This is a genomic window from Nocardioides pocheonensis (assembly GCF_003725535.1).
GTDB classification, from domain to species: domain Bacteria; phylum Actinomycetota; class Actinomycetes; order Propionibacteriales; family Nocardioidaceae; genus Marmoricola; species Marmoricola pocheonensis.
In genome coordinates this window covers 649,477-761,900 of the sequence record NZ_RJSF01000040.1, presented here as the reverse complement: position 1 = coordinate 761,900, position 112,424 = coordinate 649,477, and the positions used below count along the sequence as shown (strand labels likewise).

General features: G+C 70.5%; 111 protein-coding genes, 1 pseudogene and 1 riboswitch (1 of these 113 running past the window's edge). Of the genes and pseudogenes, 62 read left to right on the top strand and 50 right to left on the bottom strand.

Annotation, left to right across the window (positions count from 1 at the left end):
• Together EFL26_RS14490 and EFL26_RS14485 are read left to right on the top strand one after the other, a co-directional pair.
• Positions 1-130, top strand: the end of a protein-coding gene (locus tag EFL26_RS14490; protein ID WP_123223540.1) for a hypothetical protein. Its footprint begins 362 nt before the window's first position; 130 of the gene's 492 nt are visible here — the last part of the coding sequence; its start codon lies beyond the left edge, outside the window; it ends in the stop codon at positions 128-130.
• A 49-nt stretch (positions 131-179) separates the two neighbouring features.
• Complete coding sequence (locus tag EFL26_RS14485) at positions 180-1,415, top strand: ornithine cyclodeaminase, nickel-pincer nucleotide-dependent (RefSeq protein WP_123223539.1); 1,236 nt, start codon at positions 180-182, stop codon at positions 1,413-1,415.
• 21 nt (positions 1,416-1,436) lie between these two features.
• Here EFL26_RS14485 and EFL26_RS14480 read toward each other — a convergent pair whose 3' ends face one another.
• Genes EFL26_RS14480 through EFL26_RS14470 form a run of 3 tightly spaced genes read right to left on the bottom strand, consistent with a single transcriptional unit; the run spans position 1,437 to position 3,527 of the window.
• Complete coding sequence (locus EFL26_RS14480; RefSeq protein ID WP_123223538.1) at positions 1,437-1,865, bottom strand: hypothetical protein; 429 nt, start codon at positions 1,863-1,865, stop codon at positions 1,437-1,439.
• Positions 1,862-3,088: an ArsA family ATPase gene (locus EFL26_RS14475; RefSeq protein ID WP_123223537.1), complete on the bottom strand. Its 1,227-nt coding sequence runs from the start codon at positions 3,086-3,088 to the stop codon at positions 1,862-1,864. Before EFL26_RS14475 ends, EFL26_RS14480 begins: the two co-directional genes overlap by 4 nt.
• A gap of 4 nt (positions 3,089-3,092) precedes the next feature.
• Positions 3,093-3,527: an SRPBCC family protein gene (locus EFL26_RS14470; protein WP_123223536.1), complete on the bottom strand. Its 435-nt coding sequence runs from the start codon at positions 3,525-3,527 to the stop codon at positions 3,093-3,095.
• Positions 3,528-3,660: 133 nt separating this feature from the next.
• Between EFL26_RS14470 and EFL26_RS14465 the strand changes: the two genes are divergently transcribed.
• From EFL26_RS14465 to EFL26_RS14415, 11 genes are all read left to right on the top strand, one after another.
• Complete coding sequence (locus EFL26_RS14465) at positions 3,661-5,451, top strand: AMP-dependent synthetase/ligase (protein WP_221176958.1); 1,791 nt, start codon at positions 3,661-3,663, stop codon at positions 5,449-5,451.
• 256 nt (positions 5,452-5,707) lie between these two features.
• Positions 5,708-6,442, top strand: coding sequence for a Flp pilus assembly protein CpaB (gene cpaB, locus EFL26_RS14460; RefSeq protein ID WP_183408192.1), 735 nt, complete (start codon positions 5,708-5,710; stop codon positions 6,440-6,442).
• A gap of 31 nt (positions 6,443-6,473) precedes the next feature.
• Positions 6,474-7,667, top strand: coding sequence for a CpaE/TadZ family protein (locus tag EFL26_RS14455; RefSeq protein ID WP_123223533.1), 1,194 nt, complete (start codon positions 6,474-6,476; stop codon positions 7,665-7,667).
• A gap of 12 nt (positions 7,668-7,679) precedes the next feature.
• Complete coding sequence (locus tag EFL26_RS14450; protein ID WP_246000199.1) at positions 7,680-9,236, top strand: TadA family conjugal transfer-associated ATPase; 1,557 nt, start codon at positions 7,680-7,682, stop codon at positions 9,234-9,236.
• Complete coding sequence (locus EFL26_RS14445) at positions 9,233-11,164, top strand: type II secretion system F family protein (RefSeq protein WP_123223532.1); 1,932 nt, start codon at positions 9,233-9,235, stop codon at positions 11,162-11,164. Before EFL26_RS14450 ends, EFL26_RS14445 begins: the two co-directional genes overlap by 4 nt.
• A gap of 1 nt (position 11,165) precedes the next feature.
• The gene (locus tag EFL26_RS14440; protein ID WP_123223531.1) at positions 11,166-12,107 is read left to right on the top strand and encodes a type II secretion system F family protein; all 942 of its coding nucleotides are present in this window, start codon (positions 11,166-11,168) and stop codon (positions 12,105-12,107) included.
• The gene (locus EFL26_RS14435; RefSeq protein ID WP_123223530.1) at positions 12,104-13,609 is read left to right on the top strand and encodes a sensor histidine kinase; all 1,506 of its coding nucleotides are present in this window, start codon (positions 12,104-12,106) and stop codon (positions 13,607-13,609) included. Before EFL26_RS14440 ends, EFL26_RS14435 begins: the two co-directional genes overlap by 4 nt.
• Positions 13,610-13,717: 108 nt before the next feature.
• Positions 13,718-14,359 carry a response regulator transcription factor gene (locus tag EFL26_RS14430; RefSeq protein WP_123223529.1) on the top strand — a complete coding sequence of 214 codons (642 nt, stop codon included), beginning with the start codon at positions 13,718-13,720 and terminating at the stop codon, positions 14,357-14,359.
• Positions 14,360-14,506: 147 nt separating this feature from the next.
• On the top strand, positions 14,507-14,704 hold the full coding sequence (locus tag EFL26_RS14425; protein WP_123223528.1) for a Flp family type IVb pilin: 198 nt from the start codon (positions 14,507-14,509) through the stop codon (positions 14,702-14,704).
• 66 nt (positions 14,705-14,770) lie between these two features.
• Positions 14,771-14,953 carry a Flp family type IVb pilin gene (locus tag EFL26_RS14420; RefSeq protein ID WP_123223527.1) on the top strand — a complete coding sequence of 61 codons (183 nt, stop codon included), beginning with the start codon at positions 14,771-14,773 and terminating at the stop codon, positions 14,951-14,953.
• Positions 14,954-15,091: 138 nt separating this feature from the next.
• Positions 15,092-15,292 carry a Flp family type IVb pilin gene (locus EFL26_RS14415; RefSeq protein WP_123223526.1) on the top strand — a complete coding sequence of 67 codons (201 nt, stop codon included), beginning with the start codon at positions 15,092-15,094 and terminating at the stop codon, positions 15,290-15,292.
• A 61-nt stretch (positions 15,293-15,353) separates the two neighbouring features.
• Here EFL26_RS14415 and EFL26_RS14410 read toward each other — a convergent pair whose 3' ends face one another.
• The 6 genes from EFL26_RS14410 to EFL26_RS14385 form a co-directional block, all read right to left on the bottom strand.
• Complete coding sequence (locus tag EFL26_RS14410; protein WP_123223525.1) at positions 15,354-16,601, bottom strand: M48 family metallopeptidase; 1,248 nt, start codon at positions 16,599-16,601, stop codon at positions 15,354-15,356.
• Positions 16,602-16,605: 4 nt separating this feature from the next.
• Positions 16,606-17,862, bottom strand: a complete 1,257-nt coding sequence (locus EFL26_RS14405; protein ID WP_123223524.1) for a gluzincin family metallopeptidase — start codon at positions 17,860-17,862, stop codon at positions 16,606-16,608.
• Between the two features lie 85 nt (positions 17,863-17,947).
• On the bottom strand, positions 17,948-18,880 hold the full coding sequence (locus tag EFL26_RS14400) for a C40 family peptidase (protein WP_148046721.1): 933 nt from the start codon (positions 18,878-18,880) through the stop codon (positions 17,948-17,950).
• A 77-nt stretch (positions 18,881-18,957) separates the two neighbouring features.
• A riboswitch (cyclic di-AMP (ydaO/yuaA leader) is annotated at positions 18,958-19,138 on the bottom strand.
• 152 nt (positions 19,139-19,290) lie between these two features.
• On the bottom strand, positions 19,291-19,497 hold the full coding sequence (locus EFL26_RS14395) for a hypothetical protein (protein ID WP_123223522.1): 207 nt from the start codon (positions 19,495-19,497) through the stop codon (positions 19,291-19,293).
• Positions 19,498-19,611: 114 nt separating this feature from the next.
• Entirely contained in the window at positions 19,612-20,913 is a 1,302-nt protein-coding gene (locus EFL26_RS14390) for an NYN domain-containing protein (RefSeq protein ID WP_123223521.1), read from the bottom strand.
• Entirely contained in the window at positions 20,910-21,167 is a 258-nt protein-coding gene (locus tag EFL26_RS14385) for a hypothetical protein (protein WP_221176957.1), read from the bottom strand. Before EFL26_RS14385 ends, EFL26_RS14390 begins: the two co-directional genes overlap by 4 nt.
• Positions 21,168-21,270: 103 nt before the next feature.
• Here EFL26_RS14385 and EFL26_RS14380 point away from each other — a divergent pair, with 103 nt between their 5' ends.
• From EFL26_RS14380 to EFL26_RS14340, 9 genes are all read left to right on the top strand, one after another.
• Positions 21,271-23,088, top strand: coding sequence for a DEDD exonuclease domain-containing protein (locus tag EFL26_RS14380; RefSeq protein WP_123223520.1), 1,818 nt, complete (start codon positions 21,271-21,273; stop codon positions 23,086-23,088).
• Between the two features lie 108 nt (positions 23,089-23,196).
• Positions 23,197-23,880: a glycosyltransferase family 2 protein gene (locus EFL26_RS14375; RefSeq protein WP_221176956.1), complete on the top strand. Its 684-nt coding sequence runs from the start codon at positions 23,197-23,199 to the stop codon at positions 23,878-23,880.
• Positions 23,877-24,245, top strand: a complete 369-nt coding sequence (locus EFL26_RS14370) for a DUF2304 domain-containing protein (RefSeq protein ID WP_123223519.1) — start codon at positions 23,877-23,879, stop codon at positions 24,243-24,245. Before EFL26_RS14375 ends, EFL26_RS14370 begins: the two co-directional genes overlap by 4 nt.
• A complete protein-coding gene (locus EFL26_RS14365; protein WP_123223518.1) occupies positions 24,242-25,774 on the top strand; it encodes a DUF2142 domain-containing protein in 1,533 nt (510 codons plus the stop codon). The genes EFL26_RS14370 and EFL26_RS14365 overlap by 4 nt, the downstream gene beginning before the upstream one ends.
• A gap of 9 nt (positions 25,775-25,783) precedes the next feature.
• Positions 25,784-26,062, top strand: a complete 279-nt coding sequence (locus EFL26_RS14360; protein ID WP_123223517.1) for an Lrp/AsnC family transcriptional regulator — start codon at positions 25,784-25,786, stop codon at positions 26,060-26,062.
• Positions 26,063-26,131: 69 nt separating this feature from the next.
• Positions 26,132-27,658: a DUF2142 domain-containing protein gene (locus tag EFL26_RS14355; protein ID WP_183408191.1), complete on the top strand. Its 1,527-nt coding sequence runs from the start codon at positions 26,132-26,134 to the stop codon at positions 27,656-27,658.
• A gap of 32 nt (positions 27,659-27,690) precedes the next feature.
• A complete protein-coding gene (locus EFL26_RS14350) occupies positions 27,691-29,451 on the top strand; it encodes a hypothetical protein (protein ID WP_123223515.1) in 1,761 nt (586 codons plus the stop codon).
• A 29-nt stretch (positions 29,452-29,480) separates the two neighbouring features.
• Entirely contained in the window at positions 29,481-30,098 is a 618-nt protein-coding gene (locus EFL26_RS14345) for a hypothetical protein (RefSeq protein ID WP_123223514.1), read from the top strand.
• The gene (locus EFL26_RS14340) at positions 30,088-31,545 is read left to right on the top strand and encodes a hypothetical protein (protein ID WP_123223513.1); all 1,458 of its coding nucleotides are present in this window, start codon (positions 30,088-30,090) and stop codon (positions 31,543-31,545) included. The genes EFL26_RS14345 and EFL26_RS14340 overlap by 11 nt, the downstream gene beginning before the upstream one ends.
• Here the strand turns inward: EFL26_RS14340 and EFL26_RS14335 are convergent.
• The 4 genes from EFL26_RS14335 to EFL26_RS14325 are packed head-to-tail and all read right to left on the bottom strand — an operon-like array spanning position 31,476 to position 34,970.
• Positions 31,476-32,468 (bottom strand): glycosyltransferase family 2 protein, encoded by a 993-nt coding sequence (locus EFL26_RS14335; protein WP_123223512.1) that lies wholly within the window; start codon positions 32,466-32,468, stop codon positions 31,476-31,478. The two genes, EFL26_RS14340 and EFL26_RS14335, sit on opposite strands and share 70 nt — an antisense overlap.
• Positions 32,469-32,522: 54 nt before the next feature.
• The gene (gene trpD / locus EFL26_RS14330) at positions 32,523-33,566 is read right to left on the bottom strand and encodes an anthranilate phosphoribosyltransferase (RefSeq protein ID WP_246000198.1); all 1,044 of its coding nucleotides are present in this window, start codon (positions 33,564-33,566) and stop codon (positions 32,523-32,525) included.
• On the bottom strand, positions 33,563-33,982 hold the full coding sequence (locus EFL26_RS24760; protein WP_246000197.1) for an Rv3143 family two-component system response regulator: 420 nt from the start codon (positions 33,980-33,982) through the stop codon (positions 33,563-33,565). The genes trpD and EFL26_RS24760 overlap by 4 nt, the downstream gene beginning before the upstream one ends.
• A 10-nt stretch (positions 33,983-33,992) precedes the next feature.
• A complete protein-coding gene (locus EFL26_RS14325) occupies positions 33,993-34,970 on the bottom strand; it encodes a cytochrome c oxidase assembly protein (protein WP_123223510.1) in 978 nt (325 codons plus the stop codon).
• A 151-nt stretch (positions 34,971-35,121) separates the two neighbouring features.
• On the opposite strand from EFL26_RS14325, the gene ctaE reads away from it, so the two are divergent.
• The 8 genes from ctaE to EFL26_RS14285 all read left to right on the top strand — a co-directional run bounded on the left by ctaE (position 35,122) and on the right by EFL26_RS14285 (position 42,664).
• On the top strand, positions 35,122-35,817 hold the full coding sequence (gene ctaE, locus EFL26_RS14320) for an aa3-type cytochrome oxidase subunit III (protein ID WP_484213828.1): 696 nt from the start codon (positions 35,122-35,124) through the stop codon (positions 35,815-35,817).
• 21 nt (positions 35,818-35,838) lie between these two features.
• The gene (gene qcrC / locus EFL26_RS14315) at positions 35,839-36,693 is read left to right on the top strand and encodes a cytochrome bc1 complex diheme cytochrome c subunit (protein ID WP_183408190.1); all 855 of its coding nucleotides are present in this window, start codon (positions 35,839-35,841) and stop codon (positions 36,691-36,693) included.
• Positions 36,690-37,721: a cytochrome bc1 complex Rieske iron-sulfur subunit gene (gene qcrA, locus EFL26_RS14310; protein WP_123223508.1), complete on the top strand. Its 1,032-nt coding sequence runs from the start codon at positions 36,690-36,692 to the stop codon at positions 37,719-37,721. Before qcrC ends, qcrA begins: the two co-directional genes overlap by 4 nt.
• A 5-nt stretch (positions 37,722-37,726) precedes the next feature.
• Positions 37,727-39,472, top strand: coding sequence for a cytochrome bc1 complex cytochrome b subunit (gene qcrB / locus EFL26_RS14305; protein WP_123223830.1), 1,746 nt, complete (start codon positions 37,727-37,729; stop codon positions 39,470-39,472).
• A 140-nt stretch (positions 39,473-39,612) separates the two neighbouring features.
• Positions 39,613-40,119 (top strand): SigE family RNA polymerase sigma factor, encoded by a 507-nt coding sequence (locus EFL26_RS14300; protein ID WP_123223507.1) that lies wholly within the window; start codon positions 39,613-39,615, stop codon positions 40,117-40,119.
• Positions 40,112-41,137, top strand: a complete 1,026-nt coding sequence (locus tag EFL26_RS14295; protein ID WP_123223506.1) for a hypothetical protein — start codon at positions 40,112-40,114, stop codon at positions 41,135-41,137. Before EFL26_RS14300 ends, EFL26_RS14295 begins: the two co-directional genes overlap by 8 nt.
• 64 nt (positions 41,138-41,201) lie before the next feature.
• The gene (locus EFL26_RS14290) at positions 41,202-41,948 is read left to right on the top strand and encodes a FadR/GntR family transcriptional regulator (protein WP_123223505.1); all 747 of its coding nucleotides are present in this window, start codon (positions 41,202-41,204) and stop codon (positions 41,946-41,948) included.
• Positions 41,945-42,664 (top strand): sterol desaturase family protein, encoded by a 720-nt coding sequence (locus EFL26_RS14285; protein ID WP_123223504.1) that lies wholly within the window; start codon positions 41,945-41,947, stop codon positions 42,662-42,664. The genes EFL26_RS14290 and EFL26_RS14285 overlap by 4 nt, the downstream gene beginning before the upstream one ends.
• Before the next feature lie 48 nt (positions 42,665-42,712).
• Here EFL26_RS14285 and EFL26_RS14280 read toward each other — a convergent pair whose 3' ends face one another.
• From EFL26_RS14280 to ctaC, 4 genes are all read right to left on the bottom strand, one after another.
• Positions 42,713-43,912, bottom strand: a complete 1,200-nt coding sequence (locus EFL26_RS14280; protein ID WP_246000195.1) for a L,D-transpeptidase — start codon at positions 43,910-43,912, stop codon at positions 42,713-42,715.
• Positions 43,913-44,069: 157 nt separating this feature from the next.
• Complete coding sequence (locus tag EFL26_RS14275) at positions 44,070-44,465, bottom strand: cytochrome c oxidase subunit 4 (RefSeq protein ID WP_123223502.1); 396 nt, start codon at positions 44,463-44,465, stop codon at positions 44,070-44,072.
• A complete protein-coding gene (gene ctaD, locus EFL26_RS14270) occupies positions 44,462-46,159 on the bottom strand; it encodes an aa3-type cytochrome oxidase subunit I (protein WP_123223501.1) in 1,698 nt (565 codons plus the stop codon). Before ctaD ends, EFL26_RS14275 begins: the two co-directional genes overlap by 4 nt.
• The gene (gene ctaC, locus EFL26_RS14265) at positions 46,156-47,034 is read right to left on the bottom strand and encodes an aa3-type cytochrome oxidase subunit II (protein WP_484213827.1); all 879 of its coding nucleotides are present in this window, start codon (positions 47,032-47,034) and stop codon (positions 46,156-46,158) included. Before ctaC ends, ctaD begins: the two co-directional genes overlap by 4 nt.
• A gap of 153 nt (positions 47,035-47,187) precedes the next feature.
• Between ctaC and EFL26_RS14260 the strand changes: the two genes are divergently transcribed.
• Both EFL26_RS14260 and EFL26_RS14255 read left to right on the top strand, forming a co-directional pair.
• Positions 47,188-48,309, top strand: coding sequence for a cysteine desulfurase family protein (locus EFL26_RS14260; RefSeq protein ID WP_123223499.1), 1,122 nt, complete (start codon positions 47,188-47,190; stop codon positions 48,307-48,309).
• Positions 48,306-48,551, top strand: a complete 246-nt coding sequence (locus tag EFL26_RS14255) for a sulfurtransferase TusA family protein (RefSeq protein WP_123223498.1) — start codon at positions 48,306-48,308, stop codon at positions 48,549-48,551. The genes EFL26_RS14260 and EFL26_RS14255 overlap by 4 nt, the downstream gene beginning before the upstream one ends.
• Positions 48,552-48,610: 59 nt before the next feature.
• On the opposite strand, the gene EFL26_RS14250 is transcribed toward EFL26_RS14255, so the two are convergent.
• Entirely contained in the window at positions 48,611-49,585 is a 975-nt protein-coding gene (locus tag EFL26_RS14250) for a carbohydrate kinase family protein (RefSeq protein WP_123223497.1), read from the bottom strand.
• 110 nt (positions 49,586-49,695) lie between these two features.
• Between EFL26_RS14250 and EFL26_RS14245 the strand changes: the two genes are divergently transcribed.
• On the top strand, positions 49,696-49,932 hold the full coding sequence (locus EFL26_RS14245; RefSeq protein WP_123223496.1) for a hypothetical protein: 237 nt from the start codon (positions 49,696-49,698) through the stop codon (positions 49,930-49,932).
• A gap of 92 nt (positions 49,933-50,024) precedes the next feature.
• Here the strand turns inward: EFL26_RS14245 and erpA are convergent, their stop codons facing one another.
• Both erpA and EFL26_RS14235 read right to left on the bottom strand, forming a co-directional pair.
• Positions 50,025-50,387 (bottom strand): iron-sulfur cluster insertion protein ErpA, encoded by a 363-nt coding sequence (erpA, locus tag EFL26_RS14240; protein WP_123223495.1) that lies wholly within the window; start codon positions 50,385-50,387, stop codon positions 50,025-50,027.
• Between the two features lie 94 nt (positions 50,388-50,481).
• Complete coding sequence (locus EFL26_RS14235) at positions 50,482-51,576, bottom strand: glycerate kinase family protein (RefSeq protein ID WP_123223494.1); 1,095 nt, start codon at positions 51,574-51,576, stop codon at positions 50,482-50,484.
• A 74-nt stretch (positions 51,577-51,650) separates the two neighbouring features.
• On the opposite strand from EFL26_RS14235, the gene EFL26_RS14230 reads away from it, so the two are divergent.
• The 4 genes from EFL26_RS14230 (at position 51,651) to EFL26_RS14215 (ending at position 55,365) form a co-directional block, all read left to right on the top strand.
• Positions 51,651-52,514, top strand: coding sequence for a GNAT family N-acetyltransferase (locus tag EFL26_RS14230; RefSeq protein WP_246000193.1), 864 nt, complete (start codon positions 51,651-51,653; stop codon positions 52,512-52,514).
• Positions 52,515-52,608: 94 nt separating this feature from the next.
• The gene (gene nadA / locus EFL26_RS14225; RefSeq protein WP_123223493.1) at positions 52,609-53,784 is read left to right on the top strand and encodes a quinolinate synthase NadA; all 1,176 of its coding nucleotides are present in this window, start codon (positions 52,609-52,611) and stop codon (positions 53,782-53,784) included.
• Between the two features lie 90 nt (positions 53,785-53,874).
• Positions 53,875-54,363: a hypothetical protein gene (locus tag EFL26_RS14220; RefSeq protein ID WP_123223492.1), complete on the top strand. Its 489-nt coding sequence runs from the start codon at positions 53,875-53,877 to the stop codon at positions 54,361-54,363.
• Between the two features lie 75 nt (positions 54,364-54,438).
• A complete protein-coding gene (locus EFL26_RS14215; RefSeq protein ID WP_123223491.1) occupies positions 54,439-55,365 on the top strand; it encodes a glutathione S-transferase family protein in 927 nt (308 codons plus the stop codon).
• A 12-nt stretch (positions 55,366-55,377) separates the two neighbouring features.
• Here EFL26_RS14215 and pspAB read toward each other — a convergent pair whose 3' ends face one another.
• The 4 genes from pspAB to EFL26_RS14195 are packed head-to-tail and all read right to left on the bottom strand — an operon-like array spanning position 55,378 to position 58,017.
• Positions 55,378-55,947: a PspA-associated protein PspAB gene (gene pspAB / locus EFL26_RS14210; RefSeq protein WP_123223490.1), complete on the bottom strand. Its 570-nt coding sequence runs from the start codon at positions 55,945-55,947 to the stop codon at positions 55,378-55,380.
• A 3-nt stretch (positions 55,948-55,950) separates the two neighbouring features.
• Positions 55,951-56,916, bottom strand: a complete 966-nt coding sequence (gene htpX / locus EFL26_RS14205; RefSeq protein WP_123223489.1) for a zinc metalloprotease HtpX — start codon at positions 56,914-56,916, stop codon at positions 55,951-55,953.
• A 13-nt stretch (positions 56,917-56,929) separates the two neighbouring features.
• Positions 56,930-57,208, bottom strand: a complete 279-nt coding sequence (gene pspAA / locus EFL26_RS14200) for a PspA-associated protein PspAA (protein WP_123223488.1) — start codon at positions 57,206-57,208, stop codon at positions 56,930-56,932.
• Positions 57,205-58,017: a PspA/IM30 family protein gene (locus EFL26_RS14195; RefSeq protein ID WP_123223487.1), complete on the bottom strand. Its 813-nt coding sequence runs from the start codon at positions 58,015-58,017 to the stop codon at positions 57,205-57,207. Before EFL26_RS14195 ends, pspAA begins: the two co-directional genes overlap by 4 nt.
• Positions 58,018-58,169: 152 nt before the next feature.
• On the opposite strand from EFL26_RS14195, the gene EFL26_RS14190 reads away from it, so the two are divergent.
• Entirely contained in the window at positions 58,170-58,745 is a 576-nt protein-coding gene (locus EFL26_RS14190; RefSeq protein ID WP_123223486.1) for a DUF3043 domain-containing protein, read from the top strand.
• A gap of 15 nt (positions 58,746-58,760) precedes the next feature.
• Here EFL26_RS14190 and EFL26_RS14185 read toward each other — a convergent pair whose 3' ends face one another.
• Positions 58,761-59,012 (bottom strand): hypothetical protein, encoded by a 252-nt coding sequence (locus EFL26_RS14185; RefSeq protein WP_246000192.1) that lies wholly within the window; start codon positions 59,010-59,012, stop codon positions 58,761-58,763.
• Positions 59,012-60,115: a glycine cleavage system aminomethyltransferase GcvT gene (gene gcvT / locus EFL26_RS14180; protein ID WP_123223485.1), complete on the bottom strand. Its 1,104-nt coding sequence runs from the start codon at positions 60,113-60,115 to the stop codon at positions 59,012-59,014. The genes EFL26_RS14185 and gcvT overlap by 1 nt, the downstream gene beginning before the upstream one ends.
• A gap of 90 nt (positions 60,116-60,205) precedes the next feature.
• Between gcvT and EFL26_RS14175 the strand changes: the two genes are divergently transcribed.
• Entirely contained in the window at positions 60,206-61,702 is a 1,497-nt protein-coding gene (locus EFL26_RS14175) for a leucyl aminopeptidase (RefSeq protein ID WP_246000191.1), read from the top strand.
• 23 nt (positions 61,703-61,725) lie between these two features.
• On the opposite strand, the gene EFL26_RS14170 is transcribed toward EFL26_RS14175, so the two are convergent.
• Positions 61,726-62,124, bottom strand: a complete 399-nt coding sequence (locus EFL26_RS14170; RefSeq protein ID WP_246000190.1) for a hypothetical protein — start codon at positions 62,122-62,124, stop codon at positions 61,726-61,728.
• A gap of 136 nt (positions 62,125-62,260) precedes the next feature.
• Here EFL26_RS14170 and lpdA (EFL26_RS14165) point away from each other — a divergent pair, with 136 nt between their 5' ends.
• Genes lpdA (EFL26_RS14165) through EFL26_RS14155 form a run of 3 tightly spaced genes read left to right on the top strand, consistent with a single transcriptional unit; the run spans position 62,261 to position 66,347 of the window.
• Positions 62,261-63,643: a dihydrolipoyl dehydrogenase gene (gene lpdA, locus EFL26_RS14165; RefSeq protein WP_246000189.1), complete on the top strand. Its 1,383-nt coding sequence runs from the start codon at positions 62,261-62,263 to the stop codon at positions 63,641-63,643.
• 15 nt (positions 63,644-63,658) lie between these two features.
• Positions 63,659-65,575 carry a 2-oxoglutarate dehydrogenase, E2 component, dihydrolipoamide succinyltransferase gene (gene sucB, locus EFL26_RS14160; protein ID WP_123223483.1) on the top strand — a complete coding sequence of 639 codons (1,917 nt, stop codon included), beginning with the start codon at positions 63,659-63,661 and terminating at the stop codon, positions 65,573-65,575.
• A 1-nt stretch (position 65,576) separates the two neighbouring features.
• A complete protein-coding gene (locus EFL26_RS14155) occupies positions 65,577-66,347 on the top strand; it encodes an alpha/beta fold hydrolase (RefSeq protein ID WP_123223482.1) in 771 nt (256 codons plus the stop codon).
• Between the two features lie 367 nt (positions 66,348-66,714).
• Here EFL26_RS14155 and lpdA (EFL26_RS14150) read toward each other — a convergent pair whose 3' ends face one another.
• The gene (gene lpdA / locus EFL26_RS14150; RefSeq protein ID WP_123223481.1) at positions 66,715-68,112 is read right to left on the bottom strand and encodes a dihydrolipoyl dehydrogenase; all 1,398 of its coding nucleotides are present in this window, start codon (positions 68,110-68,112) and stop codon (positions 66,715-66,717) included.
• A gap of 170 nt (positions 68,113-68,282) precedes the next feature.
• Here lpdA (EFL26_RS14150) and EFL26_RS14145 point away from each other — a divergent pair, with 170 nt between their 5' ends.
• Positions 68,283-69,176, top strand: a complete 894-nt coding sequence (locus EFL26_RS14145) for a TIGR01777 family oxidoreductase (RefSeq protein ID WP_123223480.1) — start codon at positions 68,283-68,285, stop codon at positions 69,174-69,176.
• Here the strand turns inward: EFL26_RS14145 and EFL26_RS14140 are convergent.
• Positions 69,156-69,704, bottom strand: a complete 549-nt coding sequence (locus EFL26_RS14140; protein WP_123223479.1) for a hypothetical protein — start codon at positions 69,702-69,704, stop codon at positions 69,156-69,158. The genes EFL26_RS14145 and EFL26_RS14140 overlap by 21 nt on opposite strands.
• Positions 69,705-69,772: 68 nt before the next feature.
• On the opposite strand from EFL26_RS14140, the gene lipB reads away from it, so the two are divergent.
• From lipB to EFL26_RS14115, 5 genes are all read left to right on the top strand, one after another.
• Positions 69,773-70,504, top strand: coding sequence for a lipoyl(octanoyl) transferase LipB (gene lipB, locus EFL26_RS14135; RefSeq protein ID WP_123223478.1), 732 nt, complete (start codon positions 69,773-69,775; stop codon positions 70,502-70,504).
• Between the two features lie 53 nt (positions 70,505-70,557).
• Positions 70,558-71,619: an ABC transporter ATP-binding protein gene (locus EFL26_RS14130; protein ID WP_221176955.1), complete on the top strand. Its 1,062-nt coding sequence runs from the start codon at positions 70,558-70,560 to the stop codon at positions 71,617-71,619.
• Positions 71,616-72,596, top strand: coding sequence for a hypothetical protein (locus EFL26_RS14125; protein ID WP_123223477.1), 981 nt, complete (start codon positions 71,616-71,618; stop codon positions 72,594-72,596). Before EFL26_RS14130 ends, EFL26_RS14125 begins: the two co-directional genes overlap by 4 nt.
• Positions 72,597-72,665: 69 nt before the next feature.
• Positions 72,666-73,610, top strand: coding sequence for a lipoyl synthase (lipA, locus tag EFL26_RS14120; RefSeq protein ID WP_123223824.1), 945 nt, complete (start codon positions 72,666-72,668; stop codon positions 73,608-73,610).
• A gap of 67 nt (positions 73,611-73,677) precedes the next feature.
• Positions 73,678-74,373 carry a DUF4191 domain-containing protein gene (locus tag EFL26_RS14115; protein ID WP_123223476.1) on the top strand — a complete coding sequence of 232 codons (696 nt, stop codon included), beginning with the start codon at positions 73,678-73,680 and terminating at the stop codon, positions 74,371-74,373.
• An 8-nt stretch (positions 74,374-74,381) separates the two neighbouring features.
• Here the strand turns inward: EFL26_RS14115 and EFL26_RS24915 are convergent, their stop codons facing one another.
• The 4 genes from EFL26_RS24915 to EFL26_RS14095 form a co-directional block, all read right to left on the bottom strand.
• Entirely contained in the window at positions 74,382-77,258 is a 2,877-nt protein-coding gene (locus EFL26_RS24915; RefSeq protein ID WP_123223475.1) for a helix-turn-helix transcriptional regulator, read from the bottom strand.
• A gap of 121 nt (positions 77,259-77,379) precedes the next feature.
• Complete coding sequence (locus tag EFL26_RS14105) at positions 77,380-77,598, bottom strand: hypothetical protein (protein ID WP_123223474.1); 219 nt, start codon at positions 77,596-77,598, stop codon at positions 77,380-77,382.
• A gap of 182 nt (positions 77,599-77,780) precedes the next feature.
• Positions 77,781-78,602, bottom strand: coding sequence for an SCO4651 family lipoprotein (locus EFL26_RS14100; RefSeq protein ID WP_123223473.1), 822 nt, complete (start codon positions 78,600-78,602; stop codon positions 77,781-77,783).
• A gap of 71 nt (positions 78,603-78,673) precedes the next feature.
• Positions 78,674-79,045: an RDD family protein gene (locus EFL26_RS14095; protein ID WP_123223472.1), complete on the bottom strand. Its 372-nt coding sequence runs from the start codon at positions 79,043-79,045 to the stop codon at positions 78,674-78,676.
• 173 nt (positions 79,046-79,218) lie between these two features.
• On the opposite strand from EFL26_RS14095, the gene glnA reads away from it, so the two are divergent.
• Positions 79,219-80,637: a type I glutamate--ammonia ligase gene (gene glnA / locus EFL26_RS14090; RefSeq protein ID WP_123223471.1), complete on the top strand. Its 1,419-nt coding sequence runs from the start codon at positions 79,219-79,221 to the stop codon at positions 80,635-80,637.
• Positions 80,638-80,934: 297 nt separating this feature from the next.
• Here the strand turns inward: glnA and EFL26_RS14085 are convergent, their stop codons facing one another.
• Positions 80,935-81,282, bottom strand: coding sequence for a DUF6204 family protein (locus EFL26_RS14085; protein WP_123223470.1), 348 nt, complete (start codon positions 81,280-81,282; stop codon positions 80,935-80,937).
• Positions 81,283-81,493: 211 nt separating this feature from the next.
• Positions 81,494-82,003, bottom strand: coding sequence for a PadR family transcriptional regulator (locus EFL26_RS14080; protein ID WP_148046720.1), 510 nt, complete (start codon positions 82,001-82,003; stop codon positions 81,494-81,496).
• A gap of 139 nt (positions 82,004-82,142) precedes the next feature.
• Here EFL26_RS14080 and EFL26_RS14075 point away from each other — a divergent pair, with 139 nt between their 5' ends.
• Both EFL26_RS14075 and EFL26_RS14070 read left to right on the top strand, forming a co-directional pair.
• A complete protein-coding gene (locus EFL26_RS14075) occupies positions 82,143-83,051 on the top strand; it encodes an alpha/beta fold hydrolase (protein ID WP_123223468.1) in 909 nt (302 codons plus the stop codon).
• A gap of 438 nt (positions 83,052-83,489) precedes the next feature.
• Positions 83,490-85,691 carry an MMPL family transporter gene (locus EFL26_RS14070; protein ID WP_183408189.1) on the top strand — a complete coding sequence of 734 codons (2,202 nt, stop codon included), beginning with the start codon at positions 83,490-83,492 and terminating at the stop codon, positions 85,689-85,691.
• On the opposite strand, the gene EFL26_RS14065 is transcribed toward EFL26_RS14070, so the two are convergent.
• The 6 genes from EFL26_RS14065 to EFL26_RS23895 all read right to left on the bottom strand — a co-directional run bounded on the left by EFL26_RS14065 (position 85,681) and on the right by EFL26_RS23895 (position 91,413).
• On the bottom strand, positions 85,681-86,670 hold the full coding sequence (locus EFL26_RS14065) for an NAD(P)-dependent alcohol dehydrogenase (protein ID WP_246000188.1): 990 nt from the start codon (positions 86,668-86,670) through the stop codon (positions 85,681-85,683). The genes EFL26_RS14070 and EFL26_RS14065 overlap by 11 nt on opposite strands.
• A gap of 64 nt (positions 86,671-86,734) precedes the next feature.
• Positions 86,735-87,424, bottom strand: coding sequence for an aspartate/glutamate racemase family protein (locus tag EFL26_RS14060; RefSeq protein ID WP_123223465.1), 690 nt, complete (start codon positions 87,422-87,424; stop codon positions 86,735-86,737).
• A 245-nt stretch (positions 87,425-87,669) separates the two neighbouring features.
• Positions 87,670-87,852: a hypothetical protein gene (locus EFL26_RS14055; protein WP_148046719.1), complete on the bottom strand. Its 183-nt coding sequence runs from the start codon at positions 87,850-87,852 to the stop codon at positions 87,670-87,672.
• 125 nt (positions 87,853-87,977) lie between these two features.
• A complete protein-coding gene (locus EFL26_RS14050) occupies positions 87,978-89,414 on the bottom strand; it encodes an MFS transporter (protein WP_123223463.1) in 1,437 nt (478 codons plus the stop codon).
• A 167-nt stretch (positions 89,415-89,581) separates the two neighbouring features.
• The gene (locus tag EFL26_RS14045) at positions 89,582-91,048 is read right to left on the bottom strand and encodes an MFS transporter (protein ID WP_221176954.1); all 1,467 of its coding nucleotides are present in this window, start codon (positions 91,046-91,048) and stop codon (positions 89,582-89,584) included.
• 131 nt (positions 91,049-91,179) lie between these two features.
• A complete protein-coding gene (locus tag EFL26_RS23895; RefSeq protein ID WP_148046718.1) occupies positions 91,180-91,413 on the bottom strand; it encodes a heavy-metal-associated domain-containing protein in 234 nt (77 codons plus the stop codon).
• Between the two features lie 118 nt (positions 91,414-91,531).
• Between EFL26_RS23895 and EFL26_RS14040 the strand changes: the two genes are divergently transcribed.
• Both EFL26_RS14040 and EFL26_RS14035 read left to right on the top strand, forming a co-directional pair.
• Positions 91,532-94,246, top strand: coding sequence for an AAA family ATPase (locus EFL26_RS14040; protein ID WP_183408188.1), 2,715 nt, complete (start codon positions 91,532-91,534; stop codon positions 94,244-94,246).
• A 119-nt stretch (positions 94,247-94,365) separates the two neighbouring features.
• Complete coding sequence (locus EFL26_RS14035) at positions 94,366-95,727, top strand: alpha/beta fold hydrolase (RefSeq protein ID WP_123223460.1); 1,362 nt, start codon at positions 94,366-94,368, stop codon at positions 95,725-95,727.
• Between the two features lie 12 nt (positions 95,728-95,739).
• Here the strand turns inward: EFL26_RS14035 and EFL26_RS14030 are convergent, their stop codons facing one another.
• From EFL26_RS14030 to EFL26_RS13995, 8 genes are all read right to left on the bottom strand, one after another.
• Positions 95,740-96,351, bottom strand: coding sequence for a GNAT family N-acetyltransferase (locus EFL26_RS14030; RefSeq protein WP_123223459.1), 612 nt, complete (start codon positions 96,349-96,351; stop codon positions 95,740-95,742).
• Complete coding sequence (locus EFL26_RS14025; protein WP_123223458.1) at positions 96,332-96,595, bottom strand: hypothetical protein; 264 nt, start codon at positions 96,593-96,595, stop codon at positions 96,332-96,334. Before EFL26_RS14025 ends, EFL26_RS14030 begins: the two co-directional genes overlap by 20 nt.
• The gene (locus EFL26_RS14020) at positions 96,592-97,299 is read right to left on the bottom strand and encodes a DUF2306 domain-containing protein (protein WP_246000187.1); all 708 of its coding nucleotides are present in this window, start codon (positions 97,297-97,299) and stop codon (positions 96,592-96,594) included. The genes EFL26_RS14025 and EFL26_RS14020 overlap by 4 nt, the downstream gene beginning before the upstream one ends.
• Positions 97,299-97,976 (bottom strand): hypothetical protein, encoded by a 678-nt coding sequence (locus tag EFL26_RS14015; RefSeq protein ID WP_123223456.1) that lies wholly within the window; start codon positions 97,974-97,976, stop codon positions 97,299-97,301. The genes EFL26_RS14020 and EFL26_RS14015 overlap by 1 nt, the downstream gene beginning before the upstream one ends.
• A 118-nt stretch (positions 97,977-98,094) precedes the next feature.
• The gene (locus EFL26_RS14010; protein WP_123223455.1) at positions 98,095-100,803 is read right to left on the bottom strand and encodes a winged helix-turn-helix domain-containing protein; all 2,709 of its coding nucleotides are present in this window, start codon (positions 100,801-100,803) and stop codon (positions 98,095-98,097) included.
• Between the two features lie 203 nt (positions 100,804-101,006).
• Positions 101,007-101,300, bottom strand: coding sequence for a DUF1883 domain-containing protein (locus EFL26_RS14005; protein ID WP_183408187.1), 294 nt, complete (start codon positions 101,298-101,300; stop codon positions 101,007-101,009).
• Between the two features lie 5 nt (positions 101,301-101,305).
• On the bottom strand, positions 101,306-101,539 hold the full coding sequence (locus EFL26_RS14000; RefSeq protein WP_123223453.1) for a DUF2188 domain-containing protein: 234 nt from the start codon (positions 101,537-101,539) through the stop codon (positions 101,306-101,308).
• A gap of 126 nt (positions 101,540-101,665) precedes the next feature.
• Positions 101,666-103,162: a Dyp-type peroxidase gene (locus EFL26_RS13995; RefSeq protein WP_123223452.1), complete on the bottom strand. Its 1,497-nt coding sequence runs from the start codon at positions 103,160-103,162 to the stop codon at positions 101,666-101,668.
• 259 nt (positions 103,163-103,421) lie between these two features.
• Between EFL26_RS13995 and EFL26_RS13990 the strand changes: the two genes are divergently transcribed.
• The 3 genes from EFL26_RS13990 (at position 103,422) to EFL26_RS13985 (ending at position 106,721) form a co-directional block, all read left to right on the top strand.
• The gene (locus EFL26_RS13990; protein WP_123223451.1) at positions 103,422-104,420 is read left to right on the top strand and encodes a hypothetical protein; all 999 of its coding nucleotides are present in this window, start codon (positions 103,422-103,424) and stop codon (positions 104,418-104,420) included.
• Positions 104,421-104,667: 247 nt separating this feature from the next.
• The gene (locus EFL26_RS24260; protein ID WP_183408186.1) at positions 104,668-105,615 is read left to right on the top strand and encodes a hypothetical protein; all 948 of its coding nucleotides are present in this window, start codon (positions 104,668-104,670) and stop codon (positions 105,613-105,615) included.
• Positions 105,615-106,721 carry an ImmA/IrrE family metallo-endopeptidase gene (locus EFL26_RS13985; protein ID WP_183408185.1) on the top strand — a complete coding sequence of 369 codons (1,107 nt, stop codon included), beginning with the start codon at positions 105,615-105,617 and terminating at the stop codon, positions 106,719-106,721. The genes EFL26_RS24260 and EFL26_RS13985 overlap by 1 nt, the downstream gene beginning before the upstream one ends.
• Before the next feature lie 110 nt (positions 106,722-106,831).
• On the opposite strand, the gene EFL26_RS13980 is transcribed toward EFL26_RS13985, so the two are convergent.
• Positions 106,832-107,491 carry a hypothetical protein gene (locus EFL26_RS13980; RefSeq protein WP_123223449.1) on the bottom strand — a complete coding sequence of 220 codons (660 nt, stop codon included), beginning with the start codon at positions 107,489-107,491 and terminating at the stop codon, positions 106,832-106,834.
• A gap of 224 nt (positions 107,492-107,715) precedes the next feature.
• On the opposite strand from EFL26_RS13980, the gene EFL26_RS23890 reads away from it, so the two are divergent.
• The 6 genes and pseudogenes from EFL26_RS23890 to EFL26_RS24255 all read left to right on the top strand — a co-directional run.
• Entirely contained in the window at positions 107,716-108,273 is a 558-nt protein-coding gene (locus EFL26_RS23890) for a hypothetical protein (RefSeq protein WP_148046716.1), read from the top strand.
• A 291-nt stretch (positions 108,274-108,564) separates the two neighbouring features.
• Positions 108,565-108,969, top strand: coding sequence for a DUF6221 family protein (locus EFL26_RS25005; protein WP_123223448.1), 405 nt, complete (start codon positions 108,565-108,567; stop codon positions 108,967-108,969).
• 170 nt (positions 108,970-109,139) lie between these two features.
• Positions 109,140-109,568: an SsgA family sporulation/cell division regulator gene (locus EFL26_RS13970; RefSeq protein WP_183408184.1), complete on the top strand. Its 429-nt coding sequence runs from the start codon at positions 109,140-109,142 to the stop codon at positions 109,566-109,568.
• Positions 109,569-110,055: 487 nt separating this feature from the next.
• Complete coding sequence (locus tag EFL26_RS13965) at positions 110,056-111,243, top strand: EAL domain-containing protein (RefSeq protein WP_183408183.1); 1,188 nt, start codon at positions 110,056-110,058, stop codon at positions 111,241-111,243.
• Positions 111,244-111,594: 351 nt separating this feature from the next.
• Positions 111,595-112,071 (top strand): hypothetical protein, encoded by a 477-nt coding sequence (locus tag EFL26_RS13960; protein WP_148046713.1) that lies wholly within the window; start codon positions 111,595-111,597, stop codon positions 112,069-112,071.
• Between the two features lie 77 nt (positions 112,072-112,148).
• Positions 112,149-112,424 (top strand): annotated as a pseudogene (locus EFL26_RS24255) (hypothetical protein); the annotation flags it as partial.

The window sequence follows — 112,424 nt, the reverse complement described above, 5'->3', positions numbered from 1 at the left end:
CGTCTCGCTACCGTCACCCCTGGGGTTCCTCGCGCTCCTCTGGTTCGTCGGCGGCTTCGGCTACCTGGTCGCGACGATGGGCGGCCCGAAGGACCCCGACGGCGGCTGGGACGACGGCGCCGTCGTGTGACCTGCCGCGCTCACCGGCGGCGACCGAGCACGACCGAGAAGGAGCGAGTGTGCGCACCGAGACCGTGGAGATCACGGGTCACCTGATGGACTCCGGCATCCTGTCGCGGGTGCTCGACGACATCCGTGAGTACGACGGCGACTACGTCATCGACCGGTTCGACGTCGGGCACGACGCAGGCGACATCTCCCGCGCCGTGATCAGCGTGTCGGCGGAGGACGACGAGGCGCTCCAGCGCCTGCTGATGCGGCTGCAGACCCGAGGGGTGAACCAGGTCGACCCCGGCGAGGCGGAGGTGTCGGTCTGCGAGCAGGACGGCGTCTTCCCCGACGGCTTCTACTCCAGCACGAACCTCGAGACCGAGGTGCGCCTGAACGGCTCCTGGGTCCTGGTCGACAACCCCGAGATGGACTGCGGTCTCGTCGTGGACGACAGCGGCGCGACGGCCCGCGTCCACACCCTCCCGATGGCCGACGTGAAGGCGGGCATGAAGGTCGTGTCGGGCGCCTCCGGCATCAAGGTCCGGGTGCCGATCAGCACGCGCGAGGAGGGCGGCTTCGGGTTCATGGAGTCGATCGTCTCCAGCGAGAAGCCGCAGGCCGTGCTGGTCCGCCAGGTGGCCGACGGCATGCGGCAGGCCAAGGAGGCCGGCAAGAAGGTGCTCTGGGTCGGCGGCCCGGGCGTCGTGCACACCGGCGCCGCGCCGGCGATGGTCGAGCTCGTGAAGGCCGGGTACGTCGACGTGCTGTTCGCCGGCAACGCGCTGGCGACCCACGACATCGAGGCCGCGCTCTACGGCACCTCGCTCGGCGTCGACCTCGCCATGGGCCAAGGAGTCGAGCACGGCCACGAGCACCACATCCGCGCGATCAACACCATCCGCAAGGCCGGTTCGATCAAGGCGGCGGTCGACCAGGGCGTGCTGACGGGCGGGATCATGCACGCGCTGGTGACCCAGGGCAAGCGGTTCGTGCTCGTCGGCTCCGTCCGGGACGACGGTCCGCTGCCGGACGTGCACACCGACGTGATCGAGGGCCAGCGGGCCATGCGGGCCGAGCTGGCGGACGTCGGCTACTGCGTGATGGTCGCGACGATGCTGCACTCCGTGGCCACCGGCAACATCCTGCCGGCGTCCATCCCGCTCGTCTGCGTGGACATCAACCCGGCCACGGTCACGAAGCTGGCCGACCGCGGGTCGTCCCAGGCCCGCGGCATCGTGACCGACGTCGGCCTGTTCCTCGAGCAGCTGGCCGTCGAGCTGGTGCCGGACCACCGCCGCCGCTAGCCGGCGAGCAGGTCCGCACCGTCAGGCGTCGTCCCAGTCGGTGTCGTCGAGGTCGATCTTCTCGACCGGGCCCTTCTTGTCGGCCGGCACCTGCGTGGCCAGCACTCCGGCCGCGGCGTGCATGAGCGAGCTCGCCGCGACGGCGAGGTGGGCCTTCACCTCCGGGCTCGTCGTACGGACCAGGTGGATCACCTGGCACACCGGGCAGTAGCGGCAGTCCTCGGAGCCGGTCGCGACGTGCTCGTTGATCGAGTGCATCGCCTCCGACACGGCCGAGGCGGCGCCGGCGGCGGTGCCGACGTGCTCGACACCCTGGTCACGCGCCCAGGTCGAGAGCGCGGCGAAGAGCTTGGCCGCCTCCTCCCCGACGCTGCCGACCGGTTCGTCGCTGCCGGCCCGGGGACCCGTGGGTCCGGGTCCTCCGGAGGGCTGGTCGGTGTCGTCGCTCACGGAGACTCCTCCTGGTCGGCACCCGCAGAGGTTGCGGGCGCGAGGTCCTGGTCGATGCGGAACTTCACCTGGAGCGAGCCCGAGCCCACCCGGGCACCGGTCACGGTGTGACGCGCGAGTGCGGCTGGGAGGGCCAGCAGGCGGCGGTACGACCCGACCGTGACGACCAGCTCGTCGCCGTGCCGGGCCAGGTCGACGTCCTTCTTCTCCGCGAACGGGAGCGCGATCCGCAGCAGGGCCCCGCCGTCGATGCGGGTGATCGTCATGGGTCCGTCACCGGTAGGCGTCGCGAGCGGGTCGTCGCCGGTGTACGCCGCCTCGGCGAACGACGCGAGCGCCTCGGTGCCCACGGGCTCTCCGGGCTGGTACGAGGACATCCAGATCGGCAGGTCGACGAAGGACTGGCGGACCTCCGCCAGCACCGACCGCTGGGCGGAGACCCAGGCATCGCGCCACTCGTCGGCCCCGTCGCTGGGGAACACCCGGTTCGCGATCACCCCGTCGACGCGGTAGCCGTAGAGCGAGAGGGTCGTCAGCGATCGCCGGGCCTCGGCGACGACGACCGTCTCCGGCGTGAGCACCAGGCGCACGCTCGCGTCCTTGTCGGTGAGGATGCGCTGCACCTCGTCCAGGTCCTGGTGGAGCCGCTCGACCGCCTCGAAGACCGAGTCCTCGGGCATCGGCACCCCGGCCGCCCGCGACAGCATCGGGCGCAGCGCCCTCACCACCCGCCGCTGCACGCCGAACATCCGTGCCATGTACCAGTTCAGGGCCTCGGGCAGCGCGAGCAACCGGAGCGTCTCGGCGGTCGGTGCGCAGTCGACGACGATCACGTCCCAGCGCCCGGAGAGCGCGTGGGTCCGCAGCTCGAGCAGGGCGAGCACCTCCTCGGCGCCCGGGATCACCGTCAGCTCCTCGGCGGTGATCGGATCGACCCCGGCCGCGTCGAGCACCGACATCAGGTAGCCCTGGATGTCTCCCCACGACCGCTCGAACCGGCGCTGGGCGTCCACCTGGTGCACCCACAGGTTCTCCGCGACCGCGGTCGGCTCCGGGCCGATCGACTCTCCGAAGGCGTCGGCCAGCGAGTGGGCCGCGTCGGTCGAGAGGACCAGCGTGCGCTGGCCGCGCCGAGCCGCGAGCGCCGCCGTACCGGCGGCGGAGGTGGACTTGCCGACCCCGCCCTTGCCCGTGAACAGGATGATCCGCGGAGCACTGGTCAACGGGTCACCCGATCGACTCGACGCGCTTCTTCAGCCCTTTCAGCGCGGTGTCGATGATCACCTTCTCGGCCTTGCGACGCAGCATGCCGATCATCGGGATCGCCAGGTCGACGGCGAGCCGGTAGGTGACGTGGGTGCCGGAGCCGGACGCGGTCAGCTCGTAGGTGCCGTCCATCCCCCGCATCAGCTTGCCCTCGACGAGGTGCCAGTGCAGGGTGTGCGGCCCGGCGTAGTCGTAGGCGAGCGTGTAGGCGTCCTTCACCCCTGCATCGAGGTCGAAGTGCACCTGCTCGGCCCGCCCCTCGGCGTCGCGGCGGACCACCTCCACGTGCTTCATGCCCTGGACCCACGCGGGGTAGTCCTCGAAGTCGACGATGACGGCCATCACCTGTTCGGGCGCGGCATCGATCTCGATGCTCGAGGTGGTCTGTTCGGGCATGGCGACGAGGCTATCGGATCGGTTCGGGGCACGAGTACGGTGCAGGTGGCGACGGACCTCACACGGGTCGACGCCGTCCAGCCCCGTCGAGCCCCGTCGAGCACCCGTCGAGCCAGACGTGACAAGGAGCAGCGTGCGCGAGTACTCCACCGCCTTGCAGGTCCCGGTGGCGACCACCGGCAATCTCACCGACGACGTCGTGCGCAACGCGACCGAGGACCCCGAGCGCGTCGCGTTCTCACGGCGCACCACCGAGGGCTGGCGCGACGTCACCGCGCGGCAGTTCCTCGACGAGGTTCGCTCGGTGGCGAAGGGTCTCGTGGCGGCCGGCATCGAGGCGGGCGACCGCGTGGCCCTGCTCTCCCGCACCCGGTACGAGTGGACGCTGTTCGACTACGCGATCTGGTTCGCCGGCGCCGTGACCGTGCCGATCTACGAGACCTCCAGCGCCGAGCAGATCGAGTGGATCCTCGAGGACTCCGGAGCGCGCGCCGTCGTCGCGGAGACCCCGGAGCACACGGCGCGGCTCAAGGAGGTGCGCGACCGGGTCGACGACCTGCACCACGTGTGGTCCATCGAGGACAACGCGGTCGCCGTGCTCACCACGCTCGGCCACGAGATCGGCGACGACGTCATCGAGGAGCGCCGTACGACGGCGGGACCGGACTCCCTCGCGACCCTGATCTACACCTCGGGCACCACCGGTCATCCCAAGGGCTGCATGCTCACCCACGGCAACTTCATGTTCGAGCTGACCGTCGCGGTCGCGGAGCTGCACCGGCTCTTCGACGCCGAGGGGGCCTCCACGCTGCTCTTCCTGCCGCTCGCGCACGTGTTCGCCCGCATCATCCAGATCGGCTGCGTGCGGGCCCGCGTCAAGATGGGCCACTCCGCGGACATCAAGCACCTGCTCGACGACCTGGCGGTCTTCAAGCCGACGTTCATCCTCGCCGTCCCGCGCGTGTTCGAGAAGGTCTTCAACACCGCGTCCCAGCGTGCGGCGGCCGACGGCCGGGGCCGGATCTTCAACCGGGCCGCCGACGTCGCGATCGCCTGGTCACGCGGCATCGAGACCGGCCGCACGAGCCTCGCGGTCCGGGCCCAGCACGCCCTGTTCGACCGGCTCGTCTACAGCAGGCTGCGCGAGGCGCTCGGAGGCAACTGCGAGCACGCCGTCTCGGGCGGTGCTCCCCTCGGCGACCGCCTGGGCCACTTCTACCGCGGCATCGGCGTCAACGTCCTCGAGGGCTACGGACTGACCGAGACGACGGCGGCGCTGACCGCGAACCTCCCCGACGCGCAGAAGGTCGGCACCGTCGGGCGCCCGCTCCAGGGCACCAGCGTCCGCGTCGCCGACGACGGGGAGCTGCTGTTCAAGGGCGGCCAGGTCTTCGAGGGCTACTGGCACAACGACCGCGCCACCGCGGAGGCGAAGGACGACGACGGCTGGTTCCACACGGGCGACGTCGGCGAGATCGACGACGAGGGCTTCGTCAGGATCACCGGTCGGAAGAAGGAGATCATCGTGACCGCCGGCGGCAAGAACGTCGCTCCGGCGGTGCTCGAGGACCGCCTCCGCGGCCACCTCCTCGTCGACCAGTGCGTCGTCGTCGGCGACGGTCGCCCCTTCATCGGCGTCCTGATCACCCTGGACCGCGAGACGGTGCCGACATGGGCCGAGCAGCACGGCAAGCCCACCGACCTGGCCAAGCTGCTCGACGACGTCGACCTGTACGCCGAGATCGAGGCCGCCGTCGAGGAGGCCAACAAGGCCGTCTCGAAGGCCGAGTCGATCCGGAAGTTCCGGATCCTGCCCGACGAGTGGACCGAGGAGGGGGGTCAGCTGACCCCCAGCCTGAAGCTCCGCCGGGCCGTGGTGATGCGTGACCACGTCGACGAGGTCGAGGCGCTCTACTCCCGTTAGAACGCCCGGAAACGCCCGAAATTGGTAGGGACTTAGGGCCCAACCTAGTCATTTCGGGCTATCCCGGACTCCCGGATGGGTCATGTACGGCCGGTCCGTGTGCATGGCGTGTGGACATCGGGCAGAGTTTCTCGTGCACCGGCACCGGAGGGGGTGTCGGCCGAGATCATTAGCGGTGCTCGCGTGCGCGACTCCTGGAGGGCACCTCGCCCTCGGGGGCCGACGGGAGAGCGCCGCCGACGAAGGAGCATCGCTCATGGATCGCCGGAGAGTACTGCTGGTCGTTGCCGCCATCATCGCCGCCCTGGGCACGCTGCTGGTCTTCCTCTACGTACGGGGCGCGGACAACCGCGCCAACGAGAAGTACCACGCCGTGCAGGTGCTGAAGGCGGTCAAGCAGATCAACATCGGCGAGACCGTCGCGGCGGCGCAGGCCGCGGGCAAGATCGAGGAGAGCACCGTCGGCCAGGGTGAGCGGCTGCCGGACGCCCTGGACTCGCTGGACGCGATCAGCGGCCAGATCGCTCAGACGAACATCTACCCGGGCGAGCAGATCATCGCCAGCAAGTTCGGCACCACGACCGCCTCGTCGAACACCCTCACGATCCCCAAGGGCGACATCGCCGTCTCCATCAACCTGACCGACACGGCGCGCGTCGCCGGGTTCGTCAACCCGGGTGACAAGGTCGCGATCTTCATGAACTCCGGCGGCGGCGCAGGCCTCGGGTCGTTCACGCGCCTGCTCCTGACCGACGTCGAGGTGATCGCGGTCGGTACGACGACGGTGGTCTCCACCACGACGACCGACCCGACCGGAGCGCAGACGACCGAGCAGCTTCCCCGTACGCTGTTCACGTTGGGCGTGACCCAGGCGCAAGCGGAGAAGATCCTCTTCGCCAGTGGAAGTGGAGAGCTGGCCTTCGGCCTGCTCAACCAGGACTCGAAGGTCGCGCCTGACCCCGGCGCGAACGCAGACAACCTGTTCAAGTGACCCTCCCGGCGCCCTCCCGAAAGGTCCCCACATGCCAGTCCTCGTCGAGAACGACGCCGCCTGGGCCAACGCCCTCGCCGCCGGCCTGCCCTCGGGCACGCAGGTGGTCGCGAGCATTGACCAGCTGGACAACTGGCTCGCCAAGAAGGAGGACGAGTACGCCGTCGTCCTCGGCCCGAACACCGACCTGAACCAGGCGGTCGAGCTCGCCGAGCGGCTGCGCTACGACCACCCCACGACCGGCATCGTGCTCCTGCGGCACGAGCTGTCTGCCGGCGTCTTCCAGATCGCGATGAGCGCCGGGATCCCGGCGGTGGTCGCTGCCAACGACGTCGACGGCATGGCCGCGGCCGTCGAGCGCAGCAAGATCACCTGGGAGGCGATCCGGGGACCGGCCGACTCCAGCGGCGAGCGCAGCGGCAAGGTGATCACGGTCTTCTCTCCCAAGGGCGGCGTCGGGAAGACCACCGTGGCGGTCAATCTCGCGGTGGCCCTGAGCGGCACGGGGGCGGCCCGGGTCTGCCTGGTCGACCTGGACCTCGCCTTCGGCGACGTCGCGATCACGCTGCAGCTCATCCCGGAGCACACGATCGCCGAGGCGGTCGACGCCGAGGAGCACCTCGACTTCGGCTTCCTGGAGACACTCCTCACCCGGCACGAGAACTGCTCGATCCTCGCGGCGCCGACGCACCCTGAGGGCAAGGACCGGATCTCCCCGGCCCTCGTCCGCCGCGTGCTGCGCGTGCTGCGACGGCACTTCGACTACATCATCGTGGACACGTCCCCTGCGTTCGACGACCAGGTGCTGCACGCGTTCGACGAGACCGACGAGTGCATCCTGGTCGCCACGCTGGACGTGCCGACCGTGAAGAACATGAAGGTGGCGATCGAGACGCTCGACGGTCTCGATCTCGTCTCGGGTCACCGTCACCTGCTGCTCAACCGGGCCGACGACGAGGTGGGCCTCTCGCCCGCGAACGTCGAGACCCTGCTCAAGATGCCCGTGGCCACTGCGTTGCCGACCGCGCTGGCGGTGGCGAATGCGACCAACCACGGGCGTCCGATCGTCCTGAGCCGCCCGGACCACCCGGTCAGCAAGGCGCTGATCCGGCTGGCGATGACTCTCGGGAGCGACAGCAAGGACGGGAAGAAGTCCGGTAAGGCCGAGGGGACGCCGATCGATTCCGAGCACAAGCGCCGGGTCTTCGGTCGACGAAGGAAGTGACTGGGGTGGGACATGAGCGATTTCTCTGATCGGCTCGCCGAGCTGATGCGCGGCGCCGCCGGCGCCACCGAGCAAGGAAGCCCGGCCGAGCCGGCCGACGCGCGGGCGGCGCAGCCGCCCGCCGCACCAGCGCCGCCTCCTGCTCCCGCTGCACCACCGCCGCCGCCCGCCGCAACCGCGACGGCGCCGCCGCCCCCCGCGAGCGGCAGCCACCGCGAGGCGGTGGCAACGACGCCTCCCCCGGCTCCGCACGTGCGCGTCGAGGCGCCCGTGATCCAGAAGCGAGGACCGAGCAAGGGCCGCTTCGACGACCTCAAGGAGAACGTCCACGAGGAGCTGCTCATCCAGCTCGGGCCGAAGCTGTACGACGCGAACCTGAGCCCCACGGAGCTCGAGTCGATGGTGCGGCAGGCACTCGCGGACGTGATGGCGGCCAGCGACCGGCCCCTGACCAGCACGGACCGGCAGCGGATCACCCAGGAGATCGCGGACGACATCCTCGGGTACGGCCCGATCGAGCCCTACCTCCGCGACGACAGCGTCTCCGAGGTCATGGTCAACGGGCCCTTCGACATCTGGCTCGAGCGCAAGGGTCGCCTCACCCGGGTCGAGGCGAAGTTCAACGACGAGGCGCACCTGCGCCGCACCATCGACAAGATCGTGTCGCGGATCGGTCGACGGATCGACGAGTCCTCGCCGATGGTCGACGCCCGTCTCCCCGACGGCAGCCGTGTCAACGCGGTCGTCCCGCCGCTGGCGATCGACGGCAGCTCGCTGACGATCCGTAAGTTCTCGCGCGACCCGTTGACGGCGGAGGACCTCATCGACTTCGGCACGTTGTCGCGCAAGACCGCCGACTTCCTCGACGCGTGCGTGCGAGGACGGCTGAACATCATCGTCTCCGGCGGTACCGGTGCCGGAAAGACGACCACGCTCAACGTGCTGTCCTCGTTCATCCCCAGCGACGAGCGGATCGTCACCGTCGAGGACGCGGCCGAGCTCCAGCTCAAGCAGGAGCACGTGGTCCGCCTGGAGTCGCGGCCCGCGAACATCGAGGGCAAGGGTGCGGTCACGATCCGTGACCTGGTCAGGAACTGCCTCCGCATGCGACCCGACCGCATCGTCGTCGGCGAGGTCCGTGACGCGTCCGCGCTCGACATGCTGCAGGCGATGAACACCGGCCACGACGGCTCGATCACCACCGTCCACTCCAACGGTCCCCGGGACACGCTCTCCCGCATCGAGACCATGGTGATGATGGCCGGCATGGACCTCCCGATGCGGGCGATCCGCGAGCAGGTCGCCTCCGCGGTCGACCTGATCGTGCACCAGGCCCGGTTGAAGGACGGCACGCGCCGGATCACGCACGTGACCGAGGTCGAGCGCATGGAGGGTGACGTGATCACGCTCCAGGACGTGTTCCTGTTCGACCAGCAGGCAGGGTTCGACTCCGAGGGCCGCAGCCTCGGTTCGCTCAAGGCCACCGGTCTGCGCCCGAAGTTCCTCGAGAAGATGGCGTTCGCGAACGTCGTCGTCGACCCGCGCGTCTTCGTTCCGGAGACGATGTGAGCACGGGCCTGCGCCGGCTGGCCGTCCTCTGCCTGGTTGCGTTCGGCCTCCTCAGCGTGCTCGTCGGACCGGCCCAGGCGGCCGACGACGCCAGCATCGACCACGCCGAGCACAGCAACGGACAGCTCAAGCTGCTCGTCTCCGTGCCCGGTGACGCCGTCGTGGACCTCGGGTCCGTCTCGGTGACGATCGACGGCAAGAAGGTCGACGCCACTGCCGAGAACGCGTCGAGCAACAGCGACATCCAACGCACGACGGTGCTCGCGATCGACACGAGCGACAGCATGAACGGCGCGCGCATCGACGCCGCCAAGGCGGCCGCGTCGACCTACCTCGACACGGTGCCGGCGAACGTCGCGGTCGGTCTGGTCACGTTCGACAACGACGTCGTCGTGCGACAGCCACCGACCCTGGACCACAACGCCGTCCGGACCGTTCTCGGCGGCCTGACGCTCAAGCACAACACGGCTCTGTACCAGGGCGTGCAGGCGGCCATCACCGCCACCGGGACCGCCGGACAACGGCAGGTCCTCGTCCTCTCCGACGGCAAGGACAACACCAAGGCGCCGCTGCAGCCCGTGATCGACGCGATCAAGGCAGCGAAGATCAAGGTCGACGTCGTCGCGCTCGACCAGGGTGCCGCCGCACCTCAGCCGCTCGCCGACATGGCGAGCGCGAGCGGGGGTCAGGTGATCTCGGCGAACTCCGACGCCCTCGCAGCCGCGTTCAACAGCGAGGCCGCCGCACTGGTTCGGCAGATCCTCGTGACCGCCACCGTCCCGAAGACGCAGCGTGCCACCGAAGGGACCGTGGCGGTGAGCCTGGACTCCGGGGACGCCACGCACACCGCGTCCGCCTTCATCGAGGTGGCCTCCAAGCAGGATCTCTCCGGCGACCCGTTCGCCGCCAAGCCGGCGGCGTCGTCGAACCTGCAGATCCCGCAAGCCGCCATGTACGGCGCCCTCGCCGCGATCGCGGTGGGCGTGATCGGGCTCGTTGCGGCGCTCGCCGGCGGAGGCAAGGCCGACGACCGTCCGACCATTGACCAGCAGCTCCAGCTGTACAGCGCGAGCGAGGAGGGGGCACGGGTCTCCCGAGCCAAGATCAAGCAGCAGTCGTCGGTATCGATCACCGACCAGGCGAAGCAAGCGGCGGAGAAGGCACTGGCGTCCAACGCAGGCATCGAGGCCCGGATCGCCGGCCGCCTCGAGGGTGCGGGGATGGCGCTGAAGTCCTCCGAGTGGCTCCTGCTGCACCTCGGGATCGCCTTCGCCGCAGGCATCTTCGGACTCCTGCTCAGCGGCGGCAGCCCGATCGCAGCGGTGCTGTTCCTGCTGTTCGGGCTGATCGGTCCGTGGGTGTTCCTCGGGCTCAAGCGGTCGCGTCGCCTGAAGGCGTTCGACTCGAGCCTCCCCGACACCCTGCAGCTGATGTCGGGCAGCCTCTCCGCCGGCCTCTCGCTCGCGCAGTCGCTGGACACGATCGTGCGCGAGGGCCAGGAGCCGATGACCTCGGAGTTCAAGCGCGTGATCGTGGAGAGCCGGCTCGGCGTCGGCCTCGAGGACGCCCTGGAGGGCGTGGCCGCCCGGATGCAGAGCGTCGACTTCAAGTGGGTGGTCATGGCGATCCGGATCCAGCGCGAGGTCGGCGGAAACCTCGCCGAGCTGCTCAACAACGTCGCCGGGACGCTTCGCGAGCGTGAGTTCCTGCGCCGACACGTGCGGGCGCTGTCGGCCGAGGGCCGGCTGTCCGCCTGGATCCTCGGCGGGCTCCCCCCAGCGTTCCTGGCCTACCTGACGCTGACCAAGCCCGACTACGTCCACCCGATGTACACCACGCCGGTCGGCTGGGTGATGCTGAGCGGGATGGCGGTCCTGCTCACCATCGGGATCTTCTGGATGGTCAAGGTCGCGAAGGTGGAGGTGTGAGATGACCGCCGCAATCATGTTCGCCGGCATCGGACTGATCTTCCTCGCCCTGGTCACGTTGATCGCGGCCCTCGCCCTCTCCCCGCGCGGTGACGTCGGGGTGAACCGCTCGATGGCCGTCCTCGAGGCGCTCACGTCCGCTCCGAAGGAGATGAAGCAGGAGCTGGACGCGCCGTTCAACGAACGCGTGCTGCTGCCGCTGCTGGCGCGCGCGCAGGGCATGGGCCGCCGGCTCACCCCTGCCGACGCGAACGAGCGGATCCACGAGAAGCTCGAGCTCGCCGGAAACCCGCCGGGGTGGACGGCAGACCGGGTCAGCGCCGGCAAGGTGGTCGGCTTCTTCGGCGCGCTCGTGATCTCCCTGACCCTGTCGATCCTGATGGGCCTGACGTTCCTTCCGACCCTGGCCTTCGTGATGGCGGCCTCTGTCGCGGGCTACATGGCGCCGAACATGTACCTCTACCAGAAGGCGTACGACCGCTCCGGCAAGATGCAGCGCGCCCTGCCGGACGCGATCGACCTCCTCACGATCTCGGTGGAGTCCGGCCTCGGCTTCGATGCCGCGGTCGCGCAGGTGGCCCGGAACACCGAGGGCCCCCTGGCCGAGGAGTTCGCCCGCATGCTGCAGGAGATGCAGATCGGCCGTGGCCGGTCCGAGGCGCTGCGATCGATGGCCGACCGGACCAAGCTGCCCGACCTGCGCAGCTTCGTGAGCGCGATGGTCCAGGCGGATGCGTTCGGCATCCCGGTCGGGCAGGTGCTGAGGGTGCAGTCCTCCGAGATCCGGGTGAAGAAGCGTCAGTGGGCCGAGGAGATGGCCCAGAAGGTCCCGGTGAAGATCCTGGTGCCGCTGATCTTCTGCATCCTGCCGACGCTCTTCATCGCGGTGCTCGGACCTGCGGGCATCACGATCATGGACAACTTCACCGGAAGGATCCGGTGACGGACGTACGTCGGGTCGGGGTTGCGGCACGCGTCTTCACACTGGCGGTGATCGCCGCCACCGCGTTCGTCGGGAACGTCGGCACGAACGGCGTCTGGTACGTCCTGGGCATCGCGGCCTTCGCCGAGGCGATCTCGCTGTCCGAGGTGCTTGCAGAGCACCCGCTGGCGATCATCGAGGGCGTCCTCACCGCCGCGGCCGCCGTGGCCAGCTTCCCCGCCAACGAGGCAGCGCTGCCGTACCTCGCGACACCTGCGCTGATCGCCGGTGTCGCCGGCGGGTTCCGCTGGGTCGCCGGAGTGCTGGTCGCCGAGGGCCTCGTGATCAGCGGCGTCTCCTGGCTCCTGATCGGCAACTACGACGCCGCCCTGGCAGCGGGAGCCGTCACCTGGCTCACGACGGGCCTCGGCCTCGGCCTCCTCGGCACGTTCACGCGCCACAGCATCACGCGGTCCGGCACCGACAACACCTACCGGAGCGCCCTGGAGCTGATCAAGCAGCTGCACGCCCTCTCCGGTCGTCTCACCTCGGGCCTCGACCCGGTGGACCTGGCCGACCAGGTGCTCTCGATCGTCGGGGAGGAGATCGTGGTCCGCCAGGCGGTGGTGGCCGTGCGGAGCGGTTCCGGTGACTTCACTCCCCTGCGCTACTCCAACGGCGCGATCCCGTTCCCGATCGAGGGCGCCCAGGAGCTGATGTACCGCTGCTGGCAGACGCGGAAGCCCGTGTTGGGGACGTCTCGGATCGCCCTCCCCCTGAACACCGAGACCGAGCGCGTCGCGGTGGTCCTGGTCGAATGTGCGACGCCGCCCGACAAGAAGGCCGTGGACCGCACGATGGCACGGCTCGACCCCCATGCCGTGCGGCTCAACGCAGCGTTGCTGTTCACGAGCGTCCGCGAGTCGGCCACGAGCGAGGAGCGGCAACGGATCGCCCGCGAGGTCCACGACGGCGTCGCCCAGGACGTCGCGTCGCTCGGCTACCTGATCGACAACATCTCGGTGACCGCGACCGATCCCCAGCAGGTCGAGGACGTCGCCCGGCTGCGCAAGGAGGTCTCCCGCGTGGTTGCGGAGCTGCGCAACTCGGTCTTCGACCTGCGCAACGAGGTCGGTGCCACCCAGGGAGTCGGGCAGAGCCTGGCCTCCTTCGCTCGACACGTCGGCTCGCACTCCAACCTCACCGTCCACGTCACCCTCGACGAGTCCACGGTCCGGCTCCGGCCGCGGGTGGAGGCCGAGCTGCTCCGGATCGCTCAAGAGGCGATCAACAACGCCCGCCGGCACTCCGGCGGCCACAACCTCTGGGTGGACTGCCGGGTGCACCCGCCCCGCGCCGAGATCAGCGTGCTCGACGACGGCGAGGGGCTGGGCGTCCCGCGCGACGACTCCCACGGCATGAAGATCATGCGCGAGCGCGCCGACCGGATCGGAGCCGACCTGATCGTGCAGTCGCCCGCACAGAACGGGCGCGGGACCCGCGTCACCATCCGGATCGACTGACCGATCCCCCATGGGGACCGACCCACCGACCGGACCGACCGACGCCACGCCAAAAGCCCACGTCCGGCATTTCCACCCGTTACCCTGCTGGGCAGGAAAGAGGAGCAGATGACCACCTCCGTCGTACTGGTCGATGACCACGAGCTGATCCGCAACGGCCTGGCCGGCGCGTTCACGCGTGACGCCGACTTCACCGTCGTCGGACAGGCAGGCACGGTCGCCGACGGCCTGGCCGTGGCCGGCTCGGTCCAGCCCGATGTCATCGTCATCGACCTGCAGCTTCCCGACGGCTCCGGGCTCGACCTGGTCAGGTCCGTGCGCAAGGAACGCAAGGACGTGGGCCTGGTCGTGCTCACCATGTACGCCGGGGACGAGCAGATCTTCGCGGCGATGGACGCGGGCGCGTCGGCCTTCGTGGGCAAGGACGCGCCGAGCACCGAGGTGGTCGCCGCCGCGCGCCATGCGGCCGTGTCGCCGTTGAGCTTCACGTGCGCGGGACTCCCCGAGGCGATGATGCGGCGGATGTCGTCGAGCAACCCGCGACTGTCCGACCGGGAGCGGCAGGTGCTCGACCTCCTCGCCGAGGGCCTGGGCGTCGCCGCCATCGCCGGCAAGCTCTACATCAGCGAGTCCACCGCCAAGACGCACATCGCGAAGGTCTACGAGAAGCTGGGCGCCGCCAACCGGGCTCAGGCACTGGTCTCGGCGATGCGGATGGGTCTGATCGACGCCAGCGCGCCGCCGCACTGAGCCGGACCACGGCGGATAGCCTGAATTGACTAGACGAGTCGGACTGCTCGGCCGATATCCGGGAATCCGGCACAAATAGGACACTGGTCAGGTCGGCAGAGGTCGGCGCCACACCACACGTAGTGTTCCCTAGGGGAAGGAACCCCAATGCTCGCGTTCTTCCAGAAGATCACCCGCCGTGACGAGGACGGCGCCTCCGCCGTCGAGTACGGCCTCCTCGTGGCCGGCATCGCGGCCCTCATCGTCGCCGTCGTGTTCCTGTTCGGCGGTCTGATCAAGAACGTGTTCTCGAACACGTGCGACAAGATCAAGAACTCGGCCAGCATCACCGCCAGCTGCTCCTGACGCCGTCGTCGGCCCGGCCGTGCTCGCCAGCCGCCGGGCCGACGCATTCACGTTGAAGGGGGCCACATGAACCGGCACCTCACCAGCGAAGACGGCGCATCGGCCGTCGAGTACGGCCTGCTGATCACCGGTATCGCCGGTCTCATCGTGGCCATGGTGTTCGTGTTCGGTGGCTTCGTCGGGGGCGTCTTCAGCGACAGCTGCACCAAGGTGCGGAACCAGGTCGCCGCGGGCAACGCCTGCAGCTGATCGGCTCACCTCGCTATAGTCCGTTCGGGCCATGCGCGACGAGCCGTTCGGCGGATGTCCCGTTTGTCCGATTCTGCGATTCTGTGAAATACGCCGACGACCGTCGCGCTCCACACCGTCTCTTGGGGGAGACCACACATGATCGAATTCATTCGCTCCATCCAGGCCCGTCGCCACGAGGACGGCGCGTCCGCCGTCGAGTACGGCCTCCTGGTCGCCGGCATCGCCGCGCTCATCGTGGCCGTCGTGTTCCTGTTCGGTGGCCTGATCAAGAACGTGTTCTCGAACACCTGCGACAAGATCAGCAACTCGGCGAGCATCACCGCTTCCTGCTCCTGATCTCGCGGCACGCACATCACCGGGATGCCGGGCGTGGTCTCCACGCCCGGCATCGCCGCGTTCAGCGCACCGCCTCGGCCATCCCGATCCGCTGGAGCGTCGTCGGGTGTGACCCGAACCAGAACTGGCTCCACGCCGGCGGGGTCGGGTCGGAGAGCGAGCGCAGCGCGAGCTGCTTCTGCATCGCGATGAACGTGTCCGGATCTCGGGTGGCCTGCAGCGCCGAGCGGTCCGCTCGGGCCTCGATCGCCCGGCTGATCGTGTTCTGCACCGGGCTGGCCAGCAACGAGCCCACGACGGCCAGCGCGAGCAGCAGCGGCACGACCCCCGGATCACCCAGCCCGTCGACCTCCGCGCGCTCGAGCAGCCGGCGCCGGGTCAGGACCAGGCCGAGCAGCCCCACGCCGAAGGCCGAACCCAGCGCACCCAGCACGGTGCCGACGAGCACGTCGTCGTGCTTTGCGTGGCCCAGCTCGTGCGCGACGATCATCTCGGTCTCCTTCTGGGGCAGGCCCGTGAGCAGCGTGTCGTAGACGACGACCCTCCGGGTGCTGCCGAAGCCCGAGACGTAGGCGTTGAGGGTCGTCGTACGCCGGGACGCGTCCGCCACCAGCACGTCGTCGATGTGCACGTGCTCCTTCGCTGCGAGGGCGAACACGTCGGAGCGGAGCGGCCCCGCCTTCATCGGCGTGAAGCTGTTGAACAGTGGCTCGACCAGCACCGGGTAGACGAACGACCCGATCATCGTGAGCGCCGCCGCCGCGACGGCCCCCCACAGCGGCCAGGACCGCGGCAGCATCCGCGCGAGAGCGACCACCACGAGAATCGCGACAGTGGTGAACGCCCAGGTGACCCCGAGGCCGATCGCCCGGTCCGAGAGCCAGCTCCCCCACGCCTGGTGGCTCAGTCCCTCGGAGAGCTCCACGCGCTGGGCGCTCCAGGCCAGGGGCAGGGAGGTCAGGGCGGCGAGAGCGCTCAGCGCGAGACAGCCGAGGACGACCTGCAACCACCACCGTCCGGGGAGCCGGCGCACCAGGGAGCTGCCGAGACGCGTGAACCCGAGGAGGCCCGCGACCAGCACGCTGACCAGGACGTTGCCCCACGCGGCGTGGCGCAGCAGCCCGCTCACGTGGTCGCCCCGGGCGATCTGGGCAGCGGTGAAGAAGTCGCCCGGCGCGACGGCCCGGACGTGTCCTCCGGGCAGCCAGTGCCAGGGAACGAGCAGGGCCGCCGCGATCACGAAGGCCAGGCCGGCGAGCACGGTGACGGCCAGGGCGAGGCGCCCGCTGGGCCCCGGCTGGACGGTCATGGCGTCAGCCTGCCACGCCGTCCGCAAGGCGACGCAGGTCAGCCCGCCAGCTCCGCACGAACGCGTCCTCGGTGGTGCCGAGGACGGTGCGGAAGGCCACCTCGACCCGGGCTCCGTCATCCACCGCACGGTAGAAGGCGACCAGCTTGTCCTCGCCGTACTGGCTCGCGACGAAGCGAGCGGCCAGCCAGGCCTCCTCGTACGTCGCCCCCAGGCCGTTCGCGGTCGGGTCGAGCTCGTTCGAGGTGGGAAGGTGGTCGGGCGGCCCGTCCTTGCGGATGCGCGCCAGGATCTGGCTCGCCGCCGTGTCGACCGGGATCCCGGCGTGGTCGAGCGCGACGTAGTCGGCGAACCCCTCGAGCAGCCAGGTGGGCATGCTGGCGAAGGTGGCGTCCGTAGCGACGTGGGTGGTCTCGTGGCTGACCACCACCTGCGCTCCGCGGGGACCCAGGCCGTCGAACACCCTCGGGTTGAGGAACACGTGCACCGGCGATCCGGCAGCGAGCGAGCCGTCGACGGTCGTGGTCACCGCGGCGATGTTGGCGTACTGCTCCTTGGGCGCAGCGAGGGCCGCGTCGAGCTCGTCCTCGCTGCCCGGGACCTCGAGGACCAGCCGCCCGTTCCAGCGCGGCAGGACCTGGCCGACGTCGACCAGCGCCTGCCTGGCCAGCGCGAGGTAGTGCGCGGCGTCCTGGCGCGCCGCGGCGATCACCAGGGCGCGCCCGACGTGCTCGGTTCGCACCGGCCCGGCGACCCACAGCGGCGTGCGGTCCTCTCCCCCGCCGACGCCGGCGATCAGGTCACGGCCTCCCGACCTGACGAAGACGAACCTGGTCTCCAGGCGGGTGGCCTGCGCGTCCCACCCGGCGAGGCGGTAGGCGAGCTCGGCCGTGCCTGCCCACGCCTGCGGCCCGTACTGGTCCCGGTCGGAGGCACTGAGCACGCTCTGGTCGTCGACGAACCGGAGCCCGAGCTCGTCGAGACCGAGGAGCTTGACGTTCGCGACCATCGCCTCGATCGCCGGGCGCGCCTGCGGCGTCGCCAGCGCGTCGGCGGCCGCCGTGTCGGCGCGGCCGAGTGCCTGGACGAGGTCACTGAGCGTGCGCTGCGCGGACTCCGCGCGACCAGCTGTGGAGGCGCCGGTCGGCCTCGGCGGCACGAGCGTCTCGTCGCCCCCGCAGCCGGACAGCACGACGGACAGGGCGAGCAGGACCCCGCCGACGGCGGCCCTCCGGCTTTCTCGACGACCGCGCGCTCCCACGGTGGTCGAGCCTAGTCGAGGCGGCGCAACGCTCGGCGGCGCCGACCTCTCGCGGACGGCGACCGGACTCGACGGGTGCGAAGGATCAGCCGGGGCGGACGGCGCCGGAGTACGGCATCGAGTGCAACGGCGAGACCCGCACGCCCGCGCCCGGGTTGAGCGCGTTCACGATCAGGCCGTTGCCGATGTACATGCCGACGTGGCTGACCGGGCTGTAGTAGAACACCAGGTCGCCCGGCTGGAGCTCGCTCTCCGACACGCGCGTTCCGGATCCCTGCTGCGCGCTGGAGGAGTGCGGGAGGCCCACGCCGGCAGCACCCCAGGCGCGCATGGTCAGGCCGGAGCAGTCGTAGGCGTTCGGACCGGCTGCGCCGTAGACGTAGGCCTTGCCGACCTGCGCCATCGCGAACCTGACCGCGGCGGCGGCCCGCCCCGAGGCGTCGACGTTCGGGACGTCACCGGTCCAGCCGCCGGAGAGGATCTGCGCCCGGGCCTTGGCCTCCAGGTCGTCGAGGACCGACTTGGCCTTGGCGGCCTTCTCGTCGAGGTCCTTCTTCTGCGCGGCCATCGTGTCCTGCAGCGTCTGCAGCCGCTTCGCCTCGTCCTGCACGGCGGCCTTGCGGAGGTTCAGCCGGTCGAGCTCGTTGCTGAACTCCTTCATGACCTGGCCGCGCTGGCTGTTGTACGCCGAGACGGCGTTGAGGTTGTCGAGGAACGCGTCCGGGTTGCTGGAGAGGACGACCTGCGACGTCGTGGACAGGGCGTCGCCCTGGTACTGGTCGACCACCATCGTGGCGACCTGCTGGCGCATCGCGGCGACGACCTTCTCCTGGCGGGCGAGGTCGGCGTTCAGCGCGGTGAGCTTGGTCTGGGTGGTCTGGAGCTTGACCTGGGCGTCGTTGTACCGCTCCGAAGCCTGCTCGGCCAGGTGCTCGTACTTCGCGAACTGTTTCTTCGCGGTCTCGAGGTCGGGCTTCGCCGTGGCGGCGGGCACGGCCACGCTCAGGCCGATCCCCACCAGGGCAAGGATGAGGGCAATCAGGGTCGCTGCGACAGCGCCAATGCGCTTCCGGCCGTTCGGCACGAGCGGACGGTCTCCTCTTTGTCTGACGCCTACCAGGTGAGCTGACGGATTCGGGCGCAAAGATCGCCCTACCAGCACGTCTCGGTCAGATCGGTGACCTCAACGCGCCGGATTCACCCCAAGGAACGTGGTTCCCCGGCTCCGGTTTCGTGCCTCCCCGCGACGCACGACTCCAGACTCGGCGCGACCCTCGAGCCGCCCAGGTCGGCGGCTGGTGCAAGGGTCTGAGGCAGAACGATAAACGAACGGTAACGACGCGCCAAACCGGGGCTCGCCGCATTCCGTTGTGGACTTGATCACTTGGGCCCCAGCGGACCCACTGGTCACTCCGGTGGCGCGATCGCTCACGCGGACTCGACGTCGGGCCCTGACACGGGCGTGACCATCCGCAGTGGTGGCACCAGCCCCGATCCCGCCAGAACCTCGAGCGCCTGCTGCTCCTCGGCGTCGAAGCTGAGCTCGGGCGGGGGACCCAGCAGGACGGTGACCACGCAGTCGTGGCAGGCCAGCCCACGCACCAGGCAGGTGTCGCAGTCGATGCGCACACTCATCGCTTCACTCTCCTTCGCGCCCTCGGTGGTGGGCTCAGGACCAACCTGACAGGCACCACCGACAAGACGCGGTCGGGCCGACAGGAAAGGTGGTTGAGCCTGCCGAAACCCAGTTCAGCGGAGCAGCCGCACCAGAGCCCTCGATCCGACCGCGCGCACACCGGGTCTCCGCAGGACGTCCCGGACGATCTCCCGGTCGCTCGTGACGACCGCGATCGGCCGGCCGGGTGGCTCGGCCTCGACGAGGTCCCTGATCACGTCGTCGGCCAGCACCCCGACCGGGCTGAACAACACGCGTACGCCGCGCGGTTGCTTGACCAGCGGGCGGGTCTCGGCGTTGGCACCGTCGAAGACGACCGTGATCTCGGCGCCCGAGCGTGCCGCGAGCGGACCGAGACCTGCGAGGAGCCGGTTGCGCTGGACCTCGAGGCTGACGTCGTCCCACTCCGCCCGGGTCACGTTGTAGCCGTCGACCACGAGGTGGAGCAGTGGCAGTGCGAGCAGCTCGCGGACGAGGGCCGGATCGTCGGCGGACAGGGATGCCGTGCCGGACGACTCCCGCGTCCCGCTCTCGGCGAGGTGGGCCTCGACGCGGTCGGCCGGCGAGCCGCTGACCACGGGGAGCGCGAGCTCCTGCCGCAGCCCCTGGCCGGCCTGCAGCAGCGTGTCCAGCAACAGCCGCGCGCGCAGCGTGCCCTCCTCGCGCCCGGCGCGGACGGTTCGCTGGGCCCGAGCGAGGTCGGCCTCGACCGCCACCACCTGTGCCTTGAGCCGACGACCCTCGCTCTCGGCCGAGGCGAGCTCGGCCTCGAGGCGCGTGATCCGGTCCAGCGACTCCGCGGTCAGGCGGTCGAGCTCTGCCTGCGTGCTCCGCGCGCGGCTCCGCGACTCCCCCAGCTTGCGACGCAGCTCGGTGATCTCCGCCTTGGCGGCCGCCAGGTCCTCCTTCGCCGCTCTCCTGAGGGAAGCCTGCTCGTTCGTGGCAGCCTCGAGCCGACGACGCAGCGACTCGACCTCCGTCGACGCGCGATCCTGATCCGCCGCGGCGCCCGCCTGCTCCGTCACGGAGTCGGCGGCCGAAACCCTGGCCACGAGGCCCTCCCAGCCGTCCGGCCGCAGCAGGAACGCGAGCGCCGCGGTGTCCACGGACGTGACTCCTTCGGCGAGCTGGTCGGCCACCGCGACCTGGCGCGCGCGGGCCTGGACGGCCACGCGTTGCCGGAAGGCCTCGTCCGCCACCAGCTGGTCGAGGATCTGCTCGCCGGCGATCCGCGCGCGCCGCTGCGGGGTGAAGGCTGCGGCACGCTTCAGCGGCCCCGGGACCTGCTCGGCCGGGAGCGAGCCGAGTGCATCCGCGGCGTAGGCGATCACCCGCGCGCGGATCCGCTCGGGAAGCGCGGCGGGCGCTTCAGTCATGCGCCCGGGGAGCCGTCGACGTCGGCGCCGGCTCGGTCGACCAGCTCGATCGCGTCTGCCCGTCCGCACCAGCGGCACGTCACCGACTCGAGCACCTCGTCGAGCACCCGGGTGTCCTCGACGACGTGCTCCCCGGCGAGGTCGAAGTGCCAGTACTCCGTCGTACGCCGGCTCCGCGCCACGTCGAACCGGGTCAGGTTGCCGCAGCCCCCACACCGCCAGCGCTGGTGGGCACCGGGAAGCGCAACCGCCACGATCTCTCCTCGACTCGTCCCGCTGCGGTCCCGCAGCGACAACCAGAGCCTATTGCGCGCGTCGAGCACGATTCTGTCGGCGCGGGTTCCTAACGTCAGAGACATGAGCACTGCGCCGCCGGCCGTCCGATCGGCCCCGGCCGTGGTCGCCCCGTCGGAGCGGGCCTCCCGCTGGTCGAGCCAGATGAGCTTCGACGAGCTCGGCCGACCGTTGCGCGACCTGACCTTCTGCGTGGTCGACCTCGAGACGACCGGCGCCGCCGTGTCCCAAGGATCGATGATCACCGAGATCGGGGCGGTCAAGGTGCGCGGCGGCGAGGTGCTCGGCGAGTTCCAGACGCTGGTCAACCCGCACGCCGAGATCCCCCCGTTCATCGCGGTCCTGACCGGCATCACCAACTCGATGGTGGCGAGCGCTCCCGCGATCGACGAGGCGCTTCCCTCGTTCCTCGAGTTCGCCCGCGGATCCGTGCTGGTCGCGCACAACGCCCCGTTCGACGTGGGCTTCCTTCAGCACTTCGCGAGGGAGCTCGGTCACCCGTGGCCGGGCTTCGAGGTGGTCGACACCGCGCGGCTCGCCCGGCGCGTGGTGACGCGCGACGACGCGCCGAACTGCAAGCTGAGCTCGCTCGCCGTCGCGTTCGGATCCTCGACCACGCCCAACCACCGGGCGCTGGCCGACGCCCGGGCGACGGTCGACGTGCTGCACGGGCTCTTCGAGCGGCTCGGCAGCCTGGGGGTGCACACGCTCGAGGAGCTGCAGACCTTCACCTCCCGCGTCAGCTCGGCGCAACGACGCAAGCGTCACCTCGCGGAGCACCTCCCCCACGCCCCCGGCGTCTACCTCTTCCGCGACGAGCGCGACCGCGTGCTCTACATCGGCACCTCCCGCGACCTGCGCTCCCGGGTGCGTTCCTACTTCACCGCCTCGGAGTCCCGGTCCCGCATGGGCGAGATGGTCGGACTGGCGACCCGGGTCCAGGGCATCGAGTGCGCCACGCCGCTCGAGGCGGAGGTCCGCGAGCTCCGGTTGATCGCCCAGCACAAGCCGCGCTACAACCGGCGCAGCCGCTTCCCGGAGAAGGTGCACTGGCTCAAGCTCACCCAGGAGCCGTGGCCGCGGCTCTCGCTGGTGCGCCGGGTGATCGACGACGACGCGGACTACCTCGGGCCGTTCTCGTCGCGCAAGCGCGCGGAGAAGTCCCTGGCTGCCCTCCACGAGGCCTTCCCCGTGCGCCAGTGCAGCGGGCGCCTCCCTCTGGCGCCGTCGCGGAGCGCCTGCGTCCTCGCCGAGATGGACCGCTGCCTGGCTCCGTGCGACGGCAGCGTCGACCTCGACACCTACGCGCTGATGGTCGCCGACCTCCGTGACAACCTCCTGCGCCGGGCCGACCAGGTCGTCGAGGCGATCACCCGACGGATGAACGCCCTGGCCGCGGAGCAGCGCTTCGAGGACGCCGGCGTCCACCGCGACCGGCTCGCCGCCTTCGTGCGAGCCGCCTCTCGCACCCAGCGGCTCAGCGCGCTGACTCGCTGCCCTGAGCTGGTCGCGGCGCGACGCGAGGACGACGGACGGTGGGCCGTGCACGTCGTACGCCACGGGCGGCTGGCGGGCGCCGGCGTGATCCCTTCCGACGCGCATGCTCGGGAGTACGTCGAACAGCTGCGTCTCACCTCCGAAGCGGTCTCCCCCGGCCTCGGTCCGACCCCGGCTGCCACCGCCGAGGAGACCGAGAAGATCCTGCGCTGGCTGGAGAGTCCCGGCATCCGCCTGGTGCACGTGGAGGGCGAGTGGACCTGCCCGGTGCGCAGCGCGTCGCGCCACCTCGCCGCGCATGACGCGGTCGAGCAGTCGCGGCTCAGCCTGGTGCCGTTCGACGAGCGCCGCTCCCTGCCCACCGTGCACCAACCTGCGCGCTGAGTCCCAGGCGGCGCCGCTTCCGGCCCCCAGCCGCGATCTTCGCAAACCGGTCACGCGCACCTCGTCGTTCTCCTACGCTTTCGACACGGCCCGGGAGGTGGACATTTCGTGGACGACGTGTGCGTGATCGTGCCCGCGTTCAATGAACGGGCGACCGTCGGTGCCACCGTCGCGTCACTGCGTTCGGAGTTCTCCCACGTCGTGTGCGTGGACGACGGCTCGGTCGACGGCACCGGCGACCTGGCTCGGGCCGCCGGTGCGACCGTGCTGCGCCACGTCGTGAACGAGGGTCAGGGCGCAGCGCTGCAGACCGGCTTCGAGTACGTCCTGCGCAGGACTGCCTACGCGTACGTCGTGACCTTCGACGCGGACGGCCAGCACCACGTCGCTGACGCGGTCCGCATGGTCCGACGCGCCCGCGAGACCGGTGCCGACGTCGTGCTGGCCTCCCGGTTCCGCGGCTCGACCGAGAACATGCCCTGGAGTCGAGGTGCGCTGCTGCGCGCCGGCGTCCTCTTCACGCGACTGACCGCGGGGCTCGACGTCACCGACACGCACAACGGCCTTCGGGTCCTGAGCCGCACGGCGCTGACCCGGATCCGGCTCCAGCTCCCCGGCATGGCCTACGCCAGCGAGCTGCTGAACGCCATCCGTCCGAACGACCTGGCCTACGTCGAGGAGCCGGTCACCGTCTCCTACACCGACTACTCGCGCGGCAAGGGGCAGCGCAACAGCAACTCGCTGAACATCCTGTACGACCTCCTCCTGGGCAAGATCCGCGCCACGCGATGATCATCAAGATCCTGCTCATCCTGGGCGCGCTGGGCTTCGGCGTGCTGATCCTGCGCGACAGCATGCCGAGTCACCACCAGCTGCTCCGGCGAGCGATCGGGCTCGTCGTCGTGTTCCTCGGCATCCTCGCCGTGCTCTTCCCCGACTCGACCAACACCGTCGCCCACGCGGTCGGGGTGAGTCGCGGCGCCGACCTGCTCTTCTACACGTCGGTGATGGTGTTCCTCTACAACGCAGTCTCGGCGAGCCAACGGATGCACCGGCTGGAGCAGCAGATCGCCGTCCTGACCCGCGAGCTGGCCATCACCAGGGCCGAGGATCCGGACCCGACGGATGTCGAGCGGCCGGAGCACCCACGATCGTGACGTCACGTCAGGGGAGTCGCCGGGTCTTCGTCCACGTCTTGGTCGGCATCCTGATGGTCCAGGCGGCCTGGATCCTCGCGCTGCCCGCCTTCCGGGGGATCGACGAGTTCGACCACGTGTTCAAGGCCGCCGCCGTCGCCCGGGGCGAGTGGACCTCGTCGGGTCAGGCACCGCAGGGACGCGGAGGGCTCGTGCGCATCCCGGGCGACCTCGTGTCGGCGGCCTCCGCCGTCTGCCGCAGCTACACGTACACGAAGCCGGACGACTGTGTTCCGGTGCGCAGGTTCCCGGGCGGTGACGTCGAGATCGCGTCCGCGGCCAGCGCGTACAACCCGGCCTACTACGCGGTCGTCGGCACCCTGACCCGCCCGTTCCACGGTGCACAGGCCGACTACGCGATGCGGGCGGTCACCGCCCTGGCCTGCGCCTGGCTGCTCGCCTGGGCGGCGACCATCGTGGTGCGCTGGAGCCGGTCGCGCTGGCCGTTGGTCGTCTTCATGCTCGGGCTGACACCGGTCCTCCTGTACAGCACCGCGATCGCGAGCCCCAACGGCCTCGCCTACTCCGGGGCGGCCCTGCTGTGGGTCTCGCTGCTGTCGGTCGTGCGCCGCAAGGCAGCAACCGCCCTCGAGGCCGTGGGGGCCGGCACCGGCGCCGTGGCGTTGATGACGACACACGGCACCGGGCCGATGCTCGCATTCCTGGCGCTGGCACTGGTCCTCCTCCTGCAACCGTCCAGGACCTGGCGGATCCTCGTGGTGAGTCGGTGGAAGGTCTGGCTCCCCGTGGCGACGACGGTGCTCCTGGTGGCATTGGGATGCGTCGCATGGATCGGCTACGCACACCCCGGAGCGATCGGCGAACCCGCGGACAGTCCGCTCACCGTGACCGACCTGTTGACCTTCGAGGTGCTCTGGCTGCTGGAAGCCGTGGCCGTGTTCCCGACGGTCACCGAGTTCCCGCATCCGGTGGTGTACGCGCTCTGGGGCGTTCCCCTCCTTGCGATGCTCGTCCAGGTGCTGCGCACGGCACGAGGGAGGGTGCTCGTGACCGCCGTCGGCCTGCTGGTGCTCCTGGTGACCATCCCTGCGGCGTTCACGCTCGCCACGTACGCCGACACCGGACTTGCCTGGCAGGGCCGTTACTCCTTGCCGCTCTGGCTCGGGCTGAGCAGCGTGGCCGCCCTGCTCGCGGTCTCACGGCGCGAGGCGGCCCCCACCTGGGTACCGCTCGTCTACGGCATGGCCGCGACGGCGGTCGCGGTCAGCGTGATCCAGGTGGGCTTCCGTGAGGCGCACGGCGAGCTACCGTCGGCCGTCGCCGCGCGGCTCCCGGGCGGCCTGGTCCTCGTGGGCGTCCTCGCCGCCGTCGGGACCCTGCTGCCCCTCGCCCTCCCGCGTCGGCTCCTGGGCGAGGGCTCGTCGGGGCCGGCCCACGACCGGGTCGCCACTCAGGGCTCGGAACTCGGGGACACGCAGCTTCCCGGGCACACCGAACGAATCGGCGACCCGACGCTGGACGCGCGGTAGGTTGCTCGCGTGATCACCGCCATCGTCTTCGTGAAGGCTGACGTCGCGCGCATCCCCGAGGTCGCCGAGGCGATCGCGGCGCTCGACGGCGTCAGCGAGGTGTACTCGGTGACCGGCCAGATCGACCTGATCGCGATGGTGCGGGTGCGTGACCACGACGCGGTCGCGGCCGTCATCGCGGACAAGCTCAACAAGGTCCCCGGTGTGCTCGAGACGGAGACCCACATCGCCTTCCGGGCGTACTCCCGCCACGACCTGGAGACTGCGTTCTCCCTGGGTCTGGACTAGGTGCCACTCCGGTCGCCGATGCGTGCCGCGGGTGGTGGCCTCGAGCGGGTCGACGGCGGGAGTGACCGCGTGAGCGTCGAGGCGGGCCCTCCCGACCCCGGCCGGAACGGGAGCCGCCGGGTGGCTGCCTGGGCGGCGGCCGGCCTGTTCGGCCTCCAGCTCGCCTGGTTGCTGGTGATGCCACCCGCGACCGGCATCGACGAGTTCGACCACGTGTACCGGGCCAGCTCCGTCGCGATCGGCCACTGGCGACCCGGGACCTACGAGCTCTCGCCGACGCTCGCCCGGGGCGCGATGCTGCCCGTGCGTGCCGACATCGTCGAGGCGGCAGGGCCCGCGTGCGCGAGGCTGCCCTACACCAAGCCGTTCAACTGTCGCCCCTACAAGGACCTCGGTGACGGCGTCGTCGAGGTCGCCACAGGGGTCGACTACTACAACCCGCTGTACTACGGAGTGGTCGGCGCGCTCGCCCGACCGTTCTCGGGAAGCGCGGCGATCGACGTGATGCGGTTGGTCTCGATCGTCGAGTGCGCCGCGATGTTCGGTCTTGCGGTGTTCCTCACGACGCTCTGGGCGCGCAGCCGCTGGCCCCTGCTCCTGCTGCTCGCCGCCTGTCTCCCGACCACGGTGTACTCAGCCAGCATCGCCACGCCCAACGGCGTGCAGATGGTCAGCGGCATCCTCGTCTGGGCAGCTGCCCTGGCGATGCTCAGGGTCGGACCGAACGGACGGCGCCCGGCGTACGTCGGACTCATGGTCGGCGTGGCCGTCATGGCCAACACCCACACGCTCGGGCTCTTCTGGCTCGCCCTGATCGCGCTCACGCTGATGGTGTACGCCGGGCCGGTGCGAGTCCTGTGGCTCGCCCGCCCCAGGAGTCGACCCGAGGTGGCCGCGCTCGGCGTCGCTCTCGCCGCCGTCGCGTTCCAGCTGTGGTGGATGGCCTACGCACAGCCCAACACCTCACGCCCCGAGGGTGGACTGCCCGGCAACCCGTGGGGTCAGATCGCCCAAGGTGTGATCGCGTGGCCGCTCCAGGCGGTCGCGGCGTTCCCGTACCGCAACGAGTCCGCGCCGGCCGCTGTCTACGGCGTCGCGCTGGTCGCCATGATCGCCCTGGCGGTGTTCACCGCACGGGCTCTGCGAGGCGCGGGCCGGGACTCCCTCGCCATGGCCGTCGTCCTCGTGCTGTCGGCGGCGGTGCCGGTCGCGATCACCTACTCGGGCTTCCACCGGTACGGGATGTCGTGGCAGGGCCGCTACGGCATGCCGTACTCGGCGGGGGTCTTCGCGCTCGCCGGGCTCGCACTCGAGGACCGCGGCCCAGCGCTTCGAGGCGCCTTCCTGTGGCTCGGGCTGGTCGGGTGGGGCGCAGCTGAGACTCTCGGCATCACCGGCGTCCTGGCGAAGCAGATCAAGGACCACGAGCTGGTCTCGGCGACGCACTGGTGGGCACCTCCGACGGTGCTCGTGGTGGCGCTCGGCGCGCTCGCGACGGCCTCGTGGTCACGCTCCGTGCAGCTCGTGGAGGGCGGCTCACCTCCCGCGGCAGACGAGGCGAACCCGAGGGGCGATGCCGTGCCCAGAGCGCGATGACGACGCGGGGCACTGCGGGAGGGCGCATCGCCGTGGCGACGGCCGTGGCCGGCACCGCGGCCACGGTGACCTGGTCGGCCCTCGCCGTGCTCGTCTCCGGCCGCGGCCTCGGTGCCGGGAACGAAGGCTTCTACCTGCTCGCCTACGGGCGGTGGCACGAGGACCGGCGCACGTTCACCGGCGCGCAGTACCTCTACGGGCCCCTCTTCGACCTGCTCGGTCACGACATCGGTGGGTTGAGGCTCCTCCGGCTCACCTCGATCCTCGTCGTGCATCTCGTCCTCGGCATCGCCTTCGCCCGATGGCTGCGCGCGCACCGTCCGTGGGCACCTCGCGGCTCGTCGTGGGAGTACGCCGTCGCCAGCCTGGTCACCGCCAGCGGGGCGATCCTCTACGGGTGGCTGCCCCGGACTCCGGGCTACAACGACGTGACCGTGCTCGGCAGCGAGCTGCTGGTCGCACTCATGCTGGTGTCCCTGCGAGCGGCCGACCGTGATCGAGACGTGCCACTCCTGGTCGGAGCAGCGATCGGGTTCGTGGCCGGCGCCATGGTGCTCGCCAAGCCACCGTCCGCCGTGTCGCTGGTCGTCATCCTGATCGCGTCGGCGTTCACGCTGCACCTCGCAGGCGCCCGCCCCCTGCGGTTGGCCCTGCCGATGGTCGCGGGTGTGGTCATGTTCGCCCTGGCGGTCCAGGTCCTCGTCGATCCCTGGAGCCAGATCCTCCCACCGCTGCGACAGCAGATCTCGATCGTCTCGGGCAGCACGCACTCACCTCTCGAGGTGGTCACCTGGTACGCCGAGTCCTCCCTCGAGGTTCTCGCAGCGGCGCTCGTCCTCTGCGCGCCGACCGCGATCGCGGTCGTGATCGCCCGGTTCCTCCCCACGACATTGCCGGGACGGCATGCGACCGTGGGCGTCGTCGGCGTGGCGGCCTCCGCCGCACTGCTCGCGAGCGTCGGCGGCTTCCGATCCGGCGCGGGCAACGTTCTCGCGTTCGCGTCGGGGATCGCCGCGTGCGTGCTCCTCGTGCTGACGAGCTCGGCGGTGCGGAGGCTGCGCAAGCCGGTTCGGGTCTCGTCGTACGCGATGGTCCTCGTCCTGCTCGGCATCGTCCCGCTCCTCCAGGGGGTCGGCACCAACAACGCGCTGTATGCCACGGCGGTGAACGGTGCCGGCCTGTGGATCGCGCTGACGATCGCCCTGGTCACGGCCCGCCCCTGGCGCGCGACGACGGCGTCCGTGATCGCACTCGGGGCCACCACGTTGGGCGTGACGATCTCCGTGGTCGTCGGCGTCGACGGTCTGGTGCACGAGGCTGGCGGAGCCGGTCTCCTGACGGGAGCGTGGGCACACGTGGACGGGTCGTCCGAGCTGGCGTCGATCGCCCTGCCGGCCTCCGAGGCGGACACCTACTCCCGCATGAGGAGCGACCTGGGGATCACACCCGGCAGTCACCGGCCGATGCTCGCGTTCGGCGAGCTCGCCCAGTACGTGCTGATCCTCGGAGGCCGTCCGATCGGTGAGGCGTGGTACTCCAGCTACGACGACGGCCTGAACGCCGCCGACCTGCGCGCCGCCTGCCGGCACGGCAACCCCTGGGGCGACCAGCAGCCGCTGGTCGTGGCGAACCGCGACCCGAGCGCCACCGAGCTCGCGGCGTGGCGCGTCTGCGGCGTGGACTTCTCCACCGAGTACCGGGACGTCACCCCTCCCGCTGCGCCCGACGGGGTGCGCGTGCTCCGCTGGGCCGGCGACACGGCGGTCCGTCCGGACGCCGCCGGATCACCGTGACGGCCGATTCCGGGCGATAGCCTCCCCCCATGCCCTGGCTCCAGCTCACCGGATGGATCGGCTCCGTGCTGCTGATCTACTCGGTGATGCAGGCACGGGTGCTCCGGTTCCGCGTGCTCAACCTGGCCGCCTCGGCGATCCTGGCCGGGTTCAACGCCGCACTCGAGATCTGGCCGATGGTGGCGATGAACGTCGCGCTGTGCGCGATCAACCTGTGGCACATCCGCAACCTCGTCACGACGCGTCACGACGCCGCCACCTACGAGGTCCTCGAGGTCGGCCCGCAGGACGAGTACCTCCGGCACGTGCTGCGCGTGCACGAGGCCGACATCCTCAGGTTCCAGCCGGACTTCACCTGGGACGGAGCGTCCGAGGGCGCAGCTGCCTTCCTCGTGCAGCGCGGTGACGAGACCGTCGGCGTCGTCCTGGTGCACGACGTGGGCGGCGGCGTCGCGCACGTCGTGCTCGACTACGTGACGCAGCGGTTCCGCGACTTCTCCCCCGGCGAGTTCGTCTGGCGCCACAGCACCGCGCTCAAGGACCACGGCTTCACCCGGGTGCGGACACCCGAGCACATGATCGCCCCGTACTACGCGCGGCTCGGATTCCAGCCGCTCGAGAACGGGGCCTTCGAGCTTGAGCTCTGACGTCATCGCGAGCCCCACGGCCGGGACCGAGGGAAGCCCGAGGGCCCTGGGTTTCGACCGCTTCGCGACCGCGATCCTGTACGTCGTCACGTTCGCCCTCGGAGCGGTCTCCAGCGCACAGATCGACCTGTGGTGGCTGCTGCGGGCCGGCCAGGACATCTGGCACACCCATCACGTCTCCCTGGTGGAGCGGTACTCCCACACCGCCGCCGGCCGGTACTGGTCGAACCACGAGTGGCTGTGGGAGGCGATCGCCTACCTGCTGCACCGTGCGGGCGGCATGCCCCTGCTGTCGGCCTGGACCGGTGCCGTGGTCGCCACGACGGCCTGGGTCATGCGCCGGAACTCCCGTGCGCTCGGCTACGTCGTGCCGATCGTGCTGGGGATCGCGCTCCCCCTCATGAGCGTCTCGTGGACGATCCGGCCCCAGGTGACGAGCATGCTGCTCTTCGCCGTGACCATGCTGCTGCTCGCGCGGGAGCGCTACGCGTGGATCCCGGCCCTCTTCCTGGTCTGGGCCAACCTGCACGCCCAGGTGGTGATGGGCGGCGCTCTGCTGGGCGTCGCCACGCTCGCCTCCCTCGTCGACCTGGCCCGCACCCGATCGGCCGACGCTGCCCGCCGCGCGCGGCACCTCGCCCTCACGACCGCGGTGAGCGCTGCCGCCACCCTCGTCAACCCGCTGGGCCCGCGTCTGTGGACCTACGTGCTGGACGCGAACGGTCGTCCGGGGCAGGACCGGATCGCCGAGTGGGCCACCGCGTTCTCGTCCCCGGTGGGAGCCGCCATCTTCTGGCCGCTCGTGGTCGTGACGATCGTCCTCGCCGTACGCCGTCGTGCCCGGCTCCGCACCTGGGCGGACCGCGTCCCGGCGCTGGCGGCGCTGGTGATGGCGCCGCTCGCGATGACCGCGATCCGCAACATCCCGTTCTTCGTCGTCGCGGTCGTGCCGCTGTGGATGACCCTCCTGGAGTTCCACACCCGCCACCCGGTCGGCACCGTACGCCGATGGCGCGAGGCGCTCGTCGCCGTCGCCCTGCTCGCCGCCGTCGGCGTGGGCACCGTCTGGGCCGCCCAGCCTCCGAAGCTGGCGTGGCACCCGGTGTCGAGCGGGCTGGCGTCCGCGCTGCGCGGCTGCCCCGGGCCGTTGTACAACGACTACGACCAGGGCGCCGCCCTGATCTGGTTCGTCCCGGACGTCAAGGTGTTCGTGGACAACCGGCAGGACCCCTACCCCGCCTCCGTGATCGACGCCTCCATGGGCCTGGCACCCTCGGACTACCGGCGCACGTTCGACCGGTTCGGCATCAGGTGCGCCCTCCTCCACCGGCGGTCCGCGCTGGCCGCTGCGGTGCTCCGCGACGGGTGGACGCCGACCTACGAGGACGGGACGTCGGTCGTCCTCGTGCCGCCCGCGACGCCGCGGGCCACCAGCGCGACCGAGTAGAGCGGGCGGTTCTGGACCTCGACGTACACCCGGCCGAGGTAGCTGCCGATGATCCCCATCATCACCAGCTGGATGCCGCCCAGCAGGAACATGCCCACGCCGAGGAACGCCCACCCGGGCACCGCCTTGTCCGGCGTGAACACCTTCACGGCGAACGCGTAGCCGGCGCCGACCAGGCTGAGGAACGAGATCGCCATCCCGAGCCGGGTGATCATCTGCAGCGGGATCGTGGAGAAGCCGAGGATGCCGTCGGCTGCGAACTTCACCATCCGGCGCAACGGGTAGCCGGTGCTGCCGGCGAACCGGGGGTCGCGGTCGAAGAGGACCGCCTCCTGGCGGAAGCCCACGCTGGCCACGATGCCCCGCAGGAACCGGTTGTGCTCCCGGAACCGGGCGACCTCGTCGACCACGCGACGGTCCATGAGCCGGAAGTCGCCGACGTTCCTCGGGATCTCCGACGACGCGAGACGTTCGAGCAGCCAGTAGAAGCCGAAGGCCGTCACACGCTTGAACCACCCGTCCTGGCGGGTCCGTCGCTGCGCGTAGACCACGTCGGCGCCACCCTCCCAGGCTGCGACGAGCGCAAGGCTCACCCGGGGCGGGTCCTGCAGGTCCACGTCCATCACGACCACGGCATCCGCGTCCGGGACGGAGTCCAGACCCGCCGTGACCGCCATCTGGTGCCCGAAGTTGCGCGACAGGGCGATGACCGAGACGCGGTCGTCGGCCGTGCGGAGCCGCAGCAGCGTGGCGAGAGAGTCGTCGCGGCTGCCGTCGTCGACGTAGACGAACTCGAAGTCGAGGTCGGCACGCTCAGCCGTGCACGTCAGCAGCTCCTCGTGGAACCGCTCCAGGCTCGCAGCCTCGTTGAACACCGGGAGCACGTACGCGACCCGGCGACGGGAGCCACCGGTCTGCGACATGACCTCACCCTAGGACCGCACAGTCGCGGTTCGGGCGATTTGCGACGAGTCGCGTCAGCCCGCGGCTGCGGCGACCCAGCGCTCCAACGTCGCCTGCGCCGCCCCGGAGTCCACGGCCGCTTCGGCGCGCCGGATGCCGTCAATGAGGCGGTCCTCCACGGAGCCGTCCTCTGCCGCGTGCACGGCCAGCGCCGCACCGGCGTTGAGCAGCACCGCGTCGCGCACGGGTCCGCGGTCGCCGGCGAGCAGCCGGAGCACGACCTCCGCGTTGTACGCCGCGTCCTGACCGCGCAGGCCCTCGGCCGTGCCGACCGGCACCCCGAGCCGAGCCGGGTCGACGGTCTCCTCGACGACCTGCCCCTCGTGGACCAGCCAGAGCCGTGAGGTCGTGGTGGTGGTGAGCTCGTCCAGGCCGTCGTCGCCCCGGAACACCCAGGCGTCGACCCCGCGGCGCGCGAACACACCCGCCATCACCGGTGCCATCCGCGCGTCGGCGCAGCCGATCGCCTGCGCGGCGGGCTTGGCCGGGTTGGCGATCGGGCCGAGGAAGTTGAAGGTGGTGCCGATGCCGAGCTCGCTGCGCGCGACCGCCGCGTGGCGCAGTGCGGGGTGGAAGGCCGCGGCGAAGCAGAAGGTGATGCCGGCCTGCCGCGCCACCCGGCCCACGTCCTCGGCGGTCAGGTCGAGCCGGATGCCCAGCTGCTCGAGCACGTCGGCGCTGCCGGCCTTGCTGGAGGCGGACCGGTTGCCGTGCTTGACCACGGTGACGCCCGCCCCGGCGGCCACGATCGCCGCCATCGTCGAGATGTTCACCGAGAAGGACCGGTCGCCGCCGGTGCCGACGACATCGAGGGTGCGGCCCTCCACCGTCAGCGGGGTGGCGTGCTCGTACATCGCGTCGACCAGGCCCTGCATCTCCTCGACGGTCTCGCCCTTGGACCTCAGCGCCACGGCGAACCCGGCGATCTGCACGGGAGTCGCGGCGCCGGCCAGGATCTCGCCCATCGCCCAGGCGGTCTGCTCGGCGGTCAGGTCACGGCGCTGGACGAGCCCGGAGAGCACGTCCGGCCAGGTCTGGCCGCCCGACGGCGCGCTCACGCCTCGGCGGAGACCTGAGCAGGCACCCTCGAGCGCAGCAGCCGTACGACGGCCTCGGCCAGCTCGATCGGGTCCAGCGGGTGCGAGACGGCGGCGTCCGCCCGCGACCAGGTCGCGAGCCAGTTGTCCTGCGGCCGGCCGGTCAGGACGAGTGCCGGCGGCGCCTGGTAGATCTCGTCCTTCATCTGCCGGGCGACACCCATGCCCCCGGCAGGGGTCGCCTCGCCGTCCAGGATCGCCAGGTCGATCTGCCCCGCGTCGAGCTGCTGCCAGACCACGGGCTCGGTGGCGACCTCGACGTACTCCAGCTCCGGCAGGTCCGGGTGGATCCTCTTGCCCAGGCTCAGGATCACCTGCTGACGGACGTCGGAGTTGTCGCTGTAGACCAGCACGCGCAGCTTCGGGTTGGCAGTCACGGGTGTGATCCTACTCATCGTCGTGCTGCGTCCGGCGGGTGGTTTCGAGGCTCGCCGGCGCTCGCTCCTCGACCGCCGGAGCGGTGCCCGACGCGGCCTGCCGCTCCAGGCGGTCCAGCCGCCGGTCCTCGCGGCGCGCCTCCTGCATCGAGGCCCGCACCCACTGCACGAAGAGCACCACGAACAGCATCAGCCCGACGAGGTCGCCCGATGCCCACAGCAGGCCTCCGGCGACGCGCTGGTCCGCGGCCGGATCGGGCAGCCAGGCCAGGGTGCGGTGCAGGTGCGGGTACCAGTCACCGCCGATCAGCTTGGACTGACCCATGATCGTGACGCCCAGGAAGGCGTGGAACGGCAGGCTCAGGAAGATCACGAGCAACCGGAACGGGTGGCTCAGCCGGCCCGGCAACGGGTCGATCCCCAGGAGCGGCCAGAAGAACAGCGACCCGACGAGCACCAGGTGCACGTGCATCATCTCGTGCTGGTACGTCGAGTGCAGGGTCACGTCGTACCAGTGCGTGAAGTACAGCGCCCACGGACTGGCGACGTAGAGCGCCAGGGTCAGCGGCGCGAACGTGAGCACCCTGGCCACCCGGGAGTGCAGCACGGCGAGCAGCCACGCCCGCGGGCGGCGCGGGAGCGTGCGCAGCGCGAGGGTGACGGGAGCCCCGAGCGCGAGGAACAGCGGGACCACCATCGACAGGATCATGTGCTGGATCATGTGGGCGCTCAGCAGCGTCGTGTCGTACGCCGCCAGCCCCGACTGCGTCGCGACGTAGAACGATCCGACCCCGCCCACCACGAAGGCAACCGTCCGGCCGGCCGGCCACTGGTCCCCGCGACTCCTCAGCGTCCAGACCCCGAGCAGGTACAGCCCGGCGACCCACACGGTGCCGACGAAGAGGTACGGGTCCAGGCCCCACTCGGTGAACACCCTCGAGGCCCCGAACGCGGGGAGCGGGGCGGCGTCGAGAGCGGTGATCGGCACCCGGTCAGGGTAGAAGGGGGACCGGACGGCCGGACCGGCGGCTCTCCCCCGCAGCAGGCCGGGCGCGGGTCGGGCAGGGGCCGTGTGCGGGCGGGGCGCGGGGCGCGCTCCACCGCGTCCGGCTTGACCCGAGTGTGATGATCGAAACACCGTGCCCAAAACCGGGGGTCGAGGTGGCGGGGCCCCGGAGTATCGACATAATGGCGGCGTGGCGACAGCAACTGCGATTCCGGCATCCCGTCTGCACGGGCATCACGACCGTCCCAGCATGGTCAGCGTAGGCACGATCATCTGGCTCTCGAGCGAGCTGATGTTCTTCGCGACGCTGTTCGCCAGCTACTTCACCATCCGGGCCGTGAGCCCCGAGCTGTGGTCACAGTCGACCGCCCACCTGAACGTCCCGTTCGCGTCGGTGAACACCACGATCCTGGTGCTGTCGTCGTTCACCTGCCAGATGGGCGTGTTCAAGGCCGAGGCCGGCCGCGTCGGCCGGATCGGCGGCGTCCTGGACGTCCGCGGCTGGGGCCTGCGCGAGTGGTTCGTGCTCACCTACGTGATGGGCGCGATCTTCATCGGCGGCCAGGCCTTCGAGTACGCCAACCTCGTCCACGAGGGGATCACGATCCCGCACTCGGCGTACGGGACGATGTTCTACCTCACCACCGGCTTCCACGGCCTGCACGTCACCGGCGGCCTGATCGCCTTCCTCTTCGTGCTCGGCCGCACCTTCGTGGCGCGCCGCTTCACCCACGAGCAGGCCGTGACCGCCATCGTCGTGTCCTACTACTGGCACTTCGTCGACGTGGTCTGGATCGGCCTGTTCGCGACCATCTACCTCATCAAGTAGCCCGGACCCGTTAGGACTGTTGTGCGACTGATCACGCGCAAGATCTCAGCTCGGCTCTCCACGAGGCGGCGCAGCCGGTACGCCGCCCCCGCCGTGCTGGTGGCCGCCCTGCTCGCCGCGGGAGGGCTCTACGTGGCGCTGTCACCCGCAGACGCCACGAACAAGGCCGACGACGCCAGCATGATCGCGAAGGGCCGCTCCCTGTTCCAGGTCGGCTGCTCCTCCTGCCACGGCCAGAACGCCGAGGGCATCGTCACCAAGCGCGGCAAGCAGTACGGCCCGTCGCTGGTCGGCGTCGGGGCCGCCGCCGTCGACTTCCAGGTCGGCACCGGCCGGATGCCGATGGCCCAGCCGGGCGTGCAGGCTGCGCGCAAGAAGCCGGTCTACAACCAGGACGAGATCGACGCGCTCGGTGCCTACGTCCAGTCCCTCGGCCCCGGCCCGGCGGTCCCCGACATCACCCAGAGCGACATCGACAACGCCGACGTGGTCAAGGGCGGCCAGTTCTTCCGCACCAACTGCACCGCGTGCCACAACTTCGCCGGCAGCGGCGGCGCGCTCCCGGGCGGCAAGCACGCCCCGAGCCTGCGCGGCGTCTCCGCCAAGCACCTCTACGAGGCGATGCTGACCGGTCCGCAGCAGATGCCGGTGTTCTCCGACGGGGTGCTCTCGCCGCAGGACAAGAAGGACATCATCGCCTACCTGAAGAAGAACGAGGCGACCCCGAGCTACGGCGGGTTCACGCTGGGCTCGATCGGTCCGGTCTCCGAGGGCCTGTTCGCCTGGATCGTCGGCATCGGCAGCCTGGTCGGCATCGGCATCTGGCTCACCTCGTCCAGCACCCGTTCCACGAAGAAGAAGGGTGACGCCGCGTGAGCGACCACCACGACCTCGTCGTTCCCGAGGCGACCGAGGAGCCGATCGCCAACCCGGGCCTTCCCGAGCACCTCCCCCGCCCCACCGACGTGGACCCGGTGGCGGAGAAGCGGGCCGAGCGCCAGGTGGCGACCCTGTTCGGCCTCTCGGCGCTCTTCGCGATCCTCACCTGCGTCGCGTACTTCGCGGTCGGCAAGTACGACGCCTTCCTGGGCCTGGGAGCCTCCAACGTCGCGCTCGGCAGTGGCCTCGGCCTCGCCCTGCTCAGCATCGGCGCCGGCCTGATCCAGTGGTCGCGCAAGCTGATGAGCGACCACGAGATCGTCGAGATGCGTCACCCGGCGAGCTCCTCCGAGGAGGAGCGCAGCGAGGCGGTCGCGGCGTTCGAGCAGGGCCTCGAGGACTCCGGCATCGCCCGTCGTCCGCTGATCCGCAACTCGCTGCTCGGCGCGATGGGTGCGCTCGGGCTGCCCGCGATCGTGTTCCTGCGCGACCTCGGCCCGCTTCCCGGAGACAAGCTCCAGCACACCGTCTGGAAGAAGGGCATGCGCGTCGTCCAGGACGTCGACGGCGCCCGGATCCGGCCCTCGGACATGCAGATCGGCCAGCTCGTCAACGCCGAGCCCGAGGTCTTCTTCGAGACCAACTCCGAGGGCGAGCCGGTGATCGAAGGCACCGAGCTGCTCCAGGAGAAGGCGAAGGCCGCCGTGATCCTGGTCCGGATGCACCCCGACGACATCAAGCCCTGGAAGGGCCGCGAGAACTGGGGTGTCGACGGCATCCTCTGCTTCTCGAAGATCTGCACGCACGTCGGCTGTCCGATCTCCCTGTGGGAGCAGCAGACGCACCACCTGCTCTGCCCCTGCCACCAGTCGACCTTCGACCTCGCGGACAACGGCAAGGTGATCTTCGGCCCGGCAGGTCGTCACCTGCCGCAGCTGCCGCTGGCCGTCGACGACCAGGGCTACCTGGTCGCCACCAGCGACTTCACCGAGCCGGTCGGCCCGAGCTACTGGGAACGTGGGTGAACCCGATGAGCACCTCAATCACCACCAACGGCACCAAGTCCGCCACCGTCGCCAAGGGCAACAAGGCAGGCGACGCGGCCACCTGGGCGGACGAGCGGCTCGGCCTCGCCAAGGCCAACAAGCTGATGTCGCTGCGCAAGGTCTTCCCGGACCACTGGTCGTTCATGCTCGGCGAGATCGCCCTGTGGAGCTTCGTCATCCTGCTCCTCACCGGCGTCTTCCTGACGCTGTGGTTCAAGCCGAGCATGGGCGAGGTCAGCTACCAGGGCTCCTACGACCAGCTCCGCGGCATCCAGATGTCCGAGGCCTACGCCTCGACGCTGCACATCAGCTTCGACGTCCGCGCCGGGCTCCTGATGCGCCAGATGCACCACTGGGCGGCGATGCTGTTCATCGCGGCGATGCTCGTGCACATGATGCGCACCTTCCTCACCGGGGCGTTCCGCAAGCCGCGTGAGCTGAACTGGGTCATCGGCGGCCTGCTGCTCCTCCTCGGCATCCTCGAGGGGTTCGCCGGTTACTCCCTGCCCGACGACCTGCTGTCCGGCACGGGCCTGCGGATCGCGGACGGCCTGGTCAAGGCGACGCCGGTGCTCGGCTCGTACATGTCGTTCTTCATGTTCGGTGGCGAGTTCCCCGGCGACGTGATCATCCCGCGGCTCTACATCGCGCACGTGCTGCTGATCCCGGGACTGTTGCTGGCGCTGATCGGCGCGCACATGCTGCTGCTCGTCTACCACAAGCACACCCAGTGGCCCGGCCCCGGCCGCACCGAGAACAACGTGGTCGGCGAGCCGCTGATGCCGATCTACATGGCCAAGGCCGGCGGGTTCTTCTTCATGGTGTTCGGCGTCGTCGCCCTCATGGGCGGCCTGATGACGATCAACCCCGTGTGGCGCTTCGGCCCGTACAACCCGGCCGAGGTGACCGCGGGCTCCCAGCCCGACTGGTACATGGGAATCGCCGAGGGCCTGCTGCGGATCATGCCCGGCTGGGAGACCCACATCTTCGGGATCACGATGAGCTGGAACATCTTCCTGCCCGGCCAGATCGGCCCGATCGCGCTCTTCGCGATCGTGCTCGCCTACCCGTTCCTGGAGCAGTGGATCACCGGCGACAAGAGCGAGCACCACCTGCTCCAGCGCCCGCGCAACGCACCGACGCGCACGGCGTTCCTGGCCGCGATGATCACGCTGTACGGCCTCCTCTGGGCGGCCGGTGGCAACGACATCCTGGCGACGCAGTTCCACGTCAGCCTGAACGCGATCACGTACTTCATGCGGGGTGCGATCTTCGTGGTCCCGGTGATCGCCTTCATCCTCGCGAAGCGGTGGTGCATCTCGCTGCAGCGCCACGACAACGACAAGCTGCTGCACGGCTACGAGACCGGAATCATCATGCGGTCCCCGGAGGGTGGCTACTCCGAGCGGCACCTGCCGATCGCCGACGCCCGGGCCTACAAGCTCACGGCCCGCGAGCGTGACGAGGTCTACCAGGGCGTGAACGGCACCGATGCGAACGGCGTCGACGCGCCCAACGCTCGGGTCGACGGGTTGCGGGCCCGCCTCTCCAGGGCGTGGTTCGCCACGAACGTGCAGAAGCCGACGGTCGCGGAGCTGGAGGAGGGTCACCACCACGCGGAGGCCGAGCTCGAGTACGAGCACGCCGCGGGGCTCGACCACCAGGCCGACGGTCACCAGTACGACGGTCGCCACGACGTCGCCGGCGACGACCTGACGCACAAGCACTGAACCATCCGTGACGGAGGGCCCGAGGATCACTCCTCGGGCCCTCCGTCATCTTCGGGGCGGAATCTCCGGCCCGGATGCAACCGGATCCGTCGCCCGGGCGTATCCCCCGCGACAGACCACCACGAGGACGGGGGACGTCCATGGACGAGGCGGAGTTCGACGACTTCTACACCTCCTCCTTCGCCCGCATCACCGGACAGCTCTACGCGATGATCGGCGACCGGGACGAGGCGCAGGAGTGCGTGCAGGAGGCGTTCGTCCGCGCCTGGGCGCACCGTCGTCGGCTGTCCCGCGCCGAGTTCCCGGAGGCCTGGGTCCGCACCACCGCCTACCGGCTCGCCGTGAGCCGCTGGCGGCGCCGCAAGCTGGCCGGCCGTCCCGCCGACCGGGCCCTCTCCCCGCCGGTCCGCACCGAGGCGGCCGACGAGAACCGGGTCGCCCTGGTCGCCGCCCTGCGGCGGTTGCCGGAGTCGCAGCGGCACGCGCTCGTCCTGCACCACCTGTGTGATCTCCCGGTCCACGCAGTCGCTCGGGAGACCGGCGTACCCGAGGGGACCGTCAAGGCCCGCCTGTCGCGCGGCCGCGCAGCCCTGGCTGCCCTGCTCGCATCGAACGACGCACCCGACCCGGGAGCCCAGCATGCCTGACCAGACGCCCGACCCGATCCGTCAGCTCGAGCGCTTCACGACCGACGACCTCGTGTCCGCGCCCCTCCACCCGGCGCAGGTGCGCCGCCTGGGCGACCGCCGTCGCACCCGGCGCCACGCTGCCCTCGTCGCAGCCTCCGTGGTCGCCGTGCTCGCCGCGGTCACCCCGGTCGCCCTCCTCGGCCGTCCGAAGGCCGGCGAGGCACCGGCCCCGGCGGTGACCACCTCGGCACGTCCCTCCCCTGCTCCGAGCCCGCCGACGGTGATCACCTACCCCGGCCCCGGTCTCCAGGTGACCAACGCGGCGGACGCCCACAAGCTGACCGGCACCTCGGCAGCGTTCCGGTCCTTCATCGCGGGCCAGGCCGTGAAGGCGGCCACCGACGGGACGTCGTGCCCGGACGCCGCCCACGGGATCACGGTCCAGAAGTACAGCGCGGCCGGCTACGCCCTCGGCGCGGTCAACGCGTGCGGCGGCTACGTCGCGCTGTGGGTCGAGACCGGCGGCACCTGGCAGGAGGGCATGGGCACCCAGGACGTCTGGAACTGCACCACGCTCGACTACCTCGCGGTGCCCCGGGACTTCGCCGGCGACTGCGCGGCCGAGGCGGGCAGCTTCGGCCCGAACGGCACCGGAACCCTGCAGCTCGGCATGAGCAAGGCTGAAGTGGTCGCCGCCGGGGAACGCGTCGGGTCCGTCTACGCCGGCACGGCATGCGCCGCGATGTCCGGGCCTCGTCCGTCCGCGGCCTCCAACGGCATCGACGGCCTCGTGCACCGTACTTTCGGCCTCGTCCAGATCAACGCCCACCCGGACGACATCACCCCGGAGCGGATCTCGCTCGGCTCGACGTACGCCGAGGCCAAGGCCGCCTATCCGGCCCTCCACCGCGAAGGCGACAGCTGGGTCGTGCCGCTGCGTGGTCACGCCCAGTACCGGATGGAGTTCAGCGGCCTCGGCCCTCAGGACACGGTGACCCTGCTGATCCTCGACTCCACCAAGGCGGCGTGCTGGTGAGCCCGATCTCACCAACTGGTCAGACCACTTGACCACCTGACCGGAGTCGCCCGACAGTGGCTCCATGGTCCTCAAGCCGATCACCCGCCGTCTCGTGCCCGACGACGTCTTCGACCAGCTGCTCGGCGAGGTGGTGGACGGTTCGCTCGGTCCGGGCGACCCCCTCCCGAGCGAGCGCCGCCTGGCCGAGCTGCTCGGGGTGTCCCGTCCGGCCGTGCGCGAGGCCCTCCAGCGGATGTCGGCGACCCGGCTCGTCGAGGTCCGGCACGGTGGGACGACCACCGTGCGCGACTTCCAGCAGTACGCCGGCCTCGACCTGCTCCCCCGCCTGCTCGTGCGCAACGGCGAGCTGGATCCCGACGTGGCCCGCAGCGTGGTCGAGGCCCGCTATGCGATCGCCCCGGGAATGGTCCGGCTCGCGACCCAGCGCGCCGCACGGGCCCGCCAGCCGGTCGTGGAGGCCCTGCACGCGGCCGTCGAGGCCCTCGCCGCGGCAGACAGCCCGCTCGAGCGACAACGGGCGGCGCTGGCCTACTGGGACAAGCTGGTCGACCTGGCCGACTCGCTGGTGTTCCGGCTCCTCTTCAACAACCTCCGCCAGGCCTACGAGCCGGCGATGGAGGCGCTGGCGCCGCTGCTCGAGGGCGAGGTCAGCAACCTGGACGGCTACCGCGCCGTCGTCCGTGCCGTGCTGGCCGGCGACGCCGACGCGGCCGCCGCCGCGGCCGACGAGCTGCTCCGCCCGGCCACCGAGGCGATCGTGACGTTCCTGGAGGACTTCGAGGACACCGACGAAGGAGACGACCGATGACGAAGGCCAGCCCCGAGATCGAAGCGCTCGCACAGCAGCGTCTGGCCAGCGACGAGTCCGCCATCACAGGCTCCCGGCGGACGAAGATGTCCCTCGGCCAGGCCTGGGCGGCGTTCTGGCGGCACCCGTCGCCGTGGATGATCCTGGCGACGGTCCTCGGCGCAGCAGTCGCCCGCGGGTTCGTGCACCGGTTCTCGTGGACCGAGCTGATCGTGCCCGTGCTCTTCGTCGCGTTCTTCCCGGTGACCGAGTGGGTCGTCCACGTGGTCGTGCTGCACTGGAGGCCGGTCAGGCTCGGCCCGGTCAGGATCGACCCGCTGGTCTCCCGCAAGCACCGAGCCCACCACGCCGATCCGCGGGACATCCCGCTGGTGTTCATCCCGTGGCAGGTCCTGATCTGGCTCCTCGTCGGCACCGTCGCGATCGGCCTCCTCGCGTTTCCCGACCGCGCCGCCGGGTTCACCTTCATGATCGGGATCGCGCTCGTGGGCTTCGGTTACGAGTGGGCCCACTACCTGATCCACAGCGACTACCGGCCCAAGGGCCGCCTGTACAAGGCCGTCTGGCGCAACCACCGGCTGCACCACTACAAGAACGAGCACTACTGGTTCACCGTGACGACGACGGCGACGGCCGACCGGCTGTTCGGCACCTACCCGGACCCGGCCACGGTCAAGACGTCAGCAACCGCGAAGAACCTCCACGGCGCCCGCTGAGCCGGCGTACCGGCCCGGCGCAGGTGGGAACCTCGGGCCGGGCTCGGGTCAGCTCAGGGCCGAGCCGGCGGCGTACTGGTCGAACGGCAGGTTCCAGTCACCGATGCCGTTGGTGAGCGTCATCGGCTTGTCGGTGCCGGAGTACTCGACGACGTCGCCGATGAGGGTCTGGCCGTAGAGCCACGCGGCGTTCGCGGTGCTCATGCCGGTGCACCCGTGACTGACGTTGGCGTGCCCCTGGGACCCGACCGACCATGGCGCCGCGTGCAGGAACTCACCGGAGTAGGTGATCCGCATGGCGTACTCGACACCGGCGATGTTGTAGCCGTCCGGGCCGTTGGGGTCGATGCCGACCGTCTCGGAGTTCATCCGCTTCTTGCGGTACTTCTCGACGATCACCTTGACCCCGGAGCGGGTGGTGTACTTCGGCTGCTGGCCGGTCGTGATCGGGATCGTCCGGACCAGCTTGCCGTCCTGGAACACGCGCATCTGGTCGGTCTTCGTGTTGACCTTGCTGATCATCGACCGGCCGATGGTGAAGCTGCTGGTGCGGCTCTTCTGCCCGAAGATGCCGTTGCCGGCCGGGATCGAGTCGATGTCCGCGTTGACCGTCACCTTGGTGCCCGGCTGCCAGTAGTTCTGGGGCCGCCAGTGCACCTCCGTGTCGGAGACCCAGTGGAACGCCCCCGGCTGTGCCGGGACGCTCGTGACGTGCAGGTGCTTCTCGATCGAGGCCTTGTTCTCGATCGGCACGTCGAATCGGATGATCGCGGGCATGCCCACACCGACGGTCGCGCCCGGCAGCGGGAAGAAGCTGGGGAACGTCTGCTGGTCCATGCTGAGGTTCTGGGTGCTGAACTTCGAGCGGTAGACGGTCTGGTGGCCGTCCTGGTCGACCGCGACGCCGCGCACCCGGTAGGTCTCCCCCGGCTGGAGCCGACCGCTGCTCTGCCAGCTCAGCTTGTCGCCGGCGAGGGCGCCCTGCAGCTCACCCGACGTGCCGGCCACCGACACCGTCTGGAAGGTCCCGCCGTCGACGTTGAGCCGCAGCGACCGGTTGACCTTCACGTCGGTGGCGTCGGCCGGGATGCTCGCGGTGATCTTCGCGTCGGACTGCGAGGCCGACGGCGAGCCCGACGGATCGGACTTCGACCCGGTCAGCGCCTTCGGGGAATCGGAGCATGCCGACACGACCGACATGAGAAGGACCGCCGCAGCAGCGGCAGCCCAGGTACGTCGCGACCGCATGGAACTCCTCGAAGAGGTCAGACCGATGGACGTTTCCAGCGTAACAACCGTGCGGGGCCCCCCTTGCACGTCGCCGGGTGGGAAGCATCACGCCCGGCCCCTCGCGGGACCGGGCGCGTAGAACGGACAAATCGCTCAGCGAGCGCCGTCCGCCGCCTCAGTGGGCGTGCTCGCCCCGGTAGTACTCGAACACCCAGCCCGTGAGCGCGACCACGCCCAGACCGGCGCCGATGATGACCAGCCACCAGCCGATCACGACACCGAGCACGACGAGCGAGAAGGTCAGCGCGCACCACAGCGGCCACCAGCTGTACGGCGGGAAGAACCCGAGCTCGCCGGCTCCGTCGGCGATCTCGGCGTCCTTGCGGTCCTCCGGCCGCGGCTCCATGCGGCTGGCGTGGAAGCCGAGGTAGAAGGTCACCAGCGTCGCCAGCAGCGTGGTCATCACGAGCGCGGACGTGCCCGTCGGGTCGCCGGTGATGAACCAGTAGGACGGCGTGACCAGCAGGAAGAACGCCGTGCAGATGCCGAAGATCCAGGCTTCCGACTTCACTTCAGGACCTCTCCTTCGCCGCGGGACCCGGTGCTCGACTCGGCCAGGTCGTCGGAGTACTCGATCGCCGCGATCTCCGGGTGGTGGAGGTCGAAGGCCGGCGACTCCGAGCGGATCCGCGGGATCGACACGAAGTTGTGCCGCGGCGGCGGGCAGCTCGTCGCCCACTCCAGCGACCGGCCCCAGCCCCACGGGTCGTCCACGGTGACCTTCGGCGAGCGCATGGTCTTGTAGACGTTGTAGAGGAACGGCAGCGTCGAGGAGGCGAGCAGGAACGCGCCCACCGTCGAGATCTGGTTCAGCGTGGTGAAGCCGTCACCGGCGCTGTAGTCGGCGTACCGGCGCGGCATGCCCTCGACACCGAGCCAGTGCTGGACCAGGAAGGTCGTGTGGAAGCCGACGAAGAGGATCCAGAAGTGGATCTTGCCGAGCCGCTCGTCGAGCATCTTCCCGGTCATCTTCGGCCACCAGAAGTAGAAGCCGGCGAACATCGCGAACACCACCGTGCCGAACACCACGTAGTGGAAGTGCGCGACCACGAAGTAGGAGTCGGAGAGGTGGAAGTCCAGGGGCGGCGAGGCCAGGATGATGCCGGTCAGGCCACCGAAGAGGAAGGTCACCAGGAAGCCGACCGACCACAGCATCGGGGTGTCCAGGGACACCGACCCGCCCCACATCGTGCCGATCCAGTTGAAGAACTTCACGCCGGTCGGGACCGCGATGAGGAACGTCATGCCGGAGAAGAACGGCAGGTTGACCGCACCGGTGACGAACATGTGGTGGGCCCACACGGCGACCGACAGGATCGCGATGCCGAGCGTCGCCGCGACCAGGCCGACGTAGCCGAAGATCGGCTTGCGGCTGAACACCGGCAGGATCTCGGTCACGATCCCGAAGAACGGCAAGGCGATGATGTACACCTCTGGATGGCCGAAGAACCAGAAGAGGTGCTGCCACAGCAGTGGCCCGCCGTGGGAGGCGTCGAAGACGTGCGCGCCGAGCAGGCGGTCGGCCTCGAGCTCGAGCAGCAGGGCGCCGAAGACCGGGAAGACCATCAGCACGAGCAGGCTGGTGATCATGGTGTTCCAGACGAAGATCGGCATCCGGAACATCGTCATGCCGGGCGCGCGCATGCAGATGATCGTGGTGATGAAGTTGACCGCACCGAGGATCGTGCCCAGGCCGGCCATGTAGAGGCCCATGATGCCCAGGTCGGCACCGATGCCCGGCGAGCGGACGGCGTCGGACAGCGGCGCGTACATGAACCAGCCGAAGTCGGCCGCGCCACCCGGCGTGAGGAAGCCGGCCGCGGCCATCAGGCCGCCGAAGAGGTAGAGCCAGTAGCTGAACATGTTCAGCCGCGGGAACGCGACGTCCGGCGCGCCGATCTGCAGCGGCATGATCGCGTTGCCGAACCCGAAGAACAGCGGGGTCGCGAACAGCAGCAGCATGATCAGGCCGTGCATCGTGAACAGCTGGTTGTAGACCTCGTCGTTCACGATCTGCTGGCCCGGGAACGCCAGCTCCGAGCGGATCAGCAGCGCCAGGATGCCGCCGATGATGAAGAACCCGAACGAGGTGACCAGGTACATCCGGCCGATCAGCTTGTGATCGGTCGTGGTGAGGATGCGGACGACCTGCTGCCCGAGGGTCGGGGTCGCGACGACCCGGGGGGCGTCGGAGACGGCGGTCATTCGGAGGCTCCGTTCTGCTCGAGGCCGGCTTCCTTGTTCACGTCACTGTCGCCCAGGGCGGGACCGGTGTTGCCGGCCTTCTCGAGGGCGGACAGGTGCGCGTCGTACGCCGCCTGGTCGACGACCTTGACCTTGAACAGCATCCGCGAGTGGTAGACGCCGCAGAGCTCGGCGCAGCGACCCTCGAAGGTACCCAGGCGGGTCGGGGTGAACGTGTAGTGGTTGTCGCGGCCGGGGAAGACGTCCATCTTGAAGAGGAAGGACGGGACCCAGAAGGAGTGGATCACGTCGGGCGAGTACAGGTGGACCTCGACGCTCTTGTCCTTGACCAGCCACAGGGTGGGCGGGTTCGCCGGCGTGCCGCTGTCGTAGACGACGGGTCCGCCGACCTCGCGGCCCTTGAAGTGGTCGTAGCCGGCGTCGTAGTTGTAGTTGAACGTCCACGACCACTGCTGCCCGACCGCCGTGATGGTCTGGTCGGGGTTCTTGACGTCGCGGATGAACTTGTCCTGCTCCTGCACGGTGAAGAAGAAGAAGACGATCACCATCATGATCGGCGCGACCGTGTAGAAGATCTCGATCGGCAGGTTGTACCGGGTCTGCACGGGGATCTCGTCCTCGCTGCGCCGGCGGAACCGGAACACGGCGTACAGGATCAGGCCCCAGGTCACCACGCCGACCGCCATCGCGGCGATCCAGGCGCCCTGCCAGAGGTGCAGCATGCCCGGACCCTCGGCGCTCGCCGGGTCGGGCATGGCGATCCGCTTCCACTCGTCGGTGGTGCCCACGGAGCAACCACTGAGCATCAAGGCGGCCGAACCAGCAACGGCGCCGAGGGCGACGCTCCGAGCACGCTTGGGGAGTTGCAGACCCACGAACGAGCCCTCTCTCTTGACCGGACAACTGCTGTGAACAGACACCGCGCACCCTACTACTGCGTACCGGCCGCCGGTGCTCGAGGGCACGGTGATGGAACGTGTGGTTCGCGCCACTCCGACAGGGCCCCCGGACGCGGCTAGGTTTCCTGTGTGAGCACCCCGCCGGGCACCTACCTGGACACCGCGTCGAGCGAGCCGCTGCACCCGGCCGCCCGGGCCGTCCTCGACCAGGCGCTCGAGCGCGGGTACGCCGACCCGCGCCGCTTGCACGGCGACGCACGCAGCGCCCGACTGCTCCTCGACAACGCCCGGGAGGCCACGGCGCAGGCGCTGGGCGTGCGCCCCGACGAGGTCAGCTTCACGCCGAGCGGCACCCACGCCGTGCACCTCGGCGTGCTGGGCCTGGTCGCCGGCCAGGCCCGCCAGGGCGACCGGCTGGTGGCGAGCGCGGTCGAGCACTCGGCCGTGATGCACGCGGGCCAGTGGCACGCCGCCCGCGGAGGGACCTTCGAGACGGTCCCGGTCGACGAGGTCGGCCGGGTCCGCCTCGACGCGCTCGACGCAGCCACCCCGACCGTGCTGTGCCTCCAGTCGGCGAACCACGAGGTGGGCACGCTCCAGCCGGTCTCCGACGTGGCCGCGACCTCCGGAGCACCGCTGTTCATGGACGCCTGCGGCTCCGCGGGCCGGCTCCCGCTGCCCGACGGCTGGGCGGCGGCGGCCGCCTCGGCCCACAAGTGGGGTGGCCCCGCCGGAGTCGGCGTGCTGCTGGTGCGCAAGGGAGTCCGCTGGCGCAACCCGTTCCCGGGCGACGACCGGGTGGACGAGCGGACCACGGGCATGGAGAACGTGCCGGCCGCCCTCGCCGCGGCGGCTGCCCTGCAGGCGGTGGTGGCGGACCGTGACGAGGTCAACGCACGCCAGGCAGCCCTGGTCGACCGGCTGCGCGCCGGTCTCGCCCGCATCCCCGACACCCAGGTGGTCGGCGACCCGGCGGACCGGCTCCCCCACCTGCTCACGTGCTCGTTCCTCTACGTCGACGGCGAGGCGATCGTCAGTGAGCTGGACCGCCGGGGCTTCGCGGTGGCCAGCGGCTCGGCGTGCACGGCGAGCACGCTCGAGCCCAGCCACGTGCTCGCCGCGATGGGCGCCCTCACGCACGGGAACCTGCGGATCTCGCTGGCCCGGGAGACCCCAGCGGCGGAGGTCGACCGGCTCCTGGAGGTCCTGCCCGAGATCGTGCGCCGGATCCGCGAGGACGCGGGGCTGTGAACGCCGACCTGGAGCTGGACTGCCGCGGGATGATCTGCCCGCGGCCGGTGATCGAGCTCGCCCGCCACGTCGAGGACGTCCCGCCCGGCGGCGTGGTGGCGGTGGTGGCGGACGACGCGGCCGCGGCGTACGACGTCCCGGCCTGGTGCCGGATGCGCGGCCACGAGTACGTCGGGTCCGACCACGCCGAGGACGGCGTGGCCCGCTACCTGGTGCGGCGTACGGCTCCACCCGGTCGTTGAGGCGCAGTCGCGCAGCGACTGCATCGAAACGCCTCGCCCGGTTTCGACGCGCTGGCCCCTCAGCCCAGGTACTTGCCGATCTCCAGCGCCGCGTCGGAGCCGTAGGAGTCGTGGACCCGGCTCAGGAACTGGTCGGGGGTGAAGGTGTACTCCTGGGTGCCCACGGTCTCCACGACGTACGCCGCGAGCGTGCAGCCGACCTGCGCGGCCCGCTCGTGGGAGAGCCCCCAGTCGACCCCGGCGAGGAACCCCGCGCGGAAGGCGTCGCCGACCCCGGTCGGCTCGACGGCGTGCACGTCCTTGGCGGCGTGCACCTCGATCGTCTGCTGGTCACGACCGACGATCCGGACGCCGTCCTTGCCGAGCGTGATCACCTGCGTGCCGACCCGGTCGAGGATGTCCTCGGCGCTCCAGCCGGTCTTGGACTGGATCAGGTGGGACTCGTACTCGTTGCTGAACAGCAGCGTCGCGCCCTCGATCAGCTGCCGGATCAGGTCGCCCTCGCCGAAGGCGAGCTGCTGGCTCGGGTCGGCGATGAACGCGTAGCCGCGCTGGCGGCACTCGTCGGTGTGCCGCAGCATCCCCTCGGGGTCGTCGGCGCCGATCAGCACGTAGTCGGGCTCACCGACCCGGGCCACGATCGGCGCCAGCTCGATCAACCGGGCCTCGCTCATCGCGCCGGGGTAGAACGACGCGAACTGGGCCATGGTGGTGTCGGTCGTGCAGACGAAGCGGGCGGTGTGCTTGCTGTCGGAGATGTGCACCGAGTCGCAGTCGACCCCGTGGCGCTCGAGCCAGGACCGGTAGTCCGCGAAGTCCTCGCCGGCGGCTCCGACGAGCGTGGGCCGCAGGCCGAGCTGGCCGAGGCCGAAGCAGATGTTCGGCGCGACGCCGCCGCGCCGGATCTCGAGGTCCTCGACGAGGAAGCTGACCGAGAGCTTGTCGAGCTGCTCGACGACCAGCGAGTCCTCGAACTTGCCCTGGAAGGTCATCAGGTGGTCGGTGGCGATGGAGCCGGCGATCAGGAGCGACATGGTTCCTCGAGGGTGCGGGAGCGGGGGCCTGGATGGGCGTACCCAGACCCGCCGGAGCCTACCGTCCGGTACACGTAGGAGTACCCGGCAGTAGGCAATATCGTCGAGCCATGACCTACGAGCGGCTCGCGTACGAGGACCCTGACACCGCGGTGAAGATGCACCTCGACTGCACCGCCTGCGCCTCCGAGATGAGCCTGCCTCGGCCGCTCATCTCCCCCGAGGCCCTCGACTCCGTCCCCTCGATCGAGTACGACGACTTCCCGCGGGAGATCCGGAAGCCCGAGATCACCGTGACCGACGCCACCGCTCACCTCGCGGCACGCCTCCACCTCCACCTCGACTGACCTCGTCGGCCGAGGCCCACGACGCACGGAAGGGCGGTTCCCCGGTGTTCCGGGGAACCGCCCTTCTGCGTTGTCCGTCGGTGCCCGACCGCTCAGTGGAAGCTGTCGCCGCAGGCGCAGGAGCCGGTGGCGTTCGGGTTGTCGATCGTGAAGCCCTGCTTCTCGATGCTGTCGACGAAGTCGATGGTCGCGCCGTTGAGGTAGGGAACGCTCATCCGGTCGACGACCACGGAGACGCCGTCGAAGTCGGCGACGACGTCGCCGTCGAGGTTCCGCTCGTCGAAGAACAGCTGGTAGCGCAGGCCGGAGCAGCCACCGGGCTGCACGGCGATGCGGAGCTGGAGGTCGTCGCGGCCCTCCTGCTCGAGGAGGCTCTTGACCTTGGCGGCCGCCGCGTCGCTGACGTTGATGCTGTCGGTGCGGTGGGTCGTGGTCGTCTCGACCTGCTCGGTCATCTGGAACTCCCGGGTTCTCTCTCGGTGGCCCTCGCGGGCCTCGTCACAGGCTCAATGGTCGCACATCGCCGGTTATTCCCCGGCATTGTCCGTGTCATCTGCCCCACGTCCGGGCCACGCGCTCGGCCAGCTCGGAGAGCGCGGCCGCGGGCTCGGCGAAGGCCCGCTCCTCCCCCACCCGGTCGACGACGGAGTACGCCGCCTCGATCCCGAGCGCCCGCATCTCCCGGGCGCCGACCAGGACCTGCCCGGCCAGTGCGATGCACGGCACCAGGAGTCCCGCGGCGATCTGCGCGACGCCGTACGGGACCTTGCCGGAGCGCGAGGAGAAGTCGAAGGCACCCTCGCCGGTGATCACGAGGTCGGCGCCGCGGAGGGTCTCGGGGAGGTGCACCGCCTCGGCGACCACCTCGACACCGGGCCGCCGGGTGGCGCCGAGGAGCAGCAGCGCGTACCCGATGCCCCCACCGGCGCCCGCGCCCTTGGCGGTCGCGGCCTTGCGGTCGACCAGCTCGGCGAAGTGCTGCAGCCGGCCGTCGGCGACGAGCAGCTGCTCCTCGCTGAGCCCCTTCTGGGGCCCGAAGGTCTTGGTCGCGCCGGTGAGGCCGAGCAGCGGGTTGTCGACGTCGGACGCGAGCACGAGCTCGACGGGTGACGTCAGCCGGCAGGCCGGCTCGAGGTCGACCGAGCGGAGGTCCGCGAGGGCGTCGGGCCCCCGGTCGAGCGCGCCGCCGTCGGCGGTGGCCCCGAGGGCGGCGAGCAGGCCGCCGCCCCCGTCGTTGGTCCCGGTGCCGCCGGCTCCGACGACGACGCGGGTCGCGCCGTCCTCGATCGCGGCCCGGATCATCTCGCCGAGGCCTCGGCTGGTCCCGACCATCGGGCGACGCTGCTCGGGCGGGGTGAGGTGCAGACCGATCGCCTGGGCGCTCTCGACGTACGCCGTGTCGCCGACCCGGAGGATCGCGGCCGGGACCGGAACGCCGTACGGGTCGGAGACGGTGACCGCCACGAGCGTCCCGCCCAGGGCAGCGTGGAGCACGTCGACGAAGCCCGGCCCCCCGTCGGACATCGCGACCCGGGTGATCTCCGCGTCCGGCACCCGACGCAGCCAGCCGGTGGCGATCGCCTCCGCCGCCTCGACCGCGCTCAACGTGCCGGCGAACTTGTCCGGGGCGACCACCACGCGCATGCACGGATGCTCCCACGCGGGAAGCACCGGAAATCCCCGGGGATCCGGCGCCTTCCCTGTGGGACCATCCGCCCGTGGACGCGCTGATCCGGCCGATGACGGGCGACGACGTGCCCGAGGCCGAGCGGCTCTCCGACGAGGCGTTCACGCCCCTGGCCGAGCCGGGCATGTCGACGAACCGGTCGCCGGAGGCCCAGGCGATGTGGCGGGTCAGGGCCGATCACCTCCTCGCGACGGACCCGGCGGGCTGCTGGGTCGCGGAGCGGGACGGCACCATGCTCGGCTTCGCGACGTCGTTCCGGCGGGACCTGACCTGGTTCCTGGCGACGTACGCCGTCCGCCCGGACCTGCAGGGCGCGGGCCTGGGCCGGGCGCTGCTGGAGGCCGCCCTCACCCACGCCCGCGGGTGCCTGCGCGGGATGCTCTCCGCCAGCCGTGACCCGAGGGCGTTCCGGCGCTACCGCCACGCCGGCTTCACCCTGCACCCGCAGATGGTGCTGCACGGCCGCGTCGACCGCTCGACGCTGCCGGTGGTCGACGAGCACCTGAGGGAAGGGACCGAGACCGACTTCGACCTGCTCGACTCGCTCGACCGCCAGCGCCGCGACGCCGCGCACGGCGCGGACCATGCCGTGCTGCTCGCCCAGAACAGGCTGGTGGTCGTCGATCGGGCGAGCGGGTCGGGCTACGCCTACATCGCCGGGGACGGCAAGCCGGCGGTGATCTGCGCGTCGAGCCGGCGCGTGGCCGCGAGCCTGCTCTGGGAGGCCGTCGCCTCCGCGCCCGAGGAGCTGGTCGTTCCGCACGTGACCGCCGCGAACGAATGGGCGATCGACGTCGGCCTGGCGGCCGGGCTGTCGGTGGACACCTCCGGCTACCTCGCCGTACGCGGGATGAAGCCGCCCGCGCCGTACGTCCACCACGGGGCCCTGCTGTGAGCTCGCCGCCGGAATGCACGTCCGGACCCCGGTGTTCTCCCCCTGCCCGGGGGTTTCGCCCAGCCGATCCCGTGGCGATGGGAGGATGACCGCCATGACGACCGTTGACCTGCCGCTGCTGCCCCTGGGGCGTGGTACCGACCTGTCCGCCGAGCGCGGGGTCGAGTGCCCGGGTGACCTGCCGGCGGCCTCGGACCCGGACCTGGTGGCCCGCGCGGCCGCCGCGAAGGCGAAGCTCGGTGAGCGGGTCTTCGTGCTCGGGCACCACTACCAGCGCGACGAGGTCATCCAGTTCGCCGACGTCACCGGCGACTCCTTCAAGCTCGCGCGCGAGGCCGCCGCTCGGCCCGACGCGGAGTTCATCGTCTTCTGCGGCGTGCACTTCATGGCGGAGTCCGCTGACATCCTCACCGCCCCCAGCCAGAAGGTGGTCCTGCCGGACCTCGCAGCCGGCTGCTCCATGGCCGACATGGCCCGGCTGGCCCAGGTCGAGGACGCCTGGGACGCGCTGACCGACGCCGGGATCGCCGACCAGGTGGTGCCGATCACCTACATGAACTCCTCGGCCGACATCAAGGCGTTCTGCGGCCGCCACGACGGCGCCGTGTGCACCTCCTCCAACGCCCAGGTCGCCCTGGAGTGGGCGTTCGCGCAGAAGGGTGAGGACGCCAAGGTCCTGTTCCTCCCCGACCAGCACCTGGGCCGCAACACCGCGGTGCTCGAGCTCGGCCTCGAGCTCGCCGACTGCGTGGTCTGGAACCCGCTCAAGCCCAACGGCGGTCTGACCGCCGAGCAGCTGCGCGACGCGAAGATGATCCTCTGGAAGGGCCACTGCTCGGTGCACGGCCGGTTCTCCGCCGAGGTCGTCGACCAGCTCCGGGCCACGATCCCCGGGGTGAACATCCTGGTCCACCCCGAGTGCGCCCACGAGGTCGTGCTCCGCGCTGACCTGGTCGGGTCGACCGAGTTCATCATCAACACCATCGAGGCCGCCGAACCGGGCACGAGCTGGGCGATCGGCACCGAGCTCAACCTGGTCAAGCGACTGGCCAAGGACCACCCCGACAAGCAGATCATGTTCCTCGACAAGACCGTCTGCTACTGCTCGACGATGAACAGGATCGACCTGCCCCACCTGGTGTGGGCGCTGGAGTCCCTGGTCGACGGCACCGTCGTCAACCAGATCCAGGTCGACGCCGAGACCGAGCACTGGGCCAAGGTCGCCCTCCAGCGGATGCTCGACCTGCCCGGCAAGACGGCCCGCGACTGAGGGGACTGGTCCACACATCGCCGGGGGTCGGTGGTCACGGCCCGGACCGAGGTGCAAGGGTGGTGCCAACCGACCGCGGAGGAACACCCCATGCGCACCCGCAGCCTTGCCGCCCTGTCCACGATCGTGATGACCGCCGCCCTACTCGCCGGCTGCGGCAGCGGCGGTGGCGGCTCCAGCACCGACACGTACTGCAAGGAGCTCAAGCAGGCGAAGTCCGACTTCGCCTCCCTCGGCTCGGGCACGCCCGACTTCAGCAAGTTCGACGCGGTGATCGCCACCTTCCACAAGCTGGCCGGCGACTCCCCGTCCGCGGTCCACTCGGACTGGAAGACCCTGGACACGGGCCTGACCACGCTCCAGAAGGACCTCAAGGACGCCGGCATCTCGATGAAGGACCTCGGGCCGATCAGTCAGGGACAGCTTCCTCCCGGCATGACCCAGAACGACCTCGCCGCCCTCGCCCCGAAGCTGCAGGCGGCCTTCGCCAAGCTGGACGACCCCAAGTTCAAGAGCGCCTCGGACAAGATCGAGAAGCACGCCAAGTCCACCTGCCACGTCAACCTGAGCACCAGCTGACCGACGCACCGGCGCGGCCCTCGTCATGATCGGGGACGCGCCGGGTACCTCCTCCCGACGAGCGGAAGGAGGACCATGACCCCGTCGTACGTCGAGGCCGGCAAGGACTTCCGGCGCGACATGAAGTACCTGTCCGACCGGATCACGCGGACCAGCAGCGAGTGGCCCGTCGAGCCCGGGCGCTACCGGCTGGTCGCCGCGCGCGCCTGTCCGTGGGCGAATCGGGCGATCATCGTGCGTCAGCTGCTCGGACTCGAGGACGCCCTCTCGATGGGCCTGTGCGGACCGGTGCACGACGAGGACTCCTGGACCTTCGACCTCGATCCGGGCGGCGTCGACCCCGTGCTCGGCTACAAGCGGCTCCAGGAGGCCTACCTGGCCCGCGACCCGGACTACGCGCGCGGCATCACGGTCCCGGCGATCGTGGACATCCCGACGGGCGCCGTTGTCACCAACGACTTCCCCTGGATCACCCACGACCTGTTCTTCGAGTGGCGGGAGTTCCACCGGCCCGACGCACCCGACCTCTGGCCGGCCGACCAGCGTGAGGAGATGCAGGAGGTGATGGACCGGGTCTTCACCGAGGTGAACAACGGTGTCTACCGCTGCGGGTTCGCCGGCTCCCAGCGCGCCTACGACAAGGCCTACGACCGCCTCTTCGCCGCGCTCGACTGGCTCGAGGAACGGCTCGCGCACCGGCGCTACCTGATGGGCGACGCGATCACCGAGGCCGACATCCGGCTGTTCACCACGCTGGCCCGCTTCGACGCCGTCTACCACGGGCACTTCAAGTGCAACCGCACCAAGCTGTCCGAGATGCCGGTGCTCGGTGCCTACGCGCGCGACCTGTTCCAGACCCCCGCGTTCGGCGAGAACATCGACTTCGACCAGATCAAGCGGCACTACTACCTGGTCCACGAGGACATCAACCCGTCGGGCGTCGTACCGAAGGGGCCGCTCGAGTCGTGGTGGTCCGAGCCGCACGGGCGCGAGAGCGTGTGAGCCTGCCCCTGGCTACAGGCCGGGGGCGCCCCAGAGCGGCATCCACCGGGCCAGGTCGGGCTCGATCCTGAGGTCGCTGCCGAGCAGGTCGCGCACCTGCCGCTCGAACAGCGAGTCGCGGGTCTGCGGGCCGCTGGGCGCGAACGGGTAGAACGTGCCGCGCTTGTAGAGGTAGACGAGCCCGAGGCGCCGCCCCGAGCCGTCCGCGAAACCGACGACCGAGCAGAGCAGGCCGGAAGCGAACCCCTGGGCCTCCAGCTCGGTGTTCACCGCGTGCAGGTCGGTGACCAGGCCGGAGACGTCGTCCGCGCTCCCCCGGACGACGAACCAGGTGAAGCCGAAGCTGTCCACGCTCCGCTCGACCTGGGGCTTGCCGGTGCCCTCGACCAGCATCTCGGCGACGTCCTGGACCGAGCCGGAGGCCGCGCCCTCCGCGGCCCGGAAGCACACCGATCCGACGCCGGTGGGTCTCACGTCGAGCGCCGTCTGGAGGGTGATCGCCGCGCCCGGCACCGCGAACAGGTGGTCCAGGTCGGGCCGCTTCGGGCGCTGCTGACCGCGCAGGACGTCCCAGAGGCCCACGGGTCAGAGACCCGGGCCGGAGGTGCCCAGCGAGCCGCCGTCCAGCGGTCCGCCGTCGAGCGGCCGGCCGAGCTCGGTCGCGATCCGGGCCAGCTGGTCGAGGCGCTGCTCGAGCGACGGGTGGGTCGAGGTGAGGGTCTGCAGCGAGAGCCCGCGGACGGCCGGTGCGATGAAGAAGGCGTTCATCGGCTGCGCGGCCCTGAGGTCGCGCTGCGGGGTGGCGGCGATCTCGCCGGTGATCTTCTGCAGCGCCGAGGCCAGGGCGGCGGGCTTCTGGGTCAGGTAGGCGCCGGAGCGGTCGGCGCACAGCTCGCGGTAGCGCGACAGCAGCCGGGTGAGCAGGAAGCTGAGCGCGTAGACGACCAGGCTGATCAGGATCACCGCCAGGAACCCGACGGCGCCGCCCGCGTCCTTGCCCCGCCTCGCGAGGCCGAACCCGCCGAACTGCCAGCTACGGGCGAGGAAGCCGGCGATGATGCCCGCCGAGGACGCGATCGTCATCACCAGGACGTCCCGGTGCGCCACGTGCGACAGCTCGTGCGCCAGCACCGCCTCGAGCTCCTCGGGGGTGAGCAGCCCACGGATGCCGGTGGTCACGCAGACCACCGCCCGATCCGGCGACCGACCGGTCGCGAAGGCGTTCGCGAGCTCGACGTCGGAGACCGCGACCCGCGGCTTCGGCATGTCGGCCATCGCGCAGAGCCGGTCGATGATCCCGTGCAGCTCGGGGTCCTCCTCCGGGCTGACCTCGCGGGCCCGCATGCCGCGCAGGGCGACCTTGTCCGAGAAGTACCACTGGCCCCAGGCGACGCCCAGACCGATCAGGCCGATCAGGAGGGCCAGCCCCGCAGACTGCACGAAGTACATGAGCCCGACGACCAGGGCCACGAAGAGCGCCCCGAGCACGAACATGACCGTGGTCATCCGCACCGTCAGGCCGGTGTCCTGGACGAACCGCGTGCGCGCCACCAGAGGCCTCCGGTCAGCCCGGGATCAGTCCGTCGTCGGCCAGCATCTCGCGCACCTCTTCGAGCGTGGCGTCGGCGGGCGGGAGGATCAGGTCGGAGTCCTCGAGCGCGTCGTCGGGCAGCGGCGCTCCGACGTCGCGTACGCCGTCGAGCAGCTCCGCGAGCCGGGCCGCGAACGACTCCTCGTTGCCGGCGTCGATCTCCGCCTCCACGGCGGCGTCCAGCTCGTTGAGCCGGTCGAGCTCGGCGTCGGCCACCTCGAACTGGCCCTCACCGAGGATGCGCACGATCATGACTGGCCCTCCTTCTCGGTCTCCGGGACCTGCTGGGCGGCCGGCTGGTCGTCCGTGGAGCCTGCGCTCTCGACCGCGGGCGTCGCCGGGGCGGCGTCGAGGGCCGGGGCGCCGGTCGCACCCTTGAGGGCGGCCAGCTCGGCCTCGACGTCGGACTGCGAGCTCATCGCCTCGAGCTCGCGGGTGATGTCGTCCCCGGCGCTGAGCGCGGACGCGTCGTCCAGCGCACCCGACGAGATCAGCTCGTCGATCGCGCCGGCGCGGGCCTGCATCTGCTGGGTCTTGTCCTCGGCCCGCTGGATCGCCATCCCGACGTCGCCCATCTCCTCGGAGATGCCGGAGAAGGCTTCGTTGATCCGCGTCTGCGCCTCGGCGGCGGTGTAGGTCGCCTTGATCGTCTCCTTGCGGGTGCGGAACGCCTCGACCTTGGCCTGGAGCCGCTGCGAGGCGAGCGTGAGCTTCTGCTCCTCGCCCTGGAGCTGCGCGTGCTGGACGGTGAGCTCGTTGATCTGCCCCTGCAGGCCGGACTTGCGGGTCAGCGCCTCGCGGGCGAGGTCCTCGCGGCCCATGCCCAGCGCCTTCTGGGCCTGGTCGGTGAGCTTGGCCGACTGCGACTGGAGCTGGTTCATCTGCAGCTCGACCCGCTTGCGGCTGGTGGCGACGTCGGCGACGCCACGGCGCACCTTGGCGAGCATCTCGACCTGGCGCTGGTAGCTGTAGTCCAGCGTCTCGCGGGGGTCCTCGGCACGGTCGAGGGCCTTGTTGGCCTTGGCCCGGAAGATCGTGCTGATGCGCTTCATCATGCTCATGAGGTCTCTCGCCCCTTCTGGCTCAGCGGGTCGACCGCCCGACGGGACGGCCTGTCCTCAACCTACCCAACGCACGGTCGGCCGACGAGTGCGTCACGGGTAGTCTGACCGTCCCGATCCGTCGTACTCCGACCCTGCTTGATGAGGCCCCGTTGTTCCGTCGTACCGAGAAGCCCGCCGCGTCGGCTCCGTCCACCACGGACGGCGCCCCGACCGGCAAGGGACGCCCCACCCCCACGCGCAAGGAGGCCGAGGCGGCCCGACGCGAGCGCGCCCGCGCGGGCATGGACAAGAAGGCCGCGCAGAAGATGCTGCGCGAGAAGCGTGCGGAGACGAACCGCCGGATGCGCGAGGGGATGCGGACCGGCGAGGAGAAGTACCTGCCGGCGCGCGACCAGGGTCCCGTACGGCGGGCCGTGCGCGACTGGGTCGACGCCCGCGTGTCCGTCGCGGAGTTCCTGCTGCCGCTGCTCCTGCTGATCCTGGTGCTGCAGGCCACCGGCTCCAAGCAGCTGGTCCAGCTGAGCTCGCAGCTGTGGGCCGTGACGATCCTGCTGCTGCTCGTCGACACGGTGTGGATCCGGTTCCGGCTGCAGCGCACGCTGCGCGAGCGGTTCCCCGACGAGAGCCTCAAGGGCACCACGTTCTACGCATTGACCCGGATGCTCCAGCTGCGGTTCATGCGGCTGCCGAAGCCGAACGTCAAGGTCGGCGGCCGGCCGCGCTGATCCGCGTGCCGGCGTTCAGCCGGCGGAGAGCGGCATCGGCCCGTAGACCTCGCGGTCGCCCTCGAAGAGGGTGACCGCGGCGACGCCGTTGTCGGCGAGGTCGGGCCAGAACTCCCCCACCCACGACTCCGCGTCGCCACGGGTCGGGAACTCCTGGCGACCCTCGGTGGGCTCGACGACCGCGCCGTCGGCGTCGAGCAGCTGCCACCACCAGGGCACCGACGGCGACATCGACGGGAACCCCGAAGGGTCCGGTGCGTGGGTCATCACGACGCCTCCTCGCGGACACCGGGCTGGACGAACGGTGGCTTGGTCACGACGAAGACCTCCTCGCGGCCGCGGACGTCGACGCTGACCTCGGCGCCCTCCTCGACCTGGGCGTTGATCAGCGCCAGCGCGACGCCCTTCTTCAGGGTCGGCGAGAACGTGCCGGACGTGATCTCCCCGATCGGCAGGTCGCGGGCGAGCCGCACGCTCATGTGGGGGCGCGGGATGCCGCGCCCGGTGGCGACCAGGCCACGGAGGGTCACGACCGGCCCCCGCTCCCGCTCCGCCTCGAGCGCCGCCTTGCCCCAGAACGCGTCCTTCTTCCACCCGATCGCCCAGCCGAGGCGGGCCTGCACGGGCGTGATCTCGAGGCTGATGTCCTGGCCGTGCAGCGGGTAGCCCATCTCCGTGCGGAGGGTGTCCCGGGCGCCGAGGCCGCACGGCAGCACGTCGTACGCCGCCCCGGCCTCCAGCAGACGGTCCCAGAGCTCGCCGGCGACGTCGTTCGGCGCGATCAGCTCGTAGCCCCGCTCGCCGGTGTAGCCGGTGCGGCAGACCACGACGTCCTCCCCGCCGAAGGGCGCCTCGGCGAACGACATGTAGTCGTGCCCCGTCGGCAGCCCGAGCGCGTCGAGCACCTCGTCCGACCGGGTGCCCTGCACGGCCAGCACGACGTGGCTCTCGTGGTGGTCGGTGATCTCGATGCCGTCGGGCGCCGCGGCCTGGAGCCGGCGGAGCACCTCGTCGGTGTTCGCGGCGTTCGGCACGAGCAGCAGGTGGTCGTCGTCCTTGAGGTAGACGATCAGGTCGTCGACCACGCCTCCGGTGGCGTCGTCGCAGCAGAGGGTGTACTGCGCCTGGCCCTTGCCGATCCGGCCGAGGTCGTTGGTCAGGCAGGAGTTGACGAACTCCAGCGCCCCGTCGCCGCGCACGACCAGCTTGCCGAGGTGGCTCACGTCGAAGATGCCGACGCTGGTGCGCACGGCGGTGTGCTCCTTGACCACTCCGGAGTACTCCAGCGGCATCTCCCACCCGCCGAACTCCGAGAACTTCGCGCCGAGAGCGACGTGCCGGTCGTGGAGCGCAGAGTGCTTGAGGGCCATGGCCCGAAAGTTACCGCAGCACGCGCCTCCCCTCCGGCGGCCCCTCCTGTGGGCGCAGCGCTCCGGCGACCGTCTCCTAGGATCGTCGCCGTGACGACGTACACGCTGCGCAAGGGCACGCCCGAGAAGACCCGCACCGATCTCGTCGTCATCGGCGTCGCCACCAGCGCGTCGGGCGCGCTCGTGGCCGCTCCCGGTGCCGAGGCCGTGGCGTCTGCCTACGGCCGCAAGTTCGAGCCGCTGCTGGCCTCGATGGGCTTCCGGGGCGGGCTCGGCGAGGTGCTCACCGTGCCGACCGGGGGCACGCTCAACGCCGCGCACCTGCTGGCGGTGGGCCTCGGGCCCAAGGCGCAGCTCAGCACCGAGAAGGTACGCCGGGCCGCCGGCGTCGCGGCCCGCAACCTGGGCAACAGCGCGTCGGTCGCGCTCGCCCTCCCCGCGATCGACGCGGAGCACGTCCGCGCGGTCGCCGACGGCTTCCGGTCCGGGCTCTACCGCTTCGACCGGTACAAGTCCGGCAGGTCCCGCGGCTCCGGACGCGTCGCCGAGGTCGTCCTGCTCAGCGACGTCGCGCGCCAGGCCGATGCCGGCGCCGCCCTCGAGGCGTCCCGGATCGTCGGCGAGCAGGTCGCCCGTGCGCGGGACTGGGTGAACACCCCCGCCAACGACCTGCTCCCGACGGAGTTCGCGGCGCAGCTCGAGGCAGCGACCTCCGGCACGCGGGTCGCGTTCGAGGTGCTCGACGCCGACGCCCTCGAGCGCCTGGGGTGCGGCGGCATCCTCGGCGTCGGCCGGGGCTCGGCGAGCCCGCCCTGCCTGGTCAAGCTGACCTGGCGGCCCGAGGAGCCGACGGGCTCGGTCGCCCTGGTCGGCAAGGGCATCACCTACGACTCCGGCGGCCTGACGATCAAGCCGGGTTCGACCATGCACACCCAGAAGAAGGACATGGCCGGGGCGGCTGCGGCCGCCGCGGCCGTGCTGGCGCTCGAGGCCCTGGACGTCCCGATCGCGGTGACGGCGTACCTGCCGCTGGCGGAGAACATGATCAGCGGCTCCTCGATGCGCCCGGGCGACGTGCTCACCACGCTGTCCGGCAGGACCGTGGAGGTGCTGAACACCGATGCCGAGGGTCGGCTCGTGCTCGCCGACGCGCTGACGATGGCGGTGCGTGACGAGCCGGACGTCGTGGTCAACGTGGCGACCCTGACCGGCCCGTGCGTGGTCGCCCTCGGCGAGCGGATCGCCGGCCTCTTCGGTGACGACGAGACCGTGGCCGAGCTCGAGGCGGCGGCCGCGACGACGGGTGAGCTGTTCTGGCACCTGCCTATCCCCGACGAGCAGCGCACGACGGTGCGCACCGAGAGCCGGATCGCCGACCTGCTCCAGCACGACTGGGTGCGCTGGGGCTCGGCCCTGTACGCCGCCGCCTTCCTCGAGCAGTTCGTCGACGGGCGGCCCTGGGCGCACCTCGACATCGCCGGGCCGGCGTACAACAGCGGCGGGGCCTGGGGCCACGTGCCCAGCGGGGGCACGGGGTTCTCGATCACGACCCTCGTCGAGCTGGTGCAGCGCCGGGCCGCGAGCTAGCCGAGCGGCGGGCTGTCAGCCGGTCAAGCGTCCGGGGACGTCGGACGCGGCGGTGCCGGGGAGCTGAACGGGTTCGGCGCCTTCTCGCCCTGCTTCTGGCGCCGGTTGTACTCGCGCATCCGCTGCGGGATGCCGACGACCGCGGCGTCGTACGACGGGACGCCGAGCCGGTTCGCGAAGTCGTGGGCCCACTTCACCGAGGGCACACGGCGCCGGGTCCACTCGCCGTCGTGCGCGACCAGCAGCAGCGTCACCTCGCTGACGGTGGTGCGGGGCTCGACGAAACCCTCGACGCCACGACGCGTCGACACGAACGCGCGCAGGTGCGCGGCGTCGGCGCCCTCGGCGGCGCGGACGGTCGCTCCGGTCGGACCGCCGCGGCTCAGACCCGTCCGCCGCCGGAAGATGTTTCGCAGACCCATGGGTGCAATTGTGCTGCATGACCCTCGGCCCGGGGTGAACTGACCGGTAGCGAACCGGTGTGTCGACCGTGACCGCAGAAGTGCAAGGATGACCCGAGTCGGCCGAGAAGGCGACGTCCGGACGAGCGGAGGGGCAGTGGCAGACGCCAGCCAGTACGACGTGGTGATCCTCGGGGCAGGGTCGGGTGGCTACGCGTGTGCGCTGCGGGCAGCCCAGCTGGGACTGACCGTCGCGCTCGTCGAGAAGAGCAAGGTCGGCGGCACCTGCCTGCACGTGGGCTGCATCCCGACCAAGGCGCTGCTGCACGCGGCCGAGGTCGCCGACAGCGCCCGCGAGTCCGAGCAGTTCGGGGTGCGGGCCACCTTCGACGGCGTGGACATGGCCGGCGTCAACGCCTACAAGGACGGCGTGGTCAGCCGGCTGTTCAAGGGCCTGACCGGACTGATCAAGGGTCGCGGCATCACCGTCGTGGAGGGCGAGGGCCGCCTGGTCGCGCCCGACGCGGTCGAGGTGGACGGCACCCGGTACGTCGGTCGGCACGTCGTGCTCGCCAGCGGGTCGTACGCCCGGTCCCTGCCCGGCCTCGAGGTGGACGGCGAGCGCGTGCTGACCTCCGAGCACGCGTTGACGCTGGACCGCGTGCCGGCCTCGGTCGTGGTGCTCGGGGGCGGGGTGATCGGCTGCGAGTTCGCCAGCGTGTGGCGCTCGTTCGGCGCCGAGGTGACGATCGTCGAGGCGCTCCCCCGGCTGGTCGCCGGCGAGGACGAGGACTCCTCCAAGCAGCTCGAGCGCGCCTTCCGCAAGCGGAAGATCAAGGCACTGACCGGCACGCCGTTCAAGGCGGTCGAGCGCACCGACGCCGGCGTGCGCGTGCACGTCGAGAACGGCGAGCCGATCGAGGCCGAGATCCTGCTCGTCGCCGTCGGGCGGGGGCCGGCCACGCAGGGCCTCGGCTACGAGGAGCAGGGCATCGCGATGGACCGCGGCTTCGTGCTCGCCGACGAGCGCTGCCGCACCAACGTGCCGAACGTCTTCGCGGTCGGCGACATCGTGCCCGGGCTCCAGCTCGCGCACCGCGGCTTCGCGCAGGGCATCTTCGTGGCCGAGGAGATCGCCGGCCTCGGTCCTGCGGTCATCCGGGACGCGGGCATCCCGCGCGTCACCTACAGCGACCCCGAGATCGCCTCGGTCGGACTGACCGAGGCCCAGGCCCGGGAGCAGGTCGGCGACGACGCGGTCGAGACGCTCGTCTACGACCTCGGCGGCAACGGCAAGAGCCAGATCCTGAAGACCCAGGGCAGCGTCAAGCTGGTCCGCCAGAAGGACGGGCCGGTCCTCGGCGTACACCTCGTCGGCGCGCGCGTCGGCGAGCTGATCGGCGAGGCCCAGCTCATCTACAACTGGGAGGCGTTCCCCGAGGACGTCGCTCCTCTCGTCCACGCACACCCCACCCAGAACGAAGCACTCGGCGAGGCACACCTGGCTCTCGCCGGCAAGCCACTGCACGCACACTCCTGACACCGAAGGAAGCACATGTCGACTCCCGTCACCCTTCCCGCACTCGGCGAATCGGTCACCGAGGGCACCGTCACCCGATGGCTGAAGCAGGTCGGCGACACGGTCGCGGTCGACGAGCCGCTGCTCGAGGTCTCCACCGACAAGGTCGACACGGAGATCCCGTCGCCGGTGGCCGGCGTGCTGCTGGAGATCAACGCCGACGAGGACGCCACCGTCGAGGTCGGGGCCCAGCTGTGCGTGATCGGCGACGAGGGCGAGGGCGGCGGATCGGCGCAGGCCCAGGAGGCGCCCGCCGAGCAGCAGCAGGGCCAGGAGCAGCAGGCGCAGGAGCCCGCCCAGGAGCCTCAGCCCGAGGAGCCCGCGCAGGAGGCACCGGCCCAGGAGCAGCCTGCGGAGCCCGAGCAGCCCGCGGCCCAGGAGCAGCCCGCGGCCCAGTCCGACGGCCAGTCCGGGGGCCAGCAGTCCGGGGGCGGCACGTCGGTCACGCTCCCGGCGCTGGGCGAGTCGGTGACCGAGGGCACCGTGACCCGGTGGCTGAAGTCCGTCGGTGACGACGTCGCCGTCGACGAGCCGCTGCTCGAGGTCTCCACCGACAAGGTCGACACCGAGATCCCGTCGCCGGTGGCCGGCACCCTGCTGGAGATCAAGGTCAACGAGGACGAGACCGTCGAGGTCGGGGCCGAGCTGGCCGTGATCGGCGCGGCCGGATCGGCACCGGCCGCCGCGCCGGCCGAGTCCGCGCCCGCCCAGGAGTCGGCCCAGGAGTCCGCACAGGAGGAGGCTCCGGCCGAGGAGATCCCGGCCGAGGACACCACCGCGCAGACCCAGCAGCCGCAGCAGCCCGAGCAGCCCGCGGTGGCCGAGTCCCCCGCGCCCGCCCAGCAGGAGCAGGCACCGCAGGAGCAGGCCCAGGAGGCGGCTCCGGAGCCTCCGGCACAGGAGGCGCCCGCCCAACAGGCACCGGCTCAGCAGGCACCGGCGCAGGAGGCACCCGCCGCCTCGCAGGACAACGGCGGCTACGTCACCCCGCTGGTCCGGAAGATGGCCACCGAGCACGGCGTCGACCTCGCCTCGGTGCATGGCACCGGCGTGGGCGGGCGGATCCGCAAGCAGGACGTGCTCGCGGCGGCCGAGGCCAAGAAGGCGCCTGCCGCCGAGTCGGCCGCTCCGGCTGCCGCACCGGCGGCGTCGGCACCGGCAGCGGCCGCCACCCCGAGCCCGCTCCGCGGACGCACCGAGCCGCTGAGCCGGCTGCGCAAGGTGATCGCCACCCGGATGGTCGAGTCGCTCCAGACGTCCGCGCAGCTGACCCAGGTCATGGAGGTCGACATGACCCGCGTGGCCCGGCTGCGCGAGGCCGCCAAGGCGGACTTCCAGGCGCGGGAGGGCGTGAAGCTCACCTACCTGCCGTTCTTCGCGAAGGCTGCGATCGACGCGCTCAAGCAGCACCCGAAGCTGAACGCGAACATCGACACCGAGGCGGGCGAGGTCACCTACTTCGACCGCGAGAACGTCGCCTTCGCGGTCGACACCGACCGCGGCCTGCTGACCCCGGTCGTGAAGGACGCCGGCGACCTCTCCATCGCCGGGCTGGCGAAGAAGATCGCCGACCTCGCCGAGCGCACCCGCACGAACAAGATCACGCCCGACGACCTGACCGGCGGGACCTTCACGATCACGAACCTGGGCACGTTCGGCGCGCTGTTCGACACGCCGATCATCAACCAGCCGCAGGTCGCGATCCTCGGACCGGGTGCGGTCGTGAAGCGGCCGGTCGTGATCGACGACCCGGACCTCGGCGAGACCATCGCGGTGCGCTACATGGTCAACCTCGCGCTGACCTACGACCACCGGCTCGTCGACGGCGCCGACGCCGGACGCTTCCTGTCCGACGTGAAGGCGCGCCTCGAGGCCGCGCAGTTCGAGGTCTGAGGTGGGGGCCCTGCTCGATGTGGGCCCCGACCAGCTGTGGGTCGAGGACACCGGCGGTGACGGTGCACCGCTGGTCCTCCTCCACCCGGGCATCAGCGACGCGACGATCTGGGACCGGCTCCTGCCGTCGCTGACCGACCATCGCGTGATCCGCTACGACCGACCGGGCTACGGGCGAGCGCCCCGGCCGAAGGCGCCGCTGCGTCCGGTCGACCACCTGCTCGGCCTGCTCGACGTCCTGGCACTCGATCGCGTGCACCTCATCGGCAACAGCAACGGCGGTGGCACCTCGCTGGCGCTGGCGACGACCCATCCGGACAGGGTCGCGTCACTGACGCTGCTCTGCACCGCCGTACCGGGCTACCCCTGGCCCGAGGACGCCGGCGACCCGGAGATCGAGGCGGAGTACGAGCGCCTCACCGAGGAGCGCGACATCGACGGCCTCACCGACCTCTACCTGCGGGTCTTCGCGGCCAGCGGGACGGACGACTACCTGCGCGCGCAGGTGCGCGCGACCACGAAGCTGGAGCTCTCCGGCGAGGACGTCACCGAGCCGAACCCGGTGGTCTGGGAGGCGGTCGGCGACATCGCCGCGCCGACGTCGATCGTCGTCGGCGACCGGGACGACCCCGACACCGTGCACGCCGACCTGGCGCTGGCGGAGGCGATGCCCGGCTCAGAGCTCGTCAGGCTCGACGTCGACCACCTGCCGCAGTACCGCGACCCGGCCGCGGTCGCCGACGTCGTCCTCAGGACCGTCGCCCGCGCCTGACGCCGAGCGGGCACTGGCGCTGCGCGGAAGCACGCCGAGCGGGCACTCCGGCTGCGCCGAGGTTCGCCGAGCGGGCACTCCGGCTGCGCCGAGGTACGCCGAGCGGGCACTCCGGCTGCGCGGAGGTACGCCGAGCGGGTAGTCACGTCTGTGCCGCAATCGCCGACCGGGCAGTTCTGCCGAGCCGAGGCGCCTTCGGCCCGGAGCGGCACAACGGCCCGCTCGGCTCCATGATCAACCTGCGCCGGGGCTACGCCCGGTCACCGGTCTCGACCCGGCCGTTCGCCTGCGCTCGCGAGCTCGCGCGGGCGAGGCTCGCTCGACCTCTTCGCGTCGGCGCTGCGCTCGTTCCTCGCGCAGCGCCGGCTCAGAGGTTGATCATGTGTCCCGCGATGCCCTCGATGGCCTCCTTGAGTGCCTCGGAGAGCGTCGGGTGGGCGAAGACGTTGCGCGCGACCTCGTCGGCGGTGAGGTCCCACTTCTGGGCGAGGGTGAGCACCGGGAGGAGCTCGGTGACCTCGGGCCCGATCAGGTGGGCGCCGAGGATCTCGTTGTACTTCGCGTCGGCGACGACCTTGACGAAGCCGACCCCCTCGGCCATGCCGCGCGCCTTGCCGTTCGCGGAGAACGGGAAGGACGCGGTCTTCACGTCGTACCCGCGCTCCTTCGCCTGCTCCTCGGAGTAGCCGAAGGAGGCGATCTGCGGCTGGCAGAAAGTCGCCCGGGGGACGAAGTCGAACTCGACCGGCATGGTCTCGGCCCCGGCGATCGTCTCGGCCGCCACGACGCCCATGGCCTCCGCGACGTGGGCGAGCATCAGCTTGCCGGTGACGTCACCGATGGCGAAGACGCCGTCGACGTTGGTGCGTCCGTAGTCGTCGACCTCGATCGCGCCGCGATCGGTGGTCGCGACACCGGTGCTCTCCAGGCCGTAGCCCTCCAGGCGCGGGGCGAACCCGAACGCGGCCAGGAACTTGTCCGCCTCGAGGACCTGCTCGTCCCCTCCGCCGGCGGGGGCGACGGTGACGCGGACGCCCGAGCCGGTGTCCTCGACGCCCTTGACCGCGGTCGAGGTGAGCACGTTGACGCCGAGCTTCTTGTACTGGCGGAGCAGCTCCTTGGAGACCTCGGCGTCCTCGGTCGGCACCATCCGGTCGAGGAACTCGACGATGGTGACGTCGACGCCGAAGTTCTTCATCACGTAGGCGAACTCGACGCCGATCGCGCCCGACCCGCCGATGACGATGGAGCCCGGCAGGGTGTTGTCGAGGATCTGCTCCTCGTAGGTCACGACGTTCTCGGACAGCTGTACGCCGGGCACGAGCCGCACCGTCGCGCCGGTCGCGATGATCACGTGGTCGGCGGTGACGGTGCGCGTCGCGCCGTCGTCACCCTTGACCTCGATCGTCTTGGCGCCGGTGAAGGTGCCCCAGCCGTCGATCTCCTCGATCTTGTTCTTCTTCATCAGGTAGTGCACGCCCTTGGCGCTGGCCTCGGCGACCTGGCGGCTGCGCGCGTGCGTCGCGCCGAACTCCATGGTGGCGTCGCCGGAGATGCCGAACGTCTTCTTCTCGTGCGTGATGATGTGCGCGATCTCCGCGTTGCGCAGCAGCGCCTTGGAGGGGATGCAGCCGACGTTCAGGCACACCCCGCCCCAGTACTTGCGCTCGATGACCGCGGCCTTCAGGCCGAGCTGCGAGGCGCGGATGGCGGCGACGTAGCCACCGGGGCCCGCACCGAGGACGACAACATCGAAATCGCTCACGCCCGAAGGCTACCGAGGGTTTCGGCAGGCTCAACCACCGGTGCTCGGGCCTCGGCCCGAGCGCGGAGGTTTCGGCAGGTGGTTCCTGAGCCTGCCGAAGGGCTCAACCACCTTCGTTCGGGCAGGCTGTGACCCCGGGCGCGCTCCCAGCGCCGTGGCAGGGTGTGGACATGCGCTTCCTCGTCGCCGGTGCCTCCGGCTTCCTCGGCAGCCGGCTCCGGGCCAGCCTGCTCGCGGGCGGGCACGACGTCACGGCTCTCGTACGACGCGCGCCCGGACCCGGACAGGCCCAGTGGGACCCGTACTCCGGCGACCTGGACCCCGCGCTGGTCGAGCAGGCCGACGTCGTGGTCAACCTGGCCGGGTCCCCCACGCTCGGCAACCCGCACTCGCGCCGCTGGGCCGAGGCGCTGCGCTCCAGCCGCGTCACCACCACCCGGGTGCTGGCCGAGGCGATCGCGGCGAGCTCGCGGCGGCCGGCGTTCCTGGCCGGCAACGGCATCTCCTTCTACGGCGACCACGGCGCCGAGCCCGTCACGGAGAGCATCGACACCCGGGGCGACGCGTTCCTCACCGCGGTCACGATCGCCTGGCAGGCGGCCGCACAGCCGGCCGTCGACGCCGGCGCCCGCGTCTGCATCCTGCGCACCGCGCCGGTGATGGACCGCGCGAGCGCGCCGTTGCGCCAGCAGCTGCTGCAGTTCAAGGCCGGCCTCGGCGGCCGGCTCGGCGACGGCCGGCAGTACCTGCCGATGATCTCCCTGCGTGACTGGCTGGGCGCGGTCACGTTCGTGGCCGAGCACGACGACATCGCCGGTCCGGTGAACCTCTGCTGCCCGCAGGCCCCGACGAACGCCGAGTTCACCACCGAGCTGGCCCGCCTCGTCCACCGCCCGGCGGTGCTGCGCGTGCCGGCGGCCGTCCTGCGACCGGCCGCGGGGCGGATGGCACCGGAGCTGCTCGGCTCGGTCCGGGCCGTCCCGCAGGTCCTGATCGACGCCGGCTTCCGGTTCGCCGACCCGACCGTCGCGGGAGTGCTCGCCTCAGCGACCGCTCGAGGCTGACACCCGCGCCACGAGCCAGCCCTGGCCGGGGCCTGATCGCCGCAGCACCAGCAGGTGCGTCGAGGCGACGTCGGCAGGAAGGCGCCGCTCTGCGGTCGGGTCGCCGACGCCCACCGCGACGGCAGCGGCGAGCCGGTCGGTCACCTGCAGCTCGAGCAGGCGGGGCCGGGCGGTGACCACGCGCGCACGCAGCACCTGCATCCGCATGTCCCGCACCACCAGGCCGCGCGCGACGTAGCGGCGCAGCATCGCGACGTCGGCCGCCCCGGCCCGCGACTGCGGCGTGTAGAGGCGGGCCAGCGCGTCGGGGTCGCCGGCGGCCCAGGCGGCGGCCCGGCGTACGTCCCAGTCGTGGAGCACGGCGAGCACGCCGTCGGAGCCGACCGACGCGTGCACCGGCGCCGGGGCCGCGGGCTGCACGGCCCGCGGCACCGAGGTCGGAGCGTGGGCCAGCGTGACCACGCCGACGAGGCCCACGGTGAGCCCGGCGGTCAGCACGAGCAGGGCTCTAGGGATCCGGACGGCCATCGCACCAGCCTGGCCGAGGACGGTCCTCGCGCGCGGCCGCGATCCACAGGGGTACTACCCTCGAACGCGTGAACCGGCTCGCACACCGTCGTCTGGGGCTCGTGGACTACCGCAGCGCCTGGGACCTCCAGCGCGCGATCCACTCCGAGGTCGCCGACGGCGGCGCCGAGACCGTGCTGCTGCTGGAGCACCCGCCGGTGTTCACCTGCGGCAAGCGCACCGACCCGCACGAGCGTCCTGTCGACCCGGGAGGTGCCGAGGTCCTCGACGTCGACCGCGGCGGCAAGATCACCTTCCACGGCCCCGGCCAGCTGGTCGGCTACCCGATCGTGCGGCTGCCCGACCACGTCCGCGTCGTCGACTACGTACGCCGGGTCGAGGAGGCGCTGATCGGCGTGTGCGCCGACCTCGGCATCGCGGCCGCGCGCGTGCCGGGGCGCAGCGGGGTGTGGCTGCAGGCGGAGCCCGGCACCGCGACGACGCCCGCACGGCCCGAGCGGAAGGTCGCGGCGCTCGGCATCCGGGTCAGCCGCGGGGTCACCATGCACGGGTTCGCACTCAACTGCGACGTCGACCTGGGCTGGTACGACCGGTTCGTGCCCTGCGGGATCGCCGACGCCGGTATCACGTCGCTGAGCGCGGAGCTCGGCCGGGACGTCACCGTCGCCGAGGTGGCCCCGCTGGTGGAGGCCCACCTGGACCGGATGCTCGCGTGGACGCCGTACGACGCCACGCCGGACTACGAGCCGCGACCGGAGCCGGGCCGTCTGCGTGTTCCCGTGCTCAATCCGCTGGCCTGAACCCGATCTACGCCATGCTGGACGCCTGACTCGGAAAGGGGCAGCCGGGATCGATGAGTGACCTCGTCGTGCAGACCCACGGCCTGCGCAAGGTCTTCCGCGACCTCGGGCGCAAGGTGGCCGCCGTCGACGGGCTCGACCTCGCGGTCGAGCGCGGGAGCGTGCACGGGTTCCTCGGCCCGAACGGCTCGGGCAAGACCACCACGATCAGGATGCTGCTCGGGCTGGCGACGCCCGACTCCGGCGAGATCCGCCTCTTCGGCGAACCGCTCGCGGGGCGGGTCCCGGAGGCGCTGAGCCGGGTGGGCGCCGTCGTCGAGTACCCCCACTTCACCCCCGACCTCTCCGGCCGCCGCAACCTCCAGCTGCTGGCCCGCTCGGCCGGCCTGCCGAAGTCGCGCGCCGACGAGGTCCTCGAGCAGGTCGGTCTCGCCGGCAGTGCACGCAGCCGCTTCCGGCGGTACTCCTTCGGGATGCGCCAGCGACTCGGCCTGGCCGCAGCGCTGCTCAAGGAGCCCGACCTCCTGATCCTCGACGAGCCGATGAACGGCCTCGATCCCGCCGGCATCACCGACATGCGCGACCTGATCCGCGGTCTCGCCGCGTCCGGGGTCACCGTGCTGCTCAGCTCCCACGTCCTCGCCGAGGTGCAGCAGGTGTGCTCCTCGGTCTCGATCATCGGCGACGGCCGCCTGCTCGCCTCGGGCAAGGTCCAGGACCTCCTCGGGGAGAGCACGGCGCACACGCGCGTCGGCGTACCCGACCCGCAGCAGGCGACCATGGTGCTCACCGCCGCCGGGTACGCCGTGGCGCGCGACGGCGACGACCTGCTGGTCCAGGGCCACGACCACCCCGGCGAGATCACCCGCGCCCTGGCGGCCCACGACCTCTACGTCACCGAGCTCAGCGCCGTCCGGCCCGACCTCGAGACGTTCTTCCTCGTGCTCACCGGCCACCGGCCGCGGCCCGAGTCCGGGCCGCTCGACGGGCCTGCCCAGCACCCGGACGGGACCGCGCCGAAGAGCACCCCGAAGACCCCGGCCGACAGCCCGACCGACAGCCCGACCGGGCGCCCGGTCGACGCGGCCGAGCCCGCAGCGGAGGACCCGGCATGATCGCCCAGCTCCGGGTCGAGCTGGCCCGCTACCGCGGACGGCGGATCATCGCGCTGCTGCTCCTCCTCGCCGCGCTGCTGGCCGCGCTCGTGGCGGCGAAATCGGCCTGGGACACGCGCCCGATCACCGCCCAGGAGGTGGCGACGGCCAAGAAGGACGCCGCGCTGGCGGCGCAGCGCTCGGACATCAAGGCCGACCTCGACAACTGTCTGACCGACCCCAAGGCCTACCTCGGCACCAACGCGACCGCCCAGGACTGCCGCGACAACCTGACCGCCGGTCCCCGGAGCTTCCTGCCCCGCGAGCCGCTCGACCTGCATGGCACCCTCAAGGGCAACGGCCTCGGCGTCGCGCTCGCGGTCGCGGGCCTGCTCGTGATCGCGGCCTCCACGTTCGCGGGCGCGGACTGGTCGTCCGGCTCGCTGGTGACCCAGCTGCTGTTCGAGCCCCGACGCGGCCGGCTGTGGGCGGCGAAGGGCCTGGCCGTCACGCTCGCCAGCGGCCTCGTCGCGCTCGTGACCATCGGCGGCTTCTGGCTCGCGATGTACCTCGTCGCCGTCGATCGCGACGTCCCGCACGGGTCCGGGATCATGTCCGACGTCGGGTGGCACCTGCTGCGCGCGGTGCTGTTCTCGATGGGTGCCGCCCTCGGGGCCTTCGCGCTCACGATGCTGTTCCGGCACTCGGTGGCGACCCTGGCCCTGCTCTTCGTGCTCAGCGTAGGCGGCGAGCTCCTCACCTACCTGCTCCCGGTCGACAACGTCGGCCGCTGGACCCTCGGCAACAACGTCTACGGCTGGCTCGAGACCCGCATGGAGTTCTTCGACCCCACGGCCCACTGCGCCCGCCTCGGGGACTGCGACCGGCTCGCGCACATCGGCCACCTCGAGGGCGGGGTCTACCTGCTCGGGCTCCTCCTGCTCACCGTGGCGGTCTCCGTGCTGGTGTTCCGCCGCCGCGACGTCGCGGCGGGCTGACCCCTCTGCCGGCCCGGCCGGATTCGGGCCGCGTCACCGGTCCCGCGTAGGCTGGCGGGCGTGACAGATCTGCAGCCAGCCCCCGAGGGCCGCAAGCTCCTGCGCCTGGAGGTCCGCAACGCGGAGACCCCGATCGAGCGCAAGCCGGAGTGGATCAAGACCCGGGCCAAGATGGGGCCGCAGTACCGCGAGCTCCAGCAGCTGGTGAAGTCCGAGGGGCTGCACACGGTCTGCCAGGAGGCCGGCTGCCCGAACATCTTCGAGTGCTGGGAGGACCGCGAGGCCACGTTCCTCATCGGCGGCGACCAGTGCACCCGGCGCTGCGACTTCTGCCAGATCGACACCGGCAAGCCCGAGCCGCTCGACCGCGACGAGCCCCGGCGCGTCGCCGAGTCCGTGCAGACGATGGGCCTGCGCTACGCCACCATCACCGGCGTCGCCCGCGACGACCTGCCCGACGGCGGTGCCTGGCTGTACGCCGAGACGGTGCGCGCGATCCACGAGCTCAACCCCGACACCGGCGTGGAGAACCTCATCCCCGACTTCAACGGCGACCCCGACCTCCTCCGCGAGGTCTTCGAGTCCCGCCCCGAGGTGCTGGCCCACAACGTCGAGACGGTCCCGCGGATCTTCAAGAGGATCCGGCCCGCCTTCCGCTACGACCGCTCGCTCGACGTGCTCACCCAGGCCCGGGCGTTCGGCCTGGTCACCAAGTCGAACCTCATCCTCGGCATGGGCGAGACCCGCGACGAGGTCAGCCAGGCGCTGCGCGACCTGCACGACGCCGGCACCGAGCTCGTCACGATCACCCAGTACCTGCGCCCCTCGGTGCGCCACCACCCGGTGGAGCGCTGGGTCAAGCCCGAGGAGTTCGTCGAGCTGGCCGCCGAGGCCGAGGAGATCGGCTTCGCCGGCGTGCTCAGCGGGCCGCTGGTGAGGTCGTCGTACCGTGCCGGGCGGCTGTACCGCCAGGCCGTCGAAGCCCGCACCGGGCAGGCCGTCGTCAACGGCTAGGCTCCTCGGGTCGGGACGCGCCGCCGCGCTCCCCCGGATCAACTCCAGACCAGACAAGGCAGTACCCATGGCGAAGAAGGACCCCTCGAAGCCCGGACGGATCAGCCAGATCCTCCAGAGCTACCAGATGACCAAGAAGGCCGACCCGCGGATCGGCCTGATCCTGCTCGGCACGCTCGTGCTGGTCGGCGCGGCCGGGTTCGCGCTGGTCTACCTCCTGCTCGGTGGCTCGCTGGTCTTCCCGATCGTCTTCGGCGTGCTGCTCGGCACGCTCGCAGTGATGATCGTCTTCGGCCGGCGCGCCCAGGCGGCTGCGCTGGCCCAGATCGAAGGCAAGCCCGGCGCCGCCGCAGCCGCGCTCGGGCTGCTGCGCCGCGGCTGGCAGACCGACCCGGCGATCGGCTTCACCAAGCAGCAGGACGTCGTGCACCGGCTGGTCGGGCCTCCGGGCATCGTGCTGATCGGCGAGGGCAACCCCAACCGGCTCAAGGCGCTGATGGCCTCCGAGCGCCGCAAGCACGAGCGCGTGGTCGCCGAGACCACGATCACCGAGCTGGTCGTCGGCGACGGTCCCGACGAGGTGCCCCTGCGCAAGCTCGTACGCCGGGTCAGCAGGCTGCCCCGCACGCTGAAGCCGGCCCAGATGACCGACGTGCTCGCGCGGCTCAAGGCCCTGGACGCGAACCGCTCGAACATCCCGCTGCCCAAGGGCCCGATGCCCACCTCGATGAAGGGCGCCCGGCAGAACATGCGGGGCCGCTAGGCCCAGACCTACACGCCCAGGTCTCGCGCGAGCGCGGCGGCCTCACCGCGGTTGGTGACGCCGAGCTTGGCCAGGATGTTGGAGACGTGCACGCTGGCGGTCTTCTCGGAGATGAACAGCGCCTCGCCGATCTCGCGGTTCGTGCGCCCCTGGGCGAGCAGCCCGAGCACCTCGGTCTCCCGTGCGGTGAGGCCCGCCAGCCCGCGCTGCACCGGGGCGCCGGGCACCTTGACGCGGTGCCGGCGGGCCACCGTGTCCAGGTCGTCCAGCAGCGTCGCCGCGCCCAGGTCTGACGCGCACCGGTGGGCGGCGGCCAGCTCGGCCGCGAGGTCACCGGAACCCGCGTGACCCAGCGCGTCGACGAGCCGGACCCGGCAGTAGGCGGCCTGCTCGGCGTAGCCCCGCTCGTCCATCGCGTCGCGCGCGAGCCGCCAGAGCTCGGGGTCGTGCCGGCCGGCGACGCGGGCGACCTCGGCGTCCACGAGGGCGAGCCAGCCGTCGAGGTTGGCGGCCAGCACGTCGTTGGCCCCGACCCGCTCCTCGGCGAGGAGCGACCGGATGCGGGCCAGCGCCTCGCGGGCGTCCTCGGAGCCGGCCTCGGCGGCCGCGGCCGCCACCCGCGCGACCAGCACGAGGCCCGGGTAGGTGTTCGCGTCCCCGATGAACGGCTCGAGGATGTCCAGCGCGTCGCCGACCTCCGGTCGACCGACACCGAGGGAGATGAGCATCCGCAGACCGACCTGCGGGCCGATCGCCTGCGGGTCGCGGATCATCGGGGCGAGCTGGCGGGCCAGGGCGAGGTGCTCCTCGGCCTCGGCGTACCGGCCCTCGATCACGTCGATCCAGGCGCTGCTGGTGTGGAAGTACTGGCCGTTGATGCCGTTGGTCCAGCCGGTGCGCACCTGGAGCAGCACCGACTCGGCGCCGCGGAGCCGCCCGGCGCGCAGGTGGACGTCGACGAGCTCCATGCGCAGCCAGTCGGTCATGCCGCCGCGCACGCGGTGGCGCTCGGCGTAGTCCAGGCCCTCGCGGGCGGTGCGCTCCGCCAGGGGCACGTCGTTGCCGGGCGTCCGGAGCGTCGAGGTCATGTTGATGTAGCCGCGCACGGCGTCGCCGCCGGCGCCGGCGGCGTCCGCGATCGCGACCGCGTCGCGCAGCAGCTCCAGGCCCTCCTCGAGGTGGCCGAGCGCACCCAGGGAGGTGCCGAGGGAGTTCTGCGCCCGGCTGAGCTCCACCTGGGCGCCCAGCTCGCGGGCGATCTCGACGCCGCGGCGTCCGGGCTCGACCGACTCCTCGAACCTGCCGAGGAGCATCAGCAGGCGGCTGCGCCAGGCCAGCGCCTCGGCGGCCTCGCGCGTGCGGTCGTCGCCGAGCATCTCCGTCGCCTTGTCGGAGGCGGCGACGGCGTCGTCGCCCCGGCCGTTCATCCAGTAGCTCTCGCTCAGCTCGGACCAGAGGCCGCCGACCACCACGCGGTCCGCCACCGGGTCGAGCGTGCCGATCGCCCGCTTGAGGTGGCCGACGCCGGCGGACGGGTCGCCGCCGTGGCGCGAGCAGTGGGACGCCGCGCGCAGCAGCTCCCACACCGCCGGCGCCTCCTGGGCGGCCTCCGGTGAGATCCGGTCACGCAGCTCGGCGGCGCCCTCCAGGTGGGTCTGGGCCTCGCTGAACGCGAACAGCGCGTGCGCCCGCCGCCCCGCGCGGACCAGGGAGCGGAACGCCAGGTCGAGGTCGTGCGCCGCGAGCGCGTGGTGGGCCAGCTCGCTGTCGACGGAGTCGGCTCCCCCGGCCCCGAGCGCCGGCTCCTCGAGCAGCGCGTCGGCGAAGGCCCGGTGCAGCCGGCTGCGCTCGCCGGGGAGCAGCTGCTCGTGCACGGCCTCCTGGAGGAGGGCGTGGCGGAAGCGGAAGCCGTCACCGTCGGGGACGAGCGCCTGGCCGTCGATGGCGGCGCGGAGGCCGGCGTCCAGCTCGTCGAGCCCGAGCGTGGCCACGACCTCGAGCAGTCGGTGGTCGACGCGTCGTCCCGCGGCAGCGGCGATGCGCAGCACCTCCTTGGCGGCGTCGGGGAGGCCGTCGATGCGGGCGGAGAGAATGTCGCGGAGGGTCAGCGGAACGCGCTCGTCGTCGCAGGCGGCGAAGAGCTCCTCGGCGAAGAACGGGTTGCCCTCCGACCGGTCGGCGACCTGGCTCACGATCTCGGGCGGCACCGGGCGGCCGTGGATCGCGGTCAGCAGCTCGGCCACCTCCTGGTCGGTGAGCGGCTGGAGCTCGACCCGCTCGACGTGCGCGAGCCGGCCCAGCTCGGCGAGCACGGGGCGCAGCGGGTGGGAGCGGCGCATCTCGTCGGAGCGGTACGTCGCGACCAGCAGCACACGCGAGCCGACGAGGTTGCGGGCCAGCCAGGTCACGAGGTCGAGCGTCGAGCGGTCGGCCCAGTGCAGGTCCTCGATCGCGACGACGACCGGGCCGTCCTGGGAGAGCCGCTCGAGCACCGCCCGGAACGACTCGAACATGCTGAGCTGGCCGGACCACTGCGGGTCGGACGCGCCCTGGGGCCGGCCGGGGAGGAAGCCGGCCAGCTCGGGGCCGGCCAGGTCGGCCGCACGGTCGTCGCCGAGGTCGCGGGCGAGCTGGCGGAGGATGCCGGCGACCGGGGCGAGCGGCATGACTGCCTCACCGAGCTCGAGGCAGCCGCCCTGGAGCCGGACGGCGCCGTCCGCGCGGTCGAGGAACTCGCCGACCAGCCGGGTCTTGCCGACCCCGGCCTCGCCGCCGACGACCACGAGGCGGCCGTCGCCCTGCCGGGCCAGGTCGAAGCCTGCGGCCAGGGCACGCAGCGGCTCCTCACGACCGACCATCACGCCGGCGGACACGCGCTGGGACATGTCGCCGAGTATGTCAGCGGCCACCCCCGGCGACGGGCTGGTCGCGGGGGTGGCCGCTGGGGTGGTTGCGGGACTGGTGGCCGGGCTGGTCGCCGGTGCGGGCACGGTGGGCGGCACGCGCTCAGCGGGCCGCGGCGTACCCGAACTGGGTCGGCCAGAGCTCGCTGCCGTTGCTCGCGCCGCGGTTGGCGAGCCGCTCGTTGCGCTGGGCGGTGCGCTCGGCGCGCCGGGCCTCGCGCTGTCCGCGCCGCAGCTCGCGGCGCACCCGGCCGGCCTCGGCCGCGGTGATGAGCTCGGCGACGTGCTGGCGGGCGATCGTCTGGGTGATGTAGCTGGTCATGGGGTGCTCCTCGAGCCGATCCGGGTGTTCTGCTGACACCCTTGAATCTGTCTCTAAGGCCACCCCCCGCACATGGGGACGACGCCTCGTTCCGGCGGCTCAGGAGACCTCAGATCGACCTGAGTCGCCCTCAGGAACGCCTAAGGCCGGGCTCCGGACCCTTAGGAACGCTCAGATCAGGCTTAGGAGAGGACCTGGGAGGCCGGCGGAGCGGCAATGTCGACCGGTTTGCCCCAGTTGGTGACCACCATGTCGATGTGCTGCTTCGCGACCGTCATGTCGATCCGTCGCATCAGGTGGTCGTGGTCGACGTACAGGTCGTAGGTCACGGTCTCGGGCAGGTCGGCGCTCGCGCTCGAGCCGAGCGTCTGGGCGATCGAGGAGGAGTCGACGGTGACGTGGTACTGGTCGACCTTGTCGCCGTCGACCGTCGAGCTGCCGGCGTACACGACCTTCTGGACCGCGCCCCTCATCGCGCTGATCGAGGACTCGGGCCCGAAGCTGGACATGCCGGACAGGAGGCTGCCCATGGCGGGGTCGCTGGAGTCGATCTTGCGGAACTTCCCGCCGGCCGCCTGCTGGAGGTAGAGCACCTTGTCGACCATGATCACCACCGCCTTGGTCGGGCCCATGTCCATGGACATCTTCATGTCGGTGTGGTCGCCGGCGTAGCGCACGTCGGCCTCGGCACCGACCGAGGAGCCGAACTTCATGGTCATGTGCGCGGTCTTCTTGTCGCGCATCGCGGCCAGCATGGTCGGGACCAGGTTGTCCTTGGTCAGCCGCTCCCCCGGCGCCGCCGCGCCGACGGTCGCGTCGGCCGAGGAGGGGTCGGGGGTCGCCGAGGCGCTCGGGGACGTGCTCGCCGACGCGCTGGAGGAGGCGCTCGCGTGCTTGGTCCCGGCGTCGTCCTTCTTGTCCCCCGAGCCGCACCCGGCGAGCGCCGCGAGGAGCAGGGCTCCGCTCGCGGCCAGGGCCAGGGAACGGGAGCGGTGGGTGAGCATGGGACCTCCGTGGGGAGCCGGATCGGTGATGTGTGGCAAGCGTAGAAGACGGTGCCACGGCGTACGCCGGGTCAGCGCACCTCGTAGGCGCCGGACGCGGTCCACAGGTCGTGCAGCCCCCGGCCGTCCTCGCGGAAGACCAGGGGCGGGATCACCAGGCAGACCAGCAGCTGGCGCTGGAGGGCGCGCAGCAGGCTGAGCGGGCGGCCGTCGACGCGGTGGACCCGGATCCGTAGGAGCATCTGGCCGAACGAGGCGCCGCTCAGCGCCACCCCGACGGCCGACTCGACGAGGAAGGTGAGCGTGGTCAGCGTGGCGAAGGCCGGGTGCTGGACGTCGCGCAGGATGAAGAACGCGAACCCGTAGCAGGCCAGCCAGTCGACGAACAGGGCCGCGATGCGGCGCGACCACGAGGCGGGCACGAGAGCGGGCGGGTTCGACATCGTGGGGCGACCTTATCGACGTCCGCAGAGTGGGCCGTGTTACATGCCCGAAACAAACCGGATACGGTCGATTAATCGGCTCGACGTACGTTGCCTCCGGTGCGATGCATCGTCGCGTCGTACATCCTCACCACCCTTGATCCAGGTCGCCCTGACGCGACCAAGGAGGACGAATGTTCCAGAACAGCGACGAGCTTCTGAAGTACATCAAGGACGAGGGCGTCGAGATGGTCGACGTCCGTTTCTGCGATCTCCCCGGTGTGATGCAGCACTTCACCGTGCCGGTCTCGTCCTTCGACCAGTCGGTCTTCGACGACGGTCTGGCCTTCGACGGCTCCTCGATCCGCGGCTTCCAGGCCATCCACGAGTCCGACATGTCGCTGTTCCCGGACCCGACCACCGCCTACATCGACCCCTTCCGCACCGCGAAGACGCTGGTCGTGAACTTCTTCATCCACGACCCGATCACCGGTGAGGCCTACTCGCGGGACCCGCGCAACATCGCCCGCAAGGCGATGGCCTACCTCGCGAGCACCGGCATCGGTGACACGGCGTACTTCGCCCCCGAGGCGGAGTTCTACGTGTTCGACTCGGTGCGCTTCGAGACCAAGGTCAACGAGGGCTTCTACCACATCGACTCCGAGGCCGGCGCCTGGAACACCGGCTCGAGCGAGAACAACCGCGGCTACAAGGTCCGCTACAAGGGTGGGTACTTCCCGGTCGCGCCGTACGACCACTTCGGTGAGCTGCGCGACGAGATGGTCCTCGAGATGGAGAAGGCCGGGCTGCACGTCGAGCGCGCCCACCACGAGGTCGGCACCGCCGGCCAGGCCGAGATCAACTACCGATTCGCCGAGCTGCTGCAGGCCGCCGACGACGTCATGAAGTTCAAGTACCTGGTCAAGAACGTCGCCTGGCGCAACGGCAAGACCGCGACCTTCATGCCGAAGCCGATCTTCGGCGACAACGGCTCGGGCATGCACTGCCACCAGTCGATCTGGAACAACGGCGAGCCGCTGTTCTACGACGAGACCGGGTACGCCGGCCTCTCCGACACCGCGCGCTACTACATCGGCGGCATCCTCAAGCACGCGCCGTCGCTGCTGGCGTTCACCAACCCGACGGTGAACTCCTACCACCGCCTGGTGCCGGGCTTCGAGGCCCCGATCAGCCTGGTCTACAGCCAGCGCAACCGGTCGGCCTGCGTGCGCATCCCGATCACCGGTGCGAACCCGAAGGCCAAGCGCATCGAGTTCCGCTGCCCCGACCCGTCGGCCAACCCGTACCTGGCGTTCTCCGCGCTGCTGCTGGCCGGCATCGACGGCATCAAGAACAAGATCGAGCCGGCCGCCCCGGTCGACAAGGACATCTACGAGCTGCCGCCGGCCGAGATGGCCGAGATCGCCCAGGTGCCCACCTCGCTGGGCTCGGTGCTCGACAACCTCGAGCGCGACCACGACTTCCTGACGGTCGGCAACGTCTTCACGCCCGACCTGATCGAGACCTGGATCGACTACAAGCGCACCAACGAGATCCTGCCCGTGCAGCTGCGCCCGCACCCGCACGAGTTCGAGCTCTACTACGACATCTGAGCCGAAGGGGCGCCACCACCCCTGACCTGCGAAGACGCAGAACCCCCGTCGAGCGTTCCCCCCGGGACGCCCGGGCGGGGGTTCTCGCGTTCCGGTCATCCATGCCAGAGGCGCGCTGACGGGGCCGTGTGTGCGAGTGCGGCCGTTGCAGGACCCGGGACCGGCCCCGGTCATGAGTACTGACCTGCAGGTCCCGATCTGGGACATCGACCACGTCGCGGCGGCTTTCTTCCCTCGAGGGCGACACCGCGGCCATGGGTCACCTGCGCGGCTTCTGCGCGGAAACGCAGCTCCTGCTCATGGCCTGGGGGCCCGGCGCCTGACCTTGACGTCATCCATGCAGACGACCGTCACAGTCAACGGCTTGTGGGTGATGCCCCGAGACTCGAGGTACTGGGCGGCCATCAGCTCGCCTTCCACGCTGGCAGCCTCGTCGGCTTCCGCGGCCGAGTCCTCCGCGACCTCGAGGAGGTACCGCAGGGTGAAACGTGTCAGCGTGGGCGCGTAGGTGAACGTTCCCTCGGGCGTGAAGGCCGCAAGGAACAGGTCATGCGCGCCCTGCTCCTCTCGAAGCTGCCCTCTGACGGCCGGCGTCAGGCGGGCGAACTGACCAGTCGCCTGCACCCGGTAGGTCCTCGTCGTCATGGTGCGGTCCTCCTCCTGTGGGCCGCCCGCGCGGGCGGGATGGATTCACGTTATGCCGGCCGGCTTCGCATCGAGGTCGACGGTGCGGGCGCCGTCCCGGGAGCAGGAGCGGGTCCCACATGCCTGCGCCCAGTGGTGCGAGCTCGAGGGGGTGTGATGGGACCCAGGTGCGTTGCTCCTGGGCCGCCTCGGAGGGATCGGGCGCGCCAGGCTAGGTGGCGGACGCCTTGATCTGCTCGCGCAGCCAGTCCCGAAGCACGGTGTTCATCCGAATGCCGAGCTCGACCTGCGGAGCGAACGCTTCCGGTTCGGGCGCGTTCTGCATCCCGGCTTGGACTTCTCCGAGGGCGGCCAGCTCTAGTTCGACGTGCGCGAGGTCGCGCTCGTAGGTCGCCTGCCTGTCGTCCGGGTCCAGCAGGGGGGTGAGGAAGAGGCGGAGGCCACTCTCGCTGCGCTGGGACCGGTCAGGCTCAACCTCCACCAGCCAGCGTCGCAGCTCGGCGCGTCCAGCGGCCGTGACCGCGTAGGTCTTGCTGCGGCGCGCTCCAAGCCCGACCACCTCGACCAGCGCCGCAGCCTCGAGCTTGGCGAGCTCGGGATAGATCTGACTGTGTCGGGCGTGCCACGAGGACCGAAGAGATCGGTCGAACGTCTGGGTCAGCTCGTAGCCGGTGGAGGGACGGCGGGCGAGCAGGCCGAGCACCGCATAGCGCAAAGACATGCGCACACTCTATCTGAGACATGTACGTCTTGACATGTCATTTTCGACATATATTCTAGTGTCATGTGGTTGTGCCGCACTGCCCCATCGCGGCGCCGGTTCAGCACCGACCCTGACCACGCGACGAGAGGGACATGTCATGGCGCCTCAAGGAGACGTTCACCAGAACGCCACGCACAGCGGGACCATCAGGATCGAGCACGAGACGTTCGGAGATCCGTCCCACCCCGCCGTCCTGCTGGTGATGGGCTTCGGCACGCAACTGATCGGCTGGGACGCCGACTTCTGCCGCATGCTCGCGGCCCGCGGCCGCTACGTGATCCGCTACGACAACCGCGACTGCGGCCTGTCCACGAAGCTGGACGAGCACCCGGTCCACCTCGGCGACTTCATCACCGCCGTGACGTCCGGCGAGTTCGACCAGGCCCTCGCGATGGCGCCGTACTCGCTGCTAGACATGGCTCGTGACGGCGTAGACCTCCTGACGAAGCTCGGCATCGCGCGGGCTCACGTGGTCGGATCCTCGATGGGCGGGATGATCGCCCAGAAGATGGCGATCGAGTTCCCCGACCGGGTGCTGTCATTGACGTCGATGATGTCGTCGACCGGTGAGCAGGAGTATGGGCAATCCACGCCCGAGGCGCAGCAGGTGCTGTTCTCACCACGACCGGCAGACCGGGACGGATACATGGCCGCAGCAGAACGCGAGCTGGTGTGGGCCTCGCGTCGTTACGGTGACGCGGCACAGCTGCGCGCGCTGGCGGCGGCCAGCCACGACCGCGCGTACTACCCGGCCGGCGTACCCCGGCAACTGGCTGCGATGATCCTCGACGGCTCCCGCGCTGACGCACTCAAGGCCCTCAACGTCCCGACCCTGGTCATCCACGGCCTCGATGACACCCTCATCGACCCCAGCGGCGGACGGCGCACCGCCGAGCTGGTGCCCGGCGCCCGGCTGCTCCTCGTCGAGGACATGGGGCACGACCGACCGGCGGCGTTGTGGCCCCACTTGATCGACGCGATCGCCGAGCACACCGACATCCGCTGACCGCGCGACACGAGGCGTTCAACCATTCACCACCACCCTCGAGAAGCCCACGACAACGACCCTCGATGTGCAGAGGCAGCTTGGTCGTTCTGACGGCCGGCACCGGCAGTGCCTCCGACTGGTCGACGAAGAAGATGGGAGTCTTCGCTGATTGGCGGCGACGACTGCCGCGGGTCCAGTCCGTACGCCAGAGCCTCTCGTGACGCCTGCTCGCCGCCCGAGCACGTCGCAGGACAGCCGGATTGACTAGACGATTTCCCGGGAATGGGAACGTTGCTGGTAATCCTCAGGACGTGCGAGCACAGTCGGTGGTGCCAGCGGCCCCGACCCTGCCGCTTCCCGGGAAGTCCTCGCTTGGTCGAGGCAGCGCCTCGCGTTGAGCAGCTCGCCCCCCGCGAGCCGAATGCACGCCTGCGCCTCTGTCAGGGAGTTGCTCTCATGTTGGTTCGCCTTTCCGACCTCTGCTACCGCCACCGCCGCTGGGTCCTGGGTCTCTGGGTCGTCGCCCTGCTCGGATCTGTCGCCCTCGCCGGGGCCTTCGGCGGTGCAGCGAAGCAGGACTACCTGCAACATGGATCTGAGTCGAAAGCTGCGGCGGACGCGCTGGGAGGCAGCTTTCCCGTGAGGTCGGGCGACACGCTCCAGGTGGTCGTCCACTCCGACGGTGGCATCTCCGCTCCCGGCGTACGAGCACGTGCCGAGAAGGTCTACGCCGATCTCGCCGGCGCGGACCACGTGGTCGGCGTCCTCAGCCCCTACACACCGCAAGGGGCCGGACAGGTCTCGGCCGACGGTACGACGGCCTACGCCCAGGTGGCTCTCGACAGGACACACTCGGAATTCACCGTCCAGGAAGCCAAGGACCTGGTCCTCCCGGTGCTGGCCGCCGGCGACAGGTCGCTGCAGATCGAGGTCGGCGGCGACGTCGCCAAGCTGTCGCAGAGCGCACCGCTGGGAACCGAGGGAATCGGCTTGCTCGCAGCAGCGATCATCCTTCTGCTCGTCTTCGGCTCGGCGGTGGCCATGGGACTTCCTTTGATCACCGCACTCTTCGGTCTCGGGAGTGCGCTCATGCTGGGCCAGCTCCTGATGCGCGTCGTCGACGTGCCCGACTGGGCACCCCCGACCGCCGCGATGGTCGGCCTGGGCGTGGGCATCGACTACGCGCTGCTGATCGTCACCCGCTTCCGCGGCGGTCTGGCCGAGGGCCTGGAGCCGCGAATCGCATCGCTCAACGCGATCGCCACTGCCGGTCGCTCCGTCGTCGTCGCGGGGTCGGTCGTGATCATCTCGATACTCGGGATCATGCTGGTCGGCCAGCGAGCCCTCAACGGATTCGCGTTCACGGTGTCCTTGGCCGTCCTGATCACGATGGCTGCCGCCCTCACGCTGCTGCCGGCGATGCTCGGCTTCGCGGGCCGCAACATCGAGCGGCTGCACGTCCCGCGCATGGGCAAGCGCGCGACGGAGTACGGCAGTTCCCGCTGGTACCGCTGGAGCCGCTTCATCCAACGCCGTGCTCTGGTCGCCGCCGGCGGAAGCCTCGTCGTCCTGCTCGCCCTGGCGGCGCCGTTCCTCGGTATCCGATTCGGCTTCCCGGATGCTCAGAACGACCCGGCCGGCTACACGACGCATCGCGCCTTCGGCTTGCTGGCCGCGGGCTTCGGACCAGGGTTCTCTGCGCCCTTGCTCGTCACCGTGCAGGGTGGTTCCGGTGATGACCTCGTCGGTGCCGCGAGTGTGTTGAGGGACCGCCTGGCAGAGGTGGAGGGCGTCACGCAGGTCTCGCCCGTGTCGTTCAACGAGCGGGGCGACACCGGCGTCATCGACCTGGTCGCCTCCACGGCGCCCCAGGCCCAGGTCACCGAGAACCTGGTGGACACCCTCAGGGACACCGCTGTCCCCCGAGCCATCGCGGGCACGAACCTCAGGGTGCACGTGGGCGGAGCAACCGCGGTCAACCTCGACATCACTCGGGGTGTCGCCGATCGGATGCCGCTCTTCCTCGCCGGCATACTCCTCGCAGCGTTCCTGCTCCTGATGCTGGTCTTCCGGTCCGTCGTGGTCCCGCTGAAGGCAGTGATCATGAACCTCCTCGCCAGCGCGGCCGCCTTCGGCATCCTCACCCTTGCGGTCAGCGGCGGACGCATCGGTGACCTCGTCGGCATCCCGGAGCGCACCCCGGTCCCGATCCTCATTCCGATCGGCATCTTCGCGATCCTCTTCGGCCTGTCCATGGACTACGAGGTCTTCCTGATCTCGCGGATCAAGGAGGAGTACGACAAGACGGGAGACAACGCAGTAGCGGTGGCCGATGGGCTCGCGAAGTCGGCCCGGGTGATCACTGCCGGGGCAGCGGTCATGGTCACCGTCTTCCTCTCCTTCGTCCTCGGCCAGGACGTGTTCGGGAAGATGTTCGGCATCGGCCTGGCCGCTGCCGTTCTGGTGGACGCCACCATCGTCAGGATGGTGCTCGTGCCGGCCACCATGGAGCTCCTCGGTGACCGCAACTGGTGGCTACCAGGCTGGCTCGACGGTCTCCTCCCCCAGGTCCGGGCAGAGGGGCACGACCTCAGCACCGACGAGCTGGACTCCCTGTATCACGTGGATCTGGAACCGGTGCCGGTGGCTACACCGTGATGGCGACCTTGCCCTGGATCTCACCTCGCTCGAGTCGCCGTACGGCTTCAGCGGCGTCCTCGAGCGGATAGGTGTCATCCAGCCTCGGCGTGACCTTCCCGGCCTCGATCAGCTCGGTGAGCCGGTCATAGTCCTCCGCCGACTCCCGCGTCGGGAGCAGGACGAGGCGCTGGCGCAGGAACGGTGAGACGAGGACGCCACGCACCTGCCTGCCCATGCCCAGCAGGCTCCCGGCGTTCTCACCTCCGACGAACACGGCCGTGCCCCGGGGCGTGAGGGCCCGGCGGAGGCGGGTCAGGGACGGGTTGCCGGCGATGTCGAGGATGAGGTCGTACCGGCGTGAGCCGTCGGCGAAGTCCTGCTGGGTGTAGTCGATGACGTGGTCCGCCCCGAGGGACCGGACGAAGTCGCGCTTGGACGTGCTGGACGCTCCGGTCACCTCGGCACCGATCGCCTTCGCTATCTGCACCGCATAGCTCCCGACGCCGCCGGACGCCCCGAGCACCAGGACGGACTGGAGGGCCTCGAGGTGGCCGACGTGCTCGACCGCTCGCAACGCGGTGCCCGCGGAGACGGGCACGACGGCGGCTTCGGCGAAGGAGAGGTTCGCCGGCTTGTGCGCGAGCTTGCGCTCCTTGCCCACCGCGAACTCAGCGAAGGAGCCCGGAGCGACGCCGTAGACCTCGTCGCCGACCGCGAAGCGCGTGACGGACGAGCCGACCGCAGCGACGGTCCCCGCCACGTCACGCCCGGGCACCGGCTGCTTGGGCCGACGCAGTCCGACCGCCAGCCGCATCGCATAGGGCTTCCCGGTCAGGAGGTGCTCGGTACCGCGGTCGAGGCCCGCCGCGTGCACCTTCACGAGGACCTCGTCGGATGCGATCGAGGGCACGGGGATCTTCGCGAGATCCAGCACGTCCGCGTCGCCGTACCGGCTCTGGGTGATGGCGCGCATCGTGTTCGAGCTTGGAGCATTCATGGTGGTTTCCGTTCTGTCGAAGTGGAGTGGTGGTGTGTCGCTGTGGTGGCAGGCGCGTGCGGAGTCAGGAGAGCGCGAAGTCGACGGCTGCGGCTGCGTGGAGGCGGGTCGTCGGGAAGCACGGCACCGGGGAGTCGGCGGGGCCGACGAGGAGCTCGATCTCGGTGCAGCCGAGGATGACGCCCTGGGCGCCGCGATCGACGAGGTTCGCGATGACCGTCCGGTACGCCGTTCGGGATTCGTCCCGGAGGACACCGCGCACGAGCTCGCCGTAGATCACGTCGTTGACCAGCCGGCGTTCTTCGGCGTCAGGGGCCATCACCTCGATGCCGTGCGCCGCCATGCGTTCTGCGTAGAAGGGCTCCTCCATGGTGAACCTGGTGCCCAGCAACGCGACCGTGGTCAGGCCCGCGGCGCTGATGGCCTCCGCGGTGACGTCGACGACGTGCACGAGCGGCACCGAGATCGCCGCCGTGATCGCGTCGGCAACCTTGTGCATCGTGTTGGTGCACAGCACGATGCACTCGGCCCCGGCCCCTTCGAGCGCGGAGGCTTCTCGAGCGAGCAGCGTGCCGGCCTCGTCCCACGCGGCGCGGCCTTGCATCTCCTCGATCACCGCGAAGTCGACCGAGCTCATCACCAGGGGCGCGGAGTGGAAGCCGCCCGCGCGGTCACGGACGCCCTCGTTGATGAGCCGGTAGTAGAGAGCCGAGCTCTCCCAGCTCATCCCTCCGAGCAGGCCGATCGTCTTCATGGCGGTCACGCTACGACGGGGCGAGCTCAGCGGGACCCGTGCCGGCCGGCGGTCCTGGTGCACGTGCGCGCCTGACGAGCCTGTCGGGCCGAGCTGCGCAGATCAGCCTGGCGCTGGTCGGCGACGGCGTAGGTGAGGTAGTTCATCGGATGCTCCTTGGGGTTTGGGTCTGGTGACTCGAGAGTCCTGCGGATGGAAGCTGGGTCTCGCCGGCGACATCACCGGGTTGTGCCCGTTGTGTCCCCTCAGAACCAGCCGCCGGTGGAACGACCGGTCGAGGAGGGCTCGGCGTACTTCTGGGCGAGCGCGAAGCCGTCGAAGGTCGACGGGTGGCCGCTGAAGTTCCCGGCGTAGTAGCCCTGGTGCGGGTTCCGCGGGCTGCTCGTGTAGGTGCCGCGCTCTTCTTCGATGAATCGGGTTGCAGCCATCGGGATCACTCCTGAAGTCGTGGGGTTGATGAGTTCCACGCTCCTCGGAAGTCGCCGGCGTCGAACCGGCGGAATCACCGGGTTGTTCACCGGGTGTCGCCGGGGAACGCTGGGTTCCGCTGCGCTCACGGCCGGCTCCGGCTGATCGTGGTGCCGAGCACGGCGGTCACGAGCGCGACCGCTGCGGCAGCCGTGAACGCGGCGGTGAACCCGCCGGCGGCGAGCACCTCGGCGCCGTGCCCCCCGGTGGCCAGGCCGATCGCGGTGAAGCCGGCGGTGCCGAGCGCCGCGCCGATCTGGGTGGCCGAGCCGGCGAGGCCGGAGGCAAGGCCCGAGTGCGTCTCGGGGACCGCGCCGGCGATGACCATCGTCGTCGGGGTGAAGCTGAGCGCGACGCCGACCGCGACGAGGAACAGCGCGGGGAGCACCGCGACGGCGTACCCGCCGCCGAAGGGTGCGTACGCGAGCCACAGGTGACCGCCGGCGAGGATCACCAGGCCCAGGACGAGGGCGCGACGCGGTCCCAGAGCGCGCAGGACCCTCGGCAGCAGGACGAGGGAGACGGCGAATCCGGTGAGCGAGGTGGGCACCATCGCCATCCCGGCCTGCTGCGGAGCCATGTGCAGGGCCTGCTGGAGGTAGAGCGCGACCAGGACGAACGTGGACGCACGCGCGGCTCCGCCGAAGAGGGCGAGACCGACGCCCGTGCTCAGGATCCGTGACCGGAACATCTCCAGCGGCACCAGCGGGTCGGCGGCGCGGCGCTCGGCAGCGAGGAAGAGCACGAACAGCGCCACCGCCGCGCCCAGGCTCACGAGCACCGCCGGCGAGGTCAGGTGACCCTCGCCGACACCCAGCGCACCGTGGACGAGCGCGACGACCGCACCAGTGATCGCCAGCGCCCCACGTCCGTCCAGCCGGCGCCGTGCACCGCGCACGCCCTCGTCGAGCACGTGGCGGGCGAGGACCAGGGCCGCGACCGAGATCGGGACGGTGACGAAGAAGACCGAGGACCAGCCCAGGTAGCCGGACAGCAGCCCGCCGGCCAGCACGCCGGTTGCTCCCCCGACTGCGGAGGCCGCACCCCAGACGCTCATCGCGCGAGCACGGGCTTCACCGGGGAACGTCAGCAGCAGCAGGGACATGGCGGCCGGGCTGAGGGCGGCGGCGCCGGCGCCCTGGACGATCCGGCCCGCGACGAGGAACCCGGCGGTCGGGGCACACCCGGCGACGAGAGTGCCGAGGGTGAAGAGCGCCGAGCCACCGACGAACATGCGACGGCGGCCGACCACGTCGGCCAGGCGTCCGAACACCAGCAGCAGGCCTCCGAACGTGAGGATGTAGGCGTTGACCACCCACGTCGCGTCGGTCGGGCTGAGCGCGAGGTCGGCCTGGATCGACGGCAGCGCCACGTTGACGATCGAGGTGTCCAGCATCACCACGAGCTGCGCGGAGGCGAGCAGCCCGAGGGCCAGCCGGCGTCGGCGGCGCTCACGCGTGGTCGTGCCCGCGTTCTCGTGGGGGGCGACCGGCGTGTGCGCCGCGGCGGTCATCGTGGTCATGTCGGGTCTCCTGGAGTCAGGCGGGTTCGTGAGGGCTTGAGCGTGCGTCCGTGGCCGAGGTGGTCGGCTCGGCGAAATCGCCAGGTTTGCCGCTGGACAGTCCAGGGCGGTCGTACATGGGTCGGCCGGGGAGCCGAGCAGCGCTCGACCCCCCGGCCGGGGGTGCGTCAGTGCATCCGTGCGTGCTGGACGTCGTGGCTGTGCTGCCGCGGAACGGCCAGCGCGACGAATCCGGCGAGCGCGACCATGGCGATCGCGACCACGGTGAAGACCGTCGGGAATCCGTCGACCAGACCCGCGCGCGTGGTCAGGTCACCGGCGATGGCAGCCAGGGTCGCGACGCCGAGAGCGGCGCCGACCTCGTGGCCGGTCATCATGACGCCGGAGGCCAGGCCCGAGTGCTCTGCCGGGATCCCGGACATCGCCGCCACCGAGATCGCCACGAACATCGGGCCGACGCCCAGACCGATCAGCACGAACCCGGGCAGCACGTCGCTGACGTAACCGGGGTGGGCGTCCATCCCGGCGAGCAGCATCGAACCGGCGGCGACCACGAACAATCCGACGACCATCATCGCCTTGGGCGTCACCTTGCCGAGCAGGTGGGACGCGACGGCTGCGCCGAGCGTGATGGACCCCGCGAGCGGCAGGAACTGCAGGCCCGTCTTGATGGCGGAGCTGCCCAGCACTGACTGCAGGAACAGCGAGTTCAGGAAGATCGCACCGACGACGACGCCGGTGATGACCGCCATGACGGTCGAGGCCGAGACGAGGGACCGGACCCGCCAGGTTGCGGGCGGCACCAGCGGAGCCGGGACCCGCCGCTCGATGACGGCAAAGGCAACCAGCAGGACGGCGGAAGCGGCGAAGGCGACCAGCGTGTGTGCGGACGTCCAGCCGTGGGTCCGGGTGCCCTCGACGGCGTAGACCAGCGCGAGCAGACCGGACACGAGAGTCGCCGCTCCGGGCACGTCCATCCCCCGCACGCCACCGGTCCGCTGGCCCCGGTTCACCAGGTGCAGGCTCAGGAGGGCAGCGGCCAGGCCGATCGGCACGTTGATGATGAAGATCGCGCGCCAGCCGAAGGCCGAGGTGAGGATCCCGCCGAACAGGACGCCGATCGCGATGCCCATGCTGCCGATCGTTCCCCAGATGGCGAGCGCGGTGGCCCGCTGCCGGCCGGCGTACGTCGACATGATGATCGACAGCGCGGCCGGGGTGAGCAGTGCCGCCCCGCCGCCCTGGGCGCCGCGCGAGAGGATCATCACGGTCGCCGACGAGGCGGTCGCGCTGACCACGGATGCCGCGGTGAACAGGCCGAGACCGGTGAGGAACATCGTGCGCCGGTCGAGGAGATCCGCGAGTCGACCACCGAAGAGCAGCAGCCCGCCGCTGAGGAGGACGTAGGCGCTGACCGTCCACTGGTAGTCGCTGCTGGCGAAGTGGAGGCCCTTGCCGATGCTGGGCAGCGCGACGTTCACCACGCTGATGTCCAGGATGACCATCAGCTGCGCCATCAGCATCACGCCGAGTGTGGTCCAGGGGCGGCGGACCTCGTCCGCGTGATCGTCGTGCGCGGCCATCGTGGCCGTGCCGTGTCCGTGTCCGTGTCCGTGTCCGTGTCCGTGTGACATGTCGTTCTCCTCGTGAGTGAGTACGGGTGGCCGGTTGGCCATGTCCTGACCTTCGTCTCGAACCGGTGGTGGTCGCGCCGGTGGAATCACCGGGTTTGCTGCCTGCGGTCCGCCGTCGACGGTCCTGCCGGTCAGGGGACGAGCGCGAAACCCGCCCGCCCGATCGCCGCCGCGATGTCGGCGCGGTCGACCGGTCCGGCGGCGCGGACGGTGACGGCACCACCGGCGAGGTCGACGGTCACCGAATCGACGCCGTCGACGCCGGTGATCTGCTCGAGCAAAAGCCGCTGGCTCGCGATGCCGGTCAGCCCCCGCACCGCGAAGGTGGTCGAGCCGATGAACGTGCGGGGCGTGCCGGGCAGCATGGGCTTCTCCTGGAGTTCGATCGGGTCGCTGCCACGGTCTCGCGGCAGGGGTCCGCTCGCGCCGGTGGTTTCGCCGGTATCCCTTACGCACACGCGGGCCCGGAGTAGCGTCTGGCGAGTGCTGGCCGGGAGGGACTCCGAACGCGCGAAGATTGCCGAGCTGCTCGACGCCGCCCGCGTCGGCAAGGGCGGCGCACTCGTGGTGCACGGGGTCGCCGGCGCGGGGAAGTCGACCCTGCTCACCGACGCCACCGAGTCCGCCCAGGACATGCGGGTGCTGCGAACCTCGGGAGTGGAGTCTGAGTCACCCCTGGCGTTCGCCGCACTCCAGCGCCTGCTCTGGCCCCTGACCTCGCGCCTCGACAGCCTTCCCCCACCGCAGCGCGACGCCCTGGGCGCCGCTCTGGGTGCGGCTCCCGGCGAAGGTGAGCGCTTCCTGGCCTACCTGGGCACGCTGACCCTGCTGGCCGAGGCGGCCGAGGAGTCGCCCGTCCTGGTCATCGTCGACGATGCCCACTGGCTCGACGACGCCTCGGCGGCGGCTCTGTTGTTCACGGCCCGACGGCTGCAGGACGAGCGGGTCGCGCTGGTCTTCGCCGCGCGTGACGGCGACGCCCGCCAGTTCGACGCGCCGGACGTGCCCACTCTCGCCGTCGGTGGGGTCGCCGGGGCCGATGCTGCCGCGATCCTGGGGACCCGACTCGACCAGGACGTCCATCAGGCCGTGGTCGAGCAGCTGGTGACGGCGACCGGAGGGAACCCACTCGCGCTGGTCGAGCTCGCGGGCCAGCTCACCTCCGACCAGCTCTCCGGAAGAGCACCCTTGCCGGACCCGCTTCCACTCACCGGTGGGGTCGAGCGCGCGTTCCTGGACCGCTACCGGCGGCTCTCGGACCCGGCGCAGCGTCTCCTGCTGGTCGCTGCCACCGACGACACCGCGCGACTGACCGTGGTCAGCGATGCGGCAAGGCTCCTCGGCGCCGACGAGGCCGCCCTCGACGAGGTGGAGCGAGCCGGACTGATCCGGACCGACAACGATGTCGTCAGCCTCTACCACCCCCTCGTCCGCTCCGCGATCTACAGCGCAGCCACCACCGCGCAACGGCGCGCGGCGCACCGCGCGCTCGCCGATGCGCTCTCCGGTGACCCTGACCGGCGCGCCTGGCACCTGGCCGCGGCCGCCGACAGGCCCGACGAGGACGTCGTGGCCGCCCTCGACGGCGTCGCCGAGCGGGCCGCCGCCCGCGGAGGACACGAGGCGGCGTCCGCGGCGTGGGCGCGTGCGGCCGAGCTCACCGTGGGCGGTGAGGACCGGGGACGACGCCTGTTCTCGGCAGCGGCCTCGGCGTGGCTCGGCGCCCATCCGGCGCGGGCGGCGGCGCTGGCGCAGTCTGCTGCCGACGAGGTGACTGATCCGGTCCTGCGGGCACGCCTTCTGACGCTGCAGGGCCAGATCGAGTGGAACACCCGGTCGCTCGACGACGGCTACGACTTCATCGTGCAAGCCGTCCAGAGTGCGGCCGGTGCCGATCCGGCGATGGCACAGCAGCTGGCGATGCTGGCGGCAGCACTGGCCGGCTTCGGCGCCCGTTCGCCCCGCCAGGTGGACCTGGCCGCACTGGTGCCAGAGCCGGAGCCGGACGCGCCAGTGCGCACCCGCGCCGCCGCTGCGCTGCTGCGCGGCTTCACCGCGACCGCGCGCCAGGACTGGAGCGAGGCGGCCGAACGCTTCCGGGCTGCGTTCACCCTCCTGGACGCCGAACCGCTCGACGACCACGTGCTGCAGCCGAACCTAGGCGTCGCCGCCTTCCTCATCGACGACGACGAACGAGGGTTGCGGCTCCACGAGCAGCAGCTGACCGCGGCCCGGCGTACGGGAGCACTCACGATGGTCGAGCACGCCCTCACACGTGGAGCCCAGTTCCAGATCGCGACCGGTGCCTGGGCACAGGCGGCGAACGCCGCCACCGAAGCTCTACCGCTGACCGCGAGCACCGGACATCCCGGCCTCACCGCACTCCCGCTCGCCGAGCTCGCCCTGGTGGCAGCGCTGCGCGGCGACGAGTCCGCTGAGGAGCACCTCGCGTCGGTCTCAGCGATCCGGGAGCGACACGCGGTCGGCATCGCAGAACCCCTCGTCGACGACTTCGCCCACTGGGCCCGCGGTCTCCGCGAGTCCACCCAGCCCGCGCGGGCCTTGCACCACCTGGAGCAGATCCGCTCACCGTGGATACGGCGCATGGCTGCCATCGATCGCATCGAGACGGCGGCTCGTGCCGACCGACGCGACCTCGCCCTCGACTGGGTCGGCGAGCTGGAGGAGTTCGCTGCCGCCTCCGGGGTCCACGCGGCGACCGCGGCCCTCGCCCATGGTCGCGCGGTGCTCGCCGAGGGCGACGACGCCGAAGAGCACTTCCGCGCTGCCCTGGAGTCGCACGCCGGGTCGCTGCGCCGACCCGATCGGGCCCGGACGGAGCTCGCGTACGGCGAGCACCTCCGCCGCGCCCGCCGCAGGGTCGACGCGCGGGCCCACCTGCGCACGGCGCTGACGCTGTTCGAGGAGCTCGGCGCGCGCTCGTGGGTCGAGCGGGCGACCCAGGAGCTGCGGGCATCCGGCGAGACGGCCCGGAAGCGGGACGTGTCCACCGCGACCGACCTGACCGCGCAGGAGCGCAACGTCACCGCCCTGGTCCGCCAGGGCCTGTCCACGCGTGACGTCGCCGCGCAGCTGTTCGTCAGCCCGCGCACGGTCGACTTCCACCTGCGGAACGTCTTCAGCAAGCTGGGCGTCACCTCCCGCAGCGAGCTCGCAGCGCTGGCCCTCGACCTCTGAGGACGTCCTGGCTCGGCTCCACCCGGTGAGAACCCGGCAGTTTGGCCGGCGCGACCAAGGTTGTCGCAGAGCCACGCTCGTCAGCAGTGCACCACCCCCACTGCGAGAGCGAGAGCGCCATGAGCACCGACACCCGCACAGCTGCCCACGACAGCGACACCGAGAAGAGCCCCGGTACGCCGAGGCCGGCGGCCCGCCGCACGCGCCGCGTCATCGCCGCGACGCTCTTCGGTGGCGCCGCTGGAGCGGCCGCCCTGTCGCTCGGCGTGTTCGCCGGCGCGACCGAGGCCACCATCACCGGGTCGATCCTGCTGGCGTTCGGCGCCGCCTGGGGCGCGATGGCCGGACTGTCGAGGAAGGCGGCCGAGCCGATGCGGTGGGCATCGGTGCCTGCAGTGGCGATGTCCGCGGTGGGACTCGGTCTGCTCGCGTTCCAGCCCGGGGACTCGACGCTGACCGCCCTGAGCTGGGTCTGGCCCGCGCTGATGCTCGCACTGGTGGTCTGGATGTCCAGGCAGATCCGGCGGTCGACAAGAGCCGGCCGCTGGCTCCTGACACCGGTGGTCGCCGTCCTCGCACTCGCATCCCTCGGCACGACGTACGAGAACGTCGCCGCGTCCCGTGACAACCACAGCCACCCCGCCCCCGGTCGGCTGTTCGAGGTCAACGGGCACCGCCTGCACCTCGACTGCCGCGGCCAGGGCGGCCCGACCGTGGTGCTGTTCAACGGCCTCGGTGAGGTCTCCGCGTCGTGGGCCCGCATCGCGTCCTCCCTCACCTCCACCGTCCGTGTCTGCGCCTACGACCGGGCCGGCCAGGGCTGGAGCGGCGACGTGTCGCACCCGCAGGACGGGGTCGCGGCAGCCAAGGACCTCCACGCGCTCCTGGCCGCGGCCGACGAGCACGGTCCGTTCGTCCTCGCCGGACACTCCATCGGCGGCCCGTTCGCGATGACCTACGCCGCCCGCTACCCGACCCAGGTCGCCGGCATGGTGCTGCTGGACAGCTCGAGCCCCGAGCAGTTCACCCGCATGCCCGCCTACCCCGGCCAGTACGCCGTCATCCGCCGGGTCTACGCGCTCATGCCGACCTTGTACCGCTTCGGCCTGGGACGCGTGGGCGCGGCTGCCGTGCCCTCGCACCTGCCCGCGCAGGCTGCCGACCAGGTCCGCGCCGTGACCTCGAGCGCCCACGGAGCCCGAAACATGCGCGACGACGCATCGATGCTCCACCAGGTGTTCGGCCAGGCCCAGGCGCTGACCACCCTCGACGGCCGCCCGCTCGCCGTCGTGACGGCATCGGGATCTCTGGACGACACGGTCGGCTGGGCGGCGGCGCAGGACGTGCTGGCAGCCCTGTCCGACGACCACCTCCACACGGTCGTGCAGTCCTCGCACACGGGCCTCCTCGAGGACCGGGCGCCGGCGGCCGAGTCTGTGAAGGCGATCAGCTGGGTCGTCGACGCCGTCCGGGCACGGTGATCGCGGCGGGCCTCACCGGAGGCGCTGCCACTCGTCGGCCAGGATCGCGTAAGCGACCGTGTCGAGCCAGCGGCCGCTCCGGTGCAGGGACTCGGCGACGGCGTGGACCTCTCGGCGCGTGCCGAGCCGTTCCATCAGGCGCCACGAGGTCTCGTTGTCGAGGAAGCAGTTGGCTACGACGCGGCGTACGCCGAGCTGCCCGAAGCAGGCATCGAGCAGGGCGCGCACGGCTTCGGTCGCGTAGCCGTGCCCGGTGAACGCCGGGTCGAGGACCCAGCCCAGCTCGGCCTGCGCACCCCGGGCCTGGTCCGCGACCTCGGCCTGGGACCAGGCGTCCTCGACCCCCAGCATGAAGTCGCCGATCAGCTGCCCGTCGAGCTCGACGACGACCGTCGCCGCCAGCCGCTCGGGGTCGACGAACTTCACCTCATACGCAGCGAGATCCTCGGGGATCTCGGTGAGCCACTCCCCCACCGACGGGAGCCGGCGGTACGCCCAGGTCGGCTCGGCGTCCCTGGCCTCACCGAGCCGGAGCGTGAGTCGTGCGGTGCGCAGCGGCCAGGCGACCCGTGCGAGCGGGTGGGCGGTCGGACTGCTGTCGGGTTCAACCGGCGTCGTGTTCATGGACTGCTCCGATCCGAGTCGGCCGGGTACGGCGCGACGAGGGCGTGACAGAGACGAGGGTGGCGCCGAGGTCGCGCACCTTGGCGAGCAGGGCGTGCAGCGCCGGCTGGTCCTGCACCGTGCACCGCACCGTCGTGGTGCCGTCTCCATGGTGGGTCATGAGGACGGCGTCGAACCAGTCCGACCAGTGCTCGTCGAGATGACCCTGCACCCGGATGTCGTAGCTGGTGATGCGCTCGCTCACGCCGGCACCCGCTCCCGCACCGCAGCCGCCGTACGCCGGGGCCGCTGCGTGGCGCCGCGACGGATCGCCCACTCGGCGACGGCCAGGTTGAGGATCCAGGCCGCCGCCTTCTCGAGGTCGCCCGCGACGACGTGCTCGCCGAAGATCGCCTGGCCGAAGCCCTCGGTGAAGATCTGGGTGCCGGCGCCGAGGCCGAGGGCGTAGGCGCGGATCATCCAGGCGCGGTGGGCGGCGATGTCGCGGCGGCGGATCGCCGTGAACCCGAGGACCAGGCAGGTTGCCATCGCGGGTGCGACCACGAGCCTGAAGAAGAACAGGATCCGGCCGCTGCCGGGCTGCGGGTCGTAGAACAGGGTCAGCCACAGGGCGGAGGCGACGACGAGCAGGCCCGCGACGACCAGGACGCGCCCGGCCCGTCGGTGCCAGCTCGACGGCCGCCGGCGGAACCGGCGTACGAACTGGAGCGCTCCGACGAACGCGAAGACGGCCGAGCCGACGATGTGCACCAGCAGTGCCACCGGGAACACGTTGAACCGCGGGTCCGCGGGGAAGAGCTCAGGCCCGCCGGCGAGCTGCACGAGCCGCAGGACTCCGGCGGTCAGCGGGATCGCGCTGAGCAGGATCAGCCCGACGGCCAGGCGCCAGCCGGACCGAGCGCCCGGCCGCTGACGGGCCGGGCGCTCGGTGAGTGGTGAGGTGGTCATCACGCGACTGCCGGCTCGGCGGCGCGGGCAGGCCGCACCACGTCGGTCCGGGTCTGGCTCTGGCGCCACATCGAGTAGCCGAGACCGATGAGGGCGACACCGGTCGGCACCGCGAAGGGCCGGCTGAACGACTCAGGGAGGAAAGCCAGGGCGAGCGCGGACACCGTGCCGTAGGCGAAGAGCGCTGCGGCCCAGCGGGCGACGACGCGGGCGCGGTACATCGCGATGCCGAACAGCAGACCACCGACGGCGTAGCCCAGGCCCATGAGCATGAACAGCTCCTTGACGTGCCCGAGGTCGCTGGTTGCGCTGGCACCCATGGCCGCGTCCAGGAAGTGCTGGACGTAGACCGGGTTCGACTCGGCCAGCTTCGGGAGGATGACCGCGACGATGGTCTCGACGGCGAACATCGCGAGGTAGCCGGTCATCAGCAGCGCGTAGCCGGCGCGACCGAGGACACCGAACCGGCGGTGGTGGCGGATGAAGATGCCGGTGAAGCCGGCCATCGCCAGGATGCCCATCGCGATCTTCGCGACCTCGCGGACGAAGACGTCGGTGGTGACGATGTGGGCGAGGTCCGCCGGGGGGTGGTTGATCTGGACGCCGACGAAGATGGCACCGGCAGCGGCGGCGCATGCCCCGGTGGCTGCGGTGAGGCGGTTGCGGGTGAGGTTCATGTCTGGTTCCTGTCCTGGCGGTGCCGGGCTGGTGTCCGGCGATGTCTGGGACGTTAGGAACAGACGTGGTGAGGCCACATCACCACATGATGTGATTCGCGGCTCCGGACCGTACGGGTCAGAGCAGTCCGCGCTCGGTTGCCCGGCTCACCGCGGCCCGGCGGGTGTTCACGTCGAGCTTGGTGAAGATGTGCTTGGTGTGCGTGCGGAGCGTGTTGAGCGACACGTACAGCTGCCGGGAGATCTCGGGGCCGGTCAGGTCGGTGGCGAGCAGGCGGAGCACGTCGAGCTCACGGTCGCTCAGGGCCTCGTCCGGGCGCTGGTCGAGGCGCGCGGTCGCGGTCGGCGCCTTGGCAGAGGCCAGGACCTGCTCGGCGTGCCGTCGTACGTCGGCCGGCGCACCGCGAAGGAGGCTCGTGAGCAGGTCGACCATGGCCGGGCCTTCGTCGAGGAACAGGCGCCGGTAGCCCGCCGGTACGCCGATCGCGAGCGCGGTGGACAGGTCCTCGGCCGCCGCACTCGGGTCACCTGCGGCGTGACGGGCCAGCGCGAGCACCACGTGTGCCTCGATCAGGCTGCCCCCGCGCCCGGACGCCCGAGCCGCGTCGAGGATCGGCTCGACCAGGGCGATCGCGTCGGCCGGGCTGCCCTCGGCGACGAGGACGCGGGCCAGGGTGAGCCGGTCGTACTCCTCGAGGTAGGTCGGCTCGACGTCGGGCTCGACCTCGTGCTGCCGGGCCCAGGCACGGGCGTCGACCACGTTGTCCTGGGCGAGTCGGACCCGGGCACGAGCTGCCGCAATGGGCCGCACCTCGGGGAAGAACCCGGGTCGGAACAGGGGCTCGGCCTCGTCGAGCATCGCGACCGCGCCGTCGAGGTCACCGCGAGCCCGCAGGAGCCCGGCCATGGTCGTGTACCAGCGGTGCCGGTTCTCGGGCAGCGCGCCCAGGTCGCCCAGCTCACGGGCGACGTCGAGGTGCCGGGCAGCGGCCTCCAGGTCGCCGAGCTCACGCAGCACGTCGGCAAGACCGACGTGCACGTCCCCCGCCGTAGGCAGGGCGGGGCCGCTGCGGCGCTCCGCCGTGGCCAGCGCTTCCTCGAAGATCCGGCGTGCCTCCAGCGGGCGTCCGCGAGCGAGCCACATGCTTCCCAGCACCACGGTCGACCCCAGCGCGTCGGCGACCAGACCGGCCGCACGCAAGCTCACGACCGCGTCCGTGAAGGTGTCGACCGCGGTCTCCAGGTCGCCGGCAGCCCAGGCGGCGAGGCCGAGGAAGCCTGCTCCCGCACCGCGGGAGAAGTGGTCCTCGGGGCCGGCCAGGTCGTAGGCCCGTTGCGCGTGCGCGATGGTGCCGGCGACGTCGCCCCGGGCCTGCGCGACCGAGGCCCGGTAGACGGCGATCATCGCGGGAAGGGCGCGCACCTCCTGGGCGTGCGCCTCGACCACGTCCGGTGGAGCGGGGGTGGAGAGGTCGGTGGGCCCCGGCCGCGCTTCGAGACCCTCCTGGGCCACGTCGAGCCAGGCTTCGATCCCGCCGAAGTCACCGGCGGCCAGTCGGCTCCAGGCTGTCGCGGTCGCGAGGAGCGGCCGGCGGCGTACGACGTCGTCGGGCACCGCGGCCAGCCACTCCAGGATGGTGGCGTCCTGCCTGCCCTTCCGAAGCCCGGCGAGGGCGAGCTCGACCAGGTCGGCGGTGAGCTCGTGGTCCTCGCCGGCGATCGCGTGCGGGACAGCGTCCGGGAACATGCCGCGCTCAGCCAGCCACCGGCCGGCCGTGGTGTGCAGCCCCCGAAGGCGATCGGGGTGACGGGCGAGGAGCCGAGCGCGCAACGCGTCGGCGAACAGGTGGTGGTAGCGGTACCAGCGGCGGGCGTCGTCCAACGGGATCACGAAGACGTTGTCCCGGTCGAGGGAGTCCAGGATCTCGGGGGCGTCGGGCATGCCGGTGACGGCTGCACAGAGGGAGCCGTTGAGCTCACGCAGCACCGACGTGGCCAGCAGGAACTCCCGCACCCGGTCCGGTTGACGGTCGAGGACCTCCTCCACGAGGTAGTCGAGCACGAAGCGGTGGCTGCCGGCGAAGTCGTCGACGAACGCCGCAGGGTTCTCCCGGCCGCGCAAGGACAGCGCCGCCAGCTGCAGACCGGCAGCCCACCCCTCGGTGCGCTCGTCGAGCGTGTCGACCTCCTCCCGTGCGAGCGCGAGTCCCATCACGTCGTTGAGCAGGTCGGCCGCCTCCTCGGCGGTGAACCGCAGGTCGGCAGCTCGTAGCTCGACCAGGCCGCCCTTGCTGCGCAGGCGCGCCAACGGCAGCGGCGGGTCGGAGCGGGTGGTCATCGCGATCCGGACATGGCCGGGGAGATGGTCGAGCAGGAACGCGAGCACCTCGTGGACGGCCGGCGCGGTGATCTCGTGGTAGTCGTCGAGAGCCAGCACGGTCGCATCGGCGAACATGTCGAGGTCGTTGACCAGGCTGGTCAGCACGGTCTCGACCGGCACCTCGGCAGCGGTCTCGACCACGCTGCCCACGTCGACACCGAGCTCGGGGTTGGTGGTCTGGAACGCTGCGATCACGTGGGTCAGGAACCGCCGTACGTCGTTGTCGCCGCTGTCGAGGGAGACCCAGGCGACGCGCAGGCCGGCCGCCGCCGGGGATGCGAACCACTGGCTGAGGACGGTGGTCTTGCCGAATCCCGCCGGCGCCGAGACCAGCACGAGGCGCGTGGTGTCGCTCTCCGCGACCTCGAGCCGGTCCTGCAGCCGCGGGCGGGCAACCGAGTCGGCGCGGGGCTCCGGCACGTGGACCTTGGTCGCCAGAACCGGCATGGTCAGGAGGATAGGCCCCCGGACTGCAAGGGCGCCGAGCACCGCACCACCACCCGCGACCACCCAAAGGCTCGGACGTTCGTACAGCGTCCCGCGTCACTTCGCCCAGAATGACGCGGACCAAACACACGAGGCCCCGTCCACCAACGGTGGACGGGGCCCCGCTCTGGGGCCGACCATCTGGGGCCGGCCGACACCTCCTGCTAGCCCACCGACGGCAGGCGTGCCCGCCGCGGTGGCTCGACGGAGACCGACGATTCGATCCGGCCACTTGCGCCGCCGAGGTCGAGCGCGACGTACCAGTGGTCAGTGTGCGGGACGTTGCTGCGCAGTGGAGACCGCAGCGCTTCACCGCCGTAGAAGCTGGCCCGCCTGCCGGCCACGTACGCCCTGTAGTTCGTCGCGGTCATCAGGAGAACGTTTGCACGGTTCTTCAGGGTGACCACCACTGTCGCGCCGGCCTGGACCTGGCCCAGGTCGTACTTCACGTGCTCCACGCCGATCACCCCTTCGGCGGGAAGGGATCCCCACCGTAGGAGTCGCGGTCGCGGATCTTGTTGTCGCGGCCGTGGATGTAGAGCTCTGTCTGCTCCCGACGGGCGGTGGCGCGACCGGCGTCGGTCGCGTCGGCCTGGGTCGGGTGGACCGACGACGCCCGCTGTGCTCCGTCGCGGATGACGTTCCACTGGCCGTCGTCACGGGGCGTGATGTGCACGCCCTTCCTCTTTTCACTCATTAGGTTTCTCCTTGGGTAACCCATCTGGGTACAGGTGCCTTCTGGCACCCGGCGACCAGGGCTGGTCGCAGATCGAGGGTGACATCGGGGTCCGACACGTCGCCGGACCCCGATGACACCGGCGGACTACCGCGTCAGCGCGCGGAGGCCTGACAGGGACGGGGCGATGAAGTAGCCGCCTCCGACGGTGGTGACCCAGCGGGCGAAGTTGACCTGGCCGTGGCCGGGGACGTTGAACGGCCCGTCGGGGGTGTCCTGGCTGATGATCGGGTCCTTGCCGTCGCCGGGCTTCTGGAAGTCTTCCCGGTTGGCCCAGTGGGACTGGACGAACTCGAAGGTGCGAGCGATAGACGCCTGGTAGTTGACGAACAGCAGGCCGCGGTCCTGGTTGTCGGGCACCGTCTGGCCGTAGACGGGCTCACCAGGAGTGAACTCGGGGCCGTAGGTGATGCCTCGCCGGACCATCCGGTGCTTGTCGGAGGTGTCCCCGTCGGGCAGGACGTCCTTGCGGGGGTTCATCTTGCGGATGTGGGAGCCGCGCGGGACGTTGTTGCCGTCTGGGTCATCGGTGAAGTCGAACGCGTTGATGTGCTGGGCGTTCAGAACCTCCGGGGCCACGACGGACGGGTCGTTGAGCGCCGGGTCGATGTGGGCCGGGCAACCGGGGAGGCGCTCCATCGGCGCGCCACTGGGCCATCGACCGACGGTCTTGGCAGCGAGCTGCTCCGTGGTCAGGCCGACGGTGGGCGCGGCGTTCGCCATGGAGGTGTTGAACCCGCCGACGTCCTGGCGCAGCTTGCGGAGCACCACGAAGCTGCCGTTGCGGGTCCAGTCCGGCAGCGGCTGGGCCGGCGCCGGCACGGGGGTCGGGTTGTACGGCGTCGGGGCGACGGGCGGAGTGGTGACGGGCTGGCCGCTGATGTTCCCCTCGGAGTCGCGGTAGCCGATGAACACGTCTCCGGGCGGTATGGTCCCGCCCTTACCGGACTTCGTGAACTTCTCGATGGCCGGCTGAGAGACGCCGTCCTTGAACCCGAAGTGCTCGTGCCCGCCGAACGGGGCGGGGCGGGCGTCACCGTCCTGGCGGCCGACGATAGTGACGCTGTGGCGGGCCAGCATCTCCTCGACCTTGGTGCGGCGAGCGTCGAGGTCGGCCAAGTTGTCGCCGGCGAGGACGATGACCGCGTGCGGCTCAGCGCCTCCGGTGAACGGGGCCTGCCAGGTGGCCGGGTCGGAGGTCCCCACGTCGCCGATCAGGGCGTTGCGGGCGCCCATGCCAGCGGCGAACTCATCGGGGAACGCCTCCAGGCCGGGGGCGCCGATGAACGTCAGGCCCGGGCGGGAGATCCAGAAGTTGACCCAGGTGGACTGCAGTGCGTCGGGGTCGCCCTGGTGGCGGCGGTTCTCGCTGAACGCCTCGTTGAAGCGGCGAACCTCAAGGCCGTTCGCGAGCGTCGGCTCGAGCTCGGTGATGAACGCCTTGCCGGTGGCGGCGTCGGCGAAGTTGATGAAGAGGAAGCGCTCGTGGTCCTTGAAGAAGCCGATGGCGCCACCCTGGATGTCGCGCAGCTCGGCCGTGACCTTGATGTCGGGGGTGTTCTGAGGGGTGCTCTTCTCGGTCATGGGTGTTGCCTCCTTGGTTTCCCAGCCCGCCTGGAGGGCTCAGGCGGTGTGTCGCTGCTGGGCCGACCAGGCCCGGGCAACGTGCTCACCAGGTACAGACGAGCCAACTCTGAGAGCGTTTTGGTGGCGCGTGGTCGGGGCGGTTGGACGCGCCGATGAGCTCCAGGTTCAAGGCAAGTGATCGCGTGTCGGGAAGACTGTTCGCGGCTGTGGCCTTCAGCGCGGGTCCGGTGGCGAACGGGATGGTGAGGTCAGGCCGATGTCCAGCGGTGACGAGGAGGATGAGCTAACGCTCGTCGTTCGCCTCGTCTGGCAGGTTGTCCGTAAGTCGCCGTTTCCGCCGCCGGGGGATCACAACAGCTGGACCGAGGCCGCCGTCATCGATCAGGCCGTCGATCTGTATCTCCACAAGGGCGCGGCGATCGTCGCCGACGCTAAGGCGGCCGCGGGGGGCGACCAGGGGCACCTGGAGCGACGCCTTCTCAAGACCATCCGCAACTACATGATCGACGTCGCCAAGAGCACCCCCGTCGGGCTCATGCGGAATCGGCTCGCCACGATGCTGCTGCGCCACCCTGACTTCGTCCGCCTCGATGACGCCGTCAACGCGCTCGATGGTTGGGCACCCGCGGGATCCCCCGGCGCAGGGGGTGAGCTGTGGCAAGGCGACGAAGATGCCCTGCACGAGGCCGCGGCTAGCACCCCGGTTCCTTCCGGAGTTAAGTTCAACAAGTCCGGCCCTCCGCCCCCGCTTACCAAGCAGGCACTCCTCGACGTCATCGCTGCCGTCTTCGCCGCCGCCGGCGACTGCTACCTCCCCGACCAGACCCTCGCCCGGGTCATCGCACGCCGCTTCGACGAGTTCCTCGACGCGGACAACCGCGACGTCTCCGACACCACCAGCCCGGCCGACCCCGCAGACATCGCCGAGTACGGGCCTGCAGACCCCACCACCGAGGACCAGATCGACCAGATCGCAGCAGCAGATGCCGCAGACTGGCTCTGGGTCGAGTTCTCGCTCGAGGAGCGAACGATCTACCCGTTCCTGAACATCCCCGAGACCACAGAAGCCCGCATCGCATCTGTCGTCCTCATCCTCGGCTGCGGCGAAGGTGAAGCCGAAGCAATCCTTCAGGCAATGTTCGCCAAGATCCGCGAACACGCACCCACCCCCGAGTTCGCACGTCACCTCCTGGACGAACTCACTGCCATCTACAACCGCGAGCACCCCGACGGACCGCCAGGCGGAACCCCATGACCCCAACAACCACGCCGACGGTCGTCACAACATTCACCACACCAATGACGCGCCCGGCTCCGAGCAGTACTCGTATTCATAGTCGTGGTCGAGATAACTCGTCAGTTCACATTGAGAGGCGCGAAACGCTGCCGCCAAAGACCCGCGACCAGATCGAAGCACCCGGCCATCACCACCTTTACATGGGTGCCCTGTCGCTGCGCCCATGGTCGGGTTCAACGATGATGAACGTGGGAAGGAGGTAACTATGGGCGACGAACAGCACACCCCGAACGGCGGTGACCACTTCAACTTCGCAACGGCAGCCGACTCTGTCCGCGCACGCCTACTCGCCGCCCGGGCCATGGACGCGCCCATGTTCCCTGATGAAGCCGCAGAACTGCCCGAACCTGCGCCCGACCAGATCTGGCGAGCACGGTGGGAGATGACTGCACTCGCCGTCATTATCATCACCAATCCAGACGACGACCACGTTCGAGTCGCAGCAGTCACCTTCGACCCCGACCTCGCCGACTCCACGGCAACGGTGACCCCAGCGTCCGGAACGACCATCGGGACACCTGCGGTCCTCTGGCTCGACGCCGCACACACCATTCCCCTCGCGACACTCGACGCACATCTGGGGAATATCCGGACGCCGTCACCGGAGCGGACACTCGTCCCGGACGAGCTCCTTCACTACCAATCCTCTCCGACCAAACGGACCAATGACGGTGTCATGCGCGCAAGCGTCATCGACGACCTCAAGGCCCTCACCTTCGCGACCTGGGTTCCCGAAACGGGTGGCAACATCACTCAGCTACTCGCAAACGTGAAGAACAACCAGGTGTCAGAAGCGCTCGACCTATCGCCGGCCGACGCACTGCAAATCAAACGCGGACAACGTCCCCTTCAACCCGACGAGGCGACCAAGCTCGCACCCCTCACCGGGCATTCGGCCGAAGAACTCGTCGCAGCCGCCTCAAAGCTCCCACCCGCCGTCATCCACCTTTTCAACACCCCGGCCGTTCGCGCCCGCATCACCAAGTACGCGAACGCAACCGGAGCAGACGAAACAACCACCCGACGCGAATGCGCCTACGGAGCCTACGCAGCAGCCGCCCGCGCCACAGGACGAACCGACGACAACGGACTCGACCAGTGGCGTCAACGCATCAACCAATACCTCGACACGCACCTACCCCAGGCCGAGTAATGGCCACCCCCATGCCATGGGACCTCATCAACCGCTTGGTCCCCATCGCGCTCGACGCACTCCACGAGCTCATCGACGACGGCACCCTCGACCGCCACGGGCTCGAAACCGACCCACTGACGGAGCTGGGGAACTGGGACGACGTCATCGTGCGCCGGCTCCAACCAGCCATCAACGTTCAACCGTCAGCAACCCTCGGCAAAGAGTGCAGTGTCGCCGGCACCTACTACGACCCCACCAACACCGTGCGCGCCATCATCGCCGTAGCCGAATCCGGCAACCCCCGCCGAGACGCGTTCACAGCCCTTCACGAACTCGGCCACCACATCCAACGCACCACCCCCGAGATCGCCGACGAACTCGCTGACCTCCCGCTCGACCTCACCTTCGCCGTCGAAGACCGCATCTGCGAACGGTTCTCCGCAGCCCTCCTCATCCCCGCCGAGACGGCAACGTCCACCCTCGGAACTGGAACGCCCACCGCCGGCGACATCGTCACTCTCGCTCAACGCACCTCCGCATCCCGACAAGCAATCTGCGTCCGCGCAAGTGAAAACCTCACCGTCCCGGGCATGGTCGTCCTCCTCGACGACGAAGACGTCGTCCAGATCGCCCCCGCCCACGGAGTCCCACCCCCGCGCCGAGGCTCCAACCAGTCGGCCTGCGAAATCGTGAAGAAGGCCCGCCGACGCCTATCCGAGGGCAGCCACAACTTCCGCATCACCGACGACGACACAACCTTCGAGTACCGCGACGGCATCAGAAGCTCATCCATGTACGCCCAGGCCGCCGACATCGGCAACGGCTACCTGGTCATCGTCGCCGTTACCGAGAAGCCTCCCTGGGCAGACACCTTCACTCTCCCCAAGTACGACACCGGCCCGCGCGCCTCGGGCCGCGAGTGCCCCAACGCCGAGTGCGGCGAACCCATCCAGCCATGGACCCCCATCCACGAGCTCTGCGGCAAACCTCAGTGCCAGGTCTGCAACACGTGCGGCTGTACGGCGAGCCATGTCAAGGAACGCATCTGCGAAGGCTGCAACCTCATGCAGCCCAACCACCTCTACGAGGACGACGACGCCACCCATTGCGTCGACTGCGCCTAGCGACTCAGTCTCAGTTCAGAGCCCGCGTCATTTCGCCGCCTGCCGGCGCAGGTTCTGCAGACATGACTTGATGGTCGCGACATAGCAAAGCGCAGACCGGGCCTGGTGCACTAGGTCGCACCAGCCGCGGAGAGTTCTCCCCCAATCTCTTGAAGGCGGCTGAATACGTCCGCAACGAAGAGGCTGAAGTCCCGAGCCAGACCGGCCAACGAAACGTTGTAGAACTTCAGTCTCCCCGCGAGCTTGTTCCGTGTGAATGCAAGAGCAGCGACACACGGTTCGTCTGCGCCGAAGACGTTCAGGTCGGACTGTACGAACGAATGCTTGTGCGCGTTCGTCACCTCGTTCAGCGTGGTCAAGAGCGCTTGATGCGCGTCGATTAGCGGCCAGCTGAGTTCGAGCGCAGAGTAGATCGAATCAACCTTCATGACCGCGGGATATTCGCCGAGCTCGAGCCGAGCGGTTAAGAACCACAGGAGCGCGACCATCTCGTCGGCTGCGCGGCGCAGCATGAAGACCGCTTCCTCGCTCGCGAAGTAGTGCCGTGTGCCATGGTCCATCATCGGCGGCACGTTCATCGTGACGAACTGGTGCCAATGCTCATAGCTCTCCTCCAACCGGAGGTTCGCGTGGCCGATCCGTTGACCAATCTTCATGAGTTTGAGCGACATGTTCCCGTACGGCGTGTTGGCGGGTAGCCAGAAGTAGTCCTGGGCCATCGTGACCGCACCAAATGGATCGCCGTTCGGCTTCAGCACCAGACCGCTCACGGCTCCAACACTATTCATGCCGGTGCTCAGTTGCGGTCGCATCCGGCGCCAAGGATGCTGCCAGCCTATGGAGCGTCGTTCTGATCGAAGCCCGCACCGGTCGTCCTACGTCACTTCGTCACCAGCGTGTCATGGCCACCTGGCTGGCCGGACACATGGTCCGGACTGTCCCGAGGAGTGGTCGATGATCACAGCTCACGAGCGCCCGACCCAACAATGACCAGGTGGATACGATCGCGGTCATCGTTGCCGCCTTGGTAGGTGTCGCGGGAATAGCGATCGGCGCGATAATCACCAGCAGCAAACTCTTCGAGAAGCGCATCAGGAAGCGAGTCGCTACGCTCACGGCGATCGGTGGTCTTGCAGGCGCGGTTGTTGTACTGATCGTCGGTGCGTTTGCATCTTCGAGCAGCAACGAGGCAGGTTCCGAAGCGGGCCCTCCGGGTGGGGAGAACGGGGGTCCAACCAGCTCACCCTGGTCAGGGCCGACCTATGAGGAGATTGCCGGAAGCCATCGAGGCAGTCCTGTCTTCTCCAATCCCGGCGGTGACGCTGTGCCGAAGGGCATACCGGACAGCATCCCTTTCGGGACGCGCGTGCCGGTCGGGTGTGTCGCCGACAATCAGTCGGCGATGGCCAGCGTGACGGCGTTCTACCTCATCGTCGGAGGTACGTGGGACGGGTTGTTTGCCGTGAGTGACACCTTTGCCAACGGTGACACGTTGGGAGACCCGAATGGGACCACTCGGGTCGACCCGAGAGTCCCGGCTTGCCCAAACTGAAAGAGATGAGCCGCCGTGCCTAGACGCGCACAGATTGGCGGTGTCGGAACCTGCGTCATATCGCCGCCTGTGCCCGCTGGTGATTCCGCACGGGCGCAACGTCGGTCGCTCTGGACGTGGGCGGTAGCCCCGGCAGGGCCGTCCCGGATCCGCCGTGGGGTCGATGGGGTCCGTGTGGCCGTAGTTGACAGATGTGTCGGCGCGGGATGATCGTCAGGTTTACCTGCTTCGGCGTGACCCGCCGACGCGGCAACACAGTCGGGTTGCACCCCTCGACCTCGGGAGTTCGACATGGCGATCAGAGATTTCATCCTGGCTCGGGTCCAAGAGGAAGAGTTGATGGCACAGCGTGCGCTGGAAGCCGGCGACCTCGCCGACTCCTGGGCCTCCGGTCCGGAGGCGAGCCGCTATGACATCTGGAGCCCATGGCGAGTGGAAGCGGGTTGCATCGCGACCCGCCTACTGGTCAACGCGCACCGCAACGTGGGGCCGCTCTTCCACCGGGTCCCTGGCAGGGAGCCGGAACTCCTGGCATCGACCTGCCAGACCTGTCGCGACGACGAAGGGAACCCGGCAGTCTGGCCCTGCTACACCCTGCGTGTGGTGGCCACCGAGTGGTCGCACCATCGGGACTACCGGCCCGAGTGGCGCCCGGGGAAGCTGCTCAGGCGAAAGCCTTCCCCAGAGAATCGGTGACCTCCGCGCGTTCGCGACCCCTTGTGCAGCGGCTTCACGCGTGTTGCCCGGTGAACTAGACCAGTTCGCATTCAAACTAGACCAGTTGCGGTTTCTGGGTCATGGGTGGACCCGACGACCGTTTCCTCCCCGACCGGCCCACAGCGGGCCCCAATACTCGGGGGCAACACATGAACGGCGACCTCACCACCACCACAACTGCGGTCCAGATCGCGCAGAGCGAGAGCGACGTCGTCGTTGTCCTGCCGGCGGAGTTCCACTACGACCCGGCCGACCCGTTGGCTGTGTCCATGCTGGTCGCGTCGATCGTCGGGCCGGTGCGCTGGACCTTCGCCCGCGAGCTGATCCTCAATGGGCAGTTCGAGCCCACGGGCGATGGCGACGTCCACGTCTGGCCGTGCCTGGACAACACTGGCGCTGCCGTGGTGATCGTCGAGCTGCAGTCGGTTGCCGGTGTCACGCTCCTGCAGTTCCCCTCCCGGGCCGTCCACGAGTTCGTCTCCGCCTCCCTCGCCAGCGTCCCCGAAGGCGCCGAGCTGCTCGACATCGACGGCTGGCTCACGCAGGTCTTCCCGACGATCGGCGCCGTCACGAACTGACATCCTCCTTGCTGCCTCGGTCCCCCTCGGGACGCCCAGGACGAGCAGTGAAGAGGTAGTCCCGCAAAGTAGGAGAGGACTCGTGTGTGTCGGCACTGCACGCTTCCCTCGGAATCCGCCGAACACCAGGATGTGCGCGCGCCCGGTTGAACAGAGCCAGGTGCGCCTGGCCGCGAACGTTCAAAGACGTCAGGGTGCAGGGCGAGAACCACCCAGAACATCGCTTCTGACTGTCGCCTGATCGTGTGCAGCACCGACGGCAACGGCATCAGGCCATCGTGATCAGAAGCCCTGCAGGTGCAAGGTTCAGGTCGCCAGCCCGCGCCGCAGGACCGGACTGGCCATCACTTCGAGAATCTCGGTGGCGGTGACGCGACGTCCAATGGGCATTCGAAGCGTTGCGCCGCTTGGTGGCCGGTCAGCGTCTACAGTTGCAGCGGCACTAGCCGGACGGAAAGCGAACTGCGAGCCCTCTCGGGAGAGGACCTTGACCACGGCTTTCGAGCGGGCCACTCGTCGCGGCGACCTGGCAATTCGGACCCTCGTCATCGCCTACACCGGCGCGGGTGGGATCTTCGCAATGGTTGCCACCGCGGCGGGTCTGGGCGGGGCATGGGCGGCCAACTATGCCGCGGGCGGCTCGCACACCGCGGCACCCCACCTGTTCTACCTGCCGATCGTCTTGGCCGCCGTTCGCTTCAAATGGCCGGTCGTGCTGGCCACGGCGGTGACGGCGGGGCTGCTCGCCGGGCCCGCGCTTCCCGCCGAGGTGTCCGCAGGCGTCCAGCAGGCCCCCCAGGTCTGGCTGCTGCGGCTGGTGATGTTCGTCGTCATCGGAGCCGTCCTCGCCTTCCTGATCCGGGGACGACCCGAACCGCTCCGCTCGACCATGCAGGACTCACTGACCTCGATCCGCCTGTTACAGGCGCTCCAGCGCAGCCAGATCGAAGTCCACTACCAACCGCTCTACCAGCTCCGGGACCAGCAGATCATCGGCCTCGAAGCCCTCGCACGCTGGGAAAAGTCGCGACGAGGCGGCCTGTCCCCTGACGAGTTCATTCCCCCGGCCGAGCGCACCGGGGCCATCAGAGCCCTGGACCAGCACGTTCTCCGAACCGCCACCGCACAGGCACAGCGCTGGCGCACCGGGCTCGACCGGCCGCTACGGCTCTCGGTGAACGTCTCCGCGACCTGCTTTAAAGAAGGCAACCTCATCCACGACGTCGCCGCGGCTCTTGACCATTCAGGCCTGCCAACACATGCCCTCGAGCTCGAACTCACCGAATCCGCGCTCATCGACAACATCGGCGACGCCGTCGAACAGATCCACCAGCTGCGCTCACTCGGCGTGCGAATCGCGATCGACGACTTCGGCGCGGGCCACGCCTCCCTGGGCTACCTCAACCGCTTCGAAGTCGACACCATCAAGCTCGACCGCAGCCTTCTGCTGCGAGCCACCACCAACAACCGCGCACACGACGTCCTGGCAGGCGTCACACGGCTACTCATCGACCTCGACGTAGAAATCGTCGCCGAAGGAATCGAAACCGAAGACCAGGCAATGCTCCTCCGCGAGCTCGGCGTCCACATCGGTCAAGGCTTCCATCTCGGCCGGCCCCTACCCGCCCTCGCGACTGCACGCCTGCTCGAGAACCTCGCCATCGACTTGCCCTAGCTTACGTGCCGCGCAGCTCCCGACCTGTAGACACAAGCCACGCGGGACCTTGATCGCTGTTGTGGGGATGCGGGTCCCTCGGATATCCCCCTCAAACGTCGGCTCGCCGAGTGCAACTTTCCGCCGCCTATGTCTTCAAGAGCCCGTGACGCGGCCCACCGTGAATCCCGGATCTTCGTACGGGCTGGGTCCAGCTCGCCCGGTACGTCGCGAGCTGCTGTTGACGGTGCCCGTGCCTCGTGGCGGCTCACTCGACAGAGATCCCGACGCGAACGGGACACGGGTCTCATGACAGTGGGACAGCCCTGGCGGCACCGTCGTTCCGTCAGCTCAATCGTCCAAGGAGTGGTCATGGCACAGACAGTGGTGGAACGGGATCGGATCGGCGGGAACGGCGGCCGCGCACGTGCGGCCCGCGTAGGCGTGGTGGCAGGTGTCCTCGCGATGGCGTTGGTCGTCTACGGCACCTACGGTGACTCGCAGGCGCCGGACTCCCAGAAGTCGGGGATGCCGTTCGTCCTGGTGATGGCGGCGTTGACGACGATCGTGACCTTCGGAGTGCTGGCCCCGCGAGCCCTCCGTGCGGTCGGTGCGGGTACGGCGGGCGGCCGCCACTGGGCGGTGGGCCTGGCCGCGGCTTCCGTGCTGGGACTGGCCGTCTTCTGGAGCGGCCTACCGCTGATCGTGGGGGGCGCCGCAGCGCTGGTCGGCCGCGCGGGATCGGAGAGCGCACAGCACTCCCGGGCATTCTCCGCGGCTCGCATCCTCGGGTTGTTCGCGGCGGGTGCGTCGATCCTCGTCACGGTTGCCGGCAATCTCCTGCACTGAGCGGGAGTTCCCCAATCCGCGGGACTGGAGCCGTCGCGGCGGCGACACTGTGGGCGACGGCATGCAGGAGATGACCGGTGGCACAGAGACAACGTGACATGCAACGAGTCGGCCGGACGGCGGCGGCGTCAGCCGTCGCCGTCACGGCCGCCTCATGGCTGCTCGCCGTCGTGCTCGGCGCCGCCGGGGGGCATCTCGGCGACGCGCTGATGGGCCTGAGCGCCGTCGCGTTCGCGGTGGTCGGGGCGCTGGTCGTGTGGCAGCGGCCAGGAAATGCGATCGGCCCGCTCTTCTGCGCGGGCGCGGTGTCGTTGACGATCCTGGGGGTCGGTGGCCTCTACGCCCGGTACGCC

What these genes read in the sequence shown, in the direction of transcription:
- EFL26_RS14470 (WP_123223536.1), bottom strand. Translation starts at nt 3,527, where the DNA reads ATGCCCGAACAGACCACCTCGAGCATCGAGATCGATGCCGCGCCCGAA.
- cpaB (WP_183408192.1), top strand. Translation starts at nt 5,708, where the DNA reads ATGGATCGCCGGAGAGTACTGCTGGTCGTTGCCGCCATCATCGCCGCC.
- EFL26_RS14455 (WP_123223533.1), top strand. Translation starts at nt 6,474, where the DNA reads ATGCCAGTCCTCGTCGAGAACGACGCCGCCTGGGCCAACGCCCTCGCC.
- EFL26_RS14450 (WP_246000199.1), top strand. Translation starts at nt 7,680, where the DNA reads ATGAGCGATTTCTCTGATCGGCTCGCCGAGCTGATGCGCGGCGCCGCC.
- EFL26_RS14440 (WP_123223531.1), top strand. Translation starts at nt 11,166, where the DNA reads ATGACCGCCGCAATCATGTTCGCCGGCATCGGACTGATCTTCCTCGCC.
- EFL26_RS14430 (WP_123223529.1), top strand. Translation starts at nt 13,718, where the DNA reads ATGACCACCTCCGTCGTACTGGTCGATGACCACGAGCTGATCCGCAAC.
- EFL26_RS14425 (WP_123223528.1), top strand. Translation starts at nt 14,507, where the DNA reads ATGCTCGCGTTCTTCCAGAAGATCACCCGCCGTGACGAGGACGGCGCC.
- EFL26_RS14420 (WP_123223527.1), top strand. Translation starts at nt 14,771, where the DNA reads ATGAACCGGCACCTCACCAGCGAAGACGGCGCATCGGCCGTCGAGTAC.
- EFL26_RS14415 (WP_123223526.1), top strand. Translation starts at nt 15,092, where the DNA reads ATGATCGAATTCATTCGCTCCATCCAGGCCCGTCGCCACGAGGACGGC.
- EFL26_RS14410 (WP_123223525.1), bottom strand. Translation starts at nt 16,601, where the DNA reads ATGACCGTCCAGCCGGGGCCCAGCGGGCGCCTCGCCCTGGCCGTCACC.
- EFL26_RS14395 (WP_123223522.1), bottom strand. Translation starts at nt 19,497, where the DNA reads ATGAGTGTGCGCATCGACTGCGACACCTGCCTGGTGCGTGGGCTGGCC.
- EFL26_RS14390 (WP_123223521.1), bottom strand. Translation starts at nt 20,913, where the DNA reads ATGACTGAAGCGCCCGCCGCGCTTCCCGAGCGGATCCGCGCGCGGGTG.
- EFL26_RS14380 (WP_123223520.1), top strand. Translation starts at nt 21,271, where the DNA reads ATGAGCACTGCGCCGCCGGCCGTCCGATCGGCCCCGGCCGTGGTCGCC.
- EFL26_RS14370 (WP_123223519.1), top strand. Translation starts at nt 23,877, where the DNA reads ATGATCATCAAGATCCTGCTCATCCTGGGCGCGCTGGGCTTCGGCGTG.
- EFL26_RS14345 (WP_123223514.1), top strand. Translation starts at nt 29,481, where the DNA reads ATGCCCTGGCTCCAGCTCACCGGATGGATCGGCTCCGTGCTGCTGATC.
- EFL26_RS14335 (WP_123223512.1), bottom strand. Translation starts at nt 32,468, where the DNA reads ATGTCGCAGACCGGTGGCTCCCGTCGCCGGGTCGCGTACGTGCTCCCG.
- qcrB (WP_123223830.1), top strand. Translation starts at nt 37,727, where the DNA reads ATGAGCACCTCAATCACCACCAACGGCACCAAGTCCGCCACCGTCGCC.
- EFL26_RS14300 (WP_123223507.1), top strand. Translation starts at nt 39,613, where the DNA reads ATGGACGAGGCGGAGTTCGACGACTTCTACACCTCCTCCTTCGCCCGC.
- EFL26_RS14295 (WP_123223506.1), top strand. Translation starts at nt 40,112, where the DNA reads ATGCCTGACCAGACGCCCGACCCGATCCGTCAGCTCGAGCGCTTCACG.
- EFL26_RS14290 (WP_123223505.1), top strand. Translation starts at nt 41,202, where the DNA reads ATGGTCCTCAAGCCGATCACCCGCCGTCTCGTGCCCGACGACGTCTTC.
- EFL26_RS14285 (WP_123223504.1), top strand. Translation starts at nt 41,945, where the DNA reads ATGACGAAGGCCAGCCCCGAGATCGAAGCGCTCGCACAGCAGCGTCTG.
- EFL26_RS14280 (WP_246000195.1), bottom strand. Translation starts at nt 43,912, where the DNA reads ATGCGGTCGCGACGTACCTGGGCTGCCGCTGCTGCGGCGGTCCTTCTC.
- ctaD (WP_123223501.1), bottom strand. Translation starts at nt 46,159, where the DNA reads ATGACCGCCGTCTCCGACGCCCCCCGGGTCGTCGCGACCCCGACCCTC.
- EFL26_RS14250 (WP_123223497.1), bottom strand. Translation starts at nt 49,585, where the DNA reads ATGTCGCTCCTGATCGCCGGCTCCATCGCCACCGACCACCTGATGACC.
- EFL26_RS14245 (WP_123223496.1), top strand. Translation starts at nt 49,696, where the DNA reads ATGACCTACGAGCGGCTCGCGTACGAGGACCCTGACACCGCGGTGAAG.
- erpA (WP_123223495.1), bottom strand. Translation starts at nt 50,387, where the DNA reads ATGACCGAGCAGGTCGAGACGACCACGACCCACCGCACCGACAGCATC.
- EFL26_RS14235 (WP_123223494.1), bottom strand. Translation starts at nt 51,576, where the DNA reads ATGCGCGTGGTGGTCGCCCCGGACAAGTTCGCCGGCACGTTGAGCGCG.
- nadA (WP_123223493.1), top strand. Translation starts at nt 52,609, where the DNA reads ATGACGACCGTTGACCTGCCGCTGCTGCCCCTGGGGCGTGGTACCGAC.
- EFL26_RS14220 (WP_123223492.1), top strand. Translation starts at nt 53,875, where the DNA reads ATGCGCACCCGCAGCCTTGCCGCCCTGTCCACGATCGTGATGACCGCC.
- EFL26_RS14215 (WP_123223491.1), top strand. Translation starts at nt 54,439, where the DNA reads ATGACCCCGTCGTACGTCGAGGCCGGCAAGGACTTCCGGCGCGACATG.
- pspAA (WP_123223488.1), bottom strand. Translation starts at nt 57,208, where the DNA reads ATGATCGTGCGCATCCTCGGTGAGGGCCAGTTCGAGGTGGCCGACGCC.
- EFL26_RS14195 (WP_123223487.1), bottom strand. Translation starts at nt 58,017, where the DNA reads ATGAGCATGATGAAGCGCATCAGCACGATCTTCCGGGCCAAGGCCAAC.
- EFL26_RS14185 (WP_246000192.1), bottom strand. Translation starts at nt 59,012, where the DNA reads ATGACCCACGCACCGGACCCTTCGGGGTTCCCGTCGATGTCGCCGTCG.
- gcvT (WP_123223485.1), bottom strand. Translation starts at nt 60,115, where the DNA reads ATGGCCCTCAAGCACTCTGCGCTCCACGACCGGCACGTCGCTCTCGGC.
- EFL26_RS14170 (WP_246000190.1), bottom strand. Translation starts at nt 62,124, where the DNA reads ATGGGTCTGCGAAACATCTTCCGGCGGCGGACGGGTCTGAGCCGCGGC.
- sucB (WP_123223483.1), top strand. Translation starts at nt 63,659, where the DNA reads ATGTCGACTCCCGTCACCCTTCCCGCACTCGGCGAATCGGTCACCGAG.
- EFL26_RS14145 (WP_123223480.1), top strand. Translation starts at nt 68,283, where the DNA reads ATGCGCTTCCTCGTCGCCGGTGCCTCCGGCTTCCTCGGCAGCCGGCTC.
- EFL26_RS14140 (WP_123223479.1), bottom strand. Translation starts at nt 69,704, where the DNA reads ATGGCCGTCCGGATCCCTAGAGCCCTGCTCGTGCTGACCGCCGGGCTC.
- EFL26_RS14130 (WP_221176955.1), top strand. Translation starts at nt 70,558, where the DNA reads ATGAGTGACCTCGTCGTGCAGACCCACGGCCTGCGCAAGGTCTTCCGC.
- EFL26_RS14125 (WP_123223477.1), top strand. Translation starts at nt 71,616, where the DNA reads ATGATCGCCCAGCTCCGGGTCGAGCTGGCCCGCTACCGCGGACGGCGG.
- EFL26_RS14115 (WP_123223476.1), top strand. Translation starts at nt 73,678, where the DNA reads ATGGCGAAGAAGGACCCCTCGAAGCCCGGACGGATCAGCCAGATCCTC.
- EFL26_RS24915 (WP_123223475.1), bottom strand. Translation starts at nt 77,258, where the DNA reads ATGTCCCAGCGCGTGTCCGCCGGCGTGATGGTCGGTCGTGAGGAGCCG.
- EFL26_RS14105 (WP_123223474.1), bottom strand. Translation starts at nt 77,598, where the DNA reads ATGACCAGCTACATCACCCAGACGATCGCCCGCCAGCACGTCGCCGAG.
- EFL26_RS14100 (WP_123223473.1), bottom strand. Translation starts at nt 78,602, where the DNA reads ATGCTCACCCACCGCTCCCGTTCCCTGGCCCTGGCCGCGAGCGGAGCC.
- EFL26_RS14095 (WP_123223472.1), bottom strand. Translation starts at nt 79,045, where the DNA reads ATGTCGAACCCGCCCGCTCTCGTGCCCGCCTCGTGGTCGCGCCGCATC.
- glnA (WP_123223471.1), top strand. Translation starts at nt 79,219, where the DNA reads ATGTTCCAGAACAGCGACGAGCTTCTGAAGTACATCAAGGACGAGGGC.
- EFL26_RS14085 (WP_123223470.1), bottom strand. Translation starts at nt 81,282, where the DNA reads ATGACGACGAGGACCTACCGGGTGCAGGCGACTGGTCAGTTCGCCCGC.
- EFL26_RS14080 (WP_148046720.1), bottom strand. Translation starts at nt 82,003, where the DNA reads ATGTCTTTGCGCTATGCGGTGCTCGGCCTGCTCGCCCGCCGTCCCTCC.
- EFL26_RS14075 (WP_123223468.1), top strand. Translation starts at nt 82,143, where the DNA reads ATGGCGCCTCAAGGAGACGTTCACCAGAACGCCACGCACAGCGGGACC.
- EFL26_RS14070 (WP_183408189.1), top strand. Translation starts at nt 83,490, where the DNA reads ATGTTGGTTCGCCTTTCCGACCTCTGCTACCGCCACCGCCGCTGGGTC.
- EFL26_RS14065 (WP_246000188.1), bottom strand. Translation starts at nt 86,670, where the DNA reads ATGAATGCTCCAAGCTCGAACACGATGCGCGCCATCACCCAGAGCCGG.
- EFL26_RS14060 (WP_123223465.1), bottom strand. Translation starts at nt 87,424, where the DNA reads ATGAAGACGATCGGCCTGCTCGGAGGGATGAGCTGGGAGAGCTCGGCT.
- EFL26_RS14055 (WP_148046719.1), bottom strand. Translation starts at nt 87,852, where the DNA reads ATGGCTGCAACCCGATTCATCGAAGAAGAGCGCGGCACCTACACGAGC.
- EFL26_RS14050 (WP_123223463.1), bottom strand. Translation starts at nt 89,414, where the DNA reads ATGACCACGATGACCGCCGCGGCGCACACGCCGGTCGCCCCCCACGAG.
- EFL26_RS14045 (WP_221176954.1), bottom strand. Translation starts at nt 91,048, where the DNA reads ATGTCACACGGACACGGACACGGACACGGACACGGACACGGCACGGCC.
- EFL26_RS23895 (WP_148046718.1), bottom strand. Translation starts at nt 91,413, where the DNA reads ATGCTGCCCGGCACGCCCCGCACGTTCATCGGCTCGACCACCTTCGCG.
- EFL26_RS14035 (WP_123223460.1), top strand. Translation starts at nt 94,366, where the DNA reads ATGAGCACCGACACCCGCACAGCTGCCCACGACAGCGACACCGAGAAG.
- EFL26_RS14030 (WP_123223459.1), bottom strand. Translation starts at nt 96,351, where the DNA reads ATGAACACGACGCCGGTTGAACCCGACAGCAGTCCGACCGCCCACCCG.
- EFL26_RS14020 (WP_246000187.1), bottom strand. Translation starts at nt 97,299, where the DNA reads ATGACCACCTCACCACTCACCGAGCGCCCGGCCCGTCAGCGGCCGGGC.
- EFL26_RS14015 (WP_123223456.1), bottom strand. Translation starts at nt 97,976, where the DNA reads ATGAACCTCACCCGCAACCGCCTCACCGCAGCCACCGGGGCATGCGCC.
- EFL26_RS14010 (WP_123223455.1), bottom strand. Translation starts at nt 100,803, where the DNA reads ATGCCGGTTCTGGCGACCAAGGTCCACGTGCCGGAGCCCCGCGCCGAC.
- EFL26_RS14000 (WP_123223453.1), bottom strand. Translation starts at nt 101,539, where the DNA reads ATGAGTGAAAAGAGGAAGGGCGTGCACATCACGCCCCGTGACGACGGC.
- EFL26_RS13995 (WP_123223452.1), bottom strand. Translation starts at nt 103,162, where the DNA reads ATGACCGAGAAGAGCACCCCTCAGAACACCCCCGACATCAAGGTCACG.
- EFL26_RS13990 (WP_123223451.1), top strand. Translation starts at nt 103,422, where the DNA reads ATGTCCAGCGGTGACGAGGAGGATGAGCTAACGCTCGTCGTTCGCCTC.
- EFL26_RS24260 (WP_183408186.1), top strand. Translation starts at nt 104,668, where the DNA reads ATGGGCGACGAACAGCACACCCCGAACGGCGGTGACCACTTCAACTTC.
- EFL26_RS13985 (WP_183408185.1), top strand. Translation starts at nt 105,615, where the DNA reads ATGGCCACCCCCATGCCATGGGACCTCATCAACCGCTTGGTCCCCATC.
- EFL26_RS25005 (WP_123223448.1), top strand. Translation starts at nt 108,565, where the DNA reads ATGGCGATCAGAGATTTCATCCTGGCTCGGGTCCAAGAGGAAGAGTTG.
- EFL26_RS13970 (WP_183408184.1), top strand. Translation starts at nt 109,140, where the DNA reads ATGAACGGCGACCTCACCACCACCACAACTGCGGTCCAGATCGCGCAG.
- EFL26_RS13960 (WP_148046713.1), top strand. Translation starts at nt 111,595, where the DNA reads ATGGCACAGACAGTGGTGGAACGGGATCGGATCGGCGGGAACGGCGGC.